This is a genomic window from Thiomicrolovo sp. ZZH C-3, assembly GCF_054862725.1.
In genome coordinates this window covers 1-111590 of sequence record NZ_JBTKXX010000005.1, presented here as the reverse complement: position 1 = coordinate 111590, position 111590 = coordinate 1, and the positions used below count along the sequence as shown (strand labels likewise).

The 111590-nt window shown below is 54.3% G+C and carries 128 protein-coding genes (1 of these 128 running past the window's edge); 68 read left to right on the top strand and 60 right to left on the bottom strand.

The window, feature by feature from the left end:
- The 6 genes from ACXWTF_RS13145 to ACXWTF_RS13120 form a co-directional block, all read left to right on the top strand.
- Window positions 1-2354, top strand: partial view of a hypothetical protein gene (locus tag ACXWTF_RS13145; protein ID WP_461715447.1) — the 3' portion only. It extends 178 nt beyond the left edge of the window; 2354 of the gene's 2532 nt are visible here — the last part of the coding sequence; its start codon lies off the left edge, out of view; its stop codon occupies window positions 2352-2354.
- A gap of 218 nt (window positions 2355-2572) precedes the next feature.
- On the top strand, window positions 2573-6394 hold the full coding sequence (locus ACXWTF_RS13140) for a hypothetical protein (protein WP_461715446.1): 3822 nt from the start codon (window positions 2573-2575) through the stop codon (window positions 6392-6394).
- The gene (locus tag ACXWTF_RS13135; protein WP_461715445.1) at window positions 6373-10608 is read left to right on the top strand and encodes a hypothetical protein; all 4236 of its coding nucleotides are present in this window, start codon (window positions 6373-6375) and stop codon (window positions 10606-10608) included. The genes ACXWTF_RS13140 and ACXWTF_RS13135 overlap by 22 nt, the downstream gene beginning before the upstream one ends.
- Before the next feature lie 68 nt (window positions 10609-10676).
- On the top strand, window positions 10677-11516 hold the full coding sequence (locus ACXWTF_RS13130; protein WP_461715444.1) for a DsbA family protein: 840 nt from the start codon (window positions 10677-10679) through the stop codon (window positions 11514-11516).
- A 3-nt stretch (window positions 11517-11519) separates the two neighbouring features.
- Complete coding sequence (locus tag ACXWTF_RS13125; protein WP_461715443.1) at window positions 11520-12332, top strand: LabA-like NYN domain-containing protein; 813 nt, start codon at window positions 11520-11522, stop codon at window positions 12330-12332.
- A gap of 13 nt (window positions 12333-12345) precedes the next feature.
- The gene (locus tag ACXWTF_RS13120; protein WP_461715442.1) at window positions 12346-13038 is read left to right on the top strand and encodes an EAL domain-containing protein; all 693 of its coding nucleotides are present in this window, start codon (window positions 12346-12348) and stop codon (window positions 13036-13038) included.
- Here the strand turns inward: ACXWTF_RS13120 and ACXWTF_RS13115 are convergent.
- Window positions 13022-13267: a hypothetical protein gene (locus tag ACXWTF_RS13115; RefSeq protein WP_461715441.1), complete on the bottom strand. Its 246-nt coding sequence runs from the start codon at window positions 13265-13267 to the stop codon at window positions 13022-13024. The two genes, ACXWTF_RS13120 and ACXWTF_RS13115, sit on opposite strands and share 17 nt — an antisense overlap.
- Between ACXWTF_RS13115 and ACXWTF_RS13110 the strand changes: the two genes are divergently transcribed.
- Together ACXWTF_RS13110 and ACXWTF_RS13105 are read left to right on the top strand one after the other, a co-directional pair.
- Complete coding sequence (locus tag ACXWTF_RS13110) at window positions 13257-14171, top strand: S49 family peptidase (protein ID WP_461715440.1); 915 nt, start codon at window positions 13257-13259, stop codon at window positions 14169-14171. The two genes, ACXWTF_RS13115 and ACXWTF_RS13110, sit on opposite strands and share 11 nt — an antisense overlap.
- Before the next feature lie 31 nt (window positions 14172-14202).
- Window positions 14203-14970: a hypothetical protein gene (locus ACXWTF_RS13105; RefSeq protein WP_461715439.1), complete on the top strand. Its 768-nt coding sequence runs from the start codon at window positions 14203-14205 to the stop codon at window positions 14968-14970.
- On the opposite strand, the gene ACXWTF_RS13100 is transcribed toward ACXWTF_RS13105, so the two are convergent.
- A complete protein-coding gene (locus ACXWTF_RS13100) occupies window positions 14944-15291 on the bottom strand; it encodes a hypothetical protein (protein WP_461715438.1) in 348 nt (115 codons plus the stop codon). The two genes, ACXWTF_RS13105 and ACXWTF_RS13100, sit on opposite strands and share 27 nt — an antisense overlap.
- Window positions 15292-15783: 492 nt before the next feature.
- Entirely contained in the window at window positions 15784-16041 is a 258-nt protein-coding gene (locus ACXWTF_RS13095) for a hypothetical protein (protein ID WP_461715437.1), read from the bottom strand.
- A gap of 33 nt (window positions 16042-16074) precedes the next feature.
- On the opposite strand from ACXWTF_RS13095, the gene ACXWTF_RS13090 reads away from it, so the two are divergent.
- On the top strand, window positions 16075-16656 hold the full coding sequence (locus tag ACXWTF_RS13090) for a hypothetical protein (RefSeq protein ID WP_461715436.1): 582 nt from the start codon (window positions 16075-16077) through the stop codon (window positions 16654-16656).
- Here ACXWTF_RS13090 and ACXWTF_RS13085 read toward each other — a convergent pair.
- The 4 genes from ACXWTF_RS13085 to ACXWTF_RS13070 are packed head-to-tail and all read right to left on the bottom strand — an operon-like array spanning window position 16653 to window position 18175.
- Window positions 16653-17012 carry a hypothetical protein gene (locus ACXWTF_RS13085; RefSeq protein WP_461715435.1) on the bottom strand — a complete coding sequence of 120 codons (360 nt, stop codon included), beginning with the start codon at window positions 17010-17012 and terminating at the stop codon, window positions 16653-16655. The two genes, ACXWTF_RS13090 and ACXWTF_RS13085, sit on opposite strands and share 4 nt — an antisense overlap.
- Window positions 17009-17338 (bottom strand): hypothetical protein, encoded by a 330-nt coding sequence (locus ACXWTF_RS13080; protein WP_461715434.1) that lies wholly within the window; start codon window positions 17336-17338, stop codon window positions 17009-17011. Before ACXWTF_RS13080 ends, ACXWTF_RS13085 begins: the two co-directional genes overlap by 4 nt.
- A 28-nt stretch (window positions 17339-17366) precedes the next feature.
- Window positions 17367-17831 carry a hypothetical protein gene (locus ACXWTF_RS13075; RefSeq protein WP_461715433.1) on the bottom strand — a complete coding sequence of 155 codons (465 nt, stop codon included), beginning with the start codon at window positions 17829-17831 and terminating at the stop codon, window positions 17367-17369.
- Window positions 17828-18175, bottom strand: a complete 348-nt coding sequence (locus tag ACXWTF_RS13070; RefSeq protein ID WP_461715432.1) for a DUF6166 domain-containing protein — start codon at window positions 18173-18175, stop codon at window positions 17828-17830. The genes ACXWTF_RS13075 and ACXWTF_RS13070 overlap by 4 nt, the downstream gene beginning before the upstream one ends.
- A 406-nt stretch (window positions 18176-18581) precedes the next feature.
- On the opposite strand from ACXWTF_RS13070, the gene ACXWTF_RS13065 reads away from it, so the two are divergent.
- From ACXWTF_RS13065 to ACXWTF_RS13055, 3 genes are all read left to right on the top strand, one after another.
- Entirely contained in the window at window positions 18582-18827 is a 246-nt protein-coding gene (locus ACXWTF_RS13065) for a hypothetical protein (RefSeq protein ID WP_461715431.1), read from the top strand.
- Window positions 18817-19989 (top strand): tyrosine-type recombinase/integrase, encoded by a 1173-nt coding sequence (locus ACXWTF_RS13060; RefSeq protein ID WP_461715430.1) that lies wholly within the window; start codon window positions 18817-18819, stop codon window positions 19987-19989. Before ACXWTF_RS13065 ends, ACXWTF_RS13060 begins: the two co-directional genes overlap by 11 nt.
- Window positions 19990-20581: 592 nt before the next feature.
- The gene (locus ACXWTF_RS13055; protein WP_461715429.1) at window positions 20582-20863 is read left to right on the top strand and encodes a hypothetical protein; all 282 of its coding nucleotides are present in this window, start codon (window positions 20582-20584) and stop codon (window positions 20861-20863) included.
- 120 nt (window positions 20864-20983) lie between these two features.
- Here the strand turns inward: ACXWTF_RS13055 and ACXWTF_RS13050 are convergent, their stop codons facing one another.
- The 10 genes from ACXWTF_RS13050 to ACXWTF_RS13005 form a co-directional block, all read right to left on the bottom strand.
- Window positions 20984-21379: a hypothetical protein gene (locus tag ACXWTF_RS13050; protein WP_461715428.1), complete on the bottom strand. Its 396-nt coding sequence runs from the start codon at window positions 21377-21379 to the stop codon at window positions 20984-20986.
- Window positions 21380-21389: 10 nt separating this feature from the next.
- Window positions 21390-21668 (bottom strand): hypothetical protein, encoded by a 279-nt coding sequence (locus ACXWTF_RS13045; RefSeq protein WP_461715427.1) that lies wholly within the window; start codon window positions 21666-21668, stop codon window positions 21390-21392.
- The gene (locus ACXWTF_RS13040) at window positions 21665-21862 is read right to left on the bottom strand and encodes a hypothetical protein (RefSeq protein ID WP_461715426.1); all 198 of its coding nucleotides are present in this window, start codon (window positions 21860-21862) and stop codon (window positions 21665-21667) included. Before ACXWTF_RS13040 ends, ACXWTF_RS13045 begins: the two co-directional genes overlap by 4 nt.
- A 10-nt stretch (window positions 21863-21872) precedes the next feature.
- Complete coding sequence (locus ACXWTF_RS13035) at window positions 21873-22061, bottom strand: hypothetical protein (protein WP_461715425.1); 189 nt, start codon at window positions 22059-22061, stop codon at window positions 21873-21875.
- 1 nt (window position 22062) lies between these two features.
- A complete protein-coding gene (locus tag ACXWTF_RS13030) occupies window positions 22063-22788 on the bottom strand; it encodes a hypothetical protein (RefSeq protein ID WP_461715424.1) in 726 nt (241 codons plus the stop codon).
- Entirely contained in the window at window positions 22778-23209 is a 432-nt protein-coding gene (locus ACXWTF_RS13025) for a hypothetical protein (RefSeq protein ID WP_461715423.1), read from the bottom strand. Before ACXWTF_RS13025 ends, ACXWTF_RS13030 begins: the two co-directional genes overlap by 11 nt.
- Before the next feature lie 21 nt (window positions 23210-23230).
- Window positions 23231-24364 carry a hypothetical protein gene (locus ACXWTF_RS13020; RefSeq protein WP_461715422.1) on the bottom strand — a complete coding sequence of 378 codons (1134 nt, stop codon included), beginning with the start codon at window positions 24362-24364 and terminating at the stop codon, window positions 23231-23233.
- A gap of 65 nt (window positions 24365-24429) precedes the next feature.
- A complete protein-coding gene (locus ACXWTF_RS13015) occupies window positions 24430-25743 on the bottom strand; it encodes a DNA cytosine methyltransferase (RefSeq protein WP_461715421.1) in 1314 nt (437 codons plus the stop codon).
- A gap of 118 nt (window positions 25744-25861) precedes the next feature.
- Window positions 25862-26644, bottom strand: coding sequence for a hypothetical protein (locus ACXWTF_RS13010; RefSeq protein ID WP_461715420.1), 783 nt, complete (start codon window positions 26642-26644; stop codon window positions 25862-25864).
- A gap of 165 nt (window positions 26645-26809) precedes the next feature.
- Window positions 26810-27154, bottom strand: coding sequence for a hypothetical protein (locus ACXWTF_RS13005; protein ID WP_461715419.1), 345 nt, complete (start codon window positions 27152-27154; stop codon window positions 26810-26812).
- Between the two features lie 782 nt (window positions 27155-27936).
- On the opposite strand from ACXWTF_RS13005, the gene ACXWTF_RS13000 reads away from it, so the two are divergent.
- The 5 genes from ACXWTF_RS13000 to ACXWTF_RS12980 all read left to right on the top strand — a co-directional run bounded on the left by ACXWTF_RS13000 (window position 27937) and on the right by ACXWTF_RS12980 (window position 31754).
- Window positions 27937-28845, top strand: coding sequence for a hypothetical protein (locus tag ACXWTF_RS13000; RefSeq protein ID WP_461715418.1), 909 nt, complete (start codon window positions 27937-27939; stop codon window positions 28843-28845).
- Between the two features lie 714 nt (window positions 28846-29559).
- On the top strand, window positions 29560-30042 hold the full coding sequence (locus ACXWTF_RS12995) for a hypothetical protein (RefSeq protein ID WP_461715417.1): 483 nt from the start codon (window positions 29560-29562) through the stop codon (window positions 30040-30042).
- A complete protein-coding gene (locus ACXWTF_RS12990) occupies window positions 30032-30814 on the top strand; it encodes a hypothetical protein (protein WP_461715416.1) in 783 nt (260 codons plus the stop codon). Before ACXWTF_RS12995 ends, ACXWTF_RS12990 begins: the two co-directional genes overlap by 11 nt.
- Before the next feature lie 115 nt (window positions 30815-30929).
- Window positions 30930-31367: a thermonuclease family protein gene (locus ACXWTF_RS12985; RefSeq protein ID WP_461715415.1), complete on the top strand. Its 438-nt coding sequence runs from the start codon at window positions 30930-30932 to the stop codon at window positions 31365-31367.
- 15 nt (window positions 31368-31382) lie between these two features.
- Window positions 31383-31754, top strand: a complete 372-nt coding sequence (locus tag ACXWTF_RS12980; RefSeq protein ID WP_461715414.1) for a hypothetical protein — start codon at window positions 31383-31385, stop codon at window positions 31752-31754.
- A 62-nt stretch (window positions 31755-31816) separates the two neighbouring features.
- Here ACXWTF_RS12980 and ACXWTF_RS12975 read toward each other — a convergent pair whose 3' ends face one another.
- The 33 genes from ACXWTF_RS12975 to ACXWTF_RS12815 all read right to left on the bottom strand — a co-directional run bounded on the left by ACXWTF_RS12975 (window position 31817) and on the right by ACXWTF_RS12815 (window position 57615).
- Window positions 31817-31999 (bottom strand): hypothetical protein, encoded by a 183-nt coding sequence (locus ACXWTF_RS12975; RefSeq protein WP_461715413.1) that lies wholly within the window; start codon window positions 31997-31999, stop codon window positions 31817-31819.
- 19 nt (window positions 32000-32018) lie between these two features.
- Entirely contained in the window at window positions 32019-33485 is a 1467-nt protein-coding gene (locus ACXWTF_RS12970; protein WP_461715412.1) for a hypothetical protein, read from the bottom strand.
- Window positions 33486-33499: 14 nt separating this feature from the next.
- Entirely contained in the window at window positions 33500-34945 is a 1446-nt protein-coding gene (locus ACXWTF_RS12965) for a hypothetical protein (RefSeq protein ID WP_461715411.1), read from the bottom strand.
- Window positions 34929-35516, bottom strand: a complete 588-nt coding sequence (locus ACXWTF_RS12960) for a hypothetical protein (protein WP_461715410.1) — start codon at window positions 35514-35516, stop codon at window positions 34929-34931. The genes ACXWTF_RS12965 and ACXWTF_RS12960 overlap by 17 nt, the downstream gene beginning before the upstream one ends.
- Before the next feature lie 19 nt (window positions 35517-35535).
- A complete protein-coding gene (locus ACXWTF_RS12955; RefSeq protein WP_461715409.1) occupies window positions 35536-36237 on the bottom strand; it encodes a hypothetical protein in 702 nt (233 codons plus the stop codon).
- A 12-nt stretch (window positions 36238-36249) separates the two neighbouring features.
- Window positions 36250-36561, bottom strand: a complete 312-nt coding sequence (locus tag ACXWTF_RS12950; protein WP_461715408.1) for a helix-turn-helix domain-containing protein — start codon at window positions 36559-36561, stop codon at window positions 36250-36252.
- 18 nt (window positions 36562-36579) lie between these two features.
- Window positions 36580-37542 carry a phosphoadenosine phosphosulfate reductase domain-containing protein gene (locus tag ACXWTF_RS12945; RefSeq protein WP_461715407.1) on the bottom strand — a complete coding sequence of 321 codons (963 nt, stop codon included), beginning with the start codon at window positions 37540-37542 and terminating at the stop codon, window positions 36580-36582.
- 10 nt (window positions 37543-37552) lie between these two features.
- Window positions 37553-38506, bottom strand: a complete 954-nt coding sequence (locus tag ACXWTF_RS12940) for an adenine nucleotide alpha hydrolase family protein (protein WP_461715406.1) — start codon at window positions 38504-38506, stop codon at window positions 37553-37555.
- Window positions 38503-38859 (bottom strand): hypothetical protein, encoded by a 357-nt coding sequence (locus tag ACXWTF_RS12935; protein ID WP_461715405.1) that lies wholly within the window; start codon window positions 38857-38859, stop codon window positions 38503-38505. Before ACXWTF_RS12935 ends, ACXWTF_RS12940 begins: the two co-directional genes overlap by 4 nt.
- Window positions 38860-38998: 139 nt before the next feature.
- Window positions 38999-39142, bottom strand: a complete 144-nt coding sequence (locus tag ACXWTF_RS12930; protein ID WP_461715404.1) for a hypothetical protein — start codon at window positions 39140-39142, stop codon at window positions 38999-39001.
- Between the two features lie 44 nt (window positions 39143-39186).
- Window positions 39187-40200, bottom strand: a complete 1014-nt coding sequence (locus tag ACXWTF_RS12925; RefSeq protein ID WP_461715403.1) for a DUF6094 domain-containing protein — start codon at window positions 40198-40200, stop codon at window positions 39187-39189.
- Window positions 40201-40203: 3 nt separating this feature from the next.
- Complete coding sequence (locus ACXWTF_RS12920; RefSeq protein WP_461715402.1) at window positions 40204-40443, bottom strand: hypothetical protein; 240 nt, start codon at window positions 40441-40443, stop codon at window positions 40204-40206.
- Window positions 40444-40481: 38 nt separating this feature from the next.
- Window positions 40482-40676: a hypothetical protein gene (locus tag ACXWTF_RS12915; RefSeq protein ID WP_461715401.1), complete on the bottom strand. Its 195-nt coding sequence runs from the start codon at window positions 40674-40676 to the stop codon at window positions 40482-40484.
- A gap of 11 nt (window positions 40677-40687) precedes the next feature.
- Window positions 40688-41101, bottom strand: a complete 414-nt coding sequence (locus ACXWTF_RS12910) for a hypothetical protein (RefSeq protein WP_461715400.1) — start codon at window positions 41099-41101, stop codon at window positions 40688-40690.
- 242 nt (window positions 41102-41343) lie between these two features.
- Window positions 41344-42525, bottom strand: coding sequence for a hypothetical protein (locus ACXWTF_RS12905; protein WP_461715399.1), 1182 nt, complete (start codon window positions 42523-42525; stop codon window positions 41344-41346).
- Between the two features lie 14 nt (window positions 42526-42539).
- Complete coding sequence (locus ACXWTF_RS12900; protein WP_461715398.1) at window positions 42540-44786, bottom strand: helicase-related protein; 2247 nt, start codon at window positions 44784-44786, stop codon at window positions 42540-42542.
- A 243-nt stretch (window positions 44787-45029) separates the two neighbouring features.
- On the bottom strand, window positions 45030-45380 hold the full coding sequence (locus ACXWTF_RS12895) for a hypothetical protein (protein ID WP_461715397.1): 351 nt from the start codon (window positions 45378-45380) through the stop codon (window positions 45030-45032).
- 10 nt (window positions 45381-45390) lie between these two features.
- Window positions 45391-46107, bottom strand: coding sequence for a hypothetical protein (locus ACXWTF_RS12890; protein ID WP_461715396.1), 717 nt, complete (start codon window positions 46105-46107; stop codon window positions 45391-45393).
- Window positions 46097-46288, bottom strand: coding sequence for a hypothetical protein (locus tag ACXWTF_RS12885; RefSeq protein WP_461715395.1), 192 nt, complete (start codon window positions 46286-46288; stop codon window positions 46097-46099). The genes ACXWTF_RS12890 and ACXWTF_RS12885 overlap by 11 nt, the downstream gene beginning before the upstream one ends.
- Window positions 46285-46581, bottom strand: a complete 297-nt coding sequence (locus tag ACXWTF_RS12880) for a hypothetical protein (protein WP_461715394.1) — start codon at window positions 46579-46581, stop codon at window positions 46285-46287. Before ACXWTF_RS12880 ends, ACXWTF_RS12885 begins: the two co-directional genes overlap by 4 nt.
- Before the next feature lie 10 nt (window positions 46582-46591).
- Window positions 46592-46846: a hypothetical protein gene (locus ACXWTF_RS12875; RefSeq protein ID WP_461715393.1), complete on the bottom strand. Its 255-nt coding sequence runs from the start codon at window positions 46844-46846 to the stop codon at window positions 46592-46594.
- Window positions 46846-47934 carry a DNA polymerase III subunit beta gene (locus ACXWTF_RS12870; protein ID WP_461715392.1) on the bottom strand — a complete coding sequence of 363 codons (1089 nt, stop codon included), beginning with the start codon at window positions 47932-47934 and terminating at the stop codon, window positions 46846-46848. Before ACXWTF_RS12870 ends, ACXWTF_RS12875 begins: the two co-directional genes overlap by 1 nt.
- A gap of 119 nt (window positions 47935-48053) precedes the next feature.
- The gene (locus tag ACXWTF_RS12865; RefSeq protein WP_461715391.1) at window positions 48054-48215 is read right to left on the bottom strand and encodes a hypothetical protein; all 162 of its coding nucleotides are present in this window, start codon (window positions 48213-48215) and stop codon (window positions 48054-48056) included.
- Window positions 48216-48227: 12 nt separating this feature from the next.
- A complete protein-coding gene (locus ACXWTF_RS12860) occupies window positions 48228-48521 on the bottom strand; it encodes a hypothetical protein (RefSeq protein WP_461715390.1) in 294 nt (97 codons plus the stop codon).
- Complete coding sequence (locus ACXWTF_RS12855; RefSeq protein WP_461715389.1) at window positions 48518-48775, bottom strand: hypothetical protein; 258 nt, start codon at window positions 48773-48775, stop codon at window positions 48518-48520. Before ACXWTF_RS12855 ends, ACXWTF_RS12860 begins: the two co-directional genes overlap by 4 nt.
- Before the next feature lie 424 nt (window positions 48776-49199).
- Complete coding sequence (locus ACXWTF_RS12850) at window positions 49200-49325, bottom strand: hypothetical protein (protein WP_461715388.1); 126 nt, start codon at window positions 49323-49325, stop codon at window positions 49200-49202.
- 56 nt (window positions 49326-49381) lie between these two features.
- Window positions 49382-50488: a hypothetical protein gene (locus tag ACXWTF_RS12845; RefSeq protein ID WP_461715387.1), complete on the bottom strand. Its 1107-nt coding sequence runs from the start codon at window positions 50486-50488 to the stop codon at window positions 49382-49384.
- Window positions 50489-50614: 126 nt separating this feature from the next.
- Window positions 50615-52039 carry a hypothetical protein gene (locus ACXWTF_RS12840; RefSeq protein WP_461715386.1) on the bottom strand — a complete coding sequence of 475 codons (1425 nt, stop codon included), beginning with the start codon at window positions 52037-52039 and terminating at the stop codon, window positions 50615-50617.
- 124 nt (window positions 52040-52163) lie between these two features.
- Complete coding sequence (locus tag ACXWTF_RS12835) at window positions 52164-52700, bottom strand: single-stranded DNA-binding protein (RefSeq protein ID WP_461715385.1); 537 nt, start codon at window positions 52698-52700, stop codon at window positions 52164-52166.
- Window positions 52701-53178: 478 nt separating this feature from the next.
- The gene (locus tag ACXWTF_RS12830; protein WP_461715384.1) at window positions 53179-53445 is read right to left on the bottom strand and encodes a hypothetical protein; all 267 of its coding nucleotides are present in this window, start codon (window positions 53443-53445) and stop codon (window positions 53179-53181) included.
- A 1-nt stretch (window position 53446) separates the two neighbouring features.
- Window positions 53447-54907, bottom strand: coding sequence for a toprim domain-containing protein (locus tag ACXWTF_RS12825; protein WP_461715383.1), 1461 nt, complete (start codon window positions 54905-54907; stop codon window positions 53447-53449).
- Window positions 54908-55190: 283 nt separating this feature from the next.
- Window positions 55191-55487, bottom strand: coding sequence for a hypothetical protein (locus tag ACXWTF_RS12820; protein ID WP_461715382.1), 297 nt, complete (start codon window positions 55485-55487; stop codon window positions 55191-55193).
- A gap of 514 nt (window positions 55488-56001) precedes the next feature.
- The gene (locus ACXWTF_RS12815) at window positions 56002-57615 is read right to left on the bottom strand and encodes a hypothetical protein (RefSeq protein WP_461715381.1); all 1614 of its coding nucleotides are present in this window, start codon (window positions 57613-57615) and stop codon (window positions 56002-56004) included.
- Window positions 57616-57723: 108 nt separating this feature from the next.
- Between ACXWTF_RS12815 and ACXWTF_RS12810 the strand changes: the two genes are divergently transcribed.
- The 10 genes from ACXWTF_RS12810 to ACXWTF_RS12765 all read left to right on the top strand — a co-directional run bounded on the left by ACXWTF_RS12810 (window position 57724) and on the right by ACXWTF_RS12765 (window position 67994).
- Window positions 57724-58251, top strand: coding sequence for a hypothetical protein (locus ACXWTF_RS12810; protein ID WP_461715380.1), 528 nt, complete (start codon window positions 57724-57726; stop codon window positions 58249-58251).
- 763 nt (window positions 58252-59014) lie between these two features.
- On the top strand, window positions 59015-59164 hold the full coding sequence (locus ACXWTF_RS12805) for a hypothetical protein (protein WP_461715379.1): 150 nt from the start codon (window positions 59015-59017) through the stop codon (window positions 59162-59164).
- Window positions 59161-59523: a hypothetical protein gene (locus ACXWTF_RS12800; protein ID WP_461715378.1), complete on the top strand. Its 363-nt coding sequence runs from the start codon at window positions 59161-59163 to the stop codon at window positions 59521-59523. Before ACXWTF_RS12805 ends, ACXWTF_RS12800 begins: the two co-directional genes overlap by 4 nt.
- 273 nt (window positions 59524-59796) lie before the next feature.
- Window positions 59797-60294, top strand: a complete 498-nt coding sequence (locus ACXWTF_RS12795) for a hypothetical protein (RefSeq protein WP_461715377.1) — start codon at window positions 59797-59799, stop codon at window positions 60292-60294.
- Window positions 60295-60577: 283 nt separating this feature from the next.
- Window positions 60578-60919, top strand: a complete 342-nt coding sequence (locus tag ACXWTF_RS12790) for a hypothetical protein (RefSeq protein WP_461715376.1) — start codon at window positions 60578-60580, stop codon at window positions 60917-60919.
- A gap of 145 nt (window positions 60920-61064) precedes the next feature.
- Window positions 61065-61883, top strand: a complete 819-nt coding sequence (locus tag ACXWTF_RS12785) for a ParA family protein (RefSeq protein ID WP_461715375.1) — start codon at window positions 61065-61067, stop codon at window positions 61881-61883.
- Window positions 61884-61886: 3 nt separating this feature from the next.
- Window positions 61887-62774 carry a ParB/RepB/Spo0J family partition protein gene (locus tag ACXWTF_RS12780; RefSeq protein WP_461715374.1) on the top strand — a complete coding sequence of 296 codons (888 nt, stop codon included), beginning with the start codon at window positions 61887-61889 and terminating at the stop codon, window positions 62772-62774.
- 1189 nt (window positions 62775-63963) lie between these two features.
- The gene (locus tag ACXWTF_RS12775; RefSeq protein WP_461715373.1) at window positions 63964-66291 is read left to right on the top strand and encodes a replication initiation protein; all 2328 of its coding nucleotides are present in this window, start codon (window positions 63964-63966) and stop codon (window positions 66289-66291) included.
- A 6-nt stretch (window positions 66292-66297) separates the two neighbouring features.
- Window positions 66298-67071, top strand: coding sequence for a hypothetical protein (locus ACXWTF_RS12770; protein WP_461715372.1), 774 nt, complete (start codon window positions 66298-66300; stop codon window positions 67069-67071).
- Window positions 67071-67994, top strand: coding sequence for a hypothetical protein (locus tag ACXWTF_RS12765; protein WP_461715371.1), 924 nt, complete (start codon window positions 67071-67073; stop codon window positions 67992-67994). The genes ACXWTF_RS12770 and ACXWTF_RS12765 overlap by 1 nt, the downstream gene beginning before the upstream one ends.
- Before the next feature lie 75 nt (window positions 67995-68069).
- Here ACXWTF_RS12765 and ACXWTF_RS12760 read toward each other — a convergent pair whose 3' ends face one another.
- Entirely contained in the window at window positions 68070-68279 is a 210-nt protein-coding gene (locus ACXWTF_RS12760; protein WP_461715370.1) for a hypothetical protein, read from the bottom strand.
- Between the two features lie 375 nt (window positions 68280-68654).
- On the opposite strand from ACXWTF_RS12760, the gene ACXWTF_RS12755 reads away from it, so the two are divergent.
- The 6 genes from ACXWTF_RS12755 to ACXWTF_RS12730 all read left to right on the top strand — a co-directional run bounded on the left by ACXWTF_RS12755 (window position 68655) and on the right by ACXWTF_RS12730 (window position 70854).
- Window positions 68655-68852 carry a hypothetical protein gene (locus ACXWTF_RS12755; protein ID WP_461715369.1) on the top strand — a complete coding sequence of 66 codons (198 nt, stop codon included), beginning with the start codon at window positions 68655-68657 and terminating at the stop codon, window positions 68850-68852.
- A gap of 32 nt (window positions 68853-68884) precedes the next feature.
- Window positions 68885-69151 (top strand): hypothetical protein, encoded by a 267-nt coding sequence (locus ACXWTF_RS12750; RefSeq protein ID WP_461715368.1) that lies wholly within the window; start codon window positions 68885-68887, stop codon window positions 69149-69151.
- A 9-nt stretch (window positions 69152-69160) separates the two neighbouring features.
- Window positions 69161-69523, top strand: coding sequence for a hypothetical protein (locus ACXWTF_RS12745; RefSeq protein ID WP_461715367.1), 363 nt, complete (start codon window positions 69161-69163; stop codon window positions 69521-69523).
- A 32-nt stretch (window positions 69524-69555) separates the two neighbouring features.
- Complete coding sequence (locus tag ACXWTF_RS12740; protein WP_461715366.1) at window positions 69556-70086, top strand: hypothetical protein; 531 nt, start codon at window positions 69556-69558, stop codon at window positions 70084-70086.
- Window positions 70087-70213: 127 nt separating this feature from the next.
- Window positions 70214-70519 carry a hypothetical protein gene (locus ACXWTF_RS12735; RefSeq protein WP_461715365.1) on the top strand — a complete coding sequence of 102 codons (306 nt, stop codon included), beginning with the start codon at window positions 70214-70216 and terminating at the stop codon, window positions 70517-70519.
- Window positions 70516-70854, top strand: coding sequence for a hypothetical protein (locus ACXWTF_RS12730; RefSeq protein WP_461715364.1), 339 nt, complete (start codon window positions 70516-70518; stop codon window positions 70852-70854). Before ACXWTF_RS12735 ends, ACXWTF_RS12730 begins: the two co-directional genes overlap by 4 nt.
- 34 nt (window positions 70855-70888) lie before the next feature.
- Here ACXWTF_RS12730 and ACXWTF_RS12725 read toward each other — a convergent pair whose 3' ends face one another.
- The gene (locus ACXWTF_RS12725) at window positions 70889-71212 is read right to left on the bottom strand and encodes a hypothetical protein (RefSeq protein WP_461715363.1); all 324 of its coding nucleotides are present in this window, start codon (window positions 71210-71212) and stop codon (window positions 70889-70891) included.
- Window positions 71213-71348: 136 nt separating this feature from the next.
- Here ACXWTF_RS12725 and ACXWTF_RS12720 point away from each other — a divergent pair, with 136 nt between their 5' ends.
- The 9 genes from ACXWTF_RS12720 to ACXWTF_RS12680 all read left to right on the top strand — a co-directional run bounded on the left by ACXWTF_RS12720 (window position 71349) and on the right by ACXWTF_RS12680 (window position 76260).
- Window positions 71349-71705 (top strand): hypothetical protein, encoded by a 357-nt coding sequence (locus tag ACXWTF_RS12720; RefSeq protein ID WP_461715362.1) that lies wholly within the window; start codon window positions 71349-71351, stop codon window positions 71703-71705.
- Between the two features lies 1 nt (window position 71706).
- Complete coding sequence (locus ACXWTF_RS12715) at window positions 71707-71853, top strand: hypothetical protein (protein ID WP_461715361.1); 147 nt, start codon at window positions 71707-71709, stop codon at window positions 71851-71853.
- Window positions 71853-72575, top strand: coding sequence for a hypothetical protein (locus tag ACXWTF_RS12710; protein ID WP_461715360.1), 723 nt, complete (start codon window positions 71853-71855; stop codon window positions 72573-72575). Before ACXWTF_RS12715 ends, ACXWTF_RS12710 begins: the two co-directional genes overlap by 1 nt.
- A gap of 132 nt (window positions 72576-72707) precedes the next feature.
- Window positions 72708-72971 carry a hypothetical protein gene (locus ACXWTF_RS12705; RefSeq protein WP_461715359.1) on the top strand — a complete coding sequence of 88 codons (264 nt, stop codon included), beginning with the start codon at window positions 72708-72710 and terminating at the stop codon, window positions 72969-72971.
- Window positions 72968-73366 carry a hypothetical protein gene (locus ACXWTF_RS12700; protein WP_461715358.1) on the top strand — a complete coding sequence of 133 codons (399 nt, stop codon included), beginning with the start codon at window positions 72968-72970 and terminating at the stop codon, window positions 73364-73366. The genes ACXWTF_RS12705 and ACXWTF_RS12700 overlap by 4 nt, the downstream gene beginning before the upstream one ends.
- Window positions 73367-73512: 146 nt before the next feature.
- Complete coding sequence (locus ACXWTF_RS12695; RefSeq protein WP_461715357.1) at window positions 73513-73701, top strand: helix-turn-helix domain-containing protein; 189 nt, start codon at window positions 73513-73515, stop codon at window positions 73699-73701.
- Window positions 73702-74030: 329 nt separating this feature from the next.
- The gene (locus ACXWTF_RS12690; RefSeq protein ID WP_461715356.1) at window positions 74031-74645 is read left to right on the top strand and encodes a hypothetical protein; all 615 of its coding nucleotides are present in this window, start codon (window positions 74031-74033) and stop codon (window positions 74643-74645) included.
- Entirely contained in the window at window positions 74635-75258 is a 624-nt protein-coding gene (locus ACXWTF_RS12685; RefSeq protein ID WP_461715355.1) for a hypothetical protein, read from the top strand. The genes ACXWTF_RS12690 and ACXWTF_RS12685 overlap by 11 nt, the downstream gene beginning before the upstream one ends.
- A 30-nt stretch (window positions 75259-75288) precedes the next feature.
- Entirely contained in the window at window positions 75289-76260 is a 972-nt protein-coding gene (locus tag ACXWTF_RS12680) for a hypothetical protein (protein WP_461715354.1), read from the top strand.
- Window positions 76261-76357: 97 nt separating this feature from the next.
- Here the strand turns inward: ACXWTF_RS12680 and ACXWTF_RS12675 are convergent, their stop codons facing one another.
- Entirely contained in the window at window positions 76358-77260 is a 903-nt protein-coding gene (locus ACXWTF_RS12675; protein ID WP_461715353.1) for a hypothetical protein, read from the bottom strand.
- Window positions 77261-77452: 192 nt separating this feature from the next.
- On the opposite strand from ACXWTF_RS12675, the gene ACXWTF_RS12670 reads away from it, so the two are divergent.
- The 7 genes from ACXWTF_RS12670 (at window position 77453) to ACXWTF_RS12640 (ending at window position 82503) form a co-directional block, all read left to right on the top strand.
- Window positions 77453-77833: a hypothetical protein gene (locus tag ACXWTF_RS12670; protein WP_461715352.1), complete on the top strand. Its 381-nt coding sequence runs from the start codon at window positions 77453-77455 to the stop codon at window positions 77831-77833.
- Between the two features lie 61 nt (window positions 77834-77894).
- On the top strand, window positions 77895-78080 hold the full coding sequence (locus ACXWTF_RS12665) for a hypothetical protein (protein WP_461715351.1): 186 nt from the start codon (window positions 77895-77897) through the stop codon (window positions 78078-78080).
- Window positions 78077-79597 carry an exodeoxyribonuclease VII large subunit gene (locus tag ACXWTF_RS12660; RefSeq protein ID WP_461715350.1) on the top strand — a complete coding sequence of 507 codons (1521 nt, stop codon included), beginning with the start codon at window positions 78077-78079 and terminating at the stop codon, window positions 79595-79597. The genes ACXWTF_RS12665 and ACXWTF_RS12660 overlap by 4 nt, the downstream gene beginning before the upstream one ends.
- Window positions 79598-79683: 86 nt before the next feature.
- The gene (locus ACXWTF_RS12655; RefSeq protein WP_461715349.1) at window positions 79684-80238 is read left to right on the top strand and encodes a hypothetical protein; all 555 of its coding nucleotides are present in this window, start codon (window positions 79684-79686) and stop codon (window positions 80236-80238) included.
- Between the two features lie 207 nt (window positions 80239-80445).
- Window positions 80446-80769, top strand: coding sequence for a hypothetical protein (locus ACXWTF_RS12650; RefSeq protein WP_461715348.1), 324 nt, complete (start codon window positions 80446-80448; stop codon window positions 80767-80769).
- Window positions 80762-81130, top strand: coding sequence for a hypothetical protein (locus ACXWTF_RS12645; RefSeq protein WP_461715347.1), 369 nt, complete (start codon window positions 80762-80764; stop codon window positions 81128-81130). The genes ACXWTF_RS12650 and ACXWTF_RS12645 overlap by 8 nt, the downstream gene beginning before the upstream one ends.
- Before the next feature lie 113 nt (window positions 81131-81243).
- A complete protein-coding gene (locus ACXWTF_RS12640) occupies window positions 81244-82503 on the top strand; it encodes a hypothetical protein (protein WP_461715346.1) in 1260 nt (419 codons plus the stop codon).
- Here the strand turns inward: ACXWTF_RS12640 and ACXWTF_RS12635 are convergent.
- From ACXWTF_RS12635 to ACXWTF_RS12605, 7 genes are all read right to left on the bottom strand, one after another.
- Window positions 82500-82790: a hypothetical protein gene (locus ACXWTF_RS12635; RefSeq protein ID WP_461715345.1), complete on the bottom strand. Its 291-nt coding sequence runs from the start codon at window positions 82788-82790 to the stop codon at window positions 82500-82502. The two genes, ACXWTF_RS12640 and ACXWTF_RS12635, sit on opposite strands and share 4 nt — an antisense overlap.
- Before the next feature lie 33 nt (window positions 82791-82823).
- The gene (locus ACXWTF_RS12630; protein WP_461715344.1) at window positions 82824-83429 is read right to left on the bottom strand and encodes a mobile mystery protein B; all 606 of its coding nucleotides are present in this window, start codon (window positions 83427-83429) and stop codon (window positions 82824-82826) included.
- Window positions 83411-83821 carry a hypothetical protein gene (locus ACXWTF_RS12625; protein ID WP_461715343.1) on the bottom strand — a complete coding sequence of 137 codons (411 nt, stop codon included), beginning with the start codon at window positions 83819-83821 and terminating at the stop codon, window positions 83411-83413. Before ACXWTF_RS12625 ends, ACXWTF_RS12630 begins: the two co-directional genes overlap by 19 nt.
- Before the next feature lie 196 nt (window positions 83822-84017).
- Complete coding sequence (locus ACXWTF_RS12620; protein WP_461715342.1) at window positions 84018-84971, bottom strand: hypothetical protein; 954 nt, start codon at window positions 84969-84971, stop codon at window positions 84018-84020.
- Window positions 84968-85750, bottom strand: coding sequence for a hypothetical protein (locus tag ACXWTF_RS12615; RefSeq protein WP_461715341.1), 783 nt, complete (start codon window positions 85748-85750; stop codon window positions 84968-84970). The genes ACXWTF_RS12620 and ACXWTF_RS12615 overlap by 4 nt, the downstream gene beginning before the upstream one ends.
- Window positions 85747-86277 (bottom strand): metal-dependent hydrolase, encoded by a 531-nt coding sequence (locus ACXWTF_RS12610; RefSeq protein WP_461715340.1) that lies wholly within the window; start codon window positions 86275-86277, stop codon window positions 85747-85749. The genes ACXWTF_RS12615 and ACXWTF_RS12610 overlap by 4 nt, the downstream gene beginning before the upstream one ends.
- On the bottom strand, window positions 86274-87419 hold the full coding sequence (locus ACXWTF_RS12605) for a TlpA family protein disulfide reductase (protein WP_461715339.1): 1146 nt from the start codon (window positions 87417-87419) through the stop codon (window positions 86274-86276). The genes ACXWTF_RS12610 and ACXWTF_RS12605 overlap by 4 nt, the downstream gene beginning before the upstream one ends.
- Before the next feature lie 49 nt (window positions 87420-87468).
- On the opposite strand from ACXWTF_RS12605, the gene ACXWTF_RS12600 reads away from it, so the two are divergent.
- From ACXWTF_RS12600 to ACXWTF_RS12510, 19 genes are all read left to right on the top strand, one after another.
- Window positions 87469-87915 (top strand): hypothetical protein, encoded by a 447-nt coding sequence (locus tag ACXWTF_RS12600; RefSeq protein ID WP_461715338.1) that lies wholly within the window; start codon window positions 87469-87471, stop codon window positions 87913-87915.
- Window positions 87908-89239, top strand: a complete 1332-nt coding sequence (locus ACXWTF_RS12595; protein WP_461715337.1) for an AAA family ATPase — start codon at window positions 87908-87910, stop codon at window positions 89237-89239. Before ACXWTF_RS12600 ends, ACXWTF_RS12595 begins: the two co-directional genes overlap by 8 nt.
- Window positions 89240-89249: 10 nt before the next feature.
- Window positions 89250-89537, top strand: a complete 288-nt coding sequence (locus ACXWTF_RS12590; protein WP_461715336.1) for a hypothetical protein — start codon at window positions 89250-89252, stop codon at window positions 89535-89537.
- Window positions 89538-89617: 80 nt separating this feature from the next.
- Entirely contained in the window at window positions 89618-90187 is a 570-nt protein-coding gene (locus tag ACXWTF_RS12585) for a hypothetical protein (RefSeq protein WP_461715335.1), read from the top strand.
- 110 nt (window positions 90188-90297) lie between these two features.
- Window positions 90298-92187, top strand: a complete 1890-nt coding sequence (locus tag ACXWTF_RS12580) for a hypothetical protein (protein WP_461715334.1) — start codon at window positions 90298-90300, stop codon at window positions 92185-92187.
- Complete coding sequence (locus ACXWTF_RS12575) at window positions 92184-92924, top strand: hypothetical protein (protein ID WP_461715333.1); 741 nt, start codon at window positions 92184-92186, stop codon at window positions 92922-92924. Before ACXWTF_RS12580 ends, ACXWTF_RS12575 begins: the two co-directional genes overlap by 4 nt.
- Window positions 92914-93132 (top strand): hypothetical protein, encoded by a 219-nt coding sequence (locus tag ACXWTF_RS12570; protein WP_461715332.1) that lies wholly within the window; start codon window positions 92914-92916, stop codon window positions 93130-93132. Before ACXWTF_RS12575 ends, ACXWTF_RS12570 begins: the two co-directional genes overlap by 11 nt.
- A 167-nt stretch (window positions 93133-93299) precedes the next feature.
- Window positions 93300-94220, top strand: coding sequence for a hypothetical protein (locus ACXWTF_RS12565; protein ID WP_461715331.1), 921 nt, complete (start codon window positions 93300-93302; stop codon window positions 94218-94220).
- Between the two features lie 50 nt (window positions 94221-94270).
- On the top strand, window positions 94271-94930 hold the full coding sequence (locus ACXWTF_RS12560; protein WP_461715330.1) for a hypothetical protein: 660 nt from the start codon (window positions 94271-94273) through the stop codon (window positions 94928-94930).
- Window positions 94923-95489 carry a hypothetical protein gene (locus tag ACXWTF_RS12555; RefSeq protein WP_461715329.1) on the top strand — a complete coding sequence of 189 codons (567 nt, stop codon included), beginning with the start codon at window positions 94923-94925 and terminating at the stop codon, window positions 95487-95489. Before ACXWTF_RS12560 ends, ACXWTF_RS12555 begins: the two co-directional genes overlap by 8 nt.
- Window positions 95489-96085, top strand: coding sequence for a hypothetical protein (locus ACXWTF_RS12550; RefSeq protein ID WP_461715328.1), 597 nt, complete (start codon window positions 95489-95491; stop codon window positions 96083-96085). The genes ACXWTF_RS12555 and ACXWTF_RS12550 overlap by 1 nt, the downstream gene beginning before the upstream one ends.
- A gap of 5 nt (window positions 96086-96090) precedes the next feature.
- Entirely contained in the window at window positions 96091-97110 is a 1020-nt protein-coding gene (locus ACXWTF_RS12545) for a hypothetical protein (protein ID WP_461715327.1), read from the top strand.
- The gene (locus ACXWTF_RS12540) at window positions 97110-97853 is read left to right on the top strand and encodes a hypothetical protein (protein ID WP_461715326.1); all 744 of its coding nucleotides are present in this window, start codon (window positions 97110-97112) and stop codon (window positions 97851-97853) included. Before ACXWTF_RS12545 ends, ACXWTF_RS12540 begins: the two co-directional genes overlap by 1 nt.
- Entirely contained in the window at window positions 97850-99646 is a 1797-nt protein-coding gene (locus ACXWTF_RS12535) for a conjugal transfer protein TraH (RefSeq protein ID WP_461715325.1), read from the top strand. Before ACXWTF_RS12540 ends, ACXWTF_RS12535 begins: the two co-directional genes overlap by 4 nt.
- Window positions 99647-99774: 128 nt before the next feature.
- Window positions 99775-100275: a hypothetical protein gene (locus tag ACXWTF_RS12530; RefSeq protein WP_461715324.1), complete on the top strand. Its 501-nt coding sequence runs from the start codon at window positions 99775-99777 to the stop codon at window positions 100273-100275.
- Window positions 100276-100286: 11 nt separating this feature from the next.
- Window positions 100287-102110, top strand: coding sequence for a type IV secretory system conjugative DNA transfer family protein (locus ACXWTF_RS12525; protein ID WP_461715323.1), 1824 nt, complete (start codon window positions 100287-100289; stop codon window positions 102108-102110).
- Window positions 102107-102925: a hypothetical protein gene (locus ACXWTF_RS12520; RefSeq protein WP_461715322.1), complete on the top strand. Its 819-nt coding sequence runs from the start codon at window positions 102107-102109 to the stop codon at window positions 102923-102925. The genes ACXWTF_RS12525 and ACXWTF_RS12520 overlap by 4 nt, the downstream gene beginning before the upstream one ends.
- Before the next feature lie 29 nt (window positions 102926-102954).
- On the top strand, window positions 102955-103284 hold the full coding sequence (locus tag ACXWTF_RS12515; protein WP_461715321.1) for a hypothetical protein: 330 nt from the start codon (window positions 102955-102957) through the stop codon (window positions 103282-103284).
- The coding region (locus ACXWTF_RS12510; protein WP_461715320.1) for a conjugal transfer protein TraG N-terminal domain-containing protein at window positions 103284-111590 on the top strand (8307 nt) is incomplete at its 3' end. The genes ACXWTF_RS12515 and ACXWTF_RS12510, both read left to right, overlap by 1 nt.

The window sequence follows — 111590 nt, the reverse complement described above, 5'->3', positions numbered from 1 at the left end:
TCACACGGGATCAGCACGGCGACGAAAACGTGACCGGGGTTGATTTCAGCTCGCCGTCGAGCGTGCGCCAATACCTCGAGCAGAGTCGGGGGGGCTTCGCGGCCAAGGCCAATGCCGTCGTCTCTGAAATGATGGCGAGCAAACCCGAAACGGCGGCCACTTTCGGCACCGACACCGACGTGCTCTCCAATGAGTACCTGCTCTCCACTTTCGACGAGAACAGCTCGATCATTCGGGGGACCACCGAAGGGATCGCCGCAGTCAAGTATCTTTCGTCACTGCAGAGCCACCAGAGGCAGATCGCCTGTTACGTGAAACGGAAGTTGAACAACTCTTTCTACTGCCCGCTGCCGTCTCGATCGCAATCGTATTTCATCGGCGGGGATCCCAAGACGGACAAGGACGAGGCGAAAGAGGAGTGCAACGATTGGTGCAAGGAGCCGATCAGCTGCATATCTAAAACGATCGACGATGCATCCAAGACCGAGACGGTCCCCTTCGGCATCAGCTCCTGCGAAGCGCAGGTGTTCACCTTTGATGTAGATCCACGTATGAACCTGCAGTCGCTCGTGTTCCAATTTACAACGAGCGGCTCTCCCGAAGACCTGACGGCCGTGGGCACGCTTTATCTCCCCGTTGATATCGACTTCCTTTACCGTGACAGCGGCGAGTACGTCAAATACGTGCAGGCCAAGAAGATCGAAGTGAAACCGGGCGGCACCAACATCACCCTTGCGATTAACGTCGACCTTATCAGCATGATCCGCGTGACGACGTACCGTTCCCATAAGGGCACGGCGCATAAGCCCGTAGCGCGGACGGAGGACGTCACAGTCGGCCTGTTTGAAGTGATAAAGAACTACGAGGACGATAAATTCTGGTTTTGCCCGGAGACGCAGTTTGCACTCACCGAAGCGGACTGCGACGGCCTTCTTGTCCATACCGTCGTGGGTGGGTCGCCGCAGAATGTTTGTGTGCCAACCACACGGCGCGGGGTCGAGCCGACCTACGACGCCTACTATTCCGAAAGCTCGTGTGTCAGCGATTGCTTTGCCACGGCGGAGTGTCTGCCGACCTATCGGCACCTCACCTCGCTCGATACGACCGATCTCGACACTCTTTATGATGTTGAGGTCGGCTGCATGAGCGGGGCGGGCAATGAGCATTGCACCGAGGCGGAGTGCCGCGACAAGTACAACAGCGGCGACATGCCGATCTCCGAGGCGGTGTACCACAAAGACGATACGAAGGTCTACACCGTCAGAAACAGCATGCCGACCGGCGAAGCTGAACGGCCGCGATTCAACATCAGCGCCGAACTCTCATCAAACGGCGACGCCGCGGCCAAAGACGAGTTGCTGCGCCAGAGCGAGAAGGATATCGCGTACGCGAACATGGTTAACGGATCGACCTACAACCTGTCGGCGCTCCCTTTGATGAGCGTCTACCCCAAGCAGGCAGCCGCCTCGTCGTTTAACAACAACCTCGGTCTTTCCCTCGACTATATCCCGCAGACCGACTGGATTGATTCGGGCAAACTCTATTACTTCTATGTTGTGATGCGGGTGCGCTCCTCATACGTCAACATTATCGAGGAAGGTACAGAGCATGAGCAGTTCGACAGGCAGGCGCCCATGATCATGTTCCAGGACGTGGCGACCGGGCTGCTTCATGACAACGGCGAGTACATGATGCTGCGGCTCGTCGAGCAGGACAAGGGGCTCGAAACCAATACGACCTCTTTTACGGGCACGGAAGGGGAGGATGCGAGTTACACGATGATGAATTGGATCGACATGCCGATCAAGAAGGAGCAGAACGCCACGTTGATCGGCGACGAGTACGCCGCCTACAGTGTCGATTCCATCGCACCTGCAACATTCACCAAAGAGTTTGTCAGCGACCGCATATCCAACAAGTACGTCCTTGCCGATTCCATGTCGCAGGCGATCAGCGACCAAGAAGGTTTCCTCATTCGATCGCAGGAGCGCGCAACGGGATCCAGCACCGCACTGGTTAAGCACTATAAAGGGGACATTGACCCCGAAACGGCCTCCAAGCTGTTCCAATATGAGTGCTTCTTCATCTCCTCGGAAGTGCAGCTGACCTATCGCCAGGTTCTCGAGGGTTTGACGGAAGACAACCTCTTCTTCGACAGCCTGCAGCGGCAGCGGTCGCTGCACCCGCTGAAAGACAACGGACGCTTCGAGCGTGACAGGGTGCGGCTTTTCATGCAAGGAACCCTCGACAACCTGAGCGTCTATGGCCAGTTTACGCCGACGTCGAATGAGGAGAGCAAGGAAGCGTTCATCTACAAATTCCTGCTGGATCAGCATATAGGAGAAAAAGAGTGAGGGCGGTTCAATACTTGATGAGGTCGACTATGTTCGGTCTTTTGTTGACGGCGATCGGTACGCACGCGGGCGATCTCATGGACGGCACAATCGGGATTACTGATATTGGCTACCTCTCTAAGCCCGAAAAGGTAGAGACCCCAAAAGTAGCAAGACCATCGGAACCAAGTATAGAGCGGATCCCCAATCTTGTTCGCTACATTTCTCGCGATCTCTCAATGGAGGAGCAGTGTACCACTGACAGCTTCGGTAGAGAGCTTTGCCCGCTGGATAAGATGGAGTGCGGCCACGATACGATCTACAACGACGGTTACAGCATCGCGCATCCTACAAGCAAGACGACTGAGTCCTTTTGCGACCCGGACGAGACCAGGGAAGTGATCGCCGGCAAAACGTACTGCGTGAAGGCCGCGGAGTACACCCCGGGCGTCTGCGAAGAGGGCACGTACGACAAGGAGCAGGATGAGTGCACCTGGTATGGCGATTCCTTCCCGGAGGTCTCATACTACACGTATGGTGATGTACGGTGGTGTAACAAGTGGGGTCGGATCATCGACACGGGAAAATTTGATGAAAATAAATGTACGTGGGAAGAGACCGCAGATGTCCTCAACTCCGTCAACTACAAAACCTCAAATGCGAAAATCGCGGTAGGATGCGCTCTTCCAACGGAAGACATGCCGTGCTGTTTTTCCAGTGACGGGCATAAATGGGGCGGTGTCAGTGACCCCACGGATAAGTGCCCGCTGCCCGAGTTCAACGTCCTAATGACAGCACCGCCTAGCACCCCCGCCAGCTATACGTGTTCCGATGACAGATACGCCTTGGACGAGGAGAGTAAAGAGTGTTACCGTTCGCCCTCGTGTGTCGAGGGCGCCGTGTTGCAGCCCGATGATACCTGCCTCGATGCGTATATATATTACACGTATGAGTGTGCGCCCGGCGCATTTGGCGCAGGGACGCCGAACGACGCCGGTGGGGATTGCGGCAGCAGTACCTGCACCAACGATTTGACACCGCCGAAGGATAACTGCGAATACGACAACTTCACCTGCCCGATTGACAACAGCCTGCAGTGTGTCAACGAGCAGGGCGAGATTGCGCGATACGCAAAATCGCTCCTTTTCTCTTTCGAAGAGGGCGACTACTACAAGCGGGACGAGTTTGGCGTTTTGCGCGGCTTCTACTGTACGAGTGACGTGGAAATGTGCCGCTTCGGGATGAACGCCATCGAAGTTATCGGGGGCCTTGGCATCTGTTTTACGGACATGCAGGGCTTTCGCGACTGCATCGGGATACAGTCGGATTCAGAGTGTAAGCTCAGCGGCAGCATCGGGGATAGGGTCCACCCGCTTGAGTATGTGACGGTCGGGGCTGACGGACACTCCCTGGTCGGGAGCTGGACGTTCAATGTTCTCGATGAGAACAGCACCCTTTCAAGCGATGATCCCTACTGGGTCAAGGAAGAGGCCAAACGCGTCTACAGCTATGCCGAAAACGACAGCTTATCTACGATCGTGTCGGCGATGGACGTCGACCTCGACACGCTCGCGCAGGAGTCCGGCGATACGAGCGAGATTTCAGAGGTGCGGATCAGCGCGGAGATCAACGTCGATACCGGGTACGACAACGACCTAGTAGGCCTTGTGTTCGGTCAGAAGAAAAGCGATGGCAGCTTCTATTCGATCTCATGGGGACAGGGTGATGCGTGGTGTGACAGCCAGGGGACGCCCCGGGGTCTGGCCCTGACGCAACACGACGGCATGGCCGCTTCATGGTGTCAGGTGACGCAGCCCGATGGCGCGACGGGATACCCGCCGCCGTCCTACGGGAATGAGGTGACATTCTGCCGCCGCTATGCCGACCGAAACGGCAGGGACAGTGCCGGTTGGGTATGTGTCGGCGGTGGCGAGGAGCTGCTGACGGATTTTGTCGGGGACGTTGATTCAAACGATGATCTTGACTACCGCGTCTCCGTCAATGGTCTGGACGACTCCATGATCCATTTCTGCCGTCGTTACGCGGATCGGAATGGCAGGGAGGAGGCCGTATGGGAGTGTGTGAACGGCGGCGAACCTCTCCTGACGGATTTCGTAGGCGATGTCAACTCTGACGACGACCTCGACTACAAGATATCCATTGACGGCATTGACGACTCCAAGATCACCTTTTGCCGTCGCTACGCCGACAACAACGATCGGGCTAACGCGGAGTGGACGTGCGTGCATGGCGGCGAACCTCTCCTGACGGATATGGTTGGCGACGTCGATGGCAGGGACGACCTTGATTTCAAACTCACCGTGGATATCGGCGACACCAAGTTCCCCAGCGAAACGAGCCCGTCGGTCGTACTGAAAAAGATCAACGGCTATTACTACGAAGACCAAAAGTGGAACAAGGTCGAAGTGTCGATCCGTGGGCAGGTGGTGGAGGTGACCGTCAACGGGGCGAAGATGTTGACATACGATTCCCCCGAACCACTTGACCTCAACGGCGGGGTCGGCTTCCTGAACTTCTCGCAAAAAGACGCGAAATACCGCGACCTGCAGGTGAAGGTTGTACAAGAGAGCGGCAACGTGATTACATCAAACTGCCTGCTCAGCGGCAAGGTGGGACACATTGATTCGGAAGAGGCGGTCGTGGCCGTCAAGGCCGAGGATAACCGTTTGACGTTTTGGGATCCGTACACCCGGGGCAGCATCGGGCATATCGAGGTCGTAAAGAAAGAGGAGTTTGTGAATCCGGAGCTTGTGGGACCGGAAGTGCCGATGCTTGAATCACGCGAGATCGAAGGGCTCTTTGTCAAAGGCTTTACCGGATTCTACAAAGGGCCGAACGGTCATATCTATGCCGTCAGCCGCGACCGGATGGACCATGATGAGTGCGCGGCGCTCATCGACGGAACACACTTCCACATCGCGGATATCGAGATAGGGCAGGAGAAAATGGAGCGTGACGCGCTGCGCCATGTCGGGATGCACGTATCTTACGCCCATCAGGACGACTACTGCGTCATCGAGACCCCGGTGGACCTGCCGTTACCGTTCGGGATGAAGTTCCTCGCCTATACCGACCAGGTGGACGGCAACGGGAGCTACAGCTGCTCCCCCCTGTCATGCGACGAGCACATGTGCCAAAGCGCAACCTGCCCCGAAGGTACGGCGGGGAGCCTGTTTGCGGCAGACGACACGAACGATTATGACGATCGCTGTATCGAGCAGTTTTGCGATGCCAAGAAACCTTATGTTCCCTCTTGCGGTACACCGTACGGCTGCCCCATCGGGGACGACGTGGTGACCAAAGAGGCCGACAGTGCTGATATTGTCGAGGCCCCACTGGCGTTCACCGGGTATAGCTCCGACTGGACGGTCGATAATACGGCGCTGGTCTACCGCTACATCAGCAGCGGCGGTCCGTCCGTGCTCGTCAGCAACGAGGACGTTTTCGTGCCCTCCGGATCGAAAATGACACTCACGGCCAAGGTTGAGGTCGACGGTGGTCTGGGCAACGGCTTTATCGGGCTCGTTTTCGGGTACAGGGAGACGGCGGGCGACCCGGTGTTCCATTCGGCGATATGGGGCCAGTACGATATGAACTGTACGAACGTGATCGGGGCTGAAAGGGGCTTGTCGCTGAACCGTCATGAAGACGTGACCGAACAGGTGTGCCAGCAGGATGCGGCCGGGTTCACGGTGCTGCAGAAGATTCCGGGCTTCTACTATGACGACGGGCACCTCTACGATATTGAGGTCGTCGCAGAGGATGGACATATTGAGGTGCACGTCGACGGGGATACGGTCCTTTCGTATGATTCGCCGGTGCCGATCGACCTCAGTGGCAGGGTAGGGCTTTTCGGCAGCGCCCAGGCGGGGGTCGTATTCAGCAACCTGCACATGAGCGTCGAGGGCGCCGGAACCGAGTGTTATCGCGTTTCTTGCAGTGAGGGCACCCTTGAGCCCGGAGCGGGGCAGTGCCTCTCATTCGGGTGCGACGATAAAAGCGTGATGGAGGATGATGTATGCTATATGTACTCTTACTGATTGGATCGCTCGGATTCGCCCCGGCTCTCTCCGCGCTGGAGGTGGTGCAGGAGCGCAATGTTACCGTCATTGGGGGCAACAGCATATCCGACATGCCCTACGGCTATCATACGGACAACCTTGAAGCGCAGACGATCAAACTGATCGACCACCTCGACCTCACGGCCTACGCGGACAAGTACTTCTACTCCGGGTACGGCCTGTACGATAAGCACGAGAACAACTGCGACTACATTGAATTCGAGCATAATGAGGATATTGACACGGACTTCCGCGACCTGTTCGTCTACCAGGGGAAAACCTACGGCTTGAGTCGCTATCGCACGACGTTCTCAGAGTGTCAGGCGTTGACGGCGAGCTACCAGGGGGTAATCGCCGCTCCCTCATCGGCGTCGATCAATCAGCGTATCTACAGCGACCAGTACGATTCGCTCGATGCGTGGGTCGGTATCTCGAGGGCCGACTGCGGTTCGCAGTGGCTCAACTCCCGGGGGATCACGCCGCGATTCAACCTGCTCTCTGATGATGCGTGTCTGCCCGACAGGCTCCACGCCTACTCAAGGGCGGGCGAGTACGGGTGGAACTACAGCGATGCGGAGGACCATCACTACTGCCCGATCGAGATTGACAGCGAGGACTACCTGCGCCCGATCAAAGTCTGCGCGCCGTGGTGGGAAATCGAGACGGTGTTTGACACCCGCGACGACAACGACAGCACCGGGATAGACCTGCGGAAGTATGCGCGAATTGATATCGCCAAAAAGATACCGCTTTGTACCCAGTGGGACCGGGAGGGGCTTGCGGAGTACAATGCGACGATCAACGATGAAACGCTCTGGAGCGAAACGCAGTGTTCGGAGTTCTACAGCATCCGGGCATCATCGACATGCGTTGAAGACTTGCATCGGGAGATTTGCCGCGTAGACGAATGCGACGGCTACGTCGAGGATACTTGCAAGCTCATCGACAAGGTTTCGTCGGGGGTCAAGGATTACACCAAGGGGTGGATCTCCCACGACGGGGAGGCGATGGAGGTGAAGGTCCGCGACGATATCGTGACGAAGGTCTATAAATGCCCGCCGCCGAAACCTGCAGCGGGGTATTGCCAGCAAACCGAATATGTCGAGGTGTTCCCGGTCGAGTGCCCCGGCTCCGATTGTGCAAGCTATTACGACTGCGTAGACAGCGGCAACCCTGATTGCAGCATGTACTACTGCGAAAAGGTGTGGGGAACCCGCGACGACGCGGTTATCAACCCGGATGGAAGCGTGGACCACCTCCATGTGAAGTGCAGCAACGAAAGCTTTGTGGACAACTATAACTTCGAGTCCCTGTCAAAGACGGAGAGGGTTTGCGAAGAATGGGCTACGATCGAGAAGACGGAAGAGGAGATGCGATACTGTACAGCAGAAAGCGTTCCTAACAAAGTGAGCGTGCCGGCGGATATCACCGAAACCGATATCTATCGGGAGGATCCGCAGTGTGTCAGGGTGAACAACATCGACGATGCCCGGCCCGCCTCTGACCTGCTCGTCTCGTTCTCGGCGAAGGAGACCTTTAAGACCCTCGTCGAGCGTGTCAATATTTCCGACAAGAACTCCACGGATCTTGCGATCGGCAATATCATTTTCAGTGGGACGGACGAGACCCCGACGAGCACCGGGGATACGACATGGGATGAGAATGCTGCGGACTTCAACGGCACCCTCGCTGACGGCGTGGACCTCGGAGATTACTTCAACCATGTCGACGGGTTCATCATGGGCTCGACGTCAAAGGTGAGAGCCTATTCCGAAACGTTAATGACCTACGAGGGGTATCGCACCGATGCCACAAGTACGCAAGAGGATTTCAGGTTCTTCAGCAGGGATTGGTACACAAATCGCGTCCTTGTCTTTGACGATGGGAATACTACGCTCGGTTCGATTGTTTGGGGTGAGGACGATAAGGTGATATCAATGGCCGAAGCGGTCTTTTTATCCGAAAGGTACTCCTGGAAGCCCCCGTCCTCAAACTGGAGCATCCTTGACGGCGGCGCCACCCTCGAACATATCGGGTCGAGTCTCTCCTCCTCCACTGTCGACAACCGGCAGTACGCCCTTGCGCCGAATAACGAGCAGTTCTGTCCGAATGCTTCGGGCATGCTGATTGTAGAGGCTACCGTTAACTATACCGCCAACGGCGATAGCGGTGACTTTGGCCTGGTGATCGCTCGGCAGACCGATCCGAGCGATCCCAACAGTATCTTGCAGCAGTACCGCGTGCGTTACGACGTGCAGGGTGGGGCACTCATTCTCGAGCGCGCGGACTCATCGAGCGAGACAACGCTTTCTAGTTCATCCGTCTCACTCACGGCAGACCAGGACCACCTTATGCGTGCCGAGGCGAGCGTGACAGGTATCAAGGTCTATATCGACGGGGCGCTGCAGGTCAACTATCTCGGCACCGTCGATCCGTGCGGCACCATCGGCTACACCGATATGGCGCAGCGTGAGGTCTTCTTTAAAAATCTGACGCTGGGCGATTGGCAGCTCGGGGATCCGCTTCATGTTGTAGAGGATACGACATACAGCTGCAGCGACGCTGCCTCGTATTATCTGAACGGCGCCGCGGTTACCCGGCCGCCGTACGACTACGACGCGGCGCTGTACGATACCGTCGGGCTGACAGCGGACAAGAGCGACGATGCGTGCCTCATCACCGCCTCGCCGATCGACGACACGGACGTATGGCACGTGTTTAAAAACAGCACGGGCGACGGCGTGATACTCCTTAGCATCATGGATATGCCGCTTGCCGATTGTGAGGCGCGGCGCGATGATCTTCATAGCGTGACGGGGTTCAAAACGTCCTCGGAGATCGTCGCCGGCAAATGCGTCATTAACTTCTGGTCTTTCCCGGTTGAAGAACCGGCCGACCTCAGCGGCGTATCGCTGGATGAGCAATACAAAGACGGATCATTCATCTACAAACAGCCGGGGTACGGTGAAATCCTTGCCATCCAGTCCTATACGGACGGACGTTTCGGCTACATGTCAAGCTATGTGCTCCCCTATTATCAGGAAAACAATGTGGCGATCGAGGGGCGCGAGGTGTTCCCGATCGAGAGCATAGATGACCTGGCGATCCGGACACCGCTAGACTACAACGCTTCGCACTACCAGTACACGCTGACGTCCAAGAACGAGCCTAGCATGCAGCCGGAGATTTTGAGCCTGTTGGGTCTGTTCCCGCTCGGAAGCCCGTTGACCGATATCATCCTTAGCGATTTCGATAGTGGCAGCAGCGATCCGTGGATCATCGCGATCTTCGGAGGCAAGAATCGCTTTGCGCGCTATGTTACCCACTATGACATCACCAAGCCGCTGCCCAACAACTACGTCGAGAACGTGTACGGGTACGATCAGCGCATTATTAAAAACGACAAGCTGCTGTATTCCGAGTACGACTACGATACCGGGCTCCAGAAAAAAAGCAATATCAACGACAAAATGAACTCACGCTACTACGGGATCAAGCGTTTCAATCTCCTTTGGGGCGCAGGCTTCGAAGAGACGGAGTTAGACGCCATCAAGCATCCGAACGAGTGGGAGGAGAAAATCGTTATAGGCTGGCCGAACTGGCCGTGGTACGACACGAGGACCGAAAAAGATCGGCAGCGCACGGTGTATTCGCCCCCTGGCCAGCAGATCAGCAAGATCGTAAACAACGCCTATGTTGGCGCAACGAATCAGGTAAATCTTTTCATCCCCTACATCGGGGACTATGAGCTGCTTGCGCTTGATGAGCACATGAATATCCTCGCGCGGGGGGAGGTGCACAAGGATTGGTTTATCGAGGGAGAGGGGCATCACCCCTACGCCCGCATTAACTTTGCCCTCGATCCGCGCTTTAACCTTGCAGACGGCATGATGGACGGCAATACGACCGAAGCCTGCCGCTACTCGAAGATGGTGGAGTGGGGCGGCGGGGTTTCGGGCGTGTACCATGAATACGAGGATCCAGACGGGCTGCATTGTGCCAAGAGCGTTGATGAGTACGTCCAGTCGCATTCGATGCACTATCTCGGTGTTCGCCCCACCAACACGCAGGGGTACTTCATTGTCAAAATGGTGCATCCGATGCCATTTGCCAATAGGGTGTATGTGACAACTTTAGGGCTTCTCGAAAATCGTGAATATGTTTGCTATAACCCGCAGGAATGTACGCCGTAGACGGCATTTCCTGCGACTTCCCTCAATCCGTTTTATTCGCTATCATCACAAAAAATACAGGAGATTTTGTGAAATTTAAATATTCACCGCTACTTTTATTGGCCCTGCCGCTTCTCGGTGCCGATCAGTTCGATATCGCTAAATTCCTCGAAAAACGTCTTGGACAAAGCGGAAAACTTGAAAAGGTGCATGTTGTCGAACTTGCCTCCCACCCGGTAAAAGGCGCACCCGGCTGGGTGGCCTATGAACTTGACTTCTCCGGCATGGTTCGCACGAAGCAGGGCGCACGCCCTTTCGCGCAGAGTGACGTCTATTTCTCCAACGGGAATTACATCACGCAGCAGATGGTCGACGTCGACACCGGGCTTGATCTCAAGGACAGCATCGGTGCGGCCTTCGATCCGTCGTTCTACCGCAACGAGAACCTGCTCTCCGGGAACAAAAACTCCAAGCACAAGGTCGCCATCTTCTCCGACCCCCTCTGCCCTGCGTGTCGCGGTTATGTGCCTGCAGCGGTCGCCGCCATGTCAAAGCACCCCGACCTTTTTGCCGTCTATTACTACCACATGCCCCTGGAGCGGATCCACCCGGCGGCGGTCCCGGTCGCCAAGGCAATGATCGCCTCAGCAGGCAGAGACGATCTTAATACTCTGCAGGCGATATACGCCTCGCACGCCATCGCCGCCGGCGAGCACAACGTCACGAAGATCCTGCAGGAATTCGATGCCGTCACGGGCAAATCCGTCACCCAGGCGGACATTGATTCGATGAAGGTTTCGCAGCGCTTCGCGCAGGACGCAAAAGTTGCACGCCGCCTGCGGGTCAGCGGCACGCCGACCGTGTACCTCGATGGCGCCAAGCGCAGAGACAGGAGCTTCTACAAGCAAATGATCGGCGAGGGGAAATAGCCGGTGAAGGTTGGAGTATTCGTAGACGGCGGTAACATGCTTCTAAACGGAGGGCAGACGATGGACTACGCCGTGCTGCGCCAGTACGCGGAGACGGGTGGCCACGATGCCGCTCACCTCAACATTTACGTCAGTTTTGACGAAGAACGTGCCCAAACCGACAGCGACTACAGGACTAAGCAGCACCGCTTCCACTCCTATGTGCGAAGCCTCGGCTACAAGGTGATCGAAAAGCCTGTCAAGTGGTACTACGGCGCCGATAGCAAGGAAGGGAAGTCCAACGTGGATCTCGACATGGCCGTCGATATCCTGCTGAGTGCCGAACGCCTTGACAAGATCATCCTGCTGACGGGCGACGGCGACTTTACCAAGGTAGTTACCGCCCTGCAGCAAAAAGGGTGCCGCGTCGAGGTGATCGCCTTCAAGAATATTTCCGTCTCCCTGCAGCGCGAGTGTGACTTCTTCATGTCCGGCTACATGATCCCTGACTTTATCAACCGCGCCGACGAGAAAGAGTGGGGGGAGGACGGTTCCGTCGTCTATGGGGTCTGCGATTACTTCTGTACCGAAAAGCAGTTTGGCTACCTGCGTTTTTACAAGCAGATCAGTGCGGAGGGGTGGAAGCAGGATTCGCGCATAAAGGGCACTCCGTACGAGCAGCTGTATGTATCGGGGAAATCCCTGCGGAATATTGCCCCGGGTCTCATTAAGAGCGACGGCGTGATCTTGCAGTTCAAGCTCAACCCATCCTCTTCCGGAGAGCTACGGGAAGCGAGTGACGTTCAAGTCGCCTACAACCCGTACAAGAAAAGCTAGGGGGAGGCTCCGGATGAGGGATGACGTACGCTTCGAACTGCAGCCCATTTATGGGCGCTTTGGCAAAGTGGCCTTTTACGAGATACTTGGCCGCATCCACAGCGAAGACGGAGTGTGTGCCATCTCGCCAGAAACGGCAACGAAGTACACCAAAGACCTCATCCTGTTTACGCGCTCGATCATCACGCACGGCTTCCTCGACGGCGGCGACGTGTCGATCAACCTGTCGCACGGCGAACTGGAGCCGGCGGTCATGGACATGCTGTGCCGCAACTTCCGCTCGCCGGCGCTTGCACGTAAAGTGATCGTCGAAGTGACCGAGGACGTGCTGCTCGATGATGGTGTGGTCGAGAAGCTGATGCAGCTCAAAACCCACGGGTTCAGGATCGCCATAGACGACTTCTGCTCCGAACACTCCGTGCGACACCTGCTCTGCGTTCCCGAGTTTGTGGATATCGTGAAGCTTGACGGTATTTTCATGCGCTTTGTGCGGAATAACGGCGACTATGCGGCCAATGCGCTGCACCATTTTGTCGCGTTCGTCCAGGCGCTTGACAAGGAGATCGCTATCGAGCACATCGAGACACCGCAGCAGCTCGAGGTGGCGGGGCAGACCGGTGCTCACTACCTGCAGGGGTTCGCGCTCAGCACGCCCAAGCCGCTCGATGAGCTCGAAGAGGCGGCCGCGGTTAATCGCTCGGCATAAAAGAGGGCGCACGTCGTATTTCTTGGCAGAATCGGCATCGCCTTTTATCACGTACAGAAAGAAAACAAGGAATGGTAATGACAGAAGAGAATAAAGCGCAACGCCAGGACAAGCCCGTGGCGAAAAGCGGCCGGTTCAGCTGGATGAGAAAAGCATTTGAGTTAACTGGAACAGAAGCAGGGGTATTTAAAGCCAAAGAGGCAAACCAGAGGATGATGATGGCATCCATGCTCCTCTTCTTGCTCCTACAGCCCGTCGTTTTCTATTTTCTCGCTGACAAGTACGGGTTGTTCGACGAGGCTATCAGTGCCCCGTACGATAAGAACATCGCGGTGCTGACGATCGACGAAATGATCACTGATCCCTATGTCAATAAGCTGATTGAAACGCTCGAGGAGGTGCGTAAGCGCAAGAATGAGTTTGACCATGTGCTGATTGTAATGGCTTCGGGCGGCGGAGCGCCAACGGGATCCTCTGAACTCGCACACTACCTCGTGGACCTTCAAAAGCAGATGAACGTCACGCTCTATGTCGAATCCATCGCGGCCTCCGGGGCGTACTACATCGCCTCAGCGTTCAAACATGAAGACAACGACTCGCTCAGCGGGATCATCGCGGGGGACAACGCCGTCGTCGGCAGTATCGGAATCTACCTTGAGGCGATGAACTATGAGAAGGGGGCAGAGAAGCTCGGAATCGGGCACCGCTACGTGACGATCGGCAAGTGGAAGGTCCCAATGTCCTCATGGCAGGAACTCTCCGAGGAGAACGAGCAGTACCTCAAAAACCAACTCCTTCAACCCGTCTACAACAACTTCGTCGATTATGTGGCGAAGGGGCGCGGCATGACGCGCGACGAACTTCTTACAATGGCAGAAGGGAAGGTCTATATCAGTACGGAAGTGGTTGGTACGCTGGTAGACCGCATCAGCTACCTTGCTGAAATCAAGCGAGAGATCCAGGAGCGTGTCGAAGCGGCCAACCCCGGCGATGAGGTCGGCTTCGTCGGCATCAGCACAAAACGCCGCAAGCAGAGCCTATTCAACGTCACGCTTCATCTTGATAGCCTTAAAATCGACGCAACCGGGCTTGATAGCCTCACTACAGGGACAGACGCCTATGGGCTGCGCTAAAGCAACCGATCATTTCGGGCCCGTTGAGGAGATGGACCTCACGCGTAGCATGCTGGTTGATACATTGGTGATGCAGAGCGTTATGCATGTCCCGCGGTCGACCGTATCACTCATGGAATCCCTCGGTGAAGCGCTTGGATGCGCTGTTGGCCGTGAGGAGCTGGAGCGGCTGCTTTGTTCGATGGTCGAGGATGGCCTGCTGCATCCTTTAGGTAATGGCAAGTGGGGTATCCCGTCGCAGCAGGGAACAACAAAGTATGGGCGGCCAAAGCGGAAATATGAAGAGTATACCGACATACTCTCGCGTCATGCGTGCGACGCATTGAAAAAGCTGCGCCCTGCAGGAGCCCTTTTTAGCTATCGTGATCTCCTTGATTATTGCTATAGGGCTGGGATGGAACTCAAGCCGCCGCAAGCAAGCGTTGGCAAAACATTGATGCTGCAGAGACTCGATGATATGGTCAAGTCGGGCAAGCTCTTTTTGCATGAGAATCTCGACGGTTGGCGCGGATGGTCGTCGCGTGAACACGACGGGCCCTACACGGTTGAGCAGTGTGTGCGCCATAGCCTCTTCAAGGATAACTGCACTACCTCGATCATGGCCACTGCCGCCCTGGAGATCCCGAGGGTCAGCCGTCGTCATACTTATCCGTCATTGACCACCATGATAAATGCGTACATGAAGCGGCTTGAGGAACAGGAGCTTGCCCACGTCGTAGGGCGTGTAGGCAACGCCCTCGAATGGGCGCTTACAGGACAGGGCAGGGAGGTGTTAAAGCCTCGCGGCGGCCTCAGCTAAGGGGGGCTGCTTCTTCCCCTTGTTCTGCTGCGCCAGGTAGCCGGCGATGAGGTCTTCTTCTTTCTTGCTATACCCGCGCACTTCGATCCCGCTTTTCTTTTTGACGTTCTGGCCGTCCTTCAACGCTTTCATGCACTGTCTGCAGGCGCGGGGAAATTTTTGAATCAGCGTGCTACGCTGATATCTGGAGTGTTTGCCACAATCGCATTTGAGGGTGAAGCGGTCTTTCTCGTCGATGCGTACAATCTGCATCTTTCCGACTCTGCAGCCTACCTCATAGGAGAGGTGTTCCGCCTCGGGAATAGACATTCTAAGCGTCATCTCAAACGTCTCCGTCTGCTTGATGGCGTTTCTCCGGTTTCCCCCCAAAAGTTCTTCAACTCGCCCCGGACCCGGGTTAGCACCTCATCCCTCGTTTCGGACGGGTCACAGCTCGAAAAGATGGATGAAAGCTCACTGGTGGTCATGGGGTCTCTGCTCGGGGCGTTTTTGAAGGCTCTGCTGATTTTTGACTCCGCTGCAGGGCAAACTTTCGCCGCGGCCTCGAGAGCATCCTTGAGGCGGAAAGCCATTGTGTCGGGGAAGGCATCTGCGATGAGAACGGAATAAGCAATCGGTCGCATGTCAGATTCCTTACCAGGCGGGTCGGTGTCCGAGGAGGGTGAGTTTACGATTGGCTGTTTTACTCTTCCCGTGCTTTCTGGTGCTCAGTTTTCGGCCAAGATTGATACGTGCCTCCTGTTTGAAGCTCATGCCGCCCCCGGGGATAGGCTGATAAATTCTCATGGTGTGTTCCTGTTCGTTTTAGGCGAATTATATGGTGTATGTGCGAACAGGGCAACCCGCAGCGGCACTAATCGACCACTCGGTGATTTTGTCGACGGTAAGCGCAATCCCGAACCGGTATCCCTCGAGAGCATCAGTGCTCAAAAGGGATCCTGCGGCCGTCAGTAGGTGCGCCAGATGCGCCAATACTGCTTCGCGTTCCCGCCGAGCGCCGCGCAGCCGCTCAAAATAATCGCCGGCGTCCTTCAGTGCGGCGAGTAGACCTATTTTGTAGTTGATCTCCATCCCTTTGTGCCTCGTGGCGTACTTGTAGGCTGAATGGGTGAAATAGATCCAGTAGCGGAGGGCGTCGATGATGTGGGGCTCTATAAAGCGATTCATGCCGCAATAGTATCTCCCGCAGCGGGCGTGGCCGTTTTTTATTGCATGTCGCGGGGTTTGTTATTCGGCATTGTTGGACTATACTGCCGGATGCAGATAATGGTTTTTGACAAGTATTCTATACGAGACTTTAGGCCGGAGTGCCCAACACTCCTTATTCGTATCTCCTCCAAATACCCCTTCCCCCGGATAGACGAGAGCCTGTATGCAAAGGTTGCAGAGTTCGGCTTTGAAGATACCGAATACCGCAGCGAATATTCCATCACCAACGACGAGGCTGCCGAGATCGCCAAGTTGATAGCCGGGTGCGCCGACGGGTTTGATCTGGCGGTGCATTGTGATTACGGAAGAGGGCGATCACCCGCAGTGGCGATCGCCGCGGCCAATATCCTTTTGGGGGGCGACGTCATGGGGCTTGCTATGCGGTATCCGTCTTATAATAAGTTGGTGTATAGAGAGATCATGGCTCAGGCGAGCGCGAATGCAGGTAGCCCGGAGAAGCGATACTCCGGAGCCTAAAGGCCGAGGGACGTTCCGTGGCGCACCATGTAGTTATCGACCGCTTCATCTTCGGAGAGGCCGCCGATCGCATAAAAGTTGACGTTCCCAAACGGATCGATGGAAATGCCGTCGTAGCTCAACTCCCCGTTTTTGAAGATGATGGGCGCGTGCTCAATGCCGTGTACGCCTGCAGTGATGAGGTCGTGCAGTACGGCGTTGATATCGGACGTCATTGATTTCGGCGTCTCCTTGTCCTCGCGTAAAAAGATAAAAAGCCCTCCCCGCGTCAACTGGAGCTTATAATAGACCATCGCACGCGACAGCCCGGTGTCGGTCATGGGGTAAAGGAGGGAATAGCCCTCTGGTATTGTCATAATCCAAAACTCCTTTTTTTATCGGCCAGTTCGGCCTCGATCACTTTTTCCAATTCAGGCAAGCGCGTCTCAACCTCGTCGGAGACAATTTTCCCGATAAAGGCATTGCGCCCGGGGATCATTCCATACGCGGCCAGGCCCTGAATACGTTGTTCGGTTTCCGCATCCAGGTCGACGACCTTTCCTGCGATCCTATCGTATTCTTTAATGAGTTGCTCCAAAGCTTTCTCAAATGCAGGCAGGGAGCGTGGATGGTCACGTAATTCCTCATTGTATTTCGCCATAATGGCCAGCGTTTCATCGCTGACCTCGATCCGTTTTTTCATTGCGTGTATCCTTCTGTTGATATGGTCATTACTGCCCCAATCCACCGGTGGAAACGGCGACGTATAGTGCATACGCCATGAGGGCGATGCAGAGCCCCATTCCTACCGAGTGCATCACTATCAACCAGAAGATCCGGCGGCGTTCCGCAAATAAACTGCGAAGGGTGTCCTGGTCTTCAAGCGCAAGCTCTCTGATAGCCTCGTCACCCTTTTTGGTTGGCTTGAACCCCTGCAGCGTATACTTCCTGTTTAACCTGTCTATCATCGCGTCAAGCCTGTCGTCGAAAGCGTAGATTTCAGGTCTGATGGTGTGGTACATGAACTGAATGACGAAGATGGCCACCATGATGGCACCAAATGTTATTACAATATCAATTTCACTAAAAAAGAGCAGATATCCATCACCGAAACAAAGTATCAGCAGGATCGCGACGCTTTGCCAGAAGTACATCGGCGTAACTAAGCCGTTCTCGTGTCCCGACGTCATGGTCATTCTGTAGCCTTTCCCATTACTGTTTTCGCCCAGGCATCGAGCGTACTAGAGGTGATGACGAACTCCTCGCCCATCGGCAGTTTTGCAACAATGTCGATCTTGAGTTGCTGGTAATGCTCGAGCGCGAAATCATCGCCAAAGTGATGGGCTGCCACAGCGATTGCCGTTTGGGCCGGACCCGAACCCTCGTAGCCAGAATTGAACTCGACCGAGTGTTTTCGCAAATCGTGCCGCAAATCGAGCTTTTCATTCCCTGCATAGATATTGAGAACTCTAGGAGGGTTTGTGCTACCGATAAAACCATCATCTGTCTTTATATCCTCAAATATACCTTGATAAACCATAAAAGTCCTTTTGGTGCCTTATTTCATCTACATTTGGTAATTGTAGCCTTAATTGGCAATTTCACCTAGATATATGACGCATGGCGCAGTAAAACAACTTTTGACTCGTGGAGAGCGGCCGAATCCGATTGGAAATGCGGCTATATCTTGTTAGTCTCCGCAAAATAGGGCTTTATGAGGCAATACGGCAGATATTTTGCGTTTCTTAGTATGGTATGATAATATTATATTATCGTACCTTTAAGGGCCGCAATATGCGCTTTTGGCCCACAGGGCACCGATGCGGAATTGCTTTTTGCCTATTTTCGGTACTTTCATGTGACGACAACGTATAACAGGGCTTTTTGGCGCACATAGAGCACCTGCGCGTAGCTAAAAAGTGCATTTTCAACAACAAAGGACTTTTGTGGCCGTAAAAATATCCAACGGACTTGCAAAGAAGCTCGGGATCACAAAACCGACAACTGATGCACATACTCTGCAGCGCAATCTTCAAAAGGCGCAGCGGAAAGCGGCCGCGCTCCAAAATGGCGGCCGGCAGAAAAAGAAAACGAAACCTGCGGCTGACCAGGCACAAGAAAGCGGAGTGGCCGTGTTGAGCCGGGTCGGAGATTCGAGCCGCTACATACTGGAGCTGGACGATGGCGATTAAGCGTAGAAAGAGTCTGCAAAATGACGTTAGGGATTACGATCTCAGCGAAACGGGATCTCTCTCCGGCGATATCGACTTGTGGGTAGAACGCTTTAAGCTGGCCGAGCAGAGAACGGAAAAGACGCAGCGCTCATATATGGAAGCCCTGAAGCCCTTTACGCAGTTCTGCGATGAGTATGACGGGGAGATTTCCATAGAGGAAGTCGGCTCCAAATTTATCAATAATTATATAGTGTACTATATAGAATACCTCGCCGACTTTGGACTGGAAAAGGGCAAAATAGACGAGGATGAGCACCGCGTCACCATCCTTTCTCTCGAGGGCGATCACGGCATGAACGATAGCGGCCTCCCGGTGCCGAAACGCTATCGCAGAACGGTGAAGCACCGGCTTACCGTTCTGAAAATGCTGTTAAGGTATATCACCAAAGAGAACAAGCAGAAGCATGACTTCATCCGTCATTTTCAAGAGGTCGTCAAGGTCAGTGACAAAGGGCTCGAGCCGCAGCCGCACCTCACTGACGAAGAGATGGAATCACTGATTCTCGTCGCCTACGACTGGCCGACGCACTACTACCGCACGCAGATAGAAAACGGCAGGGAGTTCAGTGCATGGCGATATTCGTTTCTTGTGCTGATCTACGTTTTGACGGCCATGCGCGCCAGTGAGGCACGTTATCTTCGGTTGGGTGACTTTACACCTTTTATGAAAAAGTTGAAAGACGGTAGCACCCTGCGAATGTATTCTATCAGTGTCAAGATGGCCAAAGGCGACAAAACGCGGAATGTCCTTGCGCCAGCCAGGATCCTCGACAGGCACCTTTCGTATTTCAAGGAATTGTACGGTGGAGATCCGGAGCGGTACATCGCTGCCCGAAGCCCCAAAGAGAATGTGCCGGTGAGCTACAAGTCGCTTTATATCTATTCGGCCAGGATCTTTGTTGCCGCCGGTATCGACTCTATTCGCTGTTTCCACCCCATTAGACGAGGCTGGGCCACAAAGATGGTGTCGCTGAAAAAACCTGGAGCGATTATTTCAAGAATCATGGGCCACAGCTCGTTCGCCACGACGCATGAACACTACATTATTCCGAGTGAACAGGCGATGGCAGAAGTGTATGACGACGACGATTGGGTGGGGGTAAACCAAAGAGAAGATTGATTTCATCCGAGCGGCGGCCGCACGTTGCTCTTTGCCGGCGCTTCAAGTATAATCGATGCCAAAAGGAGTCCCATGAAACGAAGGATATCTGCCCCTATTTTACCGCTGTTACTACAGATGGCCACTGTATTCGATGCTGCTGAAACAGTATGTATTGCACAAAGTGGAGAACAGTGATGGCGGAGGGCAAAACTACCGAAAAAGGGTTCCTGGTAATTGCTGCCTCCCTGCAAGACGTTGTGAAGATAGGAGGGTTGGGAATATGCGACCGATGCGGTCGTGCGCGGCGGCATGGTTTCGTCGTGCCCGTTCTCGCCGGGCGATGGTACTGCGACGAGTGCTTCGAAGCGTGGCACAGCATCGCAGTGAACTATGAAGAGGATCACGCCTACGAGCAAGAGACGTACGAGCGATTTTCTCAACTGTTCTCCCTAGATGCGTCAGACCATGCCGCCGAGTGAGGACGCTGCGCGCCACGTCGTGCGCATCGTGGCCGTGTCTGAGCGCGTGTTTGAGGCCTGGATCGATATGGGGGATGGGGTTTTGCACCCCTCCGGTGTTATGGGGACTGACGCGGCGCAAACAAGGGAGGATGGCAGGCAGTATGCTGCTGTTTCGAGGGATAGATCCGCTTCGCAGGCAAGATCGCGGAAACGGGGAGGATGCCGGGATGAGAATGTTTAAAGCGGAGTTCACGATTTCGGTCACAGATGATGAGGTTGAAGTAGGCAGCTGTATTGTATACACCGAGGCTGATAACGAAAAGGAGGCGGCGGAGAAAATCCGTGCATGGCTCCTAAAAAACATCGAGGTCTGGCCGGAGGACGTGTTCGAAGCGCAAGACCTCCCCGGAGCGCACCTGATTGTAAAATAGCTGATCTCGGCTACTGTATTCCGGGGGTTAGGTGGGGCCAGGACAGCTGTAACTGTTCCCTGCGTGTTTACACAAAAGACACCATCGTGATGAGGTCTTTTGTATAAATGGAGCCGGGAATCACCCCGCGCTCAGTTTCGGTTTGGAGAAGGCTGACCACATCAGCGGCTCAACCTCTCTTACTTTGTCAAATGTTCCGTCCTCGTCGGCAACGGCGTACCAGTTTTCATCATGGTCAACATAGCCGACGGAGCATGTCTGCCCAAAGTGCGTCATGAAGGTGATGAGTACATCCTGCTCTGGATCCGGGAGCGAGGCTTCGCAATCGTACCAGATTGGTTCGCCGAGGTGCGGATCAGACGCGAATGCCGCGCCGTTGATCGTCTCGCACAAGGTATCAATTTCCTCGGGTGACATTTCGCCCTCTTCAGAAAACTCCTGCGGATATCCACATTGCTGCAGGACGCGCAGTCCCGCGAGGATGGCGTTGAGTTCTTTTGGTGTAATAGTTTTCAATTCGTTCTCCTTACGAACGTCTGATAATGAGAAAGTCGTACCCCTCTTTTCTCATGGAGAGATAAGTGAGTAGCGTTACCATCTCCGGACTTGCGCCCTGCTCTTTTGCCTCCTGCGGGTTACGCGGGTCCTCGAGGATAAAACCCCGCGTCACCGTTTCGCCCGCGACCGTCACCTCTTCGATCTTCTTTTCAGAGAGCAAGGAGGGGTTGGCGAGAATTTCATTGCAGAGTGCTCCTGTCAAACAGTAGCTGGTCAAAACCAAGTCACTCTTATTATGGTATTTCATTTGTAGCACCATGTAATCTTGAGTTCGTCGAGCCAGCAGGCGATCGTTTCCATATCGTACTTATTGCCGCTTTCGGCTATAAGAGAGCCGTATGAAGTTCGGTGCCACTCAATCTCTTTTTTCTGAAGTTCCGTGATGATCTTCAGTTCAGTTTCGTCATCGGTCAGTATGTCGATCGTTCTCATTCCAAACATGCTTTTTCCTTTATTGGTATTCCCAGTAAACGTCGTTCTCATCGAGCCAGAAAGTTACCCCGTCGATGATCTTTTCATCTTGGTGTTTTACGAAAATCCCTCCCCAGGGGGAACGCTCCCACAAGAGCTCGCGCTCTTCAAGCAGGGCAAAAATGCGCTTTTCTGTTTCGGGATCCGTGAGAATGTCAATGGTTTGCATCCTATTTCTCCTTGGTGTGGCTTGTTGGCGTGCAGCGGTAGCGGACTGCTTTCTCCTCAATGGAAATCGGCTTCATCGTCATGGCTACCGTCTCGATGCTGACCCCGTAGGTCTGTTGCACCGCTTCGTCAACCATTTCGTAGAGAGCGACACTGCCCAGGCGGGCAATATCCATCGGTTTGAGCAGCATCTCCACTTCATAGCACCCTTTTTCGGCGTCGACACGAAAATCGCGAAGACGTCCTTGGTAGCTGCAGGAGCAACACTTCATCGACGAGTTGTCGTCGTAGTCGGTGCCGCCATGCTCCTTCCCGGAGTACGGACCGAATGGATTAGTGCCGTCGTCCTGGAGGTCGCACCACATAGATGCATGAACGATAAAGCTGGTCTGGTTCCCGCATACAGGGCAGACAACTCCTTTGAGGCAGTTGTCATTTTCATCGTTGGCCAGCAGTTGTTTTTCCGGAAGCTTGATGGTTGCGGCGTGGATGAGCCGGCCGAGGTATTCCTCGTCAAGCTCGTCCTGCAGATATTCCATCAGCTCGGTCAGGATGCGTTCGCGCACCAATGGCTTCACAAGCACGCCATTCTCTCGAATATGCTCCCCGATCTCGATCGGTTTGCCGAGGTGGTGCGTGAGGGTGAATGTGAGCGTCGCATCAAAGTAGATTTGGCCCCCGAGATCGAGGGCTGTTTTTTGCGTATCGAGTACGATGTTAACTTGCATGTTCAATCTCCGCAAAGGTGTCCATGCCCTCGACCGACATGTTTCTAAGTGCCATGTATTTGACTACCATCGCCTCGAGAGCGTTGGCCGTCTGGCTGAACAGGTCGAACAACTGTGCGTCCTCTCCGACCGAAACGGTGACCGGGTCGACGAGATAGGTTTCTTCCCAGTTCGCGGCGTAGACGTGAATGTTGCGAAGCTCGTCGCGGATCTGAACCGTTACACGCTCTGGTACAGCACTCATGTCGGAGAACACATCGAGGTATTCGCAACCGTCGCGGCAAACGCCCCCTGGGAGACGGCAGCTTCGGTTGGCGTATTGTTCAAGCAGACTCATAAACGCTTGGGCAGGAGCATCTGTGTCGTAGAGATCCGCAACTTTGAAGGGGGCGAGGAATGTTTTCGCTGAATTGAATTTCATAATTTTTCCTTTTTCAGGGTATTAATTTGCGGGGCGGGCCCGTGGTGGTTGCGCATCGGGAAGGAGGGTGTTGAGAACCGTAAGGATCTCTTCGCGGCCCATGCTCGCCTTGATGCGGTTGAGTATGGCAGTGCCGTTGAGGTTTCTAAGGCGCTGCAGGAGGTGTTCGTAGGGACGGTGTGCTTTGGCGTAATCTCCGTAGAACCAGTTGTCAAGGAGTTTCGCTTTCCAGGTGCGCCCTTCGATCTCTTTGTATTTGATCAGTGCATTGGCAAGGTCCGCTGTGCGCATGACGCTTTCCTTTTGCCGCTGATGATTTTCTTGTCGTTGTAAAGTGCCCTGCTGCTCATCGTAGATATCCTCGATCGTGTCGTGAATACTGTCCCAGTACGCCTGCATTGGAATGGTCATTTGAACCGAACCGCCGCCGGCGGAGGACTTGATGGTGTTGTGTTCACGCCAGAAGTCACCGCTCAAGTAGTAATATTCGAGGCAGTGGGATTTCGTCCGGCCCTCTTGGAAGTGGGCGCGGTGCGCAAGCTTGGTGAGCAGCTGCTTCTTTTTGGTGTCGTCGAGTTTGCCGAATGCGCGGTCGAACAGCATCCCCTCGAGTGCGCGGTGCACAAGAAAGGTTGGTTGATTCTGGTCCATGCTGTAATAACCGCTGGTGCGGTTGATCGCAGCGACGATTCCACCGTTGCAGATCCGAAGCATGTATTGAGCCTTCTGCTCGACGCTCATTGCGCGTTCTGGCGAAACGCCTGCGCGGATCCGCGACACGATTGCGTCGGGAACTTTGTCGCAGGACGACCAGCTGTACGGAACCGCCTCGACAATCTTGCCGTCGACAATCCAGTACGAGACTATGCGGAAGTCATTATGCTCGCGGGTGACCTTGATAGGCTTTCCGCTGTCGAGCATGGCCATAACCACGAGGAAGGTGTCGCGGTGAAGCCCGATGGACTCCGGAACCTGAACACCTCTGATGCTTCCAATACAAGAAGCCCCCCAGTTACCGTCTACACCGATATAAAAGTAGTCATACTCTCCGGCGTATCCGATCACCTTGTCATACCGCGCCCAATCGTAGCGATCGAAATCAGTATGAAAGTTATTGACGTTGAACAAGTCCGCTACATTTCCTGTAAATCTCATCTTTTTTCCTTCTAGGGTTTCTTTGGCGCAAAATGCGCTTCTATTCCGCGGAGGCGGCAACGCGGTCAGTTCCCCCAGTATTCCATCGAGCACTGTGCGTCATTGTGTGTCTGCTTGATTGCATCCGCTACGGCTGTCCAGGAGGGAATGTCCACCCCTTGGCCAATAATTTCGGATGCAAGCGTTTTGGATTCGGGGAGCTGGTAGCTCGGCGGCAATCCGTTCAGCCTGGCCAGTTCGACCGGCAGGAAGAACGAAAACGCATCGCGATCCGGATCGTAGAGAATCGGTTGTGACATTTGAGCTTTGGTGTAATGCTTGGTCACGGTCGGGGCGACTCTGTCGTCGATGTAGACGCGCCCGATGCCGAAATTGCGCTTCGCGTCCTTCTGCTTGTTCTCCGCTTCGCGGCGCAGGAAGTTGGCGATAGACTTGTTTGTTTCAGCGGTATGCCACTCGCGCTCGTCGTAAGGCACCTCGAGGATATCCCGGATGCTCTTTGTCGACGCAGCAGCACTCGTCGGGATCTCGACGGGTTTCCCCATCGAACCGATCAGGCAGTACCGCTTGCGCTTGGTCATGCCGCCCATATCATAGGCGTAGAAAATGGCCTCAGTCACATGGTATTGCATGGCCTTCAGCACATTTTTCACGACGTCGACGATTGCCGACTTCGCAAAGCCCTCGACTTCTTCGATTACCGCTATGCCCGGCCGTATGGCGCGCACCGCTTCGAGGAAGTAGTATGCAAGGTATCCGGTGTCTCCCGCTTCACAAACCGCTTCGCCGGTATCGACGGCTTTCGCCTTGCCGGCGTTACAGTATTTGTCGCACGGAGCACCGCCCATTACAATGTCTGCATCAGGCAGCAGGCTCCAGTCGGCGTCTTGTATGCGGGTGTTGTAGGTGAAAACGCCGGGGTTGTTTTTTTCGTAGTTGCCAAGGTAGGCGTCCACGATTTCAACGGCCCCGACGGGTTTGAAACCGGATAGCTTGAAGCTTTCCGTTAATGTGCCTCCGCCGGCGAACAGGTCGATAAACGTAAGGGGGTTCGTTGCTTTGGCCAAGGCCTTTTTCTGCAACTGTTCCTCTGTCAGCGGTTCGATCTCGATGCGGTCGGCGTAGATTTTGATACAAACGTTCTCGACGCCTTCGAAGGCTTCTGAGAGCGCTTTGTTCTGAATGTCAAGTACGGGCTTGCCTTTACGCTGCGACACGATTCTGTGGCCGAGGACGGTCTGGCGGATCACCAGGCGTTTCGGCGTGAGCGAGAGCGTAATGGCGGCACCGGGCAGAAATTCCGTATCATTGAGCCGGTTGGACTCCAGGAAGATGCGTTTTTCATTTTCGGTGCCGATGGCCGAGGTGTAGACTTTCATAATGTTGTTTTGTTGAGAGGGGATAGCACTCATGGCTTATGTCTCCTTGTCGTAGGCACACTCCCCAAAGGGAGTTATGCCACGCGCGGGTGCGCGGGTGAACTCCCTGTCGGGAAAACTATGCTGCTGATGAAAACAAAATAGACGGGGACGCTTCACTGAAGTAGCGGTCCATCCACGAATTGGAGGCCATCTGGTTGCCCGAGGTGCGGACCGTACCGTTCTTCTCACGAATTTGAAAGAAGTGGTGCAGGCCGTCGTCGGGGCGATCAGCGATCGTCGATGCGATATCGAATGCGTCGGCAATGCTTTTGGCCATAACGTCCATAGAGCCGAGGGTATCCGTCAAAGCGTATTCGTAGTCGACCGTAATGTGCTGCAGCTCTCCTTCGATCGGAGCGCCGATAAACTCCACGGTTTTGGCTTCGATTACGTGCAGAAATCCATCCTTTTCGATCATGGTGATGAGGTGGACGTCTTCACAGGTGTGCCGGCGATAGGTTTTGCCTGCAAGGGCACACGCTGTCTTGTCTTTAGGTGTCACCGCTCTCGCGTAGACTTTGTCGCCCTTTCGGATGGCTTTCGTCTGCGTTGCGCCGGCAAGGCTGTTCATGTCGGCATCCACCCAGTACGGCACCACGAGGGTTCCGATAACGGAGTGAAGTGTGGCCGAGGGGTGCCCGAGTTCCGCTGCCACGATCGCCGTAGCGTTCGGTGCGAATGATGCGGTGGCTCTAAGCGCCTCTTTGACACTGATGCCCGACTTGACCTCGATTCCCTGTAAATAGATGCCTTTGGCAACCATGCAGATATCGCGGATCATCTGAACGCTGTTCAGTCCACGGATATACTGCCAGTAGGATTCATAGGCAAAATAGTCATGCACGGCGATTTTCTTCATCTGCTGATGAAAACGAATAGTGGTGGCTTCATGGTTTGTGGGTGTAAAGTGGTACATATTGCCTCGTTAAAGGGTGCAGGATCCCCGGGGGAATCCTGAAATGCGTAAACGCATGTGGACTCCCAGGGGAGAAACAGAGGAATTCGATCTTTGGACCGCCGTTCGTCAGCTTGCGGCTGCGAATCGAGGGTCTGTCGCTACAAGGTGCCCCAAATCAAACGCAGCGTTGCCGGTGACCCGGTAGACGCCTTTTTCACACTTGATGTATTCCAGCTCGAGGCTGACTTCAAGGTGTTCGATGAGATAGGGGTAGAGCTTGTGTGCAACGCTGATCCAGTCAATGGCGCGCCCGGCGTCGGTAATCCGATCAATGGGATCGTGCCCGAGTTTGACTGGTTCAAAGTCCTTGTAGATCCAGCCCCGTCGAAGGGCTTTTTTTCTTACGTCGCGGAACATCTTTAGCAACAAAATGTCGTCAAGGAGCCGCTGTTGCACTTCTGAGTGAAGCATGGTGGGCCTCCTGCGGACCACAGTAGGCACAGAATCATCCCCAGGGGATGTTCTGGCCGCACGCGATAAAGCGCGGGTGAACCCCCGGGGGGAGAAACGGTAAAGAAGTCGAAGTGACCTCCGAAAAACCGACGGTGATAAGCAGGTGTGCGTGATGGTTGGCTTCCGCCAACGCAAATGCAATGCTTGCGTCGGCTTTTCGGAAGCCACTTGTTGAAGAATGGACGGCAGGGCCGTCGGGGTCGCACCGGTTTCCCTGAAAAGGTACTCTGATTGGCGCGGTGTGTTTTCGTCGCTATGGACGCCTTTCCCGTCTTTTAAGGAGCCCCGCGTATGCGGTACATATCATCGCGGCGCGATCATACGGGCGGGTGGCTGCCTCTGTGCTCAAAAGCGATCACTATCGTTTTTGAATACAGTCTAATAATAAACTGCGGATATTATATCACCGGGGGCTATATCGACCAAGGCGCAGCATTTTTGCGCCTGCAGGCGCGTGGAGGTTGCCCTTTTCATGCCGTTGCGTTACCATTGCCCCGTTGCCGCGTCCGCACGCGCGGTATCGAATGTTCTTCTCTCAATCCTGATGCCAGTGACGATCACTACTTCGTGCGGTACACCAACACTCCGGCGGTTGCTGACCCGGCCGCCACCTTTTTTCAAAGCCACTATCTCGCCCGGACCCGCCGCGACACTCGGCGCTCCGGGGGCTGCTTATACGACGCCTACCACAAGCCCTTCTTGCCCGCGCAATCGTCCTGCAACACTGCCGCCGCGCTATAATGGCGCAGAATCAACACAAGGACGACACGATGCAGATAGATGCCGACTTCACAGCGGACATGGCCGACATTCTCAAAGGATGGATGCAGCGGGAGGGGTATGACATTTCAGCGCTCGTGGCCCAGGAGGTCCTCTTCGCCTATTACAACATCAAGGCGCGGATCCCCGCGGCCCAAAAGCGCAAGGTGTTCTTCTCGGACGTTTTTTCATGCCCCCAGGCGCTTCAGGCCGGGCTAGAGCTCTTCAGGCGCCACAGCGAAGCCGGCGACAGCCTCAAGCCGCACCTTAGCAAGTTCGTCAGATGGCACGACAAGTACGACAACCTCATCAGCGACTGGGGCGTACACCATTTTCACCTCGGCGCGGGCCTCGAGGCGGACGGCCACTTCATACAGCGCACCGGGCCGCTGCTGTTCGGCATTGTAAGGGACGATGCGGTCTACGCCGTCGACGTCTACGCTCACGGCGCATGGACCGACGACAGCATCATCGAGGTCGTGCACCGCAACTGGCCGCAGCTGATCGCCCACTGCAAGGCCGATGGCGTATTGGACACAGCATTGAAGGGCTTGACACCGGCGCAGCGCGCCGAACTGCGCAAAGCCAACCTCAATGCGTCAATTACGGTCGCAGACGGCACCATCTACCACTCCCCCGGGGGCGGTATCACCAGCGCCGGCATCGGCATCGGCACCACAATGAGCGTCAACAGGCTCAACCGCTTCACCCGCGACCTGCAGGCGGCCCTTCCGGAGGTCGTCACGGGGGTCAAGCAAGAGCTGCTCGAAAGAGGCTACACGGATGGCGCGACACTCAAGGCCGAACTGGTGCATGGCAGCGGCAAACTCTACTTCCAGTTCCCCGACCAGGCGTATGCCGTCGACATAAAAACGCCGTTTACATTATAAACCAATATAGCCCACAATCCCCCTCTAATTGCCTACACCCTCTCTGCCCTATTGGCCATTCCGGCCCCGGCCCCTCCCCGGTTCGCGCGCGTTTCCCTATTTCCCCTTTTATCCCTTTTTCCCCTTTTTTAGCAACCAGGAGGCAGGAACCCCCCGAAATTCGGCCACCCTCGTTCGGTTCGCTGCGGCGGGGATCTCGTTGAATATTGAGCGCCGCCCCCCAGGCGGTGCGGTACGATGATCGGGCGAGCGTCCGGTCGTGATGCTGCGGCTGCGGTCAGCTGCAGGGCGATAGCGAACGCCGAAGGCGCAGCGGCGACCGGCAGGATCAAGACGATGAGGTGCGGCGGGCACGGCAGGGTCAAGGGGATGCGGACAAAGCGGGGCAAAAAGGGCAAACAGGGTGAGCCCCGGCGGGAAAGATGGATCGGACGGCGACCGTCGGGAGGTTTTGCCGACGGCGCGGGCCTGCACCTGCGGGAATGGGCTATATTGGTTTGTGATGTATATTATGGCAGCCCTGCTTTACGGGGGTTGCGCGGCGAAGAGGGGGCGGCGGCCCCGGGGTGCGCGGAGACGGAACCGGGGTTTTCTTGCTGGAGCTGCACGTCGAATGCGTTATCGAACCGGGCTATATTGGTTTTTGACGTATTTTTTCGCATATCGGGTTTTATAGCCTATAATACCCCTGAATACCGTTTAAAAGGAGTCGTAATGGAGGCAATACACCTGATAAACCGCGCGTTCAAAACGCCGAGCAAGGTGTTGAGCATCGACGTGAAGATCGAGTCAGACGGACGCAGCCGTGAAGAGGCGATCTTCTTCAAGATCAACCACTACAAAGAGGATTCGGATATCACGATGCAGCTCAGGTGCCCGGACATTCGATCACTCTCGTACGCCCTGGCAGACGCTGTGGAACTCAAAGCAGCCCCGCAGTACAAAAACTTTACCGAGTCCAAAGGCAAAACGAACGAGCTTTCCATCGGATACACCGGTGAAGGTCAGCAAACGGGCACGTTTTTTCTCAACATCAAGCAAAAGAACGGCAAAGGCAAGGATGCGCCGGTCGAGAAAGAGGTGGCCTTCCCTTTGCGTCGCTACACGGCGCTTGCGGTGATCGACACACTGCGCCTCGTGGCCGACGAGACGGAACGGGCGCTATTCAGGCTCAAAGGAGGCGGCAATGGCTACTAAACGCATTTACAAGGACATTTTGAAAACGAGCGCGGAGCGCGTCAGCACCCTGCTCTCCTCTCTCGAACCCGTCGTTTACACCTTCGAGGGCATCGACCCTGCACGCCTTTTCCTCGTCGACGCCGGCGTCATGGCACAGCTGGTTCAGATCGGGCGCGAGCACGACATGGCCGTCTCCGAAGCGTTCATGCAAGACGACCGCTTCGAGGACAAGTACGCGGAAATCGAGAGGAAGGTCGATCCGCGCCACAAGCACGATTTCAGCCACGTTATCAAGCTCGTCAACCCGGACATGAGCGCACACACCTACGGGGTACACCGCGAACGGCGCTACAAGAGCGTGACCGACCCACGGAAGGTACGCGATGAAATGCCCGGCGAGCTTGAGCGGTGGGCCAACTCCCGCCGCAGCAGCGCCGAGCAGAGTACCGACGTCGAGGACCGCCAAGAGGTGCGGGCGAAGATCGAGAAGGATATCGTCGACAAGGAGCGCACCTTCAAGAAAGTGGTGGGCTCGTACGAAAAATACGAGGTGCGGATCCTCTCGAAAGAGCGCGCCAAAAAGTACGCGACGCTCACCTACTCCTGCGTCGACGACGACGGGAAACGCAAGAGCGGCAGCCATCACCTCGCCATTTCGACGCTGAACGCGTTGTGGTATCAGCCGCTTCGCTATCGCCCCAACGACACCAACAGCGAGTTTATTCGCAAAGCCGAAGAGCTCGGGAACGTTATCGGGGATATCTATTTTATTCGAAAGGATCAGGAATGAAATACATCGTTCAACGTGCGCTCGGCTACGCGCTCGGCAGGTTCATATTTGCGGCGATTGGTAGTATCATCACCGGCGCACTTTATTTCTTTAACTCTATAGGGGGAACTCACTAATGCGTTCATTCATCGTTTTCATGCTGCTGGGCATCGCGCTGCTGCACGGCGGCTCGATCAACAACAAGGACTTCGGATCGGCGACGGTCGCGGAGGTAACCTCCATCTACGACGGCGATACCTTCCGTGCCAACATCGCGGGGTTTCCCCCGATCGTCGGTGAGCGGATGGGAGTGCGCGTCGCGGGCATCGACACGGCTGAAATGAAGGGCAAATGCTCCCAGGAGAAGCAGCTGGCCAGAGAAGCGAAGCAGTTTGCCGTCGCCATGCTCCGCGGCGGTCAACACATCGAGCTGCGCCACATGAAGCGTGGCAAATACTTCCGGGTCGTCGCGGAGGTCTACGTCGACGGCAGGAGCCTTTCTGATGCCCTTATCGCCAAAGGTCTGGCCGTACGCTATGATGGCGGCAAGAAAACGCACGACTGGTGCCGGTAACCCGAAGGAGCAACCATGTTTTCTACCTTAATGCTTGCAGCGGGCGCCCTTATTCTCGTCAGCTATCTCATCTACGCGCTCAACCGCATCGCCGGCGGCATCGTGTTCGCTATCGGCGTTGGCTTTATGCTTTGGGTCGCCAATACGCCCAACATCGCGGGCGTCGAGGACGCTACTTTCGTTCAAGTTTATACCGCTCACTCTAGCGTCACAATGAAAGTCACTTGTCCGGACCTTTATGCGGAGATTCCCAATCCAGGATCCCTCGAGCAGGTCGAAGGAGCCGAAATCGGCGTCCTCCAAGACGCGGACGGCAACCGCTACAGCTGCGTCGCCTGCAAGCGGCTTGCACGCGACGCGATCCTCGCTCAACCTAGCCGATTTTGAAAGCCGCCTAAACGGACTTCAAAAGCGCCTAATGGCGTGAGCGTGCCGCCCTGGCACGCCCGTTAGACTTCCTGCGACGAAAGCCCCTCGACCTTCTCCTCGGTGATCTTGTCGATCGCCTCGCCCGTCAGACCTTCGCCTGAAAGGTTGTCGTGGTCAATAACTTCCACGTCGCACGCCTCGCTGGCGAACACCTCTTGAACGATGCCGCCGCTTACAATGATTTTTACAGTAACTTTTTTCATTCTTTTCTCTTTCTCTTGATTAGAACAGCGACAGCTGCGTCGCCGTATCGGCCGTATTGCGCACGGCACCCGCCGGGGCAACGTCCTCCTCTTCGTCGTCGTAAACGCTAAAGAGATCCAGAACGGCCACCTTTGGGTGATAGTGCTCGAACAACACCTCAAACACATCATGCTTCTTCGAATCGAAGACGCCGTATCCGTACCATCGGCTCAGTTCGTATTGCGACACGTCGATGCCGAGATACTCCGCCGTGCGTGGCTCGAGGCCCAGGTAGCAGTCGGCGTTCTTTTTGTCGAGGCATTGGTTCGCATGAACATTCAAAAGGTCGCCCCAGGCTCCGCGCCCTCCCGATCCATTGGGATCGTATTTGAACCCTCCGGTGATGAGCTTGCGGAACTCTTTGACGCTTTTGGCACTCTTTCCGATCGCATCGAGCGATTCAAGTGACGCCCCCGGGATTTCAGACTCTTCCATCTCACGGTACGACCATTTGAGGTGCTGTTGGCACCCGGTCACAAAAGCCTTGACCTTCTCTATCTTCTCTGTCTCGAGGTCGTGTTCCACACGGTGCCACCCGGTAAACTCATACAACCATTCGATGATATCACTACCATTCACTAGGTCCAATGAGTAGACGAAACCGTTGCGGTCGTGCCAGTGATACACGCCATCCGACCAGAGCCAGTGATAGTTGTACTTTTCCCCATTGCTATATTGGCCCTGAAAACGAGGACCAAGATAAAGACGGCACGATCCGGCGAAGTGATAAAACAGCCTCATCGGCTCTACACCATCTTCAAGGAACCTTTCGCTCTCTTCACACCAGAATGGACCTACGTCAAGCCAGTAGTCATCGGTGCGTTCCGTATGCGGATTTTTAGGATCGTAGAGCGTATGCTCGCTAAAGACAAAGCCGATAACGCGCTTGAACTCCATAGCCCAATCCTCCACAGAGGGACGCTTGATGCCGCAATGGCTCTCTACTATCGCGGTTGAAGGCAACCCTTTAACTTTCGTATGGGCGTTGTCCACTATCACGTATCTCTCCGGCACCAAATAGGAGATATCCTCCGCTTTGAGCAACTTCATGTTCTCGATCAGATATTTGAGCGTTTCGATCACGTAGCTTTCCATCGCTCCCTTGAACTGCATCTCGAACCAGATAACATAACTGATATCCGGGTTGAGATTCTGGACGTCGTTGACGACGTCGCGGCATTGGAGGTATGGACCGTTCGCCGATCTATAGTGCCTATCATCGTCGAGCTCATTTTCGCTAGTCCATTCGATTGAGCGCTCCTCGAAGATCACCTCATCAAAATAGGTCCGAAGGACGGCAACGTAATCGTCGGCCGTTTTCTCCTTCTTCTTATTCCTCTTCGGCTTCTCTACGAGCTCGCCGTCATCGTCGAACTCATCTTCGTCCAGGTCGCATCCGCAACCCAGCTCGCACTCTTCGTCAAAGAATTCCTCTTCGTTTTTCATTGTTTTGCCTTTGCTTAGAACAGGGAACCGGCCGCTGCAGGAGCAGCTGCTTCTTCCTCGTTCTCATCTTCTTCATCATCAAACAGATCCAGAGCCTTTGCAGGCGGGTGGAGACGTTTGAAGTGGTGTTCGTAGGGACTGCCCTCGAACACGATCATTATTCGACTTCCCGACCATTTCAGGGGGAGGCCTTCAACATTCCAGCCGTACCGCTTGGCAACACTCTCATGGATAAAGAAGCGCGCCTTAGCATTGCCGTCGCTACTCATGTCAAAATCGAACAGGCGGCGGGACGGGACAGCCATCGGCTGACTCGACCTGAACGGATACACGGCGTTGAGCCGGTGTTGAAAGTCTGTCGCATCGCGTGACGTCATGCAGACAGCGTTAATGGTCTCCGCATCGACACCCTCGTGCATCCCTCTTAGCAATTCCACAATGGCCTGGTCCACGGCATCCTCCGTCGTAGACGGAAGCGCAGCGGCCTCGATGCCGGTGAATTCGCGCAAGAAAGCCAGATAGTCCTTGTAATACGTTTCGGCGACCTCATCGTCATACGCATAGCGCGCATTGTTGCTGCTGTCGTTTATGTCTTTGTACCCGTTAACAGAATAGGGATAGTGGACGTACCGCTTCCCAGCGTAGTTGAACGAAATCTCCGGGATACCCATATTGAGCGACACGTAGAAAAGGTCCGTCAGTTCATGGTCGTACAGCTTTCCACCCCGCTCCTCCAGGTGCTCCCGGAGGCTGCAATGGCTCAGCGTGTAATTTGTGACTGCGTAACCGTCGTGATACCCCAGGCGAGGATTGTCGTTCTCGTAAATGCCGTTTTGGAAAACGTGGCGAATAACCGCCTTGCGCTTTTCGTTGATAACATCGGGCGTGGGGATCAGGTTGTTCTTCCGCTCTGAATAGAGCAGATAGTAGTTGATCCCCGGTGTAGGCACATGCTTTCCGTCGCCGGATGAAACGGGGTTCTCTTTGTCGAAAAATGAAATATCCTCGTTCACCACCAGCTTTTCGTAGTTCTCCACGACATAGCGGAAGTTCTTCTTGACGAAATCATGGTGTACTCTGATTTTCAGATTGCACCAGGTCTCGTACTCGATATTCGGGTTTTGGTTCTCGATGCCCGGACGCTTTTGGCATACCAGGTCGACGTACTCGTAGTTGTCCGTCGAGGCTGTGATATTGTCGATCGCTCTTGCGGGCTGCTCCGTAAACGGTACGATCTCGTACGTGACGTGATCGAACAGCTGCTTAATGCGCTCGAGATAATCTTCGGCGGTCGCCGCTTTTGACAGCCTGCGATTGCGCTTGGGTTTCTCCTCGTAGTCCTCGTCAAGTTCTTCGTCGAAGTCCTCGAAGTCCTCTTCGTCGTAATCCCCGCAATCACAGCCACAGGCGACCTCCTCTTCCTCTTCGTAAAAAAGTCCATCTTCAGGCAGCGCACTCATCTTCACCCTCCTTCGTAAAGTTCCAGAAGGTGATCGCTTTCATGCCGCGTGTGCTCGGCGACACAAAGTTCACCACCACTTGGCCAAAAGGCGTTTCGATCAGATCGTAGTGGAGGGTTTTCATGCCGACGAGATCCTCGGAGCAGACATGAGCCCTATGGAGGGTATTCATGTAGACAAGATCCTTGGAATATACAAGGGCCCCATCGTTGCCGTGAGCTTCGGTATGCCAGTTTTCGAACTGCTTAATGCGCTCTTCCGTTTTGAGATCCACCACATTGATTCTGGCGACGCCGCGTCTGATGACAATAGTGAGCAAGTCGACATGGTCATTACCATTTCCCCCACTGATATCGACGTGGTATTCGCCGTCTTTATTGAAGTTAATATCTTTGGCTTTCATGGTTGAGAAATCATAGTGATCGACCAGGTCGTGATCCTCATCAAGCTCGAGACAATTGAACGATTGTTTGCATTTGCCACCCTTGACACTGCCTCGGAGTTGAAACTCGATGCTGCAGCGTGGATAGCGCTTTCTCAGTTCTCTTTTGAGACTTGTAAAATTTTTCATATCAGCCCTTTCGCTGTTATCAGGAAGCACGCAAAAACAGGTTTTGCGCGTACTCTTTTTCTATATTGAGGGCACTTTCAAGGTGTCGAGGATGGATCATCGGCAAGCCGCTGTCCACCGAATCGAACCCCGCAAGCTTCGCCCACAGGTATGCCTTTTTACTCCCAACTCCGCCGGCATGTGCCTTGACACCATATTCATGCGCCAGGGCCGCCCAGCGAGCGCCTGTCTCATACTTCCACTCTTTCGTCCCGCCGACAAAGATGCCGTCGTACTGCTTCGTAAAAAGCGGCACTTCGACGCAGCGGTTGGAGTGAGTACCGTTTTCGCGGTAGCGCATGCGCATCCCGTTCTGTACGGCCAGGTAGTAGTTGTTGTCCGGGAACTCTTCACGAAGAAGGGTTTGGTTCCAGACGCGGCTGACCATAAGGCTTTTCTCGCCGTCGGCAACCTTGTCGGGTACAACAACGAACTGGGGGCGGGTGATCTCTCCTTTGGCGATCATGTTCTCGATCTGCTCGAGGCGTTTCAAGAACTTCTCCCCGTCGAAGGGCTTACCCGTTTTCCAGTCGCTGAAGGCTCCGTTGTCAAAGAACCACTTTTTAAAAAGGTGAGGTGTGCTGAACACGTCCCTTGTCTGACACGCACCGTACTTGTCGCCATAGGTTTCCAAAAGGGAATCACGGCGTTTTCCGGTGGGTGCAGCAAAGTAGATATCCACTCGCTCCCCCTGCTATGCTGCACGGCGGCGTTTAACGGCCACGGCGCGCTTGCTCCCTACTCCCTTATCCAGAATCATGCGATTCGTAGTGTCGACGAGAGATTCAGGCGACTGCCCGTAAAACAGGTAGTTGATGGAGATACAGCGACGAGCGCAAAAATCCATCACCTCCTCGTACGGGATGCTGTTTCTGATTTTGCACGTCGCAAGTTTCGACTGGGCGACGCCCAGGGCGATCGCAACGTGCTTGTCTTGTACGAAGCCTTCGACTTCGCCACTGATAACGTCTTTGATGTGTTCGATGATATCTGCCATCGTTTTCATGTACTTTCCTTATTTTTTTTACAAAACAGACTGGACGCAATGCCCATGACTGAATCGGTACTCTTTGAGTGCGTCGTCGCTGAGGTGCCCGAATTTCTCCAGAGCTTCTTCCAAAGCATCAACAAGCGTGTAGGCGCGGTCCTCTTTCCGGATCCACTTGCCCTTGACGCCCATCGGGCGTTCAACCCCACGCTCCGTGTCGCGTTCGATCTTCCGTCTCTCAAATTCAACCCATTGCAGAAACTGCTTGAATTGAAAACGGTAAACGTAAATCAGCTCCTGATGCGAACAAAAGGGGCACATGACACAGTTTGAGGGGACCGGAACGTCGTGGCCGACGCTGTAAATGTAGTCTTGACAGTCAAGCCGATCCATTTTCATTTCCATGAGCGGATAGACGTGACGGATACTCTGCTGCTTCCACGCTTCGGCAAACGGCGCCGTACGCATCCGCTTCTCCTCCCCATGAGCGATCCCGAGCAAAACATTGACGGGGCCGTTAATTTGGGCGAAAAGCTTGTGCGCACGCTTCCTCCCGGACGGGAGGTTGTACCGCTTCGAGATATACTCCTCGAGGAAGTTGTGGAAGGGCTGGATTTTCAGTTTGTCCGTACAAGTACGAAGCAATCCCGTCCCCATAATGGAGTTGTAGGTATCGAAGTGGTTTTGCAAGGAGTGCCAGCCATCATAGTGATAGCCCATCTCCGGACGCAGAACGTAATACTCGATACCGTGCTCCTTACAGAACGCGGTGATCTTTTCGTTGTGCTCGTACGTTTCCGGGAACTCGTTGCCCGTATCGCAGTAGACGACAATGAAGTCGTTGGGTGCGAAGCGGGCTTTGAACCCCGGGTCATAGACATATCTGTAAAGCAGCGCCGTAGAATCCTGCCCGTTCCCGTGGGAGAGGACAGTGAGCTTCGCATTGCTGTTGGCTTGCATGGGTGCGGATTCGAAGAGCGCACTGGGAAGGTTACTCATGGCATCCTCCTCAATACTTCGAGCCGACGCAGCCGTGGTTCATCTTGTAGGCGCGCAGATCATCGTCCGTCCAATGTCCGAACTGTTTCTCCGCGGCCGCCAAGGCGTCCCGCAGCGTGTATGGCCGGTTCTCCTCTTTGATCCATTTGCCCCATACGCCAAGGTTCTTTTCGCCCTTGTCGGCATGTTTCTCGAATTTCCGCTGTTCGATCGCCACCCAGGCTTCGTAATCGTCACGCATAAAGCGGAACATATACAAAAGCTCCTGCAGCGACATCCACGGACAGAGGATGCAGTTCGAGGGCATAACCTCATAATCGAGGTACTTGCGGTTATACTCCTGGCACGCGGTGCGGCCCATGCCCATCTGGATCAGGGGGTACACATTATGCAGGGACTGTTTTTTCCACTCTTCTTCAAACCCGGTAGCGACGCGCTTCTCCTCGCCGGCAGCGATGCCGATAAGAACCTGTACCTTCCCGTACAATTTCGCAAATGCCTTGTGGGCGCGCTTTCTGCCTCGCGGCAAAGTGTAACGGTCGGCGATATAGTCCTCGAGGAAGTTGTAGATCGGTTTGATCTTCAGTTTGTCGCTGCAGCTCTTGACGAAAGCTTTGCTTCCGACAGAACCGTTGAGGTTGTACTGGCCGCGGAGGCTATGCCACCCCTTGCCGTGATATCCCATTTCCGGGACGATATGAACAATCTCGATACCGTGGATCCTGCAGAGCGCTTTCACGTTCTCCAGGTGCTCATAGGTATGATCGTGTTCGTCTCCCGTATCGCTGAACACCACGATGAGGCCGTCCGGCGCAAATGTCTTGCGGAACGTCTCGTCGTGGATATACATCAACAGCAGCGTAGTACTGTCCTGCCCGGCTCCGAAACTCAACAGCGTGAGCTTCTTCGATTCGACGCTTTTGACGCCGAGAGTGTCGAACAGGCTATCAGGCCGAGCGCTCATGAGATCCCGTCAGCGAAGCAGCGGTTGTTTTTACAAACAACAATATCCGCATTGCCGACGACCTCGCCCGTTTTCAGGGAATGGAAGTGTTGTGTGAAATAGGGATCATAATAGAGTTCATGCATCCCGTCCGTATTGATTTCATCCTGCTTCTCGTACGCTTTCGCGACGACCCAGGCATGAACACCCTTGCGGCGTCTTTCGACTACGCGCAGGCGGCCCGATTCGCCAACATGAAAATTGCAATCGGTTAAGAGCAGCGTAGTGCCCCAGTCGATTACGCCTTGCTTGTAGCGGATAGAGAAGTGATTTTTCTTCTTTAAATTGCGGTAGATTTGGAAAGTGGCAGCCATCGTGGCTCCTTTGCAGTAAAACCACAAAAGGGAGCCACGCGACCGCGGACTCCCCTAAATGGATTAGGGCAGCCCGGTTCGGGCAGACTATTCTTTGTCGGCCGAGGCCGATGCGGTCAATATCTCTTGACGCGCTCTTTTATCTGTTTTCTTGCTTATGCTTGACGGCACTCTCGAGCAGACGTTTCCCCCACCCCTTTTCAGGTTTTCCGGTGGTGATATACGCCAGTAATGCGATAAAGATGATGCCTCCAATCATTTGTCCTATGGTTTTTTTTGACATTCTTTCTCCTTTTTCGGAAATTTTATCAAAGCTCCGTGCATCTGCTACGAAAGCCTGAAATAGCCGCCTTTGCTCATATTGAGACAGTAGACGACCGTCTGGTAGGCGTCGACAAGTTTGACCTTGTCGATGTTCCCATCCTCCTCGTTCATCATCGCCTTGTTAGTACGAATCTTCTTTACCGTCCCTTTGAGGATCACGTCCTCGCCGGTCTTGAGGGTAATGCGCTTGTTCAGCTTGCCGGCGGCAATCAGAATGGCGCCCTGCCCCTCGTTCGGTACTTCGATCGAACCGCCCCCGAGATCCGCTTTACGCAAATCGTCGAAGAAGGCTTTGTGAAGTGATGAGCCCCTGAGCATGGCCTGCACTTTCCAGTGCGGCATCGTCATTTCCTTGAACATCTGCGGCGGAATGCCGCGCTTGGGGGAGAATTTTTCAACCTCATCCCAATCGTCCAGGTTAACGGGGTTCTGTAGGTAGACCATGAACTCGTCAAGGTCACTGCGATAGTTTTCTCTGACACGGCGAAGGATGATGAAGAACTGTCCGAACTTCTGATAGTCCTCGTTTTCCGGATCGTAGACGCTCCAAAGCGGCTCATACCCTTGCAGGATAAGCTTCTTGGCCATCTCCTCGTCAGCGGAGGACGGATTCACAACGAGCATGAGCGCGCCGCCTTCAATGGTAGCAAGCCCCCAACGCTCGATGAACTTCAGTTCGAGCCGTTCGCCATCCGCGCCGAAGTCATAGGGAGGGTTCAGAAACTGAAACCCAACCCAACGGTTTGACTTGCGAACGCCGTTGATCGCGTCTGCATTAAGCACCTTCCCAATATTCCGGGTCGCTGCCGTTTTTGCACGAGCCTCATTAAGCTCTACGGCGAAGTTATAACAGCCGTACTCTTCTTTGAAGAACTCGATCGCTTGTCCTTCACCACAACAAGCATCAAGCGCGTAAGTCTCCTCGCGCATCGTGATGCAGTGCTGCATGATCTTTCCGATTGTTTTTGTCGATGTGGCATAAAAGCCCATCTTTGTTTCAGATGCAAGACGGGCCATAGATCACCCCCGGGCCATTGATTTTACAATGATCTTGAGAGCGTCCGCTTTGGAGATCCCGACCTCTTCGTTTCTTTGGTTGCACATTGCCTCAGCATAAGCGAAATCGCTACCCCAAAGCCAATCGGTCTGATAAAAGCCCTTTGTGCCTTCCTCCGCGATACATACAACGTATTCGCCGTTTTCCATCACTGTGCGCTGAACGAAAAATACCGTACGCGCCGTTTGTTTTGCAGTGTTCATTTCTTTTCCTTTTGGTTATTCTTCTATATCAGTTGCGGTTAGCTGAAGAATATGCCGTAAAGCCTGTAAAGGCCATAGCCAACCAGTAGCGCAACGCCGATGAAGGCTGCCGCCGTAATAAAGGCGAGTATTCTTCCGATCGGAACATACCAGTAAACGTAATACCCTCCCGCCATGAGGCCAAGGCCGACGAGGAAGGCAATAATTGCGATTATCCAGCAGTATTTGCTCATGGTCTCTCCATCTAAATCAGCGAGACGACCAGCGAGACGGCGCCCAGTGCCAGACCAACTATCGCCAGCACAGAGTTGTGCCGGTAAGTGGGATCCGGGTGGGAAAGCGCAAGGTGGAAATACTCCCACGGTCGCGCCTTCGCAATCTCGATCTCAATCGCATCATCTTTCGTATCGTGACCGTTCAGATCAAGCCAGCCGTTCCAATCAATGAGCAGCTGTCCTTCCTCTTTGCGTTCACTTCCTTTGAGGCGGGGCGAAAACCGCAGGACGCGGTAAATCGTTCCCTCCTTGGATTTCAGGCGAAACCACTCTCCGTGCATCTTGCGGCGCTCTTTGATATCACCGACATAGCGGTGAGAGAGCGCGAACCACCCCAGGGGCAGCTGCTCGGTTTGCGCGGAAGGCGGCGACCTTCTAAACATTCTTTTAATATTCACAGGCGACTCCTTTAAAGTGCTCTGAATTGCCGTACCAGGTCGCGTCCAAAACGCGGTCGAGTTGACGACGCATCGCTTCATACTCCCTGGCATGTTCGGTCGAAGGGGAATAGCAGTGCGTGCACATTCCCATGAATTCTTTGCTTTCGGTATGCGTAATGTTGCACCCGCATTCGCTACAGACCGGTCCGAGGCGTTTGATAGAAGTAAATTCCAATAAACACCCCCTACGCCGCGCTGCGGATCCCATGACGCACCAGTTCGTCAAAGCCAATGCCGGCTTCAGCCGCCATTTTCTCCAACTCCCCCCGGGTCATAATCGAACCGCTGCCGGCGAGATACCGATCCTCGAAGTAAAGGTCCATCTCAAGACCCGCCTCGATCAGCTCGTCGAAGTTGATGTAGCCCCATTCACCGCCGTAGCCGAGATCCACATAGCCGAAGCATTGAATCTGGCCGTTGACCTGGCCGTCGATCTCATCGCCCGCGGATACGTCGCGTTCAGTGACATAAGCCGTTGCAGCACCGCCAAAAAGCTTGATGCCGACCGGTTTGAATGCCCAACCGTCCGTTGCGTATGTTGCGGGGATCTTCTCGAGAGCCGCGTAAGTGGAAGCCACCTGCTCTTCGGTGAGCAGAGGCGATTTAGGCAGCGGATAGGCAAAGTCCGATTGTTCGGCCACCTCCTCCGGCTGCATGATTCTGTCGATTAAGCCTTTGCGCAGGCACACTTCAAGCGTGATTTCACGGATCAGCTCAAACTCGTTGATGCCGACCTCATCCTTGATGGAAACAGCCTTCACCGCTCCGACGCATACAAGCTCCACGAGAAGCTCGCGATCCTTTAGCTCGGCGTAGATATCGTCGAGCGCCTCAGCCGGATACGGTTGAGGATTCGTCCGCTCCATCCACTGTTTAAAGTGGGCGGACAGCCCTTTGGCGTCGGGGGCGATGATAACGTCGAAGTTGGTATCCCGGATGCTCGGGGCGTGGCTTACGATAGCGCGCACCATGCCTTCGCCCAGGATCTCAATCTTGCGTTTATTTCCTGCTTTGTGCACTTGGAAGTAGCCCTCCGAGTACGCGAGGAAATGGTCATTCATTTTCAGGCGGCCTTGCATGATCACCGAAGTGATCGATTTCACATAGTCCTCCTGCCCGAACAAGTCGAGGTAGACCAGGTGGCCGTTCTCGTCCATTACCGATCCGAGCACCAGCGCAGTTGCACCGGCATAGCTCATCGTCGGGTAATAGACGTCCAAAATCTCGTATTCGACGTGTTCTACGTCAAGATAGACGCGCCCTTCGCCGTTCACGAAAATGTTTGGCCGACCGGAGCTGTCAAGCACCTTGTATTTTTTACCCTTGTATTCAACGGTATCTTTTTCTTTCGCAGTTACCTTTCTCATCGTTTTCCTTGCTTTTAAAAGAGGCTCAGCTGCATAGATGCAGTCTCCTCTTGCTCTGCTACCATTGCATCGATTTCGGCCCGTGTCACTTCGAGACGCTGCTCTCTGTAGCCCTTGCCGACCTTAATGCGTTTGTAGATGGTGATTTTTTCGTCGTTGTCTTCTTCCGGCCCGTCCTCACCGAACAGGTCAATGCTGATCGGAACATCATCGGAGCTCGTTGGGAGTTGCGGTTCATCAAAGATGCCCCATGCGTCCTCATACTCGTCAAATGCGCCATCGAGCGCGACCGCCATGTCGTCGAAGTCTTCGTATGCCGGAACGGTGTACTCTTGCAGCAGCTTGAGGTAATACTCCTCGAACGGATCCCATTCGCGTTGACCGAGGCTTTCAATCCTGGTCGTCTCGATATCCTCCGACATGCCTTCGCCACTCAAAATGGCCTTGGCAAGTTGAAGTTGGATATTGTCGTCGTCGTCACCCATGCTGGAGAGATCATCGTCGCCGCTAAGGCGTCCTTCAAGGCTGTTGGCCGCGGCCACCTTCGCACCGATAAGCTCGAGAGCTTTGTGCTGGGCGGTATTGCGGTAAGCCATGAAAATGACTTTTACATTGTCGCGCTGCCCGATACGCCAGCTTCTTCGGCTTGCCTGCTTCAGCGTAAATACGTTGTAGGTAGGTTCGTAGAAGATGATCGTCGGGAACTGCAGCAGGTCCAATCCGGTTTTCACCAGTTCGGGGTTGCAGATCAGCACGTCAGACGGATTGTTTTCGATCCACTTCTGGCGCTTTTTGGCCGGGATGGATGGTTTCAGCAGGGCGACCGTGTAGCCGCCGAGCTCTTTTTCAAGCAGCTGCTGAATGTCGTCGCCGACCCCCTTGTTGGAGAAGTAGACGTAGACAAGACATTTTCTGCCCGCTTTGAGTTCCGTTTTCACATGCTCGAGGAGACGTTTCTCCTTGGCCGTGATCGGAAGCAGTTTCTGTTTCTCGTTCTCACGCTGCGATTCGTGGCGAATCACCGGGGGCGTATAGAACACCTCGTGGTGAGCGGAGTGGTAACTAAACGGAAGGTCCGCGACGGAAAGGCCGTCGTTGGCAAGGTTCCCGAGGAAACGCTTGTCGAAACGGATCTTCGCCGCAACTTCTCCGATATAGTCTGCGTATTCGTTTTCGTACTCCTTATCCATATCGACAAGATCAATGATCTCTTCGTACAGAGGCAGAGCCATAGACTCGTCCATCTTGATCTCGTCCAGACGCAAAAAGATGGTCATGTCCAGGATCAAGGAAAGGAGGTACGGTGAAATTTTCGGTTTCTCTTTGAGTGCGATGCGTTTACCCATGCGGGTGACGATGCCCTCGTTATTCGTTTCCGTCGCCTCGACGATCTCCTCGTGCGCGCCGTAGATTTCCACGAACTGCTTGACCTGATTGTAGTCGAGGTTAAGCTCGCGCTTCATCAAGGAAGGATTGAGACGATAGAGGATGTAAAAGAGGCTTGATGCGTACCCGTTGAGAAGCGTTCCGGTCAGACCGACAATCCTCTTTGCGCGGGTGCACATCATCGCAAATGCGTTCCCCTGCCCCGTGTCACCGCCTTTGTACTCGTGGACTTCGTCCGCGATCAAAAGGTCGATGGAGCCCTTGGGCCACTGTTTCTTGATGTATTCCGCCACCGAGATACGCGTACGCATACTCTCGCTTTGTTCGCGGTCCACATCGCGCAACACCGTTCCGCACTCCGTGCCGGGGATATCGTTGCCTTCGGCATCTTTCTCCGTGACCGGACACTTATACGGAATGTTTTTGAAGTGGGGGTACTCATTGATGGATTCGTCAAGCTCCTTTCCACAGCATGGGCACACTGCCACCGCGATCTTCTGCTTTACTTCCACCTTTGCGCCGTCAAGCGCTTCGCCCTTCGTCACGTACTTGTAACGAACGTTGTAGACCTGCTTGCGCCGGTAGGAGAGCTTGGCAGTTTCGCGCGAGACGATGAAGAAATACTTCACCCCCTCTTTGCGAAGATTGCGTTTGGTGTAGGGGACGAGGTCCGTCCAACGTGACACGATAACGATCTTGTACTTGACCTGGCCGTTACGGTAGATGGTGCGGATCTCGTCAGCCCATTTGGACACCAGGTGCGGCGGTGCCATGATGAAATTGACCACAAACTTCTTGTGCGCAGCAAGCGCGATCGCCATTTGCGTTTTGCCGGTACCCATCTCCGAAGAGACGATGAGCGACTTGTTTTTCAACAGGTGCTCAGTGCCGGCGGCGACAAGGCGGGCTTGGCGCGGGAAGAGTGGGCGCTGGAGCGTACGAAGATACAGATTTATATAGCTGTCATAGCTTTCCGGAGTTTCGAGCCCCTGAAAAGACGGCTTGATAACATCGTTCAGTTCTTGATAAAACACCTCACGGTTTTCAGTAATGATTTCCGAAAGCGACAGTGTTGGGATATTGCTCATTGTGTTTGTCCTATTCTTTGCTCATAAGGGTTAATAGACGGTCGGGAACGGGCTGCCGGGGACAAAGTGTTTGCTGATCAGCTGGGCCTTGACGTTTGGCAGCATTTCGTCTCCATAAAAAAAGATTGCCTGGTAGTCACGCATCCGGATCCCGCCAAGAATTAAGGCGGGTGAAGCGATGACGATATCGGCGCAACTTTCAAGGAGCTCGATAATCTTTGTGGGTGAATGATGGGGGGTGACCAGAACCGTATCGTAGGGGGCGAGGTGGGCGTCAAAGTAATCCTTGAGCGCCATCGCATCCTTGTGGTTCGGGGCATAAACCGTACATTTACTGTGCCGTTCTAGTTCCGTTTTTACCTGTTCGAATAATGTTTCCATTTCGGATCCTTTATGCAACGTCGAAGAGTGTCAATGCCGCCGGGGCACCTTTCGGGGCTTTAGCGGCGTTTCCGACCTCATCGATCATTTCTTTTTCCAGCTGGTCAAGTTCGTTTTGCACATTGGCGATAACCGCTTTGAGGCGGTCGCGCTGCTGCACTTTGAGCTTGACACGTTCTGATTGTCTGGCTTTTTCCAGCTTTGTATTCGCGGCGTCGATCAGCAGCTCGTATTGGATCATGTAGTCCAGGAGTGCGTCACGCATTGCCGTGTTTACGTCGCCGTAATCTCCATCGAATCGTGCACCCATGAAGCCGCGTCCTGTCCAGTTCTCGAGAAAGCCGTGCAGACCGAAGTCGGGGCCGGATGAGTTGAACATTGAGCGGTAGACGTCATAGAAATAACGCTTTGTATGCAGATCGTCGGTATCAAAACATTTGCACTCTTCCTGAAGGTCGGTGAAATAGTTTTCGTAAAAGCCGTTGATGTTGTAATGCGCGATGTAGCCACAGTGCAGATGCAGATGTTCGTACACCTTCTTTGTGAAGTTGGACTGCTTGAAATGGCTGTTCAAAAAGCTCACCCATTTACGGTAAATCAGTCCTTTCTCTTTGGCGCTGAGGAACTCGGCCTCGGCGAATTCGATTTTGGCTGCTTTGATCTTGAAGGGTTTAACCTCCAGGAACTGCAGCGCGTCTGATTCAAGGAATTTCTGGTCACGCAGCATCGGGGGCCCCCTTGACGATCTTGTAGTCGCTTGTGCCGATAAGGGCCGCGGGGACACCCATGCGCAGCAGGAAATCCTCTGCTTGGATGAAGGAACCGAATCGCTTCGGTCGGTTTGTGAAGTCCATCAGATGAACCAACGTTCGCGCCTGGCGATCCTCTCTGGCGATGACGTACGTCATGCGAGCTCCTTTTTCAATTGTTCTCTTTGGATGCGATAGGTCCGCACCGTCTCCCACTCTTCCTTGCCGAGCTTTTGGATCGCCTCATCGCTGAGGTTTTCGTAAGGCTTCAGGAGATCGCAAAGCAGCACGAGGCGCTTCAACATATCTTCCTTGGTGACGTTGGATTGGGGGAGAATCTTTATTTCTGGTGTGTGGTTGGTGAATCGAGGTTTTGCAGGCTTTGACGCCGGCGGAGAGGGCTTAGGTTTGTAAACCGTCTCAACCTCGATCTCGAAGTCGAGTAAGTCCATGCGTCACCGCCTATGCAGGAGTCGGCGCAGGATTGTAGTCGATGTTATTTATGGCACGTTTGCCCCATACGGTTTTCATGAAAACCGTCTGAGTCCGATTGGTCTTTTTGAACACAATCGTTGTGCCTTTGATACGTTTAACAAGCTTTTTGCCCATAGGCAGCTTTTTAAGCTCTCCGGTGATCTCGTCCGAGAGGAACATCGAAATGTCCGTCGAACGTTCGTTGGCGCGCTTTTCGGCGTGCGGATCGATAAAAACTCTCATCACGCTGCCTCCGCTTTGGTATCGACCGAAGCGATCGGCATAATGACCTCGTTCATGATCCCGCTCTTGATAACGAATGGCAGGTTTGCCTCGTTGTAGAGCAGATCGAACGTGTCCTCCGCCATTTGGAGACAGTCGATCAGGAATTTGAGATTTACCGAGAACTTAATCCCCTCGATTTCGCTGTCAACCGCGGTAGCCGTCTGCACCGAACCGCCCTTGTCGTCTTCGGAAGTGAGAACGATCTCTCCTCCGGTAACTTCTACGGTGGCGTCAGTGCTGATAACGGCCGCCTGGTTGGCAAGCGTGAGAAGATCCGCTGTGCGGAAAGTGGCTTGCATCTTCGCCGTTTTCGGGAAAATGCGTTTCCAGTCGGGGTACTTGGCGTTGACCAGTTTCGTCGTGTAGGTCATGGTGTCGGATTCGATGGTGAGGTAGACCTCATCCACCGAGCAGCTGATCTCCCCGCCGAAGTTCTTGGCGATAGACGCCATAGAACCCTTCGGAATGATGTACTGCGCATTCTCGATCGCCTCATGCTCGTAACGAACGCCCGCGAGGCGTCTGCCGTCGGTTCCCACGATGGCGATCGCCTTCGTAGTCACGTCGAGCAGCACGCCGCCCATAGCGTTCGATGGAGTATTGGGATCAATCGTGTGAGCGATCAGGCCCATGCCTTCAATAAGCTGGCTGTTAAGTTTCAGCTCTTTCTCCCCTTTCGGGAAGTTGATGTTTTCAAGCGGGTTCTGCTCCATGATCTTCATTTTGAAGCGGGAGCGCCCTTGTCTGATCGTCAATTCATCTTTTTCACGCGTCAGTTCCAGGTCGCCGTCGCTGAAAGCTTTGACGATGGTCTGGAGGCGCTTGCCGTCAACGGCCATGCGCTCAATTTCGCCACCGAGCTCATCCGATTGATACGGGATCCCGATGAGTTTGACCGACTCGAGAAAATTCGTAGCCTCAATAGATAAGAGACCTTCCTTGCCGCTGATAAATACGCACTTGGCGCTGTCGTCTTTGGCGTCGGTGAAAGATGCCGCTTTTGCTACTGCTTGCTCGAAGATGCTTTTGTTGATGATCGTTTTCATGGTTTTACCTTTTGTATTTTCGTTCTGATTTTGGTTTTTATGCAGCTGCCTTATGCATGTCGGCGGCTGAACACTCCCTCGCTGATGCATGGGGGTTTACCGCCTTTCAAGGCAGTGAATTAGAAGCTGATGTAGAAAAGTTTCGGCTTGCGGATATCGTCGAAAGTCTGCTGCTTTGCATGCAAACGGATGGCCTCTTCTTTCTCCTCCTGTGCGGGGGAGCGAAGGTGGCTGAAATCGACGACGCGCTCACCGAAAAGATTGGTAATTACGCGAGGCATAGTGCCCTCCTCTTATGACGCCTCTAGGCCCTCGAAGGACTGTTGGACGATTTTCTTTTTGACAAGAGCGGATCTTGCGAACATTTTTCCCCCGGCCATGTAGCCTTCGAAGGTCAGTTTTGCCCCTTTTACCAGCTGCTGATTCCAAAAGCGTGTAACTTCTTTTGTCCTCTTTGCAACCAGGAAGATCGTCTCGTCCCCGTAATTGGTGACGATTCTGATCCACCAGAGGTTTTTGCCCTCGTAGAGCTTCGAGGCGTCGTAACTGAAGTCCTTTATGACTCCCTCGCCTTTCAACTCGATCATTGGTAGCTCCCTTGCAGGGCGCCGATCATGACGAGCAAAAGCACAATAAAGAGCAGAGCGGCATAGACTGCGCCGATCCGGAAAAACCAGAAGGCCGCCTCATCCTCTTTGTCTTTGATGTACTTATAGGAGTAGATCGTGCAGGCAAACAGCAGATAAGCGCCGAAAACGAGCAGTGAATACTCTTTTTTGTAGATGAAGGCGGCGATCGCCAGGGCCATAGGGATTACAAAGGCATGCAGTGTTGCCTTCATTCTTTGTTTCGCTGAGTATGTCATTTTTGTCTCTTTCTGTATAATTGCTGCAAACCACCGCGGAGCGACGTTTTGCATCTTCTTCTTATCTCCCTTTTCCCACTACTGGCACTCACCTCGATCGAGGTCGGACACACGCTTGCGGCCGTAATCTCGCTGTCGCTCGGAGCGATTGCGTCATACGTCGTAGCGAAGCCGGACCGGGCAATCAGTCGGTGGGTGTTGTCGTGGTTCTAGGGGGTTAACTCATACAGGCGCGTAGGTGTCTCAGTGCAGCGAAGCGCTCCTCCTTGGAGGAAAAGTTCCACTGCTTTACCGTGACGAGCGTCTGCTTTTCTCTGAGCACGATGACGTACGGCTCACTTACCGTATCGTCGTATGCTTTTACCAGTTGTAGAGGTCTGAAAACGTGCATGCTCTATCCTTAGTGCATGGCCTCGATGGCGCTTGATACCGCCGACTTGTGCGAATCGACCTGGTCGAACGCAGCAGCGATTTTTGAGCTTCCGAGAAGCCCTGCGATGATGAACGCGAATGCAATGAATTTCATGCTTCTTCCTTCTGTATCGTTTCTTTGGAGGCAGGCCGTAGCCCGCTACTGTCCTTTTAGGACGCTTGTTGCAGTTGTTCTTCCGCTTTGACAAGATCGGTGACCTTGCGGACGTAACGTCCCATGCGGAAAATAAATTTCAGTTCGATCAGCGCTTCTGCCAACGGATCGTCCTCCGGCACCTGAACGCCTGCAAACCAGTCAAGCCCCGATGTACCTTTCTTCACTTCCACTGCGAGCCCGATAGAATCGAGCGCAAATGTCAGATCAGAGATGGTGTTGATCGGGGGGAAATTGGATTCTTGCTGCTCCTCATCGTAATCAATGAGTTCGAGCGGCGCGGCGGTAGATGCTGCAGGAGTTTTCTGTTCCGGCTGTTCAGCTTGAGCACTCGGCACATCTTCTGCGATTTCCGCGTCAACCATTTCTGGCTGATCGGGCTGCTTCTGCGGCGCTTCGTGCTGTACGGTCCCGGCCGGCGGCATGTCGGCGACACCCACTTCGTGAATGTCCTCCAACTCCTCGACCGTTTTCATACCCATGAGCATTTCCGGAACGTACTGACGTCCGAAGAACGCTGCGGCGCGATAGCGGAGCATAACCTCCGGCATCGATTCCCACTTTTCATTTTTGGTCCAGCCTTCGCTTCTCGCCATCGCAAGGGTCACTTTCGGACCATCGACTTTGTTGCCAAAGCGATCGAGAGCGTACGCGCGACAGGCGATAACGTTTCCTTTGCCGTCTTCGTCGGTGTCATACATCAGTGTCGTCTTGAAACGGCCCGACTGGTTGATTGACGCAATGATAAACTGCGACGACCACCCGGGGTTGCCCTTAACGACGAACATGGACTGCATGATAGCCATGACGCTTGCGTCCATGCGGTTAGCCATTTCCAGTGCCAGGAGGCAGTTGGAAAGGTTGCCGCGATAGCGCTGCGGTGTGAAGTCGGCTGTAGAAAGCGCGTATGCCATGCGTTGCGCGATTTTGAAGTTGCCCTCGTTCTGGAATACAGAAATGCTCCCGTTACTCTGCGCGACCGCTGGCTTGGCAGCGGGTACAACATTGTTAACCGGAGCTTCGGAGGCTTCGTCTGGCGTTTGTGCGCCTGCAATTTTCTTTTGCAGGATCTTTGCAATGTCTGTTGGCTGATTTTGTTTCACTTGAGGTCCTTTCGGTGTTTCATTCGTGTGAAACCGCGCAATAGGGACCTGCAGCGCTACCGCGCTAGGAGATCCTTGACGCGGTAAACGCTGGTGATGTTTCGTGGAGTGTTCGTTAAGTGTGTGTCAGGCAGCTGCTTGGAACGACTCGTCTTGGTCGTCCTCTTCGTCCACCTGCATATTGTCGACAATTTTCATCAGCTCCTGGCCGATGTATGTGTCGCGGTTCGGACGGAAAAGAAGTCTGGCCGGCGTTCCGTTTCTCCAGAGCTCGATCAGTTCGACGATAGTGGCGATCTCTTTGACAAGTTCGCGTACCTCTTTTTCGATACTGAATTCAAACACCCGGATCTTCGGAACTGCCTGCCGCAGCAGAAGTTCGATACGGCCGTATTTGACCTCGATCCCGTCAACAAGCATGATCAACAGTGCGTAGAACGCGAGTTGCTTCCCATACCGTTTCCGGGCCGCTTCACAGTCATTTTCATACTGCAATGCATCGACTTTTGCCTGCAACGGCTCGATCTCCTTCTGAAGCTGCTCGATGCGATCGGCCTGGTCCTGCTCGCGCTGGAGCTGGTAGTGCCGGAGTGCATCTTCTGCTGCTTTCAAGTTCACTTCGTGTTGACGCTCGATGCGTTCGATCTCAGCAGCCACTTTCGGGTCGGTTTCGTCGATAAGACGCTGCGCTTCCGCGCGATCCTCTTCAGGGGTGCGTTTGGCGTCGACCTTTTTGCGTGCCGCTTTGATGCTGGCTTCAAGCTCTTTTTGGAGTTCACTTTTTGACGGGTTCCGTTTGGCGACACGAAGGTTCTCCTCCAGGCGCTTTACTTTATCATCGCGGGTGAGCTTCTTGGAAGCCTCTTGTAATTCCTCGTGCAACCGTTCCAGTTCCGGATCCTCAACCTTTTCACCGTAGATATTCATCTTGGAGGTTTTGAGGTCGACGACCATATCGGAAAGCACGTCGTGCATCTTGACGCGATCGCGCCGATCAAACTGCCCAGAGAGCAGAATGTTCAGCGGCATACCATCGTCGGCTGCAAGCGGGTATTTGATACGTCTTTCCACTTCCACGGGGGAGGCGGAGGGCGCTACCTGCTCATAGTAAAGATGCATAAATGCTTTGGCTTCGGTGTAGAGGGCTTTAAGAGGCATGTAGTCTTTGGCACTTTTGTCTTTGGCGCTTTCGGGCAGCTCTCCGTAATAGAGTTTGCGGCCTTTCTTTGCCATCGCCAACAGTGCGTCTCTGAGAGGGGGACGTTTTCCGGTGTTGATTTTGTGCTTGTGCAAAAATTCGGTGCCGTAGTGCATCATCGAACCGAACACTTTACTGTAGTTCGAGTCGAATGCCACTCCCAAGAGACTCCGTGTTGCCCAGTAAAAGGCGTTGACCGACAAGTTGTTGACCGTGGAGCCCGTTAAAACGACTTCCTGGTGGAAGTCCCGGGTTTCGTCGATCATCTCGTAGGCAACGTCCTGGGCAGACTTGTCGTTTGATGCCATCCCGTGAAGGATATCTTCAAATTCTGATTGTCTGAATTGGATCATGCGGTCTCCTTGGCGCAAAAGCAGGAGCGATTACACAGGTGACCGTAGGCAGCGCCGAGGTTCACGAGTGTGATTCGGCTTCTGCCAGATTAGTAGGGGTTGATTAGTTCGATTCGCTCTATCCTCAGAACGGAATTTCGTCTTCCTCGATATCGATCTCCGGAATAGTATTTTCCGGCATAGATTGTCTCGGAGGTTGATAGGCGTTTTGCGGCTGCGACGGTGGATTGTATCCCTGCTGCGGCTGCTGGTATCCGTTTGAGTGAGCCTGTCGTGGCGGCGCGTAGGTGTCATTGTTGCCCGTAGGGGCATTGTAACTTCCTTGTGCCGCGTCGGTACGAGAATCGAGCATTTTCATGTCCTCGACGCTGATCGAGTGTTTTGAGCGTTTCTGACCGTTTTGGTCGGTCCACTGCTCCAACATAAGGCGTCCTTCAATGAGGACTTTACTGCCTTTGCGAAGGTATTGGTTTACGATCTCGCCGCTGCGACCGAAGAACGTGATATCAATGAACATAGTTTCATCGACCTGTTCTCCGTTCTGTTTCTTGAACTTTCTGTTTGTGGCAATGCCGGTTTTGCAAATAGCCAATCCGCCTTGCGTATACTTGAGTTCAGGATCTCGCGTGAGATTGCCGACTAAGATGACTGTATTGAACATGTGAAAGCCTTTCCGCGTAACGCGGTAAGGGACATGAAGGTGTCCCTGTACGCCGAAGCGTTGTTGAGCCCAAAGGGCAACCGAACGAACGCTCCTCAAAGACGACAGGGACACTTGAAGGCTGACGCCGACAAAATGTTTTCTGTCGGCTTTGAGCAGCCCTCGTAATAGTAAGAATGTTCGAGCCTTCTGATTTCCGAAATGGAATGAAGAATCTCGAAACCGTGCGGATTTCCGCACCTAACCGTCCTTTTATAGAGCCAGTATAAACGACGCATCCACGATGCAACCGTCGGACGGGAAAGCTCTTGCTACTGTTCGTAAGAAACCTGGTTTCAAATGAATGTGTAGTCTTAAAATAAAACTGGGCTCATTTTATCAGATGCGCCCGATTTCTCCAACCCACAGCGGCCATCATATTCAAACCCATCGAAATGCACTTGAAAATAACGGGAAAGCCGGGGGTCTCCCCGACCGATTACTCCGAGCTTATTGCAGCTCGCCTGTTCCATTTTCTGGATGCTTCTGTCAGCACCAACTGCTCAGCTTCATCCGAGTACAGATACGTTTTGTTATTCCACGTACCCCTTTGTTCGCTGGTCAGGTAATCGCTCTTTTCAAGCGACATATTACAGCAGCAGTTTATATCCACGCTGCTTCCGTCTGTTTCGACTTCGGGAAGCTCCCCGCAAAACGGGCAAGGGCCAAACTGGACGCCGTCTTTTTCTATGATCTTTTCGAACATTTCAATCTCCTGCAGACGTGCTTGGAATTGCCGCAATCAGCGGCTTAATCGTCTGTTCGACGACCTCGTCGATGTTGCCGTTGATCAGCACATCGTTGATATCGCCGCCCAGGCGCGGGTTCCATTCGAGGACAAGGGCACTCACACCTGCATTGGCAAGGCGCTGAACCAACCCGACGTGCTCATGTCTCATAAACTTTGCGTTTTTGAGCTGGAGCTGGCGCTCCTTGAGTTCGATCGCTGCGCGTGCGCGGTCGTCGTTGGGGTACTTGAATGTGCCGTCTTGCGACTGGATCTCGACATAGCCGCTTGCACCGATACGCCCTGCATCATCCTGGTCATAGGCGAGTATCACCGTTTTGCCGCGAAGCAAACCGAGCATTTCCTCGCTGTAACCGTTGACGCCTGGGGTCGAGATGGCAAAGGTCGGGTGGGTGTTCCCGCCGACTTCGATCTCGTCTGGCAACGCAAGCCCGTCAGGGTGCCCTTCCGTAGTAAACACGAACGGCGTCTTCGACAGGAGCATTTCATGTGTCAGCCCGAACGGAAGCGGCTTGACGATATCCGTCTTGCTCATCTGGATCTCTTTCATTTTCCGCTCTTTCATCCACTTCGGTGGATGCGTCGGTCGCGCCATAAAGCCCGTCACCATGTCGGTGTAGAGGTCGAATGACGGAACCAGAAGCAAACCGCCCCGCTTGACGTAGTTGAGCTTGAACTCACCGGGCGTCTTTGAATCGTCGCCGTGGATCAGTCCGAACTCTACCAGGTCCCGCAGCGGATAGCGTTCCTTGAGGAACTGCACCGCGTGCGCGAAGCTTTTGGCCGAAAGGTAGGCAATCGCCTCCATTTTTCGGTTCGGCTTGATGCCCCGGTCCGCGTAATATCCATACTTGGCTTTCTGGTTTGTGCCCAGTGCGAAGCGGTAGTAGTCGGTCATTGCCATCTTAAGGCGCTGCTCCGCCTTCATCTTCGGGTAGGAAGAACGATACTGTTCTGTATCAATGTGGGTGCAGGCTTTGGAGGGGTCAAACTGTTCATAGGTGATTTCTTGAGGTTTTGGTGCAGCTGCAGGAGCGGCGCGCCGGGCGGGTGCCGTTCGGCGGGAGTGTGCTTGGCGCTCGCCGTCGTAATCCGGGTTGGGGATTTTGTCGACTCTAAACTCCTGCTCGAGCCATTCACAAGCTTCATGCTTGTTCATGTTCTTCTTCTGCATCACCACGTAGATCGGAGAGGCCGATTCCAGCTGATGGCAGTCGTAACAGGTGCAGCGATTGCCATCGCTGATGTAATACTTCACCTTTCCTTTTTTGTGGTTGGTACAATAGACTTTTGACCCATCGTTTTCGTAACCTGCGCGTATCATCACATCACGGATATCAAGGGCTTTCAAACTCTCTTCGTCGTGCAGGTACGGATACTTTGAGGTGTCATATTGCATATTGCCTGGTATTCTACTCATCGTAGCTCCTTTTTACAACCCGCAGGAGGATACGACGCACCCGGAGGGGATGCATACGTTCCCCGTGGGTGAGTGTAGAAAACGGCTAGGCCGTAAAACTTGGTATGTGGGTGTGCGCGGCGGCGTAAAAGCCTAGAGGTCGCAGTATCCGCGCTTGTTGTCGTAGTGGGTTAGGATCTTGCCGACGATCCCTGCTAGTCCGAATAAAACCATGAGCCCTAAAACGATTGTGGCCGGGTTAATATATTCGTTAAACATGACTTTCCTTTCGGTGCTTCCGAGGTTATTCCTCAAAGAAGATGGTGCCAATCACTACAAGCATTATACCAAATGAAATCGGTACGATGTGCAGCATCATGGCTTCCGTATTCCAAGCGATAATGTCGTTGACATTGTTCGCCAGAATGGACAGACCTAAGCCCAGGTAAACAACAACGAAGCGCTGCGCCGTCAAAACTTTGCCGATGCGCTTGAATGTTTTACCTACCGTATCTATAATTTTTTTCCCTGCAATCATTCCAAGCACGAAGATTGTCAAAGGGGCAAAGATTATGAACGTTATTGCGAGAATATCTAACATTTCAATCTCCTGTTCTTGCGAGGGTGTCCCTTGTAGGACGGATTGGCGCCAAAAGCGCACCTGTCCGGGTGACAACACAACGAAAAAACGGGAGCGGCAGTGCCACACGTTTTTTAAGCGTTGTGGCATCGAGCCGGAAATTGAGCCTCGTACTAGGCTCCTGAAAACTGAATGATATTGGTGGAAATAGGAGGTGTGCAGCCTGCAGGCCGACACGGTTTATCCTAAAACAAACCATCATGTCAGCTTTCAGCAGACTAGATAAAAAGCGGGCCAAAAGGCCGAAGAGTGCTGTTTTTCCCGATAGCGGTACTCTTTGCCAGCACTTGATATGTGGCGAATGCCACTCTTACCTGCCAGATTAGAGAGCGCGGGTTCGGCCTTAACTATCTTGCGATAAAAAGGGATCCGGGCAGGGAGCACTCTTGCTATGTACGATGTAAATCGTAATAGTTCTTAAAATAAAACTGCGAGGATTGTAGCGTATCTTTTCGGACGCACCAACCCGCAGCGCCTACTTCAGATTCTCCGTCGCCCCTTTGAGGGTGTCCTCGAGTTCGGTGAGGTCGATGATACTGCCCGTCTGTTCTTCGAGCCATGCGACGTATTCATCGTAGTCGATGCATCGGCTGACGTACTGGTATGCCTGCTGCCGTTCGGCGAAGGCGGCTTCATAGCCGAGCGTGGTTCCGTCCAAGCCGGCTGCCTTGTCGCTCTCCGTGCAGCGGCGAAAACTGATGTGGGTAAATTCGTTGAGGTTGACGTCGGTGCAGTGTGCCCAGTTTTTACCCAGCTGCGCCTTGATCTGCTCCATCAGTACCCTTGTAAGCAGCTGGTCGTAACAACAGTGGTACTCGGCATTCAGTACACAATCCCCCCAGGGCGATTCGTCAATGCATTTTCGAACGATCTTATGGCACATGTCGTGGCGCTTGTGCTCGTAAGTGGAGACGTGGCGCGGCCCCTGCTCTTCCGCGTCGGAATGCGATCCGCAGCTGTTGACTTGCTTGAACGATGTTGCGAACTCTGCGAGGACTGAAACGCCGGCCCCGCAAAGAGGCCCGCATATCGCAGTAGCTGTAATAGAAGCCAGTTTAGTCCCGATTGCTTGTGTCGAGGTAGGAGATACATCGGATGCGGTCGCGGTCGTGGCGGCGGACCCGGTCAGCGCCGCCGTGCCAACGCAGGCGGCCATTGACGCCACAATAACCGCCGCTTCAATCTTTCTGGCCATTTCCCGCGCCTTCTCCGCCGCTTCCTGCGCGTCTTTGGTTGAATCTGCGGTTTCCTGCGGCGGCATGACGATGCGGACATAGAGCACATCCTCTTCCGTTCTGATAATCTCTATCCAATCGGCATAATCCGGATCTTCGGCAATAATGTCGTTGTAGTCTTGAACTGAAAGGGAAAACTCCTGATCGCTGTCGCCCTCCCCTCCTTCTTCGCCGCAGAATTCGTCGACCGGGTCGCAGCCGATATCGTCGTCGCGGGTCAACAGCGCATAGGTGTCGATACCGGCCTGCGCCGCACAGGCCAGCGAGGCAACCGCGAGCTGAGCCGATTCTTCCGCCGCCATCTTTGCAGCGTGGGCGTATGCCCCGCCCGAACTCCACGCCTCCTGCCCTGCACCTTGAACGTAGTCTGCGCCGTAAGTGGCCACGGCCACCGACAGCGCGATCCCCGCAAGGAACGCCGGATCCGTCAGCCCGGAGAAGTCCACCTCCAGCCCGTCGATGCAGTAGCCGTGCCAACCCGAAAAGATACTGTTTATCTGCTCAGTCGCACTAATCATCCCCAACATTTCGCCAAGGGAGCCGCCCATATCGCTTGAAATATACGGTATACCTGTCGGGTTCGCCGATGTATTAAGCTCGGTGTGGCTTTCGCGGTATTTGATACAATCCCCCTCCTCCACTGTCGTGGTGGTGCACTGATAGGCGTACTCGCTGGTCGTAAAGACCCTCTTTCCTTCCAGGTCACCGACCAATCCCTGATCCTGGACACTGAAGAGTACACACTTCTCAGTCGGTGAGGTTTCCGCGAGGGCGGCAAAGGGCGAGGCCACGAGCGAAAGTGCGATCGGGAAGGTCAGAAGGCGGTTTATCAGCATATCAAAGCCTTGTTCCAATATTTTTCTATCGAATCCGTGATTTTAGATAAGCATTCAAAAAAAGGCAACCCGCAGCAGCTTGTCCGATTCGTCAACTTGTGGAACAATTCGCGAAAGGAGATCCCGTTGAACCTCATCTACCGCCTACGCTTCATTCTCAAAACCTTTTTCTTTCTCCCGGGAACGCTGTTGCACGAATTCCTTCACTGGTTCGGTCTGATCATGCTCGGCTTTCGGAACACGAGCCTTACACTCATCCCCCGCAAGGCCTCCGTCGGGAACGAGTATGTGATGGGTAGTGCCTCCGGTTCGCTGGCCCGTTCGCAATCGGATATACGGTGGATTATCCCTGCCCTGCTTCCGAAAATCTCATGGGCGGCTCTTTATTGGCTGCTCGTTTTTTTCGAGATAGCGGAGGTACAGTGCGCCGGCGGCGCCTGCTCGATTCGATTCTTCTACGGGGATCTCAATTACGGCTCGTGGCCGTTCTGGCTTCTCGTGTACGTCATGATGCAGCTATGGTGGGCGGGCACCCTCTCCTTTCAGGACTGGATTATGGTGGCCAAGGGTGTCACCTCCGGCGCGGGTCTTGTAATAGCCCTCTTTGTCGGTGCCGCACTCTGGATCTACAACTGCTTTGACTTCCAATTCTGATTTGTTATAATTGTTGCAGTTTATTTTTAGACTCATTTGCGAAGAATTTTATTTTTTGCACTTTGTGTAAGAGCGCTCCCTGTCCGGGATCCCTTCATATCGTACGATAGTGAAGCCTCCGAAATTGCCGCTCTATAATCTGACAGGCCAGGTACAGCATTAGGCTGTAAACCTCATTTGCACTGGTAAACGAGTACCTTTCGAGGGAAAAGCAGTTGCTTTGAGGTCTATACTACTCTTTCCCCACGGGGGTTCTTCCACGCATTGTGTGTGAACAGGACTCCTGGCGGGACTCCTGTTTTGTACAGGAATATTTCCATGAAACTTATCATCTTCACAATCAGTATCTGCATCACAATGACGTACGGCATTGATCAGATCAAGTCTGTCGCAGACGCGACGACTTCTCACAACAGTCAAATTGACCTCATGAGATAACAATTAAGGCACCTCCCTTGTGGGTGCGCAGCTCTTGCATCGATACCTCGGGACGCTATGCGTTTTAAGATGCTTGAATATCAGATATCCGGTTCTCGCCGGATCATAGGCAAAGTACCGTACGGCACTGCCTAATTTTTCCCGGATGCACCACCCTTTGGGTGCATCGCTTAACCCATTACCGAATTGAAGGGGGCTTCGGCCGTGACGCTCTTGCGTCGAGAAGGTATTTGGGGGTTTTGTCCGGTGTTTGGTGTAACTCTGGGAGTCGTTGCTACTGCGACGGTTCCCTCTGTTACATCACATCACCACACAAGGACATTCCATGTTTACTACAAAGAAAATCACGCTTGCAATCATTCTCGTAGGCTTCTGGATGGGCGGGCAAGTGCTTTCCGGATCCGTTGATACTGCGAACCAAATCGCAGATCGTAATGCCCAGTACCAGGTACTGCTTGACGAACTGCACCAATGACCGCACGTATGGATCTAGATCACATCACCAGACCCTTGATGCTAACAGACTTGCTACACGATGTAAAATCGTGGGCAACAAAACGGAAATACCTTTGCAAGGTTGACGAGATCTCCGCGGACGGGCGACACACTTTTACATGGGTCGCATCCAACAGCGCCTACGAAGAGTTGGCCGAAGACTGGCTCTTTGCCTCCGATCAGCTGTACACCTTTCTATCAAAGAACCGTGATGCGGCACTGGAGCTGGGCTATCTGAAGCAGATCAAGTTTAAATCTAGCGATGGTACAAAAGTATGTACCTATCGTGTCACCGGAAAGGCCGTTTTGAAACTGGGGCATCTACTTCTGAAGAAGTAATGCGTTGCCATTCTGGCCAGAAAAGCGAGCAATAAAAGCGAAACAAAATGTCGGGGAGATTCCCGACAATCCTCTCCACTACCCTATAAATCATTCAAAAAGTTGCCTATAAGCCAATTTTTTATCCCTTCCTACAATAAAGTTCAACACGTTAAACAGGGCTTTTGTCACAATAATTGATAAATATGTGATATAAAACCATATCTTGCTAATGTTTATTTTATTCTGTTTTTAATATTATTTTCTTCCGTAATTATTTTTCAAGGTTTTTTTTTGTTAGTTAGTTTTAGATCAGCGTCTATTCTCGGGGGGCGCGAAGGAACCGATCAAAATCATGAGGATCATACCCCCGAGCCTCACTTTTCAGAGTTTCACAGCATCACAAAGGAGCTGCTGCTGACCGACCTGCTGAACGATGTGAAGTCGTGGGCTTCTTCAAGGGGCTATTTGCAAAAGCTGCATGAGACCCTGCAAGACGGGACTCAGACTTTTACCTGGATCGCGAGCGACAGGGCCCGACACGACCTAAGTGAATGCTGGCTATGGCTCTATGATGAACTGGACGGATATCTTAGAAGAAATGTCGACCATTCGCTGGAGCTAGGATATTTGCGCTCTGCCCGTTTCAAAGCGCGCGACGGTCACGTGTTCACCTACCGTGTAACAGGCAAGGCGATAGTTGACTTGGGGCACCTCTTCAACAAGCCGAATGCTGTCTGTGGCACCTGCCCAGTAACAAACATTGATACGAAGGCAAATTCAACGTGTTGAACTACCCCGCCGATTCTAAAAAGTTCAACGTGTTGAACTCGATATAGAAACACTCTACCCCACCCTGCCCCAGTGCAATATTCTTTTTTCAGAGCGTGACCCAAAATCTTTTTTCAAAAAACGTCCACTTTTTTGGCCATATCCATTTTCCACTATAAGCTCACGGTATCCCCACCTAAAATCAAGGAGTGCCATGAAGAAAAACCCACCCACGATTTTTTCTTAACAGTTGGTTCGGCAGCGTTGCTTCCGGGCCCATAAAAGCTAAAAAGAGAGCAGGGCAATGGAAATATGTGATATCACACACAGGTTGCTCCTAACCGATTTGCTCAATGATGTTCGGGCGTGGTCCTTCCGTAATGGATATCTCATCAAGGTCGACGAGATCACACCAGACGGAAGAGAGACGTTCAGCTGGGTCGCCAGCGAAAAAGCAGACGATATAGCCGACAGATGGCTCTATCTTTATGAGTTGTTATCCACATTCCTATCCGGGCGAACCAGTGTCGCGGTGGAGCTTGGGTATATGAAAAAAGCATCTTTCAAGCCCTCCAAAGGAAGGGCAGTCGTCGTCTACAGGGTGACCGGAAAAGCGATTCTGGATCTAGGACACCTCTTCCCTTAACAGCGCCGCAGCCTGCTGCTATTGGCCGCGGGCAGCTCTACACCACCCTCCAATAGGTTATTTTTCTCCATATTTCATTCTACGTGTTGGATTATTTTTGCATTGCAGTTATAATGCTCGTAATATATGACGAGAGGTGGTTTAAATGGCCAATGACTTTTCCAATGTCGAAATCGGAAATTTCTATGACAAGTCGGAGGGGGCTATACGTCACACCAGAAAAACCAATCCCAAACTATTCGAAGCAATGACGCAATACTACAGCGATGAAAAATCCAAGGAAACAAAGGGGAAAACAGTGGCAAAGAGCATATTTATCGCGCTTTTGAATTTCAAAGGCGGTGTAGGCAAGAGCACCATTGCCAACCTGCTTCAAGCATCTACGGTCGGATCGAGCGTTATCATCAATACCGACGACCAGGACGCCAACATGTCGAATGCTTCTGAAGCAGTGAACCTCTTTGAGCTCGAGGAAGACGGCGTCAGCCTGAAAGATGCGATCGACGCAGCCTGTGAAGAGTTTGACACCATTATCGTAGACACTCCCGGTGAGGTCGCAGGCCCCGTAGCCGACATGATCGCACTTACACGCAACTTTATCATTCCCGTTATCCCCGGGCGACGCAGCATTTCATATACCAAAGATACCATTGATGCCTTCTTTGCGCTGTATGAGAATCCAAAGAAAGCGCGCCTTTGTTTTGTCGTAAACAACTTTATCGACGAAGAAGAACGCCAGAGTGTTGAAGAGGTTATTCGCGACCATATTTCATCCGGCGGGTACGAGGACAGAGCAAAGTACATGTTTACGCAAATCAATCACAGTAAAGCAATCAGGACGATGGAGGACCGCCGCGCCTCGATCAAGAAGTTGAGCACTACTAATGCCGTCGCCTATAATGTAGCCAAGAAACGGATTGACAAAGCGACCGCAGAAATCAAAGCATTTTTTGGAATCGAGTAACCTATGAGCGATAAAAGTAACGTCGGCCACATTGTCAAGAAACTGCGCGACCGTAAGGGTAATCAGGACGCCGGCGCGACAACGACAGCGACAAAAGCAGAGAACGAGAAGATCATAATCGACGGTGTTGCCTATGAGCTTAAAATCGTCGATGTAAACGAACTTGCCGACAACCCATTCCAGTACCGCATCACCTATGACCAAGATGAACTGCAGTCCCTCGCCGACTCGATCAAAATACGCGGTCTCATCCATCCAGTAGCTTACGGGACTTACAAAGGGAAAAAAGTGCTGGCCGTCGGACACAGAAGGAAACGTGCCACAATCCTAGCCGAAAAATCCAGTATCCTGGCGATCGACCTCGGCGAACTTACGGCCAAGGATCTCGTCGCCATCGTCCACACGGAAAACGAGCAGCGCGAAAAGGTCCATCCGTTGGAGAAATCGTTCTCCTATAGGGACATACTCGACAGTGGAGTTTTTGACACCCAAACGGAGCTCGCGGATTCGATCGGCAAGTCAAAAAGCTATATGACCATGATGCTCGGGTATCTCAAACTCTCCCAGGAGATCATCAACGATCTCCGCGAAAACAAAAGCACATGGGATACGCTCGCACTCGATATGATCCGTAGAGTAAAGGACGAGCGGAAGCAAAACGACATTTATTATGAATTTGTCAACAACAAGCGTGACAGAGGCTGGCTGGCTGAACAGGTCGCTATTGCCAACAACAAAGGAGGGCAGGTCAACACCAAGGCCACTATGACACTCCTGGACGGCAATACGCTCAAACCTATTTCTTTCGACACCAAAAAACTCTCAAAGACGGAACAACGCGAGTTCGGCGGTCGGATGATCTCTTTGCTTAAAGAGTTCGGCCTCCTGTAACCCCTCCCCCCACTCCCCGTCCCCGGGGCACAATCCAACATGCAAAACACTTCCATTTCTGGAGGTTGGTCAAAATTGAACTCCCCGCTATAATTCAGCCAAAAGGGGTTTTTGCCCCTACAAGAAGGCAGGGGAGACGCACATGTGCGCGCAAACTAAGGTTTTGGTAAGCAGCTATGCACCTGGACACAATCTCTGCAGCGCTGCAATCAAGCGCATTTCCTACACTCTGGACAGCTCCCTTTGCAGATCCTCATGCGTACCAGACTCAGCACCAAGAGAACGAAACTCGTCGGCACGGTGCGCTGGTCGCATCGGAATAGGGGAGGGGAATGTGCTCCCGGCAACTAGAACAGTTTGGAGGAAAGTAAGAGCTGTAATAGTACGACGCATAAGTGCGTATATGAAAGTAAATGCCGTAACAGTTTGGCAATTTCATTCGTATAGATAGTAAATGCTGTAATAATAAGCACTTTACGAAAGTAAAATCTGTAATAGTTTACACGTATAGCCTCTCCAACCCCAGGGACCCGGGAGGTATTGCTTCAACGGGACAGGCATACGGATAACACCTTTCACCAAATAAAACCATACTCTAATTCTTTTATCACATACAGTCCATTATAGTGCCCCTGCAGCCGTTATATCGTCAATCGAAAGTAAGAGCTGTAATAGTTGGGCGCATTTGGAAGTAGATTCTGTAACATTAGCCCATAGAGATAGTCATGAGTGTAATAGTTTGTACCGCAGAAAGTAACTGCTGTAAGGAATAGGGCGCCAGAAAGTAAAAGCTGTAACATTAAAGCAATACAGGTAGTAAGAGGCGTAATAGTTTAATTCTCAATTAGTAGGTGATGTAACATTTGGGAGTCTAGTGGTAACAGCTGTAATGCTCATAGGAACAGCTGTAAGAGACGAAAGTAATTGCTGTAATGGTCAAAACCCCGCAAACCACGTGTACAAGGGGCTTTGACGTTCTTTCCCTTAAACATATATATCTTCTATAATATCTTTTATATAAAAAGAGCATGCCCGCATAACGGCGCTACGTCATATATGCCCCGGGATCCAGGAGCATGAACAGAACATGTTTTACTTTCCTGCTATTACACTTTTTACTTTCTGGTTATTACATTTTTTACCAAGTTTGCTATAATAGTCCAATTTCGAAATTCTATGGCCGGGGATAATGGAAGAAAAAGATAAACAGCCGATTGAATGGTCTCTAAAAGATCAAGACCCATACTATCGTGTCAGTAACGAGCTGTATGACGCGGATGTTGAGTATGAGGAGGGTACCTCATCAAACAACGCTTCCGAACGCCTTTCAAAAACCACACTCAAGGCTATCCAGGACATTTTCTACAACCGGGAGAAAGAGAGAGGCCCGACCAACGAGGACGCCGAAAAACTTACCGAGGAAATATTTGAGCGCTACTGCGCCATCCGAAAATCAAAGCTGCTGGCCCGTTTCAATCGTATGGCAGAACTTCCTATGAATGGATCCGGCGACAAACTCGTGAAAGTTGATGAGCAGCTTGACGCAGAAAAAGACGAGCTCTACAGGCTTGCGGCAAAAGAGGCGTGGCGCACTGTCAATATCGACAGCATCCCCGAAGAGGATCTTACACTCCGGTTCTACGCCAGTCCGATCGCGAAGGTCGCCAATATTACCAACCTCAGCAGCACCAATCTGTTTGAAGAGGTTGCCAAACTCCAGAGCCGGTTCAACCGATGGACCGAAAAAGCTTTTGACGAGGAATCTGGAGAGATTATCTTCAAAAAGTACCGCACCACCCTCCTGCCGACCGCTATTCTCTATCAGCGCGGGAAGGGGCACCGGAACTTCATCGAAGTCAAACTCAACCGATCCATGCTGCACCTGGTTATGTTCCTGCGCCGGAACTACCTTCGTTTCCACCTCGAGATCTCCGTGGCATTCGACGATCAGAAGACCTCCAAGCTTTATGAGGAGATCGTAAAAATGATTACCCTCAAGAGGAGCGGGGCGTACCTTTCGATCGAGCTGGCCAAAAAACTGATGGGTACCACGATGAAACAGACGGGGGTCTTCAAGAAACGCCACATCATAAACAGGGTGAACCAGATCAACGACCGACTTAACACTTCGATCGTCGTTGAGGACGTCAAGCACGGGCGAAGGATTATCGGCTATCGTTTCATCGCATCCGATCTCGATAAGCAGCTGCTGCTAGGCGAGAGGGCGAGCAGCGACTTCTTCCGAGAGGATATTCTTTTTTCTTTCGGGTACTATCTCGCGTTGCTCGAATACCATAGGGAGACCATTCCCAAGAGCAGGATAGGAATAAGGGCAATCGAACTCGAGAACGACGTCTCGCCGGAACGGCTAGAGACCGAGTACCAAGACTACAAAGCCAATCTGATGAGCTACCACCAATTGTGCGAGCTTCCGGAGGAGGATTACCCGGAGGGGTACTCACTGGATATCGAGTTGATGACACTGGTGAACGAGCGGGGGGTCCCGTACTCAAAATTCGCCTACGGCTGCATGCTCAAAATCAGTTCGGAGCTTCAATCGCAGCGACAAAACTCTCTGCCGGGCCTGGACGATCGGGCGGCGAACAGGAACTGGGAGTTGGGCATAAGGGACCTCATCCCCTTCTGGTTCGCACCGCCGGGGCAGGAGCGCGTCTCCATCACCGACGAGAACTTCGGCCAGTACCAAAAGCGGATCGAGGTGGCAATCAAGTTCAAGGACACCGAGCTCTTTTCGTTCGACGACGCGAGCAAGCAGGAGTTCTTCGAGGACAAGATCGTCGGCGGCCAGAAGCCAACCATTGATGCCGAAGTTATCGACGCCCCCGCGGCTGGCACAGCGCAGAGTGCGAAGGATGTTCTCACGGTGCTCCCTGCGTTCCGCGCCGCATTCGAAGCCGCGCCCGCGAAGTGGAACAAGATTCTCCCCGAATTTGACAGCCGCATTGACGACGTCCGTATTCTCGTCGATCACCTCAGCGGCGACTCCGGGACCGCAAGGAGTAACCTGGCGTGGATGGTGCAGCCGCACAACTTCGTGCGCGACTTCGACACCAAGCTTGCCGTTGCATCCTCGGGCAAAGGCAGCGGCGGATCCGGAGCGCCCGCATCTGCTACCGTTTTGGATGCAGAGGAGGTGGCCGATGGCGAGCCGGCCGGCGGCATTCTGCCGGAACTGGCTGAGGTGATGTATCGTTCAGCGCATGCGGCCAACGATAAGACAAGATCCGTGCCGCAGCGATGGTTGAATACCTTTGAGCGTATCCTTGAAATCGACGACGGCGGTCCGAAATACGAGGCGGTGGATGTCGGTAAGGTGGTGTACTGGCTGCATAAAGAGGGGCGGTGGTGGCTCGATAAGGTGCTTTCGCCCGCGGAGTTTTCAAAAAAGTTTGCTAGGTTGCTCGATGAGGCTGGAACTGCTGCGCAGAAGGGCTCCCCCGTCGCAGGTCTTCCCGACGGCGTCAATCTGTTGGACGCATTAAAAGAAACGGAGTAAAAGCGAATGGAAAATAGGCCGGCACCAAAAAAACTCTCGGAAGAGGCACGAAACAATCTGCGGAAGCAGTTTCTGATCGAAATTTGCGACACGGTAGGGATCGACCCCCGGATGAGCCCCTTGCGGTACAGCCGCGTCGACAAGATGACGAAGATCGTCACGCACCAGCTTTATGATGATTTCATGGAGTGCATGGATGAGGCCAAGATTGCCGACAGGTTTGTAACAAAAACCGCTTGGGTGAGAAAGGGCCTCGAGGCGTTGAAGGCCCGGCTTGAAAGCAGGGGGTTTAGCGGCCAGGTCAAGCGGCGATACGAAGTGTTTGCCGAGAAGATGGAGAAATTCAGACGGGTATGGAGCACCATCTGCAGCGGGAAGGGGCTGGATGAACGGGCGGAGTTTTCAACGCTTAATTTCTATAAAGTCGGGAAGCGCATCAGCGAGACGGAGTTCGAGCGCATCTTCGACGACTTCGAGGTAGAGGTCACCCGCAACTATGCCTACAGCGGCGGGAAGATGGCGGACATGTTCACCTCTAACCGGCGCTTGTTCGACCTCCTCACGACGGCGGGCGGCAGCAGCGAGTTTACAAAAGAGACTGTCAGTATCATCGAGCGCCTACTCAAGCGCGACGCTGAATCGCCGGAGATCTTCTTCTTGCTAAACTACAACCCGGTCGAGGTAAACGTTGCAGAAACCGAAGAGGAACTGCCGGGAGAAACCGACAGCGCGATCGAGAGCCCGAAAGTGGCCGGGATGATTTCGGGTACGCTCAAATAATGATCTCTCCCATTCCCAACGAACTGATCTACCGCACCGACCTTACCCTAATGGAACGGGCGATCATCCCCCTGGTGATCGCCAGGACGCTCGGCTGGGCGACGCGTACTGATGGTGTATCCGTTCCGGAACTGCAGGCAACCCTCGGCGGTGACCTTCGGCAGTTAACCCGGGGGCTGCACGACTTGTGCGGCAAGGGGATACTGCAGCAGAACCGGCGCAAGGAAGCAGGGGAGGTGACAATCCTGTACGGGCTCAACGCCTCCTTGGTGGAGCATATCAACGCCCCGGTATCCAACACGGTCTTGCCCGCGGTCCCCGTGAGTGCTCCCGCGTTGTCAAACCAGTTTATCGACATGCCGAACGACCGCTATGTGCTGCTGAACCAGAATGCGATCGATTTCATGGTGAAGGCGGGTTATGACGACCCATCGTCTATCTTTTCGGATTACGTTGATGAGTGCAGAAGCAACAATCCGAAGTCGATGGACTGGGACGCGCACTTCCGGACGTGGCTGCGCAATAAAACTTTTCGGAAATCGAACGTCCCGGTCAACACAAAATACGTTGCGCTGCCGGACAGTCTCAAGCCGGATCCGGAGCAATTTAAGGCAGCGGAATATTTCTACCACCGGCATACGCAGATCAATAAGGGCTTTGCGGTTCCGAACAACATGCAGTATGAAGGCTACCAGATCCGGCTGATCGTCACCACCACGAACTATGACCTTAAGGACGTCGTGCGCTGTATCGACTGGCTGTTCTCTCCCAAAGGGGATTGGTATCGTCCGAACGTCACCAGCTGCGAGAAGCTGCGAGAGAAATTTGATTTCATCTATGGTCACACTGTCAGTTTCGCCCACGCACCAAGCGCTATCCCCGATGGTGTTAACCTTCTCGACGAGCTGAAAGAGACGGAGTAGGCGATTGTCGGCCTGAACCAGAAAACCCGATTCAGGCATTTTCGTTGCGCTGCAGGAGCGCTTCGCGTTTTAGAGTTATTTCTCCTTCGTTTGTTCCAAGCCACACCTTTCGCATTCGTAAAGATTCTTTTCGAGTTTGCTTGTTATACATTCATCCCTGCGGCCGGCGGGAACGCTTTCGAGGGTGTCATACTCCTCACCGCGACAGATGACCGTCCACTCGATCTCGGTGTCTAACAACTCATCGGCGGTCAGGCGCTTGCCGCAATTTTCGCATTCATCCATTTGTGATCCTTTGAATATGTATTTTTGGCTCTGCAGCTGCAAAACGGGCAGAGGCCAGGGTAGGAAGCCAGGGCGACAACAAAGAAAATACTGAAAATGGGAAAATTTAAAAATTACCAATACCATCATCGGCTTCCGTTACGCTTTCCGCGCGCGGGATCTCGTCGTGGTGAAAGGTGGCTGCTTACACAGCCTTGTGGAAAATACGGCGTTTTTAGACGCGAATAGAGCATAGCCTCTATCTGCACAATTCTACCGTATTGCCTTGTACGCAGTCAAGGCTTTTGCGCCGCCGGCCACTACGAAAATAATTGCGGGTTGCTCAATCTCAGGCAGTAAAGTACAATTTGAGCTACTATTCCGGGAGGATCAGAAATGGCTGATATTCCAATCATAGATGAAGAGTACAGAGACCTCTTTGTCAAAACGATTGTTGAAAAAGCGGAGCTCGAGCCTAACGACATGCACATCGCCTACCATGAGTTCGATGCGCATAAAGAGGCCGTCGGCGAAGAATTTGTCGGTGATCCGCAGTTTGAGGCGCTGGAGTGCCTTTCATATTGGACGGCATAATCCGCCGTCTCCCGCTTGAAGAGGTGTTGTAAATGGTTGACATTGATCAGATTGTTCCCGGACTCGAAGAGAAGTACGGGGAGGCATTGACCGCGCGCGAAAAAGAGATTGTCGCAGGTCTTTACGGTGATTTTGGCGTCGAAAGGGAAGCCCTGAAAGATATGTATGTCGAAATGTATGCCTATCGCATAAACGAACCCGAGGCCGCCATGCAGCAATTTGTTGATCGCGTCGACAAGGGAGAGATCCGCAGCAAGAAAACGTATGCGCAGTTCAAAGAACTCTTGGCGCAAGAGTAGGGGGAAGACATGAAAGAGAGATTTTGGCCGGAGCGTGGCGAGATCGGTGTAGACGGCAAGCTGTTGACGTTCATGTTTATGAATGTTCCCGGCTTTATCATCATCTCGGGCTACTTCGTGATGGACCTGCTGCACCGGATCCCGGCAGCGGAAAGCAAAAGTGCGATGCTCGAAATGATTGTAGGGTTTGCCGTGGCGAATATTTCAGCGGTGATGCTCTTTCTGCGTGTTGAGCGCCAGGGAAGGCCATTTGTCCCTCATATTCTCTGGAGGGGTGTCGAATACTGTGAGTGTGGATTTGCCCTTCTTGCGGTACGCATGACGTGGTTTGTCGCGCTTGTATACATCGCCTTTCTGGTCCACTCCTTGTGAAAGCTTTCATAACCTCACGCAAGGACGACGGCATGGCGCTGAGTGAAGAACACCAGAAGATGCTCGATGAAGTAAATGTCGAGATGGGTCGCGTACGTGATGTTCATGCAACGAGGCATATCATATTTTTTAATGGTGACTACTTCTATGGCGCACTCACTGATGTGATTCCCGAAGAGTTGATATTTGAAGTGAAGCTTTCGAGCGGCTACATTAATAAGCCGAGGTCCGGCTTATCAATGGGACGCACTATGCTCGCAACGGTTGAAGCCGCTATCGTTGATATACCACATGCTATGCGGTATACCCTCCCGAGAAGCCTAGCCTGGTCAGATGAAGCCTTCCTGTTGAGATACTTCGGGAAGGTTTGCGTCCGCTCAGAAGATATATGCTTCATACGTCCCTATGAAAAAGGCTACCTTGAAGGCTACCTTTTCGGGCCTCCGGTTGATGCGCATAATCATTTGACAAAGTCGAGCCAATCCCCTGGCGACGAGAAGGTCGCCAGCGACGACATTCTGAAAGTGGATCTCAATCAGCCCCCTCAATTCCCAATCGCCTAACTACCCTCGGCACCGCCAGCGGGGCGATCCCGCACCACCTCATGACTTCCCATCACATAATGCTATTAAAGTGCCTCCCGCGCCCGAATGAAGGTAGCATTGGTCAGATTTTTTAAGGAGGTGCGGCATGCACATTACATTACTGGTAGATGACCGGAAAGCCCTTGGGGGCTTGGCGAAAAAGTGCGCCGAGGCGATGAATACGACAGTGGAAGAAGTCTATACCGAGGACTTTGAAGTGAGCGATGCAGGCTTCTCGCTCGAGAACGGATATCATGTGCAGATTGCGACCTATATGAAGGCCCCCTTCTTGCTCAAGCACTTCGACGGATCGGTGTCGAAGGATATCAGTGAACACGAAGACGAAGGTGCGCTTGTCGAAGCGTTCGTTGCCCTTGGCAAACAGGCTGCCGGCACAGCGGGGACAAAGTGATGTACGACTTCAACTTCGAGAACACCCCCGTGAATGATCACCGTATCGTTTGCGAGAGTGACCCGTCATGGTTCCACATCGAGAGAAGCGCAGAGGATCCCCACCGCTACGAACTTCATGTCACGGTAGACCGCAGCATCTTCAAGATCGCGGACGGCTCCCTGCCGTGGTGTAAGCAGATGGCGTACAAGGCGGCATGCATGCTCGAGAGCATAATGGCCAAGCACCCCGACTATGACACCGCGGGCATCCTGACGCTGCCCGAAAGCGATCAGTATCGCGTGTGGCAAGGGCGCACCGAGTGGAGCGACCCGTTTGAGGTGACGACGGAGTGAGCGGCAGCCGTGCCGTCAAGGGGTTGTTGCGACACTACAGGTCGGCCCCGATCGTGTGCTCCAGGCCGAAGCGCCACCGCAGCAGCTGCTCGGCATCTGCATAGCACTGTTTCTTCAGCTTATCATCGTTTCTCATGACGAGCTTGATCCGGACGTGCTGCAGGCCGTTTGATACGTCACTCATACCCAGGCGGTGGTTGGCGTGCTGCACGTTGAGCAAGTAGCGCGCCGCCTCGCGGAAATACTCCCTGTACGCCACGGACGCGGGGTCATTGTCGGTACGCTTGATCTCTTCGAAGTAGGCGCGAAATGCAAATCTATTAATATCGTTCGGGAAGAGTTTTCGGTGCGTTTTCATCGGGGTGTTCTTTTCGTGTCGTTCATCCGGCGAAGTATAGCGATTTCCGGCCAACCGCATTGCATTTTGCGCGATCTCCACCACGAATCCCCGCTACGCGATATACTCAATCAATACCACAAAACGAGGAGTACCTATGCCACAGGACATAGCCGCTGGCACGGAAGCTGTACCGGCACGCGAGAAGGTCGACAAGCTCAAAAGCGTGTGGCTTGCCGACCCGTGCTGGGATATCGACGACACCGAGGGCTTTGAACACTACCGCGAAGAGCTCAAAGCATTCAGGGAGGAGCAGGAGGCGAAGTGGGAGGCGCAGCGGGAACAGCGCGAGCGCGAAGCGATCGACGCCATGTGTACCATGCTTGGTACGGAGAACCGTGCGCTTGCGAAGCACTTTGTCGACATGCAAGGCCACTACGACAGAGTCATCAGCGAACAGGCGGAGGCGATCGAGCGTTTGAGCGATCGCATGTATGAGCTCGAGAGAGGATGAAATGAACTCCATTTCCAAAACGCTCACGGTGTCGCACGTTGCGCTCGGGCGCGTCAATTTCGTCGACGAGCTGGTGACGATCGAATATACACCTGCAGGGCAGGGGAGTGTCGCGGGGGATCCGCGCGGCACAGCAAGGAGTACATGATGCAGCAGCTGGTCAGAGTTTTTTTCACCCGCTATCCCTCGGGGGGTGACCGCCGCAACGCGGAAGTGCTTTTTTCTGAGTACATGACACGCGAGGAGTATGAAGGCCGCCGTGCCGCCCTCGACGCCGCGTTCGAGGAAACCAAGTGCGACGTCGCCCCCGCCGTCATTGTCGAGAAGATTGAAAAGCTGCCGCGCGGCGCCAGGCGCAATGACTTCAAGCCGACCGGCGATATCGTATACTCCAACGAGTACCCACACGAGCTTGGCCGGAAAAGCCGCTACGGCGCCGGGCAAAGATTGTGCCGCATGCTTGAGCGCAGAGATCCGGAGCATGAGTACCACTACTGGGGGCGCATCGAGATCCTGCCCGAAGGTTTCCTTTACAGCTTCTGCCTTTCTACGGCAGAGCGGATGGACGACGAGGACAAAGCGCGCTACCTCAAAGCAAAAGTGGCGGGGCGCAAGGCCGCCATCACCCGCGCCATCAACAAGGCGAAGGCTGTACGTCAGCGATATCGCAGCAGCCTGTTCCCCGATCAGTACAAAAGCGACCCGGTATACATTCGTCACCTGCAGAGCCTCCCCGTGAAGCGCGCACGGCTTCACCAGGCCGCCGCCCTCGACCCCGCTACGCTGCCGGACCTTAAACATGAGGCGGACGGCCACATGGCCGGTCTTCGCTATGCGAATTTGTGCCCCGGGGATCGTGCAGTATGGTGAGGTACAAAAACACGACACTCTTTTTTGGCAACAACGGCGCCCCACGCTTTTTTTCAACACCGCTATGCTATAGTGGCGCCAAGGACCAACTTTCGCAAACGCGCCATGCGTATTTTTACTAAAGGCATACCTATGCAGACGGTCCAACCACCACACATCGATCTTCACGTAGATTTCCCGGACGGGGTCTCTATCACCCTCCAGGCCTCCGGCATCACCGACGTCAACAACACCCTGATGGCGAGCAGCGACAACCAGCTCACCCTCAAGGCCTACCACCTTCTCGCACAGCGGCTCGAACAGATGATGGCGCAGCTGGAGCTGCGGGCGACCCGCTACACCAACGAACGCATCATGCGCCAGGTCTCCGCCGGCGACGGGGAGGCACAGCAATGAGACTCGTCGAGCGTTATGCGCGCGACGTCGCTCTTTTCTCCTTACTGCTGGATCCCGGACGCTCCTTTGCCCTCGTCGCGGTCGCCGGTGCGGCCGACGCTCTGATTTTCCAGTCAACCGGGAGCGCGTGGCCCCGCTATGCCCTGATGTTTCTCGTCCTTTGCATTTCATTCCTCTCCACTGTACGGTTTCTTGGCCTCCGTATCCCCGAAGGGTACCGCCCGGAGGTACGGATCATCGCCTCCCGCATGCACTGGGACGGACGGCCGCCTCTGGAGGGCCTGGGCCGCATGCTGAAGCTCAAGGCGGCACTCTGCGCCGCGGCGCTTCTCTTCACCTTTATCACCGTAAGCGTTCTGTACAGCATGATCGCAAAGGGCTTGATTACGCCCTGACGGCTCTTCCATAGATTGACGTTCATGACATGCGTTCTATGAGCGTCAATGCCTTTTGTTCGATATTGATCGAAAAATCGCTTCGCGCAAACCACCTCTTTCAAGGGGTGGATACGCGCAGCATTGCCGCAGGCAATAAAAATACGATGCATGCAAGGTTTGGGCAAAATAGGGTCATGGAAAAGATCGTCCACCGCGCCTACAAATACCGACTTTCACCGAGCGCCGAACAGGCTGCCGTGCTCATGGGGTGGGCGGACGCCAAGCGGTTTGTGTGGAACAAGGCGCTGGCGCTGTGCGAGACGAGACTTTCCAACGGCCATCTGGAGGCTTAGAGCTATTTTTTTGAACGATGTTCGTACTGGTACTTTCCGATACTCAAAAAGATGCCAATGGCTGCCAGTATTGATAGAACAATTTCGCCTGGTGTCATTTCCATCGGATCATCCTTTTTTGAACGCATAATAGCACCTGTGATCAGGGGCAGTATAGCGTCAATTATAACGTACTGAGTGTCATAAAGGTTCTCCAACTCCGCCGAGACAAACGAGGGGAGTCTATCGCATTTGTCCTGCTTCGAAACCCTCATTGCATGCCGCCGTTTTAGAGCGGCAGTTGCACCCATTGTGCTAAAATTCAGGCCACTACGACAGAAGGGCGCCTTTTGACAATCACTATTTCGGATATGACTCTCAAAGATATCAAGGAGTGGAACACGAGTTTCAAGCGCTTCCGTACCGATAATGATACTGAGTGGAATTGGTACAAAATCTACGCTCTTTCCGCCATTATGAAGGTCGGCGGCCAAGAAACGGTCAATATGGTTCTTCGGGCAAACAATACCATTATCGGCATGGCCGTCGTTGCATTTAATTACCCATGTACTCTCCCTCACTCTGCCATAAACAGGCGCCGGGGGTGCGTCGTCCCCTCGCAGGGCGACTCGACACTCATCCCATCGTTTCTTTGGTACATCAATAAGGCACCTATAGCCAATAAACTTGAAAAAGCGGGTGAGTTCTCATTTGGTGTCGGCGAACAGTTCTTTGATGAAATCGTCAAGAGGGTGCAGGCGGCCGGTTCAAACAGCCCATTCCCTTTCTGGTTACACGCGGATCCTTCCGGGGGGAACGGACTGTTCAACTACTACTTGAAAAAAGGGTTCTGCCAGTGTGATTCGAGTGTTAAACTGAGCACACTAAAATTTGTTCGTAAGAATGATGCACGTTATATGTATTATAATACCCTCAGAACCAAAGGAGTCTCCAATGCTTATTGATCACGAATTGGAAGCAGGGCTCGATGCTCTGCTGTCCAAAGGTGACGGTCTGACCGAGGAAGACGTTGTTGCCTTTGCAAAAAAAATAGCACCACTCGTTGACCCCCACAAGATTATTGCTTCCGGCGGCGGCGCCGCGGGTTTTGAGAGCGAATACCCCCAGGATATGGTAGAGGCCAAATCAGTCTACCTCACAACCACTGTAAATCCCAGGACGCAGAGAACGATTACAGTGGCCAGGGCAAATAGACATGCTCACGCGGGGGTCGTCCGCTCAAATGTCAGAGTTCCCGCATTCGCCACTGCATCCGTAGAACGGGACGTATCCCTCGAATTTATCCCCACCCGGGGGAATCCGATCGGTGAAATAGTGGTGCACAGCTCGTCAGGGAAAGTTAGTAGCAAGAGGACAAAAAACCTTGTCCGTGTGGCAATCTCCAAAGGGCGTTTCAAAATAGACGGTCAGCCCGTTTCCCCCAACATGAAGATCAGCAAACAGCACGTAGACCGGCGTATCGTTTTCAAATCCGCAAAAGGGCAGATTGTAGAGGTTTCGGTCGGGGAAGAAATGGAGGGGTTGACGATCAAAAATGCCCTGCGAGAGCTTGCGTAACTGCAGTCTTCCTGTGTATCGGTACAACCGATGAGCATCTACCAAAACGCCATCGACTCCATCCGGATGGGTGTTGAGGACTTTGCCTCGGAGGATCCCGCCCGTTCACTCTCCGCGGTCAGAAACATCATGGCCGGTATTGTCCTGCTTTACAAGGAGAAACTCCGCCTCCTCTCCCCTGCTGATCAACCTGAACTCCTTGTCTGGCAAAAAACAAAGCCCGGCCCCGACGGAGTGCCCGTCCCGGACAAAACGAAAAATACCGTCAACATCGATACGATCAAAAAGCGGCTGGTCGCCAACGGCGTCGACGTCCACTGGTCACGGTTCGACAGCGCGATAAAGCTTCGGCAATCGGTCGAGCACTACTATACGGGACACTCCCCCGACGCCGTGCGGGAGATCATCGCTTCATCGTTTCTGCTGATCAGAGATTTTCTGACCGAACACCTCGAGAGCGAACCTGCCACCGCCCTCGGAGAAGCAGCCTGGTCAAAACTGCTCGAAACAGGCGAAGTGTTCGACGCGGAGAAATTGAAATGTAATCGTTCGCTGAGGTGCGTTGATTGGGGGTACGACCTCATCAACGAGCATCTTGACGCAATGCACTGCTCTTCCTGCGGATCCTCGTTGGTGGTACTTGAAGCTGAAGACCCGGGCTCACCCGGCGACACCATGCTGCGCTGCCGGCAATGCAATACCCGCTTCCTGTTCTGCGATATCGTCGAGGCCTTCGTCGCAGAGGTGCTGGAGACCGAGGCCTTTATGGCGATGAAGGATGGCGGAGAAGCCCCCTACACCACCTGCCCGAGATGCGACATGGATACCTACCTCATCGAGGAGAATCTCTGCGTAAGCTGCGACTACACCGCCACCGATTCCGTGTGCATCGTATGCGACAGCCCTTTAACCTTTGAAGAACGGTCCCGGGGCGGAGTCTGCGATCGTTGTGACTATGAGCAGTATCTACGTCAGCAGGAAGGCGATGCCCCCAAGGAGTGACCTCCAATTGCTCATCACGGCGTTGCCTTGGCTTCGAAGACTTTAAGAAGGGGTAAAACGCGTGACTTTTCCGCGGTTGGTTGCCCCGAATAGGTATCTAAAAAGGCACTTCCTCGTCCGGATCCGGGACAATGAACTCTTCGGTGCATTTGTCACAAACCATCCAGGGCAACTGCTTTGGCCCCGACGTTCCCCATTTCGTATAGGTCCCGCCGCAGCTGCAGTGCCATATCCCGTCGACGACTTTGATTTCGCGCTTCATCGTCATGTAGGTACCGTTTTCGTACCCGGGCAGCTTGTGCTTGCTGATAGGAGCGCTTAACCGCGGTCCGTTGCCATTAAGCCATTGTGCCGGCCGCCGCACAACGCGATCCGGTTTTCTCGTTTTTGGCCGTCTCAGGAAATGCAGCAGTCTCATGCCGCGTTCAAGCCTCCGTTGCCAGAACGGCGCGTCAAAACGCCCGAAACTGTGTTTGAGGTGTTCGCGGATCCTCGCCGCATCCTCGGCCGGGGCCGGATTGCGCTGGGTACGTTTCTCGAAATAGAGAAAGGCCCGTTTGAACCCGAGCGCGGCGAAAATATGGGTGTCGTATTTCTTCCCCAACCAGAGATAGGGGGTTTGGGCGGCATCTTTGGCCAGGTACTCGAAAACGTCCTCATCCTTTCCAAGACCGAGGTGTTTTTGCAAGCAGCTCCCACCGACGCCGACGGCGTGCCCTGTTCGACGGTTCTGCACCCTGTAAAGCTTCCTTACCCCTGTTTTGCCGCAGGCGCAGGTCGAGGGCTCCTGCAGGTATTCGACGCCGATGAGGTCCCACTCTTCCGGGCGGTAGTCGCCGGCGGAGAGCAGGTTCATCCGTTCGGTAAATAAATCGTCGTATCTTTTGCTTTTGCGGTAGTCGCCAGGGCCGAAAGCCGCATCGAAAAGCTGCTGCTGCAGAGCGTCGTCTATAGGGCTAAAGAGGGTGCCGCCAACGCTGATCCATTCAAATGTGTGCATGGGTTATTTTACATTACCCTAGGCAACAATCGTATTGCTGGTCGATGTGGGCGACGAAGGAGGCGGCCATGCCTGAAAGTCGCACCGCCAACATAGTTTGAGATTATCCCCGGGAACGGCGGCATCGGCATTTGAGGGCTTTGTTCAGCTTTGAAGAGTAGAATTGAGACCATCAATAAAAAAAGGATTTTCATGGAAACATTTGGCGCAAGCGTTCACTACGATGATCTCAAAGGGAGTGTCGCGATGGATGAGGCTCACAACAAGGGGATTCACGAATTTGCTAAAGAGAACGGAATAGATACCACCCGCTATTTTCCGATAGCTATCGATATCTGGAGTAGCGAGCAGCGTTTGGATATCACTGTCGTCACTATTGATGTAGAAGCCGAGGGGATCGGCGCCGGCGAGTATGATACGGTCAAGAGCTATATCGACGCGGCTGACCCCGTTATCGTGAAGCGTTTTGACACAGACGCCACCCTCGCCGATTTTTTGAAACACTGGAAGCTTTTTAACCTGTTCGCCACAAAGATTGATGGTCTCGAGGGGAAAACGTATACCCAGCGGTAGGGTTATATTATGCAAGCAGATCCAGAGCGCTGCCGTACGGGCGTTATTATAAAGGAGTGACATGACCCCCACCGAATACATGGAGAAAGAGACCCGTCTAGGACAAATCGAGCAGAAGCTCAAGCAAATGAGCGATGAGGACCGTATTGACATGGTGGCGGTACTGGAGCTCCGGGAGGAAGCCCGGGCCATCGTTATTGATATGAGAAAGTTCCTGGACGAAAACTTCAAGAACCTGCAGCAGTGAATCCCCCCGCCACCGTCACCCTCGAACAGTTCCAAGAGAAGGTAAACTCTCTCCTCCAAAGCAACGTCGACCTCTTCCGAGGCATGCTCATTACCGACGTTTCCATCCCCGGTACGCTCGAATGTAACGGAAAGCCCTTTTTTCAAGGGAGCACACGCGAAGAGGGCATTATCCGCGGCATCAGCTTCTATATCCCCTGCGACGTCATTCAACGGTTCCTGCAGGCCTACCCGGAGCATCAGGGCGATGCCAAATTCGATGTGCGCATCAAGGACGTCCGGATCAACCGCTACAACACCACCATCCAGATCACCGTTGACGAGCTGCGGGAGACCGGCGTATCCAACCGCGAACTGCTGAAACGGCGGCTGGATGCCTATTGCCGCGCCAATGGCGTGTATGAACGCCCAAAACGTCCCCTGCCGCCGCTGGTGCTCCGGGTACTTGCCCTCACGAGCCGGAGTTCGACGATCCAGACCGATATCGGCGAGAACATCGGACTCACCAACCCTAATGCGGTCGAAATTGCATTTTGCGAAAGCTCCGAAGCGATCGCCGGTGCGATCGGCGCGGCGGATCCCGACCGGCATGACCTCGTGGTGCTCTACCGCGGGGGCCGGGAGGACGACGCGATGGATATGTTCTCGGAAGAAAGCATTATCGCCGCGATCGCCGCCGCCAAGCTACCCGTCGCCGTCGCCCTGGGGCACGAGGTGGACCGCCCCTTTATCTACAACGTGGCTGACGTGTGCGCTGATACCCCAAGCGCCTTTGCGAAGATGATACACACCCACAACCTGCAGCGCAGGGACGAGTACTTCCACCTGCTGAAGAGCATCGGAGAAAGCAATCGCTTTTTCGCCGCCGGCGCACGACACCGCCTCGATGCGCGGCAGAAGGGAGTGGAAAACAACAGCCACACCTGCGGCGCCCGCGAGTACGACCGTCTCCGGACCGCTGCACGTTTTTTCGAGCAGCTGCCGGAACTGTCGGCCAGTCTGCAGCACAGGCTGGAGCGGCGCGGCATTACCATCAAGAGTGAGCTGCTTGCGCTTGCGGCGGCCAGCCGCAGCCGCCTATCGAGCCGCGATGACCGGATCGGCGCGCATCTGCGTACCACCCGCGACGCTTTCAAGAACAAGGTCAGGGGCAAAATGGACCAGATTCAAGCCAACGTCGCCGCGATTCTTACCAGGCGACAGAACGTCTTGCAAATGATCGAACGCAACCTGCAGGGGCATCAAGACGCTATCGTTCAGCACAAGCGCGCTGTGCTTAACGTCGCCGGCGCCGCCGTCACGTCCGGGGTTGTATTACTGCGGCACCAGGCCGAGACGCACATCGATGCCTTGTCGCGCGAAATCAACGCCACTGCGGCCGCGCTCGATATGAAGGCAAAAGCAGAAACCGAACGGCAGCAGGAACGAAAACGTAATCTTCTGCTTGCCGCCGGTGCCGTTCTTGTGATACTGGCCCTTGCCGGCGCCGTCGTCTATCTTCTGCTCATGCGAGGGTAGACGGGTCTTATAAGAGTAGACGCGATGCCAGAAAAATGTCCCCTCGTTTCGGTAAAATAGCTTAGACTCACAAAAGGAGATCCGCCATGTACCCCTATACCATCAGGAGCATGCACGATGGCGTCGGGACCATCTTGGCCTACGCCGGCGTTTCACTCTCGAAACCTCATCCGAAAACACCGCCCGAACGTATCGCGCACCTTCAAAAACGTCTCGATGAGCTGAAGCAGCAGATGGTGAAGGACGGCCATTTGACGCTCTGCAGTTTTGAAGAGGAGGACGACCTGCTTGCGCTGACGGGCGTGGCCGAACACGCCATCGAGGAGCAGCTGCTGCTATGCGCGTCTACAGCGTCGCTCAATAACGATCAAAGTACGAAGATGCTGCGAAAGGACTACGCCGCCGTCAAAGGGTTCTATGAGACGATCAGCTCGAAGGGGAAGGAGGCGATCAGGGATTACTACATCCGTAACGGGATCGATGATGATATCCTTTTCGATGAGATCATTCGCGCACTGCAGAGCACGCACCCCGATGATGGGACCAGACTCATCGGCGATGAACTCAAAGATGAACTGAGGGGGATGCTGCTCAAATCGGCCAGGGAAAGGCTGAGTATATCCGAAGGTGATCCCGCGTAAATAATCCCTCCATCACTGCTTCTGGCGGCGGGATTCCCTTATTCCTCTCCGATTTAATATATGCATGATTGCACGCGTTTTTTCTTTCATCTACAATGGTTCGTCCGGCCAATTTGGTATCGAATTACTAAATACTCCCTATCGGGAATTGAGCGGGTTTTTCTTTTTTTCTACAATACTGACAGCCAAGACAAAAGGAGACGAACGATGAAAATTTTAAAAGCCACCAAGGGCGAAATAGAGATTACCAAACCGCTGCTGGATTTAGCGAGAAGCTATGACGTAGAACTCCATTATGATCAGATTGATCGCATGCTGCGCATCCATACCATGAATGACGACAATGCGTTCCTTGAGTACAAGGTTGAGTTCAATTCGATTTATATGAAGGATTTTGTGGCGACGTTCGATTACAACTACAGCATGGAAAGCGTCGAGAACATCCCACAGGAGATAAGGACTAAGGGGGGTTATACAGCCCTGTTCGCGGGAATTCAAAAGGTATTCGAAGGAGGAGTGGCTGGTGAATGAAAAATATATGGCGGCATACGTCTCGACTGTGAGTGCTATAGAGATGTTCAGGGCTATTACCACCATTCCCCTGCATCAATCGTTTTCAGGGTACGACCCGATAGATCGCATCCAGTCCGTCAATTTGACGATTACCCTCGAAGAGATGCAGCAGCTAAGGGAGATCGGTGTCGCAAGGGAGATAATTATGGCAGCGGCACACATGGGGGAACGTATGGGCCGCAAATTGGCGCAAGCATTCGACAGCGAAGACCTGGACGGATTGAAAACCAATGAAGTGCTGCAGAAATATATTTACGAGCTGGCGCAGCTGCTGCCGAAGGAGGAGAGGGTGACGATGGGGAACTTTTTAACCCGGTAACCATTTCCGGCGTCGCTTGCAAGGTGCTATATTTCATCTATTACCCCGCCACTATGGTATTATCTGGCAAAATAGAGCGCGCGTCAGCAACAGCAAGCGCAGGCGGAGGGGCAATGGATACTGCAGAGATCATACAGAGGGAAAACAGCAGCGGGTTTCTTTCAGATCTTGGTGCTTACGGCGTCGCCGAAGCGCTTTACTTCGGTGCGCTTCTTTACGGGTTTACCACCGACGACATTCACAAGATCGGACCGCTCGGGGATTTCCCGAAAAAATATTTGTGCAGCGTCAGCCAGAATACAGGGAAGGTGCTGAAGAAACTCTACGACAACGGGCTTATATGGCTCCACGAAGCATCCGACCCCAAGAGTCTTATCGTAAGAGACGACGAGATCAGCGAATACTACTATATGCGGTGTATGTGGCTGCCAAACATCGTCGACAACATACATGCCTACGGGAGTATCGAAAAGCTTCCCAGCAACATCATGGGCGCGGATCCGGAGCGCTATGTTCCGCTGTACCGAAAACTCTCCTCCGGCGACTTTGAATCCGCACTCGATCAGGTGCTAACAACGATGGCGGCGGATGATAAAAATGCCGATGATTTCGGGGATGAACTCTATGAGCTTTGGGTCAGTGTCAATTATGACGACGCGCTCGGCTACCTCTATTTGAAGATGGACGAATATAACCTGCCAACGGAGCATGTCGGCGAAGCGATCATGCAGGCGATCAGAGAATATACCGGGATCTACTCCAACAGCGAAATGTATATGCTTATCTACCAGGCCGTGAAGTCCGCTGCGGCGTACCGTCAAAAAGAGCGCGTCAGCGCGCCTCATGCCGTCAACAGCATCAATGGCGGGCTCAAATCCATTCATGGCAGGCTCTCTTCGGGAGACTGGGACAAAAGAAGCTACGGCCGCGATTTCAACCTGCCCAGGAGTATGCTGTCAGAGTACCTTTTCGACCATGTTCTCCATATCGGCGAAAAAGGGTTTACTATGGTGCCCGACAGGAACTTTGTCCGGGAAATTGCCCGGGGAATGTGGGGCAGGGTGCAGAGTCGGGAAACGGTGCCGCTGGCATACGACAGGCTGGAGCCGGTGTTAATGGATGGTGAGTTTTGGGGTTTACGGAAAAGGATTCTTTCCGGTGCCGCACGCTCTCCAGAGACGCAGCCGGGGGTCGCCAAGAAAGATTTCGTCCATTTTACGGCGTGGTCGCCAGAGGAGTGCCGGGTTGCGATAGACGATATCGCGTTTTATCCGGGATCCATTACGCTGAAGTACAGGGTGCTCGACAAGGACGATAAGCGCCTGCTTGAGAAGTGGGAACGGACCTTTTTAACCAATACGCCTCCTGCCTAAACGCCCTGCATCGCCTCGGCCTTAAGCACCCCCACGGCGATCATCCTGCGTATCAGGTCCTGCATGGCTGCGGCGACGGTGCTACCGCTGCCCACCATCAGCATGGTGTCGTCCATCTTCTCGTTGCAGAACTTCGCAAAATACCCCCACTCTGTGCGCGCGATGAACGGCTCGAACCTCATCGCGCAATGCTTGGTGAAGACCTCGCTATGCTGAGCGTCGCTCTCGTCGCCCACGATGAGGTTGCGCATGATCGTCTCGATGTAGTATTCGGTAGATTTTGGCACGCTGATTTGCTCCTCGCTCAATGATCGGGCAGATCAGTTTTTGGGGAACATAAAGTTCTGCAGCGGCGTGTAATCCCCGTTGTCGGCCGCTTTCAGCGCGTCGATATACGCCGTGCGCTCTTCCCCCGCATTCACGAGATCCGCACCGCTTCCCCACTTTAATGCGCTTTTGCCGTTCTTTTTCAGCCAGATATCCGTCATCAGCCTCGACCAGCGGCCATTTCCGTTGGGAAACGGGTGGATCTTGACCAGCGTGTAGTGCAGCCGCGTCGCGGTTTCACGGTAATTCCAGTGCTCGGTCCAGAACGCCAGATCGCTGAGCAGGTGGTAGAGGCGCTGGCGTATCTGATTTGCCTCTACGCCGATCGACGTCGCGGTCGTGCGGTACGTGCCCGCCCAGGTCCACACATCACAGAGCATGGCGGCGTGAACCTTTCTGAAGAAGGGCTCGTCGATCGTGGCTTCATTCAGCGCGTCGGGGTCGAGGAAGTAATCGACCTCGGCCTTGGCGAGATTGGCCGCTTCATGCTCGTCAAGCTCCTTGCGCGTATGGATATCCGGGATCAGGCCCGAGATATCATCCAGGGGCGTTTCCCCCGGCTTTTCGAACGTTATGCCCCCTACGTCTTCATGCGCCACACTTTCTCCTTGGGCATCCCCTTAATGCGTTTGACCGTGTCGTCAAAGATTTTTTTGGCCGCGTCGTAGTCGGGGGCCTGCAGCTCGAGCGCCGACGACCTCATCACCCGGGAGACCACCGACTTGGCCAGTATGTCGACGCGGGTATCGTAAACGGGTTTCGTCGATCTCACGGTGACTTGCTGCTTCTGATATTCGATCATCACGCCGAGAAGCGCCGCGATCCTCTCGATGGTGTCCTGGTCCGGGTGGTTTCCGGAGAGCGTCTTTTTGATGATCTTCGGGGAGACGTTCGAGACGTTGGCGATATCGGTGTCGGAAAAGCGAAGCGTGTACTTGCGGTTTCGCAGTACATTCAGCAGCTTCCGTGTGCTTAGCAGTTCTTGACGCATCGCATCCTCCCCTTTGCCAATGGCATGTATTTACGGTAATTATAGCGAATGGCGGGGCTTGCGCGGTATTTCTTGGCACCGTGCGCCCGTACGTGGGCCAGTGTCGAAAAAACCGCTTCAGGCTTCAATCGGCACGCCGGGTGCATTTAAAAGCGCGTGGGTGGTCACAATCGGATTTACCGATCGAGGGTGTCGCCTACTTGAAGCGTGGCGTGGGGAAGTGCTGTCCCGACGCGGCGAGTTCGCCGGAGGTGACCCCGATCGAATAGAGGACGCGCCCGGCCGAATCGTAGCCGAACAATGCCACCATGATCGTCATTTGGCCGCTGGCCGTTGCTTCGGGGTCGACATGCGGCAGCGCACCCAGTGGGTCGGCCCCGAGCGCTGCGCGCAACGAAGCAGCGATGTAGCGGGCCACCTGCATCGGCCGCCGGGGTCCCGTCAGCGTCACCAGGTACTCTTTGGAGACGAGCGGGTAGCTGTCAAAGACATAGAGGTCGTCCACGGCGTTGACGTAGGGCTCGTACGTCAGCAGGGCGCGCACCTGGTCATGCAGGGTGTAGATCGAATCACCCCCGGGTAAACGCGCCTCTTCGAGGGTATAGTATGACCAGTCGCCGTGAATCCAATCGTCGAAAAAGAGCCCTTTGAGTTTCGTATAGGTCTCGATGGTGATGTTGTCCTCCGGGGCGCTCTCGTTGACGTCTATGAGGGAGTGTTCGCTCGAATAAAGGACGCGCTGCGATACGCCGATAGCAAAATGGTAGGCGCCGAAACCGACACTTTTCTCACTGAACCCCACCTCATTGGGGTAACACTCGACGATATGATCGAGCGATGAGTTGATGTCGACGTTGTCGAACAGGAAGCACAGGTCGGTGAACTCACCACCGTTCGTGTACTCGTCGAGGGAGACGGTGTAGCCCGCGGGGATCTCGTCGGTACTGAATACGCCGTTCTCCCTGATCTGGTACGTCTGGTTGTCGAGGTAGAACTCGAGGGTGCCGTCGCGGATCCCGGTGACTGATGCCGAAACGACCGTGCCGTTGTCGTCGACGCCGCCGTTCGAGCTCGAAAGATCGTCGTTGTACTCGCAACCGATCAACAGGACGGCCAGCAGCAGTGCCGTAGCGAAGTGTTTCGTTTTCAATTGTTCTCCTTGAATAGATTGAACCGGATCCCGATGCGAAGCGTCACGCGCTCCTCAGTGCCCCTGTCGAGTGAAATGCCGTTGATGGTGTTCGATCCCGCGTACTGCCACCGCTCGTACCCCAGGCGCACACTCATGTCCGTGTCGGTAGAGGAGGGCCATGTAAAGGGAATCCCGATATCGAAGCCGTACCCCTGGGAGGGTTCGACCGTCTGCCCCGCGAAGGAGGTTTTGACGTCGGCCTTGGGAGCGATGGCGTAGCGTCCGCCGAGCTCAATGCCGATCCACAGCGGCGAATAGGTCTTGAACGAGTAGCTGTAGCCGATTTCTGCGTAGGGGATCTTGTAGCGGATGAGGTCCGGGGAGTCGTTGCGCTCGCTCGACATGTAGCCGCCGCCGATGAAAAGGTACTCGATGTATTCGCGCTCGATGGCCATCTCATAGTAGCCGAGAGAGAACCCGGTCAGCATATAATCCGTACTGCCGCCCGCCTCCAGACTGACACGGCCGCCCGCGAGGCGCCCGTGGAGGCCGATCAGCGAGACATTGCCGGTGACGAGGCCGTCGGCGATGCGCACCTTCGCCCCCAGGTCGCCCCCGAGGAAGTCGTAACCGTCAAAGGCGGTCACCTTGTCACCGCCGAGCTCGTACTGCTGCGCGTACACGGAGAGGCCCGCATCGAGCATCAGCCGCGGGGTGTCCCCCGGGCACTTCGCCTGCAGCGATGGGGCAAATGCGGCGATCAGCGCGCCGGCGGCCAGAATGGAAAGTGGTTTCACGAAAAGGGTCCTCCCTGGATAAATGGAATGGTGTCGCGCCAGTAGAAGGCGTCGAGGGCAACCATGAGCACGATAAGGGCGTACTCGTGGATGCTGCGGGTGTAGAAGCGCAAACTGCGTGGAAGTAGTCCTGCCTTCGCTTCGGGGAACAGCGGCCAGAAGAATCCGTCTATGCCCCCTTTGGTGAGAAGGTCGCCGACGTCGTGCAGCAGTACGCCGAACGCGAAGCTCAGGATCCAGAGCCGTATGTAGGCATCGTCGGCCAGCAGCGCAGCCGCGGCGATGATCAGGGGCAGGATGAGGCGGTGCGTCCACGCCCGGTGCTCGAGTCCCATGAATTTGAGGAAGTGCGACAGCGGCAGACGCCTTCCAATGCGCGATTTCGGCTCATCTATATCGGGGAACAGGCAGGCAAACAGGATGATGCCGTAGTACATCGGTATCATGGCCGCGTCGAGATCGAGCCATTCGCGCTCGACGAGCATCGCCGCGCTCATGGCGAGGACGGTGTGCCCCTTGGCCGTCACTCTGCACCCCCCTCTTTTGGCTTCATCTCCTCGACGGCATCGATCGCCGGCGGGTCAAGCGGCTCTTTGTCCGTATGGTAGTTGTAGAGGTTCACGTTCGGCACGTAGTTGTAGGTGTTCCAGAAGTTGTCCTGTACGTGCGTGGAGTCCTGCCACGACTTGTAATCGACCAGGTAGTTCGGCTTGATCACCTTTTTGAGCTTGAGGTAGCGCAGGATATCGTTCTCGAGAGCGCTTTGCCCGACCTTGCCGACAGCCAGCATCTGCGTATCGCCGTTTTTGAGCCGGATCAGCACGGAGGGGGTGGCGTAGACCCCGAATTCGGTGAAGTAGTGCTCGCCGACGATCTGCCCGTCGGTGTGGTCGAGGATCGTGCGCATCTCTTTGAACTTCTTGGAGAACGCCTGCAGTTTGGACTGCGTATCCGTGCTGTAGTGCACCAACGTGATTTTTGCCCCGTCCATGTTCTGCGCGATTTTCGCCAGGGCGGGCATGGCGAAGGCGTCGCCTTGGAAGTCGAGCCCCATGAACACGAACAGCTCGTATTCGTCTTTAAGCACCTCGTTCACGAGGCGGCTGACGGTTTTTTCGCGCATCGCGCTTGTCTGGCCGCCGAAGGGGTGCATGAACTCCGGTCGGTTGAGGTTCATCGGCGCGGCCTTGTCACCGTACTGAGCTTTCGCAAGCTGCAGGACGTATGAGCCCTCTTCGGCGTGATCGGTATGCTTCACGTACCAGCTCATATAGTTGGCGGCCGTGTCGATGGTGGGGTTCGACACCCACGCGGCGATAGCAGGGATACTTTTGGCAAAAGGAGTGAGCGGGGTCCGATAGCACTCTGCAGACTCATTTTCGATGCACTCTTTTCCATTGACGACAATCTTCTTCGGCTGCGGGTCGAACGTGTCCTGCAGGATCGCCAGCATCTTCTTCTGGACCTCGAGCTGTTTCTTCTCCGTTTCGAGGATTTCAGCGAGCAGCTGCTCAGGACTTTTTTTGCCTTTGGTGGTCTTATTCGCGTCGTTGGCGTCGAACTCGCCGAAGTATCGTCCCCGCTCGACATTCTGCTCTTTATCGGCGGCCTGGGCGACCGGGAAAAGCAGGGCGATGGCCGCCGCGGAGGCGAGAATCGCTTTTCTCATGCACGTGCTCCCTAGTGAATTTCCTCGAAGTATAGCCCAAAGGTGTGATATGACCAACCCGCACAATCTGCGCCTTTTACAAACTGAAACAAACAGTTATAATGCCCAACTTGCAACCCAGGAGGTGCACATGAATTCAGCGGCAAAAAAGACCCGTGGAAAAAAGCGCAAGGTGGTCCATTCCGAGGAGCGCCAAAAACGCAAGCTGATTGACAAGATTTCGTCGACCGCATTTTCTTCCGAAGACCTGTACATTATCAACGAAATTATTGAGCGTTACAGTGTCGGCGGAAGGTATGTCGATCTTGCCGTACTGCGCAATCTTCATCTGGCGCAAATCGGCAAGGATATTAACGCGGCTCTCGCGCATATCGACGATGCGATCCGTGACGGTGAAATCACCGAAAATATACGTGTTTCAGTTGAGGATGCGCGGGCGATGGCGCAGCAGGCCGAGGGGATCGTAAAACGGCTTGGCGGTGGTGCCAGTGAGTAAGGCAGTCGCGCTCGAATTTGACGTTCGCAGGGACGTGCGTCATGTGATCAAAACCCTGATCGATTCGCTCGACGAACGGATGATCGAGCGTGCGGAGCTGAGCCGTCTGATTATCCTCACTCTCGCTTCGCGTTCCAACCTTTTCCTGATCGGTAAGCCGGGGGTCGCCAAGACCTATGCGGTCGAGATCCTGCAGCATGCCACTGAGGATATGAAATACTTCGAATACCTCATCATTAAGGGCACCAAGTACGAGGAGCTGTTCGGCACTTCGCGCGAGGAGGAGAACGGCGTGACGGTGTATAACCGCGAGGATACGGTTCTCGACGCGCACATAGCCTTTATAGACGAGATATGGAAGGGGGACTCAAAGACGCTCAACTCCTTCCTGCCGGTCACCTCGCGCAAGCGGACCTATTTCCAGCGCGGCGTGGGGATGATCGAGCTGGAGCTCGAGGCATTCTTCGCTGCAAGTAATGAATTCCCGCAGGATGATGTACTGGCCCCTTTTGACGACCGTTTCGTCGTACGGTATGAGGTCATACGCATCCAGGACGAGGAAAACCTCAAACGCTACTTCGTCGGAGACTATGTGCAGCACATGGACTTCGCCTACCGCATGACACGTGACGATATTGCCTATATCTCCTCGATGGTGCCAAAAATCGCCTTCCCGGATCAGCTGGTGGACCTCTACGTCAGGCTGAGCAAAACGATCATTAATTCCGGCATTGATATCAGCGACAGGAAACTTGGATCGGCGATCGACGTGTTCAAGGCTTCCGCGTTCATGAATGGCCGGAGTCAAATCGATATTTCAGACTTCTTCCTGCTGATGCATATTGGCTGGAAAAATTTCACGCAACGAACCAAACTAAAGGAGGCAATTTGGAATTTCATTTTTGGTAGAAAAGACGCATTTGAGAGTGACCTGGCGGATACCACCACGATCTTCGATGAGAACATGTCTTACTACGACGTAAACCTACGTCATTTTGTTGGATATGAGGCGCAGTTCGATCAATTCAAAGAGGAGGACGAGGCGCGCTTTCAATCCATGCTCAGAGACACTAAAACCGTCCTGGGCAATATGCGGGTGATCATCGGTCGTCTCGAGAAGATCGATGCGGCACATAAGGGGTGTCTCCTGTACGAGTCGCTGATCGAGAATAATATCTTCTTGAGAGGCTATAAAAACCACACCTTTGACGAGACCATCTTGCGGCGCAATATGGAACTCAAGAAGAAGGCAGAAGCGCAAGCTGAACAGCTCACTGAATTTGTCAGCGGCGTGAACAGTGTTTCAGACTACACACAATTCTAGGAGAATGACTATGGAAAAAAGAAATGATTTCGTGAATATTGACGTTGCAGAACTGCTCAAAGAGAACTACACCGTCAAAGGCAAACTGGAGCTTCCGTTCGATGTAGTCGAGAAGATGAAAAACATCGAGAGAAAAGGCGTTTCCGTCAACTCGCTTATCACGCAGTTTCTGACCGCGTTCGACTATGATCAGCTCGGTGATCAAATCGACGAACATAAGCAACGTCACAGAGGCCAGAAAACGAAGCAGAAATCCGTACCCGACGCCGGGGCAGATACGTCCGGTTCTAACGTATGAATGGAACCAAAAGAGTATTGGACGCTCGGTGCGCCGCCAACCTCATAACGACGGTTGCGTGTTCGTCCGATTTTGCGGAGTTGCTTCGGTACGTTCTCGAGCGTGCATTGGAGGTGAATGAATACCGTGCATCGCGTGAGGATGTCTATGACACTTTTCCCGTAACGGTATCGCTTCCCGAGCGCAATATTTTCGGCATCGAGCAAGGGTGGTTCATCAGCACCTATATCGAGTACATTGAAAAGACCTATGATGTGGATGAAGAGGATCTTGCCAGAATCTCATATTGGTTCACCTCAAACAAGCCAAAGCACATTCGTTTCCGGCGCGTCTTTTTCATCGAGATTTTCGGCACGCTGCACGAGGTGATGTATTCAGGGTATTATCAGAACAGGAGCAATGCGTCGTATTACTACACCTACGTGTTCAAACGCGATGAGGTATATGCCCAGTACGGACTGCTGCCGTTTTACGACCTGCACCTCGGAAAGCAAGCGGGAAGCCACGAGCTGCTTGACGCGCTTTACAAGTACAGCATCGGTATGAAAGAGGAGGCGTTTGCGACCAAATGCACCGCCTTTTGGAGGAGGGTTGGGAAGGCACCTTTCTACCCCTCTTTCAAAGAGTACGAGGGGCAGGTGTACGCCTGAAACCCCTATATAGATAATATAAATATATAAATAAATATCTAGCTTGTTAAATATATAAATAAAAATATATTTTAGTGCGCGAGCCGGGTAGCATTTGGAAAGGATCGGGTTTGGATACTGGCGGCTTAGAAGCAGCTTTTTTTTCAGGGTCCAGGGAGTTCGTCGAACTCATGGTTTACGGTGTAATAGCCTTGGCGGGGGTAAGTATCGTTTACATGCTCCTGTTCAGTTCTCGCAACGATAACCGTCATCGCAGATCGGTGGCGAAGGAGATCGACAGTAAGCTTGCCAGGTCCGGCCGGGCTGCAGACAATCTCACCGTAAAAAAGACGGGGGATATCTTGGATGAGTATAGCCTCTCTCAACTGCTCGGTATTGATACCTTTGTCGGCGCAGGTCTTGAGTCGCTGCTGGGTGCGACCGACAAGTATGCTACCGAGCAGGAGCGCGCGGAGGTTCAAGATCGTTTTATCAAGACGCTGCGTACCAACGAAGAAAAGAACAAGACGACGCTGCATAAAAGTATCGACGATCTCTTGGGAGAACTTCGCCTGCGGACCGATAGCGGGGAAATGGTCAGCACCACCACTTTCCAGATTTTTTTCCTTGCCCGCTACTTCCCCAATGCGATCGACGTCAATCTCTACGGCGAATACATCGTCAATCTTCGCATGATCGACCACCAGAAGGTTGATGATGTGATCGAGGCGATTGATCTTGCGTCGCTGCTCGTCGAATTTGTCCGGCGTGTGGAGGAGCGCGAGGTAAAGGTCGGTGAGTTTTTTTACGAGAAGAACTTTGTCGAACGGATCCGTCGTCTGAACGAAGCCGACCGCGTTGTGGCGAAAGGGCGCCGCGATACCTGCTATGTCTGTTTGCTCAAAAGCATCAGCGCAGAAGTCAAGCAAGATAATAAGCGGCGTATTACCAACATCGCCAGACGGGCAAGCAATTCCGCACCCATTGTTGATTACGAGAAGCTTGCCGAAGAGGGGGTGGTGTTCGGCGAGAATGGTTTGATAACGATGGCCGAGCAGCCGAAGCAGAAAAAAAGCACAAAAGAGGACCAAGATAATCAAAAGATCGCCGTAATGATGCAAAAGCTTGACGACGAGAGGGAGAGGGAGACGAAGCGCATGGATCTTCTCACGGACCTTGTGAGTAAGACGCTGGCGAATAGTCAGGCCAACGCAGGGCCGTCTCAAGATCAGCCCAAAGAGACGAAGCCGAGTGGCACCGTGTCGGCACCTGTCTTTGAGACGATTGGTGCAGCAGAGAACACCGGAATTCAGACGGGGGGTGACGGCGAAGGCGGCGACGAGAAAGCGCAGGCAGTTGAAGATGCCAAACGTATCCGCAAGCGACAGCATAAGAAGCGCCGCAGAGGTGCAACGGAGAGTGAGGCTAAAGCGCCGCCTGTATTTGACGAGGTCGGCGGCGATAAAACCGAAGCTGTTGTTTTGCCCGTTGCCCCGGGTGAAGTGGAAGCGGTTGAACCGGACCCGATGGCGATGTTCGCGGAGGCGGTCGGCGATGGGGCGGCGGAGGGCATTGGCCGCGGAGCTTTCGACGGCGCCCTGGACGAGGAGATTGTGAGCGAGGTTATCGCGCAGGCGTTCCGCGCCCCGTTCATAGACCGCTACGCCTTTGTGGATGAGGATGGAAACGGGTACGTGACGCTCCGCTGTTTCGTCTACTGTCTGCGCGATCATTACGCAGAGGGATCCGTGCAGGGCTACTTCCAAGAGCAGTCGGGCAGGATTTCTTTTGACAAGCTCAATGGGTATTTCGATCAACTCTCGCCGACGTGCTGCAGCAGGGCGCGGAAGGTGCTAAGGTGCGGCGACGTTTCAGCAACTGACGTGTTCTGCATAGTCCGTCACGATGCGCTTCACCGCGCCTGCGGAAAGACACCGGATGCTATGTTATGCCAGGTCGAGCAGAAAAAGAATGCCAAAACCGTTGCGCTCTTTTCCCAATTCGAGAAGGATTTTTCGTGAAACATAACTACATCCTCAAGATGCTGCTGACGCTCAATGACGAGATCGCGGCCGGCCGCCAGAAGCGTGAGCAGAGGGCGAAGGATATCGAGATCAATCTGCAGAGTGATGAGCTGTACGATCTTTTCGAGCTGGTGATGGAGTATGCCGACGGGTATTACGATTTGCTTGTGCCGCTGTTTGAGGACATGGACCGCTATGACGTTGCCACGGCGCCGTCAGTTTCCAAACGGAATAAGAACGATGGCAAATACAAGCATGGCTACTACGAAGTGCTGTACCGGGTGAAGCTTCTCGAGCATATCCGTTCGATTATCAACCTCATGATCGAGGCGTACAACTCACGCAGAGAGGACGGCCTGAAGATCGAGTCGAGGAATGAGTTGGCCCTGATGATGATGGTGGCGCTGTTCCACGATATCGGGAAGATGAACAAACTGATGCAGGCGCTTCACATTGACCTTGGCATGCACCATGAGCTAAAATCCCTTGAGTACATTAAGCACCTCTCCGGCAAAGTGGAGGGGTACAGCATGAAGCAAAAGCCCCTCAGCTCGATCATCGCAATCGTGGGGCACAGGGTGAGCGAGGAAAGCGCCAGGGCCTCCGGGCGACAGAAGGAACCCGAAACGTTCAACCCGAATATCAAGCTGTTCGAGCAATTCGACGAACTTTCGAGAGATATCGAAGTTGAGAAGATGAGGTCGACTATGGCGGAGGAAGAAAGTGAAAAATAAAAATTGCGACCTGCTGAAATATGCACGTTCGACAAGCAGTGAACGGATCATCCGTTTTGCGCTCCGGTATGACGAAATCGTCCAAAGCGCAGGGATGCTGCCCGAGGATATGCCCCCGGAGGTAGTAGAGCTGATGAAGAAGGCTGAAAAGATTGCCGACGCCCTTGACACCCTCATCGAACAGTATCACAAAAACGGCGGCAAATAGCCGTCCCTCCCTCTCTCCCAAACCTCCATACCTCCCTATTTCCCGCTGCTAGTCTGCGGGTTGCCCTTTTTTCAGTTGTCATGTAAAATCCGAGAAATTTCAGATTAAACACCCTGCATTGCAGAATATAACAGCATTTGTGGTGTCAAAAATATCAAAGGGATTTGATGAACAACGGGCACAGTAGTCACGGCGGTCATAGTAACAGCGCGCACAGCGCCCATGTTGCTCGGGATGCTTATGCCTCCACCGATCCGCATCAGCGACGGGACGCGTACGCCCATAACGACCCCTACAAAACTGACAAGGCGGCGGCCAACAGGAAGGAAAAGCGTCCGCCGTCCATCTACGGGTACGGACATTTTTGCGACCAGTTCTTCTTGATCCAGGACCGCTTTCGGGCATGGTTCAACTCCGATACAGAGCTGCACACCGAAAAACGCGATTACGTCGGTTCGGGCGATATCGCGTCCGTACTCCCGCTTTTCGCAAAAAAGATCGGTGCAAGCTTCACCCTCGAGTTTTTTGCGCTCGTCATCGTCTACGCTCTGTTCTTGTCGGACTTTGCCGCACTGAAGTTTTTCGGAGGGGTGGTGTTCTTCGCGCTGCTGTTGTGGCGCTTCTTCTGCCCCGCCTATCTCGTTTACAGTTCGGGGCAGTATGTGATCGGGGATCGCTTCAAGGCGATGTTCAAACAGTACCGCTCGGGCTACGCCTTTGTTGAATTCTCCTATCTGTTCATCTTCGGCATCTTCCTGGTGTTCATCTATGCCTTCCATGACTTCATCGTGGAAGCCGGTGCTTTGCTGCTCGTGCAGAGCGAGTTGGTTGAAAACGCGCAGCTGTCAAAGGTGATGGCCTACTTCGGCACGGCGATCGTGGAAGATGGTCTGACGAACTCCTACCAGTTCGCCATGACATTCGGATCGTTCTTCGTCTTCTACTTCTTTGCGAAGATCCTCATCCTCCGCCGCACGGAGCGGCTGCGCGTCGAGAACTACAAAGAGAGTTTTGTCCGTCGCCTTAGTAGCGTCTACCAACGTAAATCCTTCATCCTCGATGGTGAAGTGATCGATACTACAGTCTAGGAGGTTAGAAAGTGAAGAAAGCAATTTTGTCGGCAGGAGTGGTGATCCCTATGTTAGCGGCGTTCGCACAGGAACCGGCGAGCCCGGATCTTGTCAAGAAGGGGACGGTTGTGAACGCCAAGCTGATCGCGGCGGCAGATAGCGAACGCAAGGCCCTGTTTGAAGAGATTGACAAGCTCAAAAAAGAGGTGGCCGCCCTGAAAGCGGGGTCATTGGGAGCACCTAAGCAGCTCGAAGCTTCCGAGCCCAAGGGCGAAATCAGGGGTAATTCGATCAGCGCCTTCGATGCCGAGCGTCTCTATTACACGATTAAGGAGACTGACGGGTACGTGAACGCGACGGGGGATTTGAGCACGGGGCGTGAATACAACAAGCACAGCCTGGTCCTTGTCGAGAAGCGTGCTAAGAAGCGCAGCCGCATCACCGGGGGGACGTGGATCGACAACGACGCCATCGCCAAATTCGAGTTCGACAAGAACAAAAAGGGGGCTTACGCCTTCATGGGCGTCTTCTATAAGGTGCAGACCTACATGGCGAACGCGCGGCAGGTGCCGTCAGCGAAAACAGGCGAGATCCGCCGCGTCCTCTGGAAGAACGATATCGTGATGGTGCAAAAGACCCTCGAGAGCGAAGGGGGCACGTGGGGCCGCCTAAGCGACGGGCTTTACATGAATATCCGTCTGCTGAAACGGGTGGACTTCTATGAATAAGACCGCCCGCGTTCTTTCGGCACTGCTTTTGACGGCTGCGGCTGCACAGGCAATCGACTACAGCAGCCAGGTGGCTCCGTATGCGCAGGATCTTGTGCAGATGGTCGGTGACAAAGAGGTGCGTGCCGAATTCGAAAAGATCAAAAGCAACCCCGCCTTTGCCGGGGCGATCGAAGAGCTCTCGAAAGGCAGCACGGGAAGATCCTACACGCGGAAAAGCGACAAGAAGGAGGTCTACCTTGCTATTCCGGACCTCACCGGCGTTGTGTTCCCGCAACTTACCAAAGTGGACGGGCTTCTGCCGGCATGGATCGGGATGCAGCTGAACGCGATGTTTTACAACAACCGGAACGTCGAGGTGAACCGCAAGTGGGGCCTCGGGTTCGCCAAGGCGGCCCACGACCGCTCCTTCTGCCTCGGGCACCTTTACTACGGCGATATGCTGGTGTCCGCGAGGGAGGATCGGCGTGGTGCGAAACTTTCATGGAAGCAGGGGCTTGACAGCTGTATCGGCCCGGAGTCAACGAAGTGGTATTTAAAAACACGCTACTTGCGCTGATGATTGGGATTGCGGGCGCCGGGGCTAAAGACCTTGGCACCTTCGGGGCCACTTACCCCGTCGGGGAGCCCGACATTATTGCGATGCTCAAAAAAGAGCACGAGGCGAACGAGCCCGAATATTCGCAGATGGTGCAAGAGGGCATCGACGCGGCCTTCAGCGTGGACGTGACGTTGAAGCCAAGCCACGCGGACGCCACGACGGAAGGGGTTGACACCTTTGTCCTCCCCTATGACATTTACGACGAGTTCGGAAGCATCCGTTGGCATCAGGGCGACGTGGCCGTCGCCCCGGCGATGCCGAAAGGGATCACCGAGTCATTCTGCTTTGTCGACGGAGCACGTAAAGACGTTCTGCCGGCGGCGATCAGGGAAATGGGAAGCGAGTGCAAATTCCTCGTCGCAAACGAGGACGTCCGGGTGCTCATGCGGCGGCCGGAGTACGAAGGGATGAGTTTTTACCCCTATTCATCCCCGCTTGCGGAACGTTACGCAATCGAGTCGTTCCCCGCGAAACTGACGCTCTTTGAAGATAAGAAGCGCGTGACCTATTACAGCGTGGACAGACTGCGCGAAATCATGAAGAACAGGAGATGAAAGAAATGAAACGCATTGCCGGTTTGTTGCTTGTCGGTACGACGCTGATGGCGAATCCGAGCACGTCACGGGGCGGCTGGATCAGCACGATGTTTTCGGACCTGGCCTTCGATTATTTCGTACGGTCGTTCGAGATCCTTCCCGAGCTGAAAGTGTGTAAACCGAGCTCGGTCGAGGACGGCCTGTTCGGTGTTCGCATCAGGCACTCCGACGTGTTCCTCTTTACCGAGACGGTGCGCGAGAAGGGGTACACCCAAGCCCTCGACACCAACATTTTAGGGGATACGGCCGGCGGCAGCTCGACGGCGCTCAAATACATGGGGACCAATGGCGAGAAAGAGGGCAGCCAGTACGTCAATGCCCTCGAGCTTCCGTTTATCGGCATGGCGGCAAAGAAGCTGTCGGAAACAGGACTCTTCTGCTTTCACCCGGGCACCAAGACGTCGTTCTACTTCTCATGGATGGACCCGACTTCGACGGATTACATGAAAGCCAAGGTGATGCCGGAACTCGCGCTGCTGATGAATATCCCCGGCATCGCTTCGGAAGTGCTTGATTGCGTCGCCACGACAACGTACAGCGCGTTGCCGTGGGGGAGTAAATACAGCTCGGTCGGCAAGGCATCGGCCCGTGTCATTGACATGATGCATCATACCATCGGATGCGATGGCGTGAAGTCGCTCGGGAACGCGAACCTTTCGGAGTCACCGCTCGTCAACAGCTTCATTATCTCGAATACGGCGCTGTACGAAATGGCCCGTTACGGGGTTATGGTGAAGCAGAGCAAGTCAAGCGTGCTCAATGAGGGGCGCGACGTCGAGTGCGGCGCGAAGGCGGGGCCGATCATCAAGACCCAGTTCGTCCCGCAGCTGATCCGCCCGGTCCCGGGTTACGTGTTCGAAAACGGGGCCTCCCCTGCAGAGTGGGCGGCTTTCAAGAACGATGCGACCACCGCGGGTGATACGGTCTTCGGGTGGTGGGTGCGAAAAGAGTTCGTAGCATTTGCAGCAAGGTGTGTTTGGTAATGGCAGAGATTTACAGCAAACGTTCAGAGATCAACGAAATCGTCAGCCGCTTTCTCGAGAGCAAGCATGACATAGAGACGGTAATCGAGCGCGCACTGGAGCGTTACTTCAATGTCGAGAAGGTGGTGAGTTTCGGCGAGGATGAGTTCTTGCTTTACAACGCCGATGCGATCGGGCGCAAAAGCCTCTCCGACGTAGACATGAAAGCGTTTAAACCTGTGTTGTCGGAGGAGATGGAGCACTTTGTAAAGATCCGTCGTTTGAGCGAATTCTATGCGCCCATTGTCCGTTCCGGCGGGATCGTCTTTGGGGCGTTTCTTGCCAGGGGCGAGGGTGTAGCCGTGTTCTCCGCCTATTTCAAGTCGCAGCGCATCGGCGATTTCCGCATCCTTGTCGACGACGACGAGCTGAACCTCGCCCATTATGACTACGAGAACGACTTTGTGCCGATCCATGTCGATTTTGAAAGCCTCTTTTTTGAAGAGGGCGGCATCTACGCCGAGGGGGTCGTGCGCAGCCGTTCACTCATCATCATGCTTATTGGCCGGACCGCTAAGAAACTCGCGGAGTCCGGTATCGGCAAACTGGCCGTCAATGTAGAGCGGATCAATTACCGCACGCACGTTGTGACCGTGCGCCCGAGCATCCCGCTCGTAGGCGATGTGATCGACTACCTTGAAAAAGAACTATATGGAGTGTACCGGATGCGCTTAAACCTAGCCACAGCAGGAGGGAAACAATGAGGATTGCCACGCTATCACTGGCCGCAATTTTGCTTTTCAACACGGCGCATGCAGGTTCCGTCGCCGACTTTTACGATCAGCTGCAGAGCGACCTTGGGGACTACGCCTATATCAACGGCACCCCGGGCGGCGAGTGGACAGACCCCTCGACGGGCGCGACCTATTACAGCGCAGGCTCTTTGGAGTTCCGCTTCAAGACCAACGCCAACTACCAACCGTGGATGCAGGTGCGTTCGCCGTCGGTCAATTCGGGGTGTAACGCTATCTCTTTCGACTTCGGCTTTGTGTCGCTGATGAACATCGAGGATATCGGGCAACAGTTGCAGCAGGCTGGGCTAAGCCTTTTGGGAGGCTTCATGTCTCAGTTGCTCTACTCCACGCCGATCCTCGGCGAGATTATGGCCAAGGTAAACGCGATCACGCGGGAGATCCAGGCGCTTATGCAGGATGCGTGTAGTATCGGCAAGAATCTTGGCAACAAGACGAAATCCGCGGTTGCCGACAGCGCCATTGCAAAAATGTTCGACGCAGATCCTCAGCAGGCCGTTACCAACACTTCCAAGAACGAAGACGAGAAAACGCTGTATGAGTATGTTGACAGCGGCGTACAAAGCGCCCTCGATGCCGTCAAGTGTTTCAGAACGACGGCCAACGGCGACGACTGTTCGGGCGTGGCGGCCGGCGACGGAAATACGATCCTGGCCGCGGCGATCAAAACGAGTACCCCGGTATCCTCGACCCCGAACCCGATCATCAAAAGCGGCATCGTGTTCAACAAGAAGAAGGATGCTTTCCTCATCAAGATCAAGTCGTCAGACTTCTTCCAGGGCACTTCGCCGGAGAGCGGTGTAGGCGTCGCGTCGTTCGTCGGGGAAGCCAAGGAGATCCTGAAAATACTTTTTGCGGTTGCACCGCTGAAAGTTGAAAGCGGTGCAGTGTGCGCCAAGGCGGAGGATGCTTACGTCAACCTCAACAACACCGAGGAGCCAGCGGCATTGACGCAATTTATCAAAGGGCAGCTGGCCGACCAACAGAAGCTTGCCGAATCGGTGCAGGTGCCTCAACCGCTCAAACAGGTCATTCCTCTTGAGCAGTTTGCAAACTTCGTTATCAATGGCTATATCGACGGCAACGAGACGGCGCGCGGATCTTACAAAATCCCGTCGTTCAACCTTTACATCACGCAGATCCCGGCAAGCCAACCGACAGAGGGAAGCGCAGCGGCCGAAGCGGCCGAACCGAACGGGCAGCGCCTCGAGCGGCGCATCATGGTCTGTGGCGCGCACGACGACGCAGGAGAGACGATCAAGTGGCAGGGTGTGTCGAACGTCGAGGATGTGATCGGGCAGATCGAGCATATCGCATACGGCACGGGCGCGAACAACCCGAACGTACTGTTGACGTCCGAGGTCGCGGCAGCCGCGGATGCGCTGAAAAAACGTCAGACCATGCTTGAGAAGAAGCTGCTGATCTATCCTACCGGGGCGATGGACGTCAATATCCTCGCCGCGTACAACAACTATCTCATAACGCAGCGTTTCGTCCAGGGGATGGCAAACCTTGTTGACCAGTTCAGCGAGAGTACAACGGCCGATGCCGTTACGGGTGTCAGCGGCATGGTCGGCGACCTTCAATCCAAGCTTCAGGGGTTGCGCGAAAATATGGCATCGGCATTGTCGGCGAAGATCGGTGCCGATCAGGCGATCTCAAGCTACGAAACCCGTCTGCGCGCGGATATCCACTACATCGAGGGGGCGTACAAAGAGAATACGGCAAAAATGCGCCGGAACTAAACGAAAGCGGCGCGGCCGCCTTCGTATCCTGCAGCGCCTTCGGGGTTCTGCATGATGCGAAAGCGTCATTTTTAGGGGCACAGCGATTCCGCTGGAGCCGAGAGAAACACTATAAAAAAGGAGACCCAATGGAAGGTCAAACACAGGCACCGAAAAACAACGCGCGCGACGACCTGCTCGCCGCAATCACCAGTGATATCGAAAAGCTTCCGACCAAGAAGCTTCGCGCCCTCAACTCTGCCGTGCAGGCACTCTCGCGCCGTGAAGGTGTGTTCATGCCGGTTGTGGCAAGCGCCTACAACGAGACGAAAAACCTGATGTTCATCGCGCAGGAGATCGATGCGATTTCCAGTGGCGTTCGCAGCCACATGGGCGGAACACGCATGAGCTTCGCCGAGGGCGAAGAAGTGCTCAACTCCATCCCTGAACTTGTCAATCCTATCAAGGAGTTCTGCGACAAGATGAACGGGAAGGGCTTCGGCACGTTCGAGGGGATCCGCAGAGCGCAGCGCCACGGCAAGAAAGCAGGGAAAGAAACCCCGGAAGAAGAGGGTGAAGATGCTGCTGCTGCGCCCAAGTCGGCCGCAGGCAAGGCCGCAGCTGCGGCTAAAAAGACACCGGCAAAATAAGGCGTAGTTCAATGGCAAAGAAAGCGAAGCGCAAAGAGCTTACCCCCGAGGAGCGGATCCGCGAGATTATCAAGTACCGCGGCTACCTCCGCCCCATCCTTGAGCAGCTCGAAAAAGAGCAGTACAAGATGAGCAAGGAGGAGGTAGACCTCGCCAAATCCCGTGTCGGTAAGCTCTTGACGCACCTTGCCACTTTGGAAGGGCCCTACATCGACGTCGAAAAAGGGCTTTACAACGGACTGGGCATCAACATGCTTGACCCGTCAGACAACAAAGTGGTCCCCATCTATTGGGATTGGGAGGCGATCGAAAACCATGTCGGCGTCACCGGCGCGTCCGGTGTCGGCAAAACCATTCTAATGCTTCTGCACGCAAAGCAGATCATTATGAAGGGTTGGAATTTGATCATCACGGATCCCAAAGGGGGGCATGGCCAGGAGATCGTCAACGCCGTCGCTTCCTTTGCCAAAGAGTTCGGAAGGCTTCCTGACTTCAACTATATGTCCCCGGCCTACCCGGATTTGGACTTCTTTATGAACCCCCTTTATGGCATGACCAACGAAGAGCGCGCGTCGCTCGTGGCGAACCTCGTCGGTGGTGATTCCAATGATGAGAAAGGGATGTTCTTTAAAAACGTCGTTTACAAGACCGTCCTTGCGACGCTGTTGGGGCTTGAATACCTCGAGGCGGTAGCGGATCCCGACGGCAGCCTGACGAAGCAGGCGGAAAAAGAGGAGATGATGAGGTACGAAATGTACCGTAAAACCAACAGCCTCAACACGAAGGTAGACCGTGAGAACATGATCGGCGTCCCCGATGCCGTCGACGCGATGAACGATCCTGGGCAGATAGACCAGGGAAGCGCGGGCGTCAACCTCAGAACCAACAGCATGGTGACGTTCAAAGAGCTCGCGCATTATGCGATCTACGACAACCTCCGCGCCCTCGACGCGGCAGTGCGCAACACTATCGCCAACTTCGGCGAAGAGGTGCCGCGCCATATCCGCGACAAGGTGAAGGCCAAGGAGAGTGCGGCGAAGGACGCCCTGAAAGACGTACTCTCGCAGGAAAAGGAGTTCTTCAACAAAATTTCCGTCTCACTCTCCACCGTATTGGCGCAGCTCTCCACAGGACCGATGGAAAAGCTCTTCTGCAAGTTCAAGATCAACCCACTCGTTCCGCGACTGCTCAGCGCGGACAAGGGTGTGATTCTCGTGCTGCAGCCGTTCCCGTTGAAGTTCGGCACCGTCAGCGATATGATGGTCAAAATCATTCTGCGGCAGGTGTCGGTGTTCCTCGGGAACATCGGTGCAACCGACCGCAAGCTGCCCCGCCGTCTCGCGCTGATGATCGACGAAGCGGGGTCGGTCGCCTACCCGGGCATCGAGGACGTGTTCAACAAGGCGCGTGCGCTCGGGGCGACCATGTTCGTCTATACCCAGTCGCACCAGGACTGGATCGACAGGCTCGGGGAGACCAAGGCGAAAATCGTTTCGGACAATATCAATACGACCGTCCGGATGCGCATGAACGACGAGGAGAGCCGCGAGCGTGTCTCCAGGGAGATCGGTACGGTCAAGGAGATGCGCTCGTCCACCGTCGCCTCGCACAACGGTGTCGAAGGCAAAAGCATCATTTCGAGTGAGCAGGCGTACGCAATCGACCCTTCGGACGTGGCACGCATCCCGGTCGGCAGGGGTCTGATGAAGTATCGCAGTTCGGTGTACCTCGTGGACTTTGCCCACTACGGCAAAACGTTCCCGCGTATGGTGTTCGGCGACAATGATTATCTTGAAAAAATGGAAAACATTAAAGAAGGAGAGGGGGTAGTATGAAAAAGGTGATTACAGGTATTTTGGCAGCGGCCGTCATGGCAGTTTCCGCGTCGGCGCTCGACATGCCGATCCACAACAAGCAGGATATCTATCTTGAAAACGGGGCGTTCACCGTCCTCGAATTCCCGTTCGATATCAAGAAAACTGTGCTCGGCGGCTTCATCGGCAAGCGCAAGGTCAAGGAGCAGACAACGCTCCAGAAGGCAAAGGACGCCGTAACGAACAAAAAGAGCGGCAAGACCGCCGCCACCCCGCCGTCGGAACCGAAGCCCGTCAACATCAAGCAGGGCACGAGGTCGCTGACGATCCTGCCAAAGCAGGTCGGTCACTTTGAGCTGGTCGTTTGGGGCTACAACAAGTACCCGATTATGCTCACCTTCCATGTCGCCGCCCCGGACGCAAAGGGCAAGATGGCCGACGGGAACAAGGTAGAGAACTATTTCAACTTCATCGACTACCAGATCGACGAGCAAAAAGCGGAGACATTCGAGCAAACCGCGCACGAGAAGGTTATTACGCTGCTGATCCGCGCCATCTACAACGACAAGCTCCCCAGTGGCTACAAGCGCACCCAGTATTCACAACTCTTCGACAAGGACGGTGATATCTCGCACCGGCTCAACCGTGCCTTCATTGGGTCGCGCTACAGGGTTGACGAGTATATTTTGAAAAACAATCTCCAGGAGACGCTCCGGCTGTATGAGGAAATGTTCGCCGCGGAGAACGTCTACGCTGTTGCGCTTGAAAACGAACTTCTCAAAGCGGGCGAAATGGGGCGTGTGTTCATCGTTCGAGCTAACACCAAAGAGCGCTAAGACGCTACACTGCGGCCAAAGGAGACAAAGTGGAGACCGACAAAAAGCAAAGACTATCTCGTGCAGAGAAAAAGGCCCTGAAGGCCGCTGAAAAGGCCGCGAATAAAGCCCGATTGAGAGAGGAGCGTGAACAGGGGATGCGCGACCTGCGGACGCTTCTCAGCGATCCGATCGGGGTACTGCGTTCCAACAATCAGACGGGCCTCATTATCCTCGGCCTCTATACGGTAGGCGCATTTACGCTTCTTATGACCCCGATGCACGGGACAGGGCCCTTCCTTTTTACGCTCGGGTATTTTGCTTTCGGATTCTTCGGGCTGCCACGGATCCTCAAACGTTTTAAAAGCGAGGATGAATGATGCGACGTTTACTCCTTTTTCTTTTTGCATTGTCAACCACTGCGTCGGCGGCCGGCGTTGATATAGCCGGAGGCGTTTTCGGCGTCTATGTTTACGGTGACGTCCAGGCAGTATCCCAGGCGTTCAATGCCGTTGCCATGATGGTGAACGACGCGGACCTGATGAACGTCGTGAAGATCCTCGCGGGGGTCGTGGGCGCTCTCTACGCGGCGCGTAGCCTCGTCGCACATGACCTCAACGCTGTCGGGAAGGACATTGCATGGATCATCGGGGTTATGACGCTGCTGCTCGGGCCTTCGGCCCATGTGCATATTGTCGATAAGCGTGTCATGGTTAACGCGGCTCCGGGATCCGGCTACGTCGCATACGATGATGTTGACAACGTCCCTTACGTTCTTGCTCTCGCCACGGGCGCCGCCAGCTCTTTTACGGACGTTTTTATCAATCCGATCGACCAGGCGACCGCACCAATCTCGGGCAGCGAGCTCACGTTCTCTGCTGTCGGCTTCATGGAACAGTTCAATATCCTTTCGAGGATGATGGAGGTTTCCACCCACCTCGTCAATGATGCGAACAGTTCAAAATACTACACCCGCCTGAGCAATTACTACCGTACCTGCATCATTGAGAAGTCCATCCAGATAGGCGATGGCATGTATAAGGTGATGAACCCTGCTACGTCTATTGAGGCGGTGACGCCCGCAGATATCGGGATTGAAGCAGAACGCTACGACGCGGACTATACGTGCGGCGACTATTTCAATAACTTTGTCGTGGACGCCTATGACAATGTCGGGGCTGCACTCGAGACAAAGCTCAAAAGGGTGAAATCCGAATTTGATATCACCGGCATGGATCCGGAGCTGACCCGGCTGTACGGCGACGCCAGTCTGATCGCCAATACCAAGCAGGCGTTGGTGAATATGGCGGTTGCGCGCAAAATCATCCCCGATGCGATCGACGCAACCACGACGGGCGTCTCCGGGTTTGACACGGCGAACGCCGTCTCTATGGCGAACTCGAAAAACAATATGATGGCCGAGGGTGCGGGGCAGTATGCGTGGGTGAAGGATATGGTGCCAAAGGCGATGCATATCCTTCTGCTTATCATCATTATCTCCTATCTGCCTATGGCGGTCGTGGCGTCACTTGTCGGTACGATGCGCGGCGCTAAAATTGTCATGAACTACGCCTTCGGACTCGTCGCGTTTGACTTTATCAACGTCGCACTGGCACTGGTGCACAACGTCATGAATTACTACGCGCTTTCGGGTGCGACGAAGCTCGTGGTCGCAATGGGCACCAACCCGCTCACGGCGTCGAATATTTCATACTACGCAAGCTATATGGCGGAAATGTCCGGGGTGGCGGGTATTATCGGGGTGGCGTCAATTCTGCTTGTCCCGGCCCTGGTATTCAAGGGTGAGACTTTCGCGGCTTCGCAGATCGCAATGGGGATCCGCGGCGCCTACCAAAGCGGCGGCCTCGACGGTGCGGAAGAGGCTTACAAGCGTGCCGCAGTCGATCGGCGATCGGAGCTGGACGAGTCCGATGCGGCGGCGGAGGCGATCCGCGCAGGCAGGGCCCTCGATGCATTGGGTATATCCTATGCCAAAGGTGAGGAGATGCGCGTCTGGCGGGACATTCAGCAGGGCATGGATGCCGCAGCAGTTAATAACTCGGCATCGCGCGCCATGCATAGCGAGGGCGGTTACGATGCGCTCAACACCAGTGCAGTCGCCAAAGCTGAAAAATCCATGCAATCACAGGTTGGCTACGGGGAGGCCATGCAGGAAATGGTCGTCGCCGGCGGCGAACTCTCCGTCCTGGAGATCGCGGGCGCGGCCGGGAAGGTCGAAGGGGGCCGCGGGGCGGCTGCCGATTACGGTGTCGCTACCGAGGCCAAGCACCAAGGCATGATGGACAACAACGGCGGGATTGACGTCGGAAGCCAGAACTTTGGGAACCTGTTGGAATCATCGACAGTCGATGCCCGTTCGGAAGTGCGTTCTTCGGTCAAAAAAGGCAAGGAAATAAACCGGGTAGAAGACGGCGAAGAAAAATTCGCTGAAGGTAAGTCCTACGCGGCGGTGTCCGATGCCCACGCCGCAATGACCGCGGGGGATCTCGGCAGCGACGAGGCGTTCCGTGCGCAAGGTGTGTCGCAGGGTGTCAGAAGCGTCGGCGAGGCACAGGCGGCCCTCAAATCCCAGTTTACTGATGCAAACGGCTTCTTGAAGAAAAAACTCACGTCCGACGATATCGACACGCTCACTGCCCACGCGCAGGACCTGGCCGGCGATATCAACAAGAAAGAAGAGGAGATGAAGGCCGAGGAATCCGGCGCGGCCGGGCACGGCAAGGGCAGAGGGAAGCGATGGCAAAACCTCAAGGCCGAACGCGACGCCCTGGCGCAGCACCTTGAGGGGGTCAACAACACGATCAATGCGATCGCAGCGGAAGGCGAAGTGTCCAACACTGAGTTCGAGGGGCTTCTCAAAGGCACGGAGCGTCAGGCGCGCTCCTCACTCAACAAGACGATCGGCGTCGGCAAGGCAACCCCTCAAGACAGTGACGGGAACCCGATCAGCGAAGAGCAGTATATGGCGAACCTGCAAAAAAGCGGGGCAATGTCCTATATCCTGGATGGCGTCAAGGGTGAGGCCGCGGCCAAGTCAATGCATGTCAGCCATGACGAGCGCGGTTACATCGACGGCCTCGAGCTTAACGACAATATGGCGAAGGGTACATATCGCCAGACCGTTGCCGGGCAGAAAAATACCGAAGCGGCGGCTGAGGTCGAGAAGGGCGGCGAGCGCATCAGCGATGAAGAGTACGTCAAGAACGCGGAAGCCAATGCGATCGAGAAAGAGACCTCCTCGCAGATCCACGGCGGCAAGATCCGGGAGAACTATGGCGACAAGCTTCACGACGCCAAGGAAATGGATTTCGTCAAAGGCTTGACCACCGCAGAGCAGAAGGAGATGGAAGACAAGTCCGTCGAAGCGGGCAACAAGTATCTGCAGGCGCAGGATCTACTCAAAGAAGCCGACGAGCTGCAGGCCAAAGGAAACACGGAGGCCGCGCGTTCTCGCAGGGAGAAAGCAGCCACACTCATGCAGGAATCAGATGCCCTTGCAAACGATGCCGTGGAACTGTTCGGCAAGACCGGTGCCAGGGAAAAGGTCGCCAAGCGCTTTTCCGACGTCGTCTCCTCTATCGAGGGCAGCAAGCTCGATTCGATGTTCGGTCAGGCTGTCGGTATTGACAAGAACATGGCCCAGTACCCGGCCATGTACGCCATGAACGCCGCATATTCCGAAATGCAACGCCAGCAGACGACGGCGGCGAAAATCGCCACGCAGGGCGGCATTGACAAAGCCGTAGCGACAGACGTGTCCGAAGCGGCGATGAAGGCCGCCTCGCAGCAGGGAGCGAACCAGGGGCAGATCGAGCAGATGGCGAAGAAGGCCGGAATGGACGACGGCGCTGCCAAAGAATTCTCCAAAGCGATCACCGATGGTGCGAAGAACGCCAAGGACTTGATCGCCGCGGGGATCACCGCTGCAGGAGCAACGCTGGCGCGTCAGATGAGCGCGGGCAAAACTTCCGAAGACCTCAGAAGCGTAGACGTGAAGCAGCGTAGCGGAATCATCGACGAGCGCGGTGCGCTGACGGAAGATGCCGTAGCGGCCTTCGACCGTGCAGATGCGGGCAAATTCTCCGAGCAGCTGCGTCGAAGTGAATTGCTGCAAGATCAGGATGCCATGAACAAGGCGATGACTTCCGGTATCACACGAGCAATGCCGGAAGACCGTAAGCGCGTCGCGCAGGACATGGTTGAAGCCGGAGCGCTGGAAGCGATGCCGGAGTTCGACGAGAAAAACAACGTCAAGCCCGAATCCGTCAAGGCGGCAAGGGGTGAGAAAATGGCGATGGCGCTCGGCTGGGCCGAGGGTAACCGAATGACCGACAAGCTCGGCGGGGCCATCTTCGGAGGCTATGACTTCCAGCTTGCGAAAGATCAGGTGAATGCGAAGAATAATAACGGGACCGTTGTAACGGAAGGTACGAAAATCGACGAACACACTGACGGTGCTGTCTTCGATACGAAGAAGGAAGCGGCTGATACAGCATTGACGAAACGGTATATGGATGTCAAAGACGATGTGGCGCGAGCCGCCTCACAAGGCGTTGGACCGCTGCAACAGCTTTTTAAATCATGGGGCATGGATGATGAATCCTCAAAATCTTGGGCTACAGGCGTTATAGCTGGCGGCGGGGTATTGACGCTTGCGGAGTTCGGGTCGATTGCCAAAAATATCAAAGATGGCAAGGCTCGTATTCACAAGAAAGATGCAGACGGTAATGACCTTTACAGAGATGTGGACGGTAATGAAGTCAAGAAAGATGACAAAGGCTTCTTTACCGAGGATTCGGAGGGGAAACGTGTTGACTACGAAGGGAACACCAAAGCCCTGAAGCCTAAACTTGGGCGACCTAAAGGCGGTGTTATATTTGAGAGCGGCGTGAAGGGGTTTACGGGTATTCGATACGCAGTGAATGCGGTCTCAGACAGACTTGGCTTTACGTCTTCTACGGACGATGTCAAACAGCCCAACGACAAAACCGGCGGCTCCAGCGACGGCCATCAAGGCAACGAACATGGCGGCACCCCAGGCCAAAGCCCATACGAGAACGTCAAACATGGTACACCTCCTTCTGAAAGTTTTAATGATAATTTAACACAACATGAGCAGACAGTCAAATTTTCGGCTGCCGAAAATGATAAAAAACTGCAAAATGTTAATGCAAGCATATCACAACTGCAAGACATGCCTGCCAGAGACCTTGCTCCGCAGGTACTTAAAAGCGCGGCCGGCGACTTCAGAACGATGGCGTTGTCCTCCGATGCTCCTGCGGGTAAAAAAGCGGCACTCAACCTGGTCGCCAGAAAACTTGAAGAGGCAGCCGCGGGCGACAAGCCGGTGCAGACTGATGGCGACCTTATGCAGGAAGCGGGCATCAGCCAGGCTGACTTCGACGAGCGCGGCGTGAAGGTTAGCGGGGACTACGTGGATACCGCACGGACGGGTGATACGGAGCGCACCAAGCAGCTTGATACGCTCAAAGCCGAAAGACAGCACCTTGAAACTGCTCAAAAAGGGCTCGAGCCTATCGCCGATGTTCCGGACGAACCGGATACTGCAGGAGCGCAAGAGAAGCGTACCGCTGCACAGACCGTGCGCCAGACTCCACCGGAAGTTGCGCAACAGGAAGTCGCCTATAAAGCGGCTGCTACAGTAGAGAGCGCAGAGGATCCGGCCAAGACCACGAAGGCCAAGGAGGTACTGAGCAAGCTTGCCAACGACAAGCCTATCACGAAGAACGACCTGAAAGTGCTCGATATCAACCCCTCCACATTCGCCATGTCCGGCGAGTATGGCAACGTTGTGGACTTCGAGGCCACCAATGAAGGAAGGGCGAACGCGACGGCGAACCGGCTTGAACGTGAAGCCCGCGTCCTCGACGGTACGGCGACGCCGCAGGAGGTCCAGCGCACGAAAGCAGAAGTTGCGATCAATACAGCGCAGAGCAAGGGTGTACTTGACACCAGGACCGCCGCGGGCCTCAAAGTGAAACTTGCCAAGGGCGGCCAGCTTTCCGCAGCTGAATATGAAGCAATCGGTATGGAGGCGCCGGAAGCCGTCAAGCCTGCGGAGTCAACCACGACGCCGGTGGCAGAGGGTGAGAAGGTCGGTGAAACAACGACGACGCCTGCAGCAGAGGGTGAGAAGGTCAGTAAGCCTGCCAGACCTGCCTTGTCGGTAGCGGAGGCCTCGATGAAGTTCGAGGAGATCCAGACAGGGCGTGAGCAATTCATGACGATGAAGCCAAGCGATATCGGGCGGCGTACCGTTGCCAAGATGCTGGAGGCCAAGCGTGCAGAGACGCCGCGCGGAACAGAGGAGAGCCGGGTGCTCGCCCAAGTGGAAAGCGACTTCAAAGAGAACAAACTCACCCGCGACACGCTTCATTCCGCAGGCTTTACCGATGCAGACCTCGCTAAGAACAGGGTCGTCACCGGCGGCGGAAAATACGGCAAGATTGATTATGCCGCCACGGGCGAAGAGGTTAAGGCTGCCGGCATGGCCAAGATCGAAGAGCAGTTCGTTGAAGCTAAGGCCGACCTTGACAGTGCAAAAGCAAACGAGCCGTTCGCACTGCCGGAGGAGAAGAGGGCGAATGCCATCTATCGTGAGATGGTGAATACAAGCAATGCGGATCCTAAAGCGGTCGGTGCGGAACAAGTGAACAGTCTCCTCGACAATGAGATTAAAACGGAACAGGCCAAGCCGAACCCGGATACGGGCCGCATCCAGGCACTCGAAACCGCGAAACAGAATTTTGCCAAAACCGGCGCCATCGGTATGGACGAGCTCAAAGGGGCGGTGTATGACGAAAGGAGCATTGCAAGCAAGTTCATTGTGGATGGGCCTGACGGTACAGTAGACCTTGAATCGACCGGAACAATCGCCAAAGAAGTCAGGGTTGGCACCCTGCAGGGTGAATATGAAACGGCACGGGTGACGGCGGATACGGCAAAAGCGAACGCCCATGCCGATGCGGTTCAGTATGTTAAAGAAAAGCAGAACACTTTCGGGCAAAAGCCAGTGCGTGACCTGCCGAAGTCCGGGACTGTTCTTGACGCTGGCAGAGTCGAAGGCAAAGGCGAAGAGCCGAAAGCAACAATCCGTCCGGAAGCGGCACCGTCACCAAACGCGGCACCGTCACCAAATACGGCGCCGGCGCCAGAGACGGCACCGATGCAGGAGCCGCAACAAACAGAAGGCTTTGACCGTCAGCCCGAACCGGACGCCAAACCGCAGCAGGTCGACGACGTTCCCAAGACGCAGAAGCATCACACCCCGGGCCGCCCGCGCGCCGGTCATGTCGTAGCGGCAGGCGGTGCGATCGCACTTTCCGCAGTGGCGACCGATATGCTGTTGACAGGCAACTATGAGCCTGCCGTTGAGGCCGTTAAAGGCGTCGGGAGACAGGCAATGCACGGCCGCTTCCTCGGAAGCCAGAACGGAGATAAATCTGTGGCTGCTTCGGTCGGCGGTCTGTTCGTTGGTGAAGGCGGATGGAAAGCAGCAGGATCGCACGTTGAGCAGGGCAATTACGGGAAAGCCTTCGCTACGCTCGCTGCGGGTATGGGGAGCGAAGCCGTCAACGGCCTCGCGTTCCTTACAAACACCGGGGCAAACCTTGTGGATGCAACGATCGACACCCTCGGAGGCGGCGACTTCAAAGAGAGCTACAACAAGCACCGTAAATCCGAGTTCTGGTCGACGGATCATGACTTTGTCAGTGGCTTAGGCCTTGACCAGGGCACGACCCCTGCAGGGGCACCGTCCTCCGCGCCGTCTCCTCAAGGCAAGCAGGCACCGGAAGCGCAAACGGAAGGAAGCGCAGGCAGCGGTGTCACTCCGGAACAAGCGGCACAGTATCAGCAGCGTTCGGATGCGTTGCAATTACAGCCGTCACACAAGGTCGGGAAGGATGCTTTAGTGCGCATGGTTGACGCTGTTGCGACACCGACAACGGAACAGCAGGCGGCAGCACAGCATGTCAGGACAGCCGTGGCGGAACAGCAGCCAGTTACCACGCAGATGCTCACCGCAGCAGGCGTTCCGCAAAGAACGATCACGGCTATACCGACCGATGCCGACGGCGTAGTTGATACTACGATGCTTGGTTCCACGGTCAAGGGTGCGGCGGCGCAGGAGGCGAAGCGTATTCAAGAACGCATCATTAAAGATACTACCATCGACCAAGGTGCGAGTACAGACAACAGCGGGGACGTTACTGAGTCAGATCGTACAACTGCACCGACTGCTAACGTTCGTCCTGAAGAGCACAACGCGCCGGAGGCCTCAGAATCGACACTGGGCGCGCCGCAGGCCCGGACGGAAGCACCAAGAATGGAAGTGCCGACAACCGCCGCAACGGGCGCACTGACGCAGCCTTCCGCGCCTGTGCAGCCGAGCATTACATCTCTGTCGGCAGCGCTGGATGCGGAGTACCAGCAAAAGGGGCACAACCTGCAGACCGTACCTTCTCAGCGGGTCGGCGAGGGCGCATTGATCCTTGCGGTCGATTCGGTCCCCGCACCGACGCCGGAGCAGCAGGCGGCAGCGGCGGAAGTGCGGCTGGCGGCCACAAACCGCACACCCGTCACGGCGCAAATGCTCCTCGATGCGGGGGTGTCGAAGGAACAAGTCGTCTCCATGCCGCTTGAC

Excerpts from the sequence above, each read along its gene's own strand:
- ACXWTF_RS13025 (WP_461715423.1), bottom strand. The coding sequence starts at position 23,209 with ATGAAATTCAATTCAGCGAAAACATTCCTCGCCCCCTTCAAAGTTGCG.
- ACXWTF_RS12975 (WP_461715413.1), bottom strand. The coding sequence starts at position 31,999 with ATGAAAAAAGTTACTGTAAAAATCATTGTAAGCGGCGGCATCGTTCAA.
- ACXWTF_RS12555 (WP_461715329.1), top strand. The coding sequence starts at position 94,923 with ATGAATAAGACCGCCCGCGTTCTTTCGGCACTGCTTTTGACGGCTGCG.
- ACXWTF_RS12895 (WP_461715397.1), bottom strand. The coding sequence starts at position 45,380 with ATGGAAACATTATTCGAACAGGTAAAAACGGAACTAGAACGGCACAGT.
- ACXWTF_RS12650 (WP_461715348.1), top strand. The coding sequence starts at position 80,446 with ATGAAAATTTTAAAAGCCACCAAGGGCGAAATAGAGATTACCAAACCG.
- ACXWTF_RS12910 (WP_461715400.1), bottom strand. The coding sequence starts at position 41,101 with ATGTTTAGAAGGTCGCCGCCTTCCGCGCAAACCGAGCAGCTGCCCCTG.
- ACXWTF_RS12605 (WP_461715339.1), bottom strand. The coding sequence starts at position 87,419 with ATGAGAAAAGCGATTCTCGCCTCCGCGGCGGCCATCGCCCTGCTTTTC.
- ACXWTF_RS12670 (WP_461715352.1), top strand. The coding sequence starts at position 77,453 with ATGGAAACATTTGGCGCAAGCGTTCACTACGATGATCTCAAAGGGAGT.
- ACXWTF_RS12755 (WP_461715369.1), top strand. The coding sequence starts at position 68,655 with ATGGCTGATATTCCAATCATAGATGAAGAGTACAGAGACCTCTTTGTC.
- ACXWTF_RS12870 (WP_461715392.1), bottom strand. The coding sequence starts at position 47,934 with ATGAAAACGATCATCAACAAAAGCATCTTCGAGCAAGCAGTAGCAAAA.
- ACXWTF_RS12640 (WP_461715346.1), top strand. The coding sequence starts at position 81,244 with ATGGATACTGCAGAGATCATACAGAGGGAAAACAGCAGCGGGTTTCTT.
- ACXWTF_RS13010 (WP_461715420.1), bottom strand. The coding sequence starts at position 26,644 with ATGAAGAAAATCGCCGTGCATGACTATTTTGCCTATGAATCCTACTGG.
- ACXWTF_RS12950 (WP_461715408.1), bottom strand. The coding sequence starts at position 36,561 with ATGAAAACGATGGCAGATATCATCGAACACATCAAAGACGTTATCAGT.
- ACXWTF_RS13075 (WP_461715433.1), bottom strand. The coding sequence starts at position 17,831 with ATGACCATGACGTCGGGACACGAGAACGGCTTAGTTACGCCGATGTAC.
- ACXWTF_RS12855 (WP_461715389.1), bottom strand. The coding sequence starts at position 48,775 with ATGAAGGCAACACTGCATGCCTTTGTAATCCCTATGGCCCTGGCGATC.
- ACXWTF_RS12760 (WP_461715370.1), bottom strand. The coding sequence starts at position 68,279 with ATGGATGAATGCGAAAATTGCGGCAAGCGCCTGACCGCCGATGAGTTG.
- ACXWTF_RS12775 (WP_461715373.1), top strand. The coding sequence starts at position 63,964 with ATGGAAGAAAAAGATAAACAGCCGATTGAATGGTCTCTAAAAGATCAA.
- ACXWTF_RS12540 (WP_461715326.1), top strand. The coding sequence starts at position 97,110 with ATGGCAGAGATTTACAGCAAACGTTCAGAGATCAACGAAATCGTCAGC.
- ACXWTF_RS13120 (WP_461715442.1), top strand. The coding sequence starts at position 12,346 with ATGAGGGATGACGTACGCTTCGAACTGCAGCCCATTTATGGGCGCTTT.
- ACXWTF_RS12885 (WP_461715395.1), bottom strand. The coding sequence starts at position 46,288 with ATGACGTACGTCATCGCCAGAGAGGATCGCCAGGCGCGAACGTTGGTT.
- ACXWTF_RS12820 (WP_461715382.1), bottom strand. The coding sequence starts at position 55,487 with ATGTTAGATATTCTCGCAATAACGTTCATAATCTTTGCCCCTTTGACA.
- ACXWTF_RS12945 (WP_461715407.1), bottom strand. The coding sequence starts at position 37,542 with ATGAGTAACCTTCCCAGTGCGCTCTTCGAATCCGCACCCATGCAAGCC.
- ACXWTF_RS13000 (WP_461715418.1), top strand. The coding sequence starts at position 27,937 with ATGGCGCAGAATCAACACAAGGACGACACGATGCAGATAGATGCCGAC.
- ACXWTF_RS13110 (WP_461715440.1), top strand. The coding sequence starts at position 13,257 with ATGGCATCCATGCTCCTCTTCTTGCTCCTACAGCCCGTCGTTTTCTAT.
- ACXWTF_RS13135 (WP_461715445.1), top strand. The coding sequence starts at position 6,373 with ATGCTATATGTACTCTTACTGATTGGATCGCTCGGATTCGCCCCGGCT.
- ACXWTF_RS13140 (WP_461715446.1), top strand. The coding sequence starts at position 2,573 with ATGGAGGAGCAGTGTACCACTGACAGCTTCGGTAGAGAGCTTTGCCCG.
- ACXWTF_RS12700 (WP_461715358.1), top strand. The coding sequence starts at position 72,968 with ATGAGACTCGTCGAGCGTTATGCGCGCGACGTCGCTCTTTTCTCCTTA.
- ACXWTF_RS12665 (WP_461715351.1), top strand. The coding sequence starts at position 77,895 with ATGACCCCCACCGAATACATGGAGAAAGAGACCCGTCTAGGACAAATC.
- ACXWTF_RS12790 (WP_461715376.1), top strand. The coding sequence starts at position 60,578 with ATGGAAATATGTGATATCACACACAGGTTGCTCCTAACCGATTTGCTC.
- ACXWTF_RS12600 (WP_461715338.1), top strand. The coding sequence starts at position 87,469 with ATGACCAACCCGCACAATCTGCGCCTTTTACAAACTGAAACAAACAGT.
- ACXWTF_RS12655 (WP_461715349.1), top strand. The coding sequence starts at position 79,684 with ATGTACCCCTATACCATCAGGAGCATGCACGATGGCGTCGGGACCATC.
- ACXWTF_RS12925 (WP_461715403.1), bottom strand. The coding sequence starts at position 40,200 with ATGGCCCGTCTTGCATCTGAAACAAAGATGGGCTTTTATGCCACATCG.
- ACXWTF_RS12685 (WP_461715355.1), top strand. The coding sequence starts at position 74,635 with ATGCTTATTGATCACGAATTGGAAGCAGGGCTCGATGCTCTGCTGTCC.
- ACXWTF_RS12520 (WP_461715322.1), top strand. The coding sequence starts at position 102,107 with ATGAAAAAGGTGATTACAGGTATTTTGGCAGCGGCCGTCATGGCAGTT.
- ACXWTF_RS12805 (WP_461715379.1), top strand. The coding sequence starts at position 59,015 with ATGTTTACTACAAAGAAAATCACGCTTGCAATCATTCTCGTAGGCTTC.
- ACXWTF_RS12590 (WP_461715336.1), top strand. The coding sequence starts at position 89,250 with ATGGAAAAAAGAAATGATTTCGTGAATATTGACGTTGCAGAACTGCTC.
- ACXWTF_RS12890 (WP_461715396.1), bottom strand. The coding sequence starts at position 46,107 with ATGCTGCGTGACCAGAAATTCCTTGAATCAGACGCGCTGCAGTTCCTG.
- ACXWTF_RS12850 (WP_461715388.1), bottom strand. The coding sequence starts at position 49,325 with ATGAAATTCATTGCATTCGCGTTCATCATCGCAGGGCTTCTCGGAAGC.
- ACXWTF_RS12745 (WP_461715367.1), top strand. The coding sequence starts at position 69,161 with ATGAAAGAGAGATTTTGGCCGGAGCGTGGCGAGATCGGTGTAGACGGC.
- ACXWTF_RS12985 (WP_461715415.1), top strand. The coding sequence starts at position 30,930 with ATGCGTTCATTCATCGTTTTCATGCTGCTGGGCATCGCGCTGCTGCAC.
- ACXWTF_RS13005 (WP_461715419.1), bottom strand. The coding sequence starts at position 27,154 with ATGCTTCACTCAGAAGTGCAACAGCGGCTCCTTGACGACATTTTGTTG.
- ACXWTF_RS13100 (WP_461715438.1), bottom strand. The coding sequence starts at position 15,291 with ATGACGCTTAGAATGTCTATTCCCGAGGCGGAACACCTCTCCTATGAG.
- ACXWTF_RS12705 (WP_461715359.1), top strand. The coding sequence starts at position 72,708 with ATGCAGACGGTCCAACCACCACACATCGATCTTCACGTAGATTTCCCG.
- ACXWTF_RS12710 (WP_461715360.1), top strand. The coding sequence starts at position 71,853 with ATGCAGCAGCTGGTCAGAGTTTTTTTCACCCGCTATCCCTCGGGGGGT.
- ACXWTF_RS12800 (WP_461715378.1), top strand. The coding sequence starts at position 59,161 with ATGACCGCACGTATGGATCTAGATCACATCACCAGACCCTTGATGCTA.
- ACXWTF_RS12770 (WP_461715372.1), top strand. The coding sequence starts at position 66,298 with ATGGAAAATAGGCCGGCACCAAAAAAACTCTCGGAAGAGGCACGAAAC.
- ACXWTF_RS13095 (WP_461715437.1), bottom strand. The coding sequence starts at position 16,041 with ATGGAGATCAACTACAAAATAGGTCTACTCGCCGCACTGAAGGACGCC.
- ACXWTF_RS12980 (WP_461715414.1), top strand. The coding sequence starts at position 31,383 with ATGTTTTCTACCTTAATGCTTGCAGCGGGCGCCCTTATTCTCGTCAGC.
- ACXWTF_RS12830 (WP_461715384.1), bottom strand. The coding sequence starts at position 53,445 with ATGTTCGAAAAGATCATAGAAAAAGACGGCGTCCAGTTTGGCCCTTGC.
- ACXWTF_RS13045 (WP_461715427.1), bottom strand. The coding sequence starts at position 21,668 with ATGAAATACCATAATAAGAGTGACTTGGTTTTGACCAGCTACTGTTTG.
- ACXWTF_RS12965 (WP_461715411.1), bottom strand. The coding sequence starts at position 34,945 with ATGAGTGCGCTGCCTGAAGATGGACTTTTTTACGAAGAGGAAGAGGAG.
- ACXWTF_RS12940 (WP_461715406.1), bottom strand. The coding sequence starts at position 38,506 with ATGAGCGCTCGGCCTGATAGCCTGTTCGACACTCTCGGCGTCAAAAGC.
- ACXWTF_RS12720 (WP_461715362.1), top strand. The coding sequence starts at position 71,349 with ATGCCACAGGACATAGCCGCTGGCACGGAAGCTGTACCGGCACGCGAG.
- ACXWTF_RS12780 (WP_461715374.1), top strand. The coding sequence starts at position 61,887 with ATGAGCGATAAAAGTAACGTCGGCCACATTGTCAAGAAACTGCGCGAC.
- ACXWTF_RS12990 (WP_461715416.1), top strand. The coding sequence starts at position 30,032 with ATGGCTACTAAACGCATTTACAAGGACATTTTGAAAACGAGCGCGGAG.
- ACXWTF_RS12970 (WP_461715412.1), bottom strand. The coding sequence starts at position 33,485 with ATGAAAAACGAAGAGGAATTCTTTGACGAAGAGTGCGAGCTGGGTTGC.
- ACXWTF_RS13070 (WP_461715432.1), bottom strand. The coding sequence starts at position 18,175 with ATGGTTTATCAAGGTATATTTGAGGATATAAAGACAGATGATGGTTTT.
- ACXWTF_RS12865 (WP_461715391.1), bottom strand. The coding sequence starts at position 48,215 with ATGCCTCGCGTAATTACCAATCTTTTCGGTGAGCGCGTCGTCGATTTC.
- ACXWTF_RS12715 (WP_461715361.1), top strand. The coding sequence starts at position 71,707 with ATGAACTCCATTTCCAAAACGCTCACGGTGTCGCACGTTGCGCTCGGG.
- ACXWTF_RS13015 (WP_461715421.1), bottom strand. The coding sequence starts at position 25,743 with ATGAAAGTCTACACCTCGGCCATCGGCACCGAAAATGAAAAACGCATC.
- ACXWTF_RS12960 (WP_461715410.1), bottom strand. The coding sequence starts at position 35,516 with ATGAAAAATTTTACAAGTCTCAAAAGAGAACTGAGAAAGCGCTATCCA.
- ACXWTF_RS12740 (WP_461715366.1), top strand. The coding sequence starts at position 69,556 with ATGGCGCTGAGTGAAGAACACCAGAAGATGCTCGATGAAGTAAATGTC.
- ACXWTF_RS13030 (WP_461715424.1), bottom strand. The coding sequence starts at position 22,788 with ATGCAAGTTAACATCGTACTCGATACGCAAAAAACAGCCCTCGATCTC.
- ACXWTF_RS13115 (WP_461715441.1), bottom strand. The coding sequence starts at position 13,267 with ATGGATGCCATCATCATCCTCTGGTTTGCCTCTTTGGCTTTAAATACC.
- ACXWTF_RS12565 (WP_461715331.1), top strand. The coding sequence starts at position 93,300 with ATGAACAACGGGCACAGTAGTCACGGCGGTCATAGTAACAGCGCGCAC.
- ACXWTF_RS13090 (WP_461715436.1), top strand. The coding sequence starts at position 16,075 with ATGGGTGAAATAGATCCAGTAGCGGAGGGCGTCGATGATGTGGGGCTC.
- ACXWTF_RS12930 (WP_461715404.1), bottom strand. The coding sequence starts at position 39,142 with ATGTCAAAAAAAACCATAGGACAAATGATTGGAGGCATCATCTTTATC.
- ACXWTF_RS12550 (WP_461715328.1), top strand. The coding sequence starts at position 95,489 with ATGATTGGGATTGCGGGCGCCGGGGCTAAAGACCTTGGCACCTTCGGG.
- ACXWTF_RS12840 (WP_461715386.1), bottom strand. The coding sequence starts at position 52,039 with ATGATCCAATTCAGACAATCAGAATTTGAAGATATCCTTCACGGGATG.
- ACXWTF_RS13060 (WP_461715430.1), top strand. The coding sequence starts at position 18,817 with ATGGCGATTAAGCGTAGAAAGAGTCTGCAAAATGACGTTAGGGATTAC.
- ACXWTF_RS12935 (WP_461715405.1), bottom strand. The coding sequence starts at position 38,859 with ATGGCTGCCACTTTCCAAATCTACCGCAATTTAAAGAAGAAAAATCAC.
- ACXWTF_RS12860 (WP_461715390.1), bottom strand. The coding sequence starts at position 48,521 with ATGATCGAGTTGAAAGGCGAGGGAGTCATAAAGGACTTCAGTTACGAC.
- ACXWTF_RS13020 (WP_461715422.1), bottom strand. The coding sequence starts at position 24,364 with ATGAGATTTACAGGAAATGTAGCGGACTTGTTCAACGTCAATAACTTT.
- ACXWTF_RS12680 (WP_461715354.1), top strand. The coding sequence starts at position 75,289 with ATGAGCATCTACCAAAACGCCATCGACTCCATCCGGATGGGTGTTGAG.
- ACXWTF_RS12675 (WP_461715353.1), bottom strand. The coding sequence starts at position 77,260 with ATGCACACATTTGAATGGATCAGCGTTGGCGGCACCCTCTTTAGCCCT.
- ACXWTF_RS12995 (WP_461715417.1), top strand. The coding sequence starts at position 29,560 with ATGGAGGCAATACACCTGATAAACCGCGCGTTCAAAACGCCGAGCAAG.
- ACXWTF_RS12835 (WP_461715385.1), bottom strand. The coding sequence starts at position 52,700 with ATGTTCAATACAGTCATCTTAGTCGGCAATCTCACGCGAGATCCTGAA.
- ACXWTF_RS12535 (WP_461715325.1), top strand. The coding sequence starts at position 97,850 with ATGAGGATTGCCACGCTATCACTGGCCGCAATTTTGCTTTTCAACACG.
- ACXWTF_RS13040 (WP_461715426.1), bottom strand. The coding sequence starts at position 21,862 with ATGTTTGGAATGAGAACGATCGACATACTGACCGATGACGAAACTGAA.
- ACXWTF_RS12725 (WP_461715363.1), bottom strand. The coding sequence starts at position 71,212 with ATGAAAACGCACCGAAAACTCTTCCCGAACGATATTAATAGATTTGCA.
- ACXWTF_RS12765 (WP_461715371.1), top strand. The coding sequence starts at position 67,071 with ATGATCTCTCCCATTCCCAACGAACTGATCTACCGCACCGACCTTACC.
- ACXWTF_RS12875 (WP_461715393.1), bottom strand. The coding sequence starts at position 46,846 with ATGAGAGTTTTTATCGATCCGCACGCCGAAAAGCGCGCCAACGAACGT.
- ACXWTF_RS12625 (WP_461715343.1), bottom strand. The coding sequence starts at position 83,821 with ATGCGTCAAGAACTGCTAAGCACACGGAAGCTGCTGAATGTACTGCGA.
- ACXWTF_RS12825 (WP_461715383.1), bottom strand. The coding sequence starts at position 54,907 with ATGAGTAGAATACCAGGCAATATGCAATATGACACCTCAAAGTATCCG.
- ACXWTF_RS12560 (WP_461715330.1), top strand. The coding sequence starts at position 94,271 with ATGTTAGCGGCGTTCGCACAGGAACCGGCGAGCCCGGATCTTGTCAAG.
- ACXWTF_RS13035 (WP_461715425.1), bottom strand. The coding sequence starts at position 22,061 with ATGCAAACCATTGACATTCTCACGGATCCCGAAACAGAAAAGCGCATT.
- ACXWTF_RS12695 (WP_461715357.1), top strand. The coding sequence starts at position 73,513 with ATGCATGCAAGGTTTGGGCAAAATAGGGTCATGGAAAAGATCGTCCAC.
- ACXWTF_RS12920 (WP_461715402.1), bottom strand. The coding sequence starts at position 40,443 with ATGAACACTGCAAAACAAACGGCGCGTACGGTATTTTTCGTTCAGCGC.
- ACXWTF_RS12545 (WP_461715327.1), top strand. The coding sequence starts at position 96,091 with ATGAAACGCATTGCCGGTTTGTTGCTTGTCGGTACGACGCTGATGGCG.
- ACXWTF_RS13080 (WP_461715434.1), bottom strand. The coding sequence starts at position 17,338 with ATGAAAAAACGGATCGAGGTCAGCGATGAAACGCTGGCCATTATGGCG.
- ACXWTF_RS13085 (WP_461715435.1), bottom strand. The coding sequence starts at position 17,012 with ATGACAATACCAGAGGGCTATTCCCTCCTTTACCCCATGACCGACACC.
- ACXWTF_RS12905 (WP_461715399.1), bottom strand. The coding sequence starts at position 42,525 with ATGAGAAAGGTAACTGCGAAAGAAAAAGATACCGTTGAATACAAGGGT.
- ACXWTF_RS12880 (WP_461715394.1), bottom strand. The coding sequence starts at position 46,581 with ATGGACTTACTCGACTTCGAGATCGAGGTTGAGACGGTTTACAAACCT.
- ACXWTF_RS12785 (WP_461715375.1), top strand. The coding sequence starts at position 61,065 with ATGGCCAATGACTTTTCCAATGTCGAAATCGGAAATTTCTATGACAAG.
- ACXWTF_RS12735 (WP_461715365.1), top strand. The coding sequence starts at position 70,214 with ATGCACATTACATTACTGGTAGATGACCGGAAAGCCCTTGGGGGCTTG.
- ACXWTF_RS12915 (WP_461715401.1), bottom strand. The coding sequence starts at position 40,676 with ATGAGCAAATACTGCTGGATAATCGCAATTATTGCCTTCCTCGTCGGC.
- ACXWTF_RS12530 (WP_461715324.1), top strand. The coding sequence starts at position 99,775 with ATGGAAGGTCAAACACAGGCACCGAAAAACAACGCGCGCGACGACCTG.
- ACXWTF_RS13105 (WP_461715439.1), top strand. The coding sequence starts at position 14,203 with ATGGACCTCACGCGTAGCATGCTGGTTGATACATTGGTGATGCAGAGC.
- ACXWTF_RS12750 (WP_461715368.1), top strand. The coding sequence starts at position 68,885 with ATGGTTGACATTGATCAGATTGTTCCCGGACTCGAAGAGAAGTACGGG.
- ACXWTF_RS13055 (WP_461715429.1), top strand. The coding sequence starts at position 20,582 with ATGGCAGGCAGTATGCTGCTGTTTCGAGGGATAGATCCGCTTCGCAGG.
- ACXWTF_RS12525 (WP_461715323.1), top strand. The coding sequence starts at position 100,287 with ATGGCAAAGAAAGCGAAGCGCAAAGAGCTTACCCCCGAGGAGCGGATC.